General features: G+C 60.0%; 98 protein-coding genes and 8 pseudogenes (1 of these 106 running past the window's edge). 66 read left to right on the top strand and 40 right to left on the bottom strand.

Translation table 11 applies throughout. The features are described from left to right. Positions 1–88 precede the first annotated feature (88 nt). Positions 89–1,105, bottom strand: a complete 1,017-nt coding sequence (locus RBH10_RS19735) for a polyprenyl synthetase family protein (protein WP_281039638.1) — start codon at positions 1,103–1,105, stop codon at positions 89–91. Positions 1,106–1,216: 111 nt separating this feature from the next. Between RBH10_RS19735 and RBH10_RS19730 the strand changes: the two genes are divergently transcribed. The 11 genes and pseudogenes from RBH10_RS19730 (at position 1,217) to RBH10_RS19680 (ending at position 11,971) form a co-directional block, all read left to right on the top strand. Continuing rightward, the gene (locus RBH10_RS19730) at positions 1,217–1,447 is read left to right on the top strand and encodes a DUF2007 domain-containing protein (protein ID WP_281039639.1); all 231 of its coding nucleotides are present in this window, start codon (positions 1,217–1,219) and stop codon (positions 1,445–1,447) included. Positions 1,448–1,453: 6 nt separating this feature from the next. Continuing rightward, entirely contained in the window at positions 1,454–2,254 is an 801-nt protein-coding gene (locus RBH10_RS19725; RefSeq protein ID WP_281039640.1) for a tRNA1(Val) (adenine(37)-N6)-methyltransferase, read from the top strand. Positions 2,255–2,343: 89 nt separating this feature from the next. Next, on the top strand, positions 2,344–3,210 hold the full coding sequence (locus tag RBH10_RS19720) for a S49 family peptidase (RefSeq protein ID WP_281039641.1): 867 nt from the start codon (positions 2,344–2,346) through the stop codon (positions 3,208–3,210). A 20-nt stretch (positions 3,211–3,230) separates the two neighbouring features. Next, positions 3,231–3,425 carry an NfeD family protein gene (locus RBH10_RS19715; RefSeq protein ID WP_020010487.1) on the top strand — a complete coding sequence of 65 codons (195 nt, stop codon included), beginning with the start codon at positions 3,231–3,233 and terminating at the stop codon, positions 3,423–3,425. 100 nt (positions 3,426–3,525) lie between these two features. Beyond that, positions 3,526–4,488 carry a glycine--tRNA ligase subunit alpha gene (locus RBH10_RS19710; RefSeq protein ID WP_045021809.1) on the top strand — a complete coding sequence of 321 codons (963 nt, stop codon included), beginning with the start codon at positions 3,526–3,528 and terminating at the stop codon, positions 4,486–4,488. 83 nt (positions 4,489–4,571) lie between these two features. Beyond that, the gene (locus tag RBH10_RS19705) at positions 4,572–4,982 is read left to right on the top strand and encodes a hypothetical protein (RefSeq protein ID WP_306180775.1); all 411 of its coding nucleotides are present in this window, start codon (positions 4,572–4,574) and stop codon (positions 4,980–4,982) included. A gap of 117 nt (positions 4,983–5,099) precedes the next feature. Further along, positions 5,100–5,651 (top strand): LemA family protein, encoded by a 552-nt coding sequence (locus RBH10_RS19700; RefSeq protein WP_045021808.1) that lies wholly within the window; start codon positions 5,100–5,102, stop codon positions 5,649–5,651. An 85-nt stretch (positions 5,652–5,736) separates the two neighbouring features. Next, positions 5,737–7,014, top strand: a complete 1,278-nt coding sequence (locus tag RBH10_RS19695) for a 3-phosphoshikimate 1-carboxyvinyltransferase (protein ID WP_281039643.1) — start codon at positions 5,737–5,739, stop codon at positions 7,012–7,014. A 22-nt stretch (positions 7,015–7,036) separates the two neighbouring features. Continuing rightward, positions 7,037–8,974 carry a DUF2207 domain-containing protein gene (locus tag RBH10_RS19690; protein WP_281039644.1) on the top strand — a complete coding sequence of 646 codons (1,938 nt, stop codon included), beginning with the start codon at positions 7,037–7,039 and terminating at the stop codon, positions 8,972–8,974. 125 nt (positions 8,975–9,099) lie between these two features. Next, a pseudogene (gene glyS, locus RBH10_RS19685) lies at positions 9,100–11,252 on the top strand (glycine--tRNA ligase subunit beta). 224 nt (positions 11,253–11,476) lie between these two features. Then, positions 11,477–11,971, top strand: a complete 495-nt coding sequence (locus RBH10_RS19680) for a DUF523 domain-containing protein (RefSeq protein WP_281039646.1) — start codon at positions 11,477–11,479, stop codon at positions 11,969–11,971. A 209-nt stretch (positions 11,972–12,180) separates the two neighbouring features. On the opposite strand, the gene RBH10_RS19675 is transcribed toward RBH10_RS19680, so the two are convergent. From RBH10_RS19675 to purD, 3 genes are all read right to left on the bottom strand, one after another. Further along, a complete protein-coding gene (locus RBH10_RS19675) occupies positions 12,181–14,004 on the bottom strand; it encodes a methyl-accepting chemotaxis protein (protein WP_281039647.1) in 1,824 nt (607 codons plus the stop codon). A 328-nt stretch (positions 14,005–14,332) separates the two neighbouring features. Beyond that, a complete protein-coding gene (locus tag RBH10_RS19670) occupies positions 14,333–14,845 on the bottom strand; it encodes a plant virulence effector HPE1-like domain-containing protein (RefSeq protein ID WP_281039648.1) in 513 nt (170 codons plus the stop codon). A gap of 158 nt (positions 14,846–15,003) precedes the next feature. Beyond that, the gene (purD, locus tag RBH10_RS19665; protein WP_281039649.1) at positions 15,004–16,275 is read right to left on the bottom strand and encodes a phosphoribosylamine--glycine ligase; all 1,272 of its coding nucleotides are present in this window, start codon (positions 16,273–16,275) and stop codon (positions 15,004–15,006) included. Positions 16,276–16,476: 201 nt separating this feature from the next. Here purD and RBH10_RS19660 point away from each other — a divergent pair, with 201 nt between their 5' ends. The 4 genes and pseudogenes from RBH10_RS19660 to ubiA all read left to right on the top strand — a co-directional run bounded on the left by RBH10_RS19660 (position 16,477) and on the right by ubiA (position 22,522). After that, positions 16,477–18,801, top strand: coding sequence for a Tex family protein (locus RBH10_RS19660; protein WP_281039650.1), 2,325 nt, complete (start codon positions 16,477–16,479; stop codon positions 18,799–18,801). 166 nt (positions 18,802–18,967) lie between these two features. Beyond that, positions 18,968–20,224 carry a cyclopropane-fatty-acyl-phospholipid synthase family protein gene (locus tag RBH10_RS19655; protein ID WP_281039651.1) on the top strand — a complete coding sequence of 419 codons (1,257 nt, stop codon included), beginning with the start codon at positions 18,968–18,970 and terminating at the stop codon, positions 20,222–20,224. A gap of 277 nt (positions 20,225–20,501) precedes the next feature. Continuing rightward, on the top strand, positions 20,502–21,302 hold the full coding sequence (locus RBH10_RS19650; protein ID WP_281039652.1) for a MipA/OmpV family protein: 801 nt from the start codon (positions 20,502–20,504) through the stop codon (positions 21,300–21,302). Between the two features lie 265 nt (positions 21,303–21,567). After that, positions 21,568–22,522 (top strand): annotated as a pseudogene (ubiA, locus tag RBH10_RS19645) (4-hydroxybenzoate octaprenyltransferase). A gap of 78 nt (positions 22,523–22,600) precedes the next feature. Here the strand turns inward: ubiA and RBH10_RS19640 are convergent. After that, a complete protein-coding gene (locus RBH10_RS19640) occupies positions 22,601–23,167 on the bottom strand; it encodes a DUF6101 family protein (protein WP_281039654.1) in 567 nt (188 codons plus the stop codon). Between the two features lie 366 nt (positions 23,168–23,533). Here RBH10_RS19640 and RBH10_RS19635 point away from each other — a divergent pair, with 366 nt between their 5' ends. After that, positions 23,534–25,972, top strand: a complete 2,439-nt coding sequence (locus tag RBH10_RS19635) for a DUF1217 domain-containing protein (protein WP_306180772.1) — start codon at positions 23,534–23,536, stop codon at positions 25,970–25,972. A 66-nt stretch (positions 25,973–26,038) separates the two neighbouring features. Here the strand turns inward: RBH10_RS19635 and RBH10_RS19630 are convergent, their stop codons facing one another. Further along, positions 26,039–26,989, bottom strand: a complete 951-nt coding sequence (locus RBH10_RS19630) for a LysR substrate-binding domain-containing protein (protein ID WP_045024100.1) — start codon at positions 26,987–26,989, stop codon at positions 26,039–26,041. 203 nt (positions 26,990–27,192) lie between these two features. Here RBH10_RS19630 and RBH10_RS19625 point away from each other — a divergent pair, with 203 nt between their 5' ends. Next, positions 27,193–27,486, top strand: a complete 294-nt coding sequence (locus tag RBH10_RS19625) for a DUF1127 domain-containing protein (RefSeq protein ID WP_281039656.1) — start codon at positions 27,193–27,195, stop codon at positions 27,484–27,486. A gap of 208 nt (positions 27,487–27,694) precedes the next feature. Here RBH10_RS19625 and RBH10_RS19620 read toward each other — a convergent pair whose 3' ends face one another. The 7 genes and pseudogenes from RBH10_RS19620 to RBH10_RS19590 form a co-directional block, all read right to left on the bottom strand. Then, positions 27,695–29,068 carry a glutamate--cysteine ligase gene (locus tag RBH10_RS19620; protein WP_281039657.1) on the bottom strand — a complete coding sequence of 458 codons (1,374 nt, stop codon included), beginning with the start codon at positions 29,066–29,068 and terminating at the stop codon, positions 27,695–27,697. A gap of 118 nt (positions 29,069–29,186) precedes the next feature. Beyond that, the gene (locus tag RBH10_RS19615) at positions 29,187–29,924 is read right to left on the bottom strand and encodes a 16S rRNA (uracil(1498)-N(3))-methyltransferase (protein WP_281039658.1); all 738 of its coding nucleotides are present in this window, start codon (positions 29,922–29,924) and stop codon (positions 29,187–29,189) included. A gap of 20 nt (positions 29,925–29,944) precedes the next feature. Then, positions 29,945–31,450, bottom strand: a complete 1,506-nt coding sequence (locus tag RBH10_RS19610) for an inorganic phosphate transporter (RefSeq protein ID WP_281039659.1) — start codon at positions 31,448–31,450, stop codon at positions 29,945–29,947. 161 nt (positions 31,451–31,611) lie between these two features. Beyond that, on the bottom strand, positions 31,612–32,052 hold the full coding sequence (locus tag RBH10_RS19605; RefSeq protein WP_281039660.1) for an NUDIX hydrolase: 441 nt from the start codon (positions 32,050–32,052) through the stop codon (positions 31,612–31,614). Between the two features lie 273 nt (positions 32,053–32,325). Beyond that, the gene (locus RBH10_RS19600; RefSeq protein WP_281039661.1) at positions 32,326–33,096 is read right to left on the bottom strand and encodes an HAD family hydrolase; all 771 of its coding nucleotides are present in this window, start codon (positions 33,094–33,096) and stop codon (positions 32,326–32,328) included. Continuing rightward, positions 33,093–34,439, bottom strand: coding sequence for a glycosyltransferase family 1 protein (locus tag RBH10_RS19595; RefSeq protein ID WP_281039662.1), 1,347 nt, complete (start codon positions 34,437–34,439; stop codon positions 33,093–33,095). The genes RBH10_RS19600 and RBH10_RS19595 overlap by 4 nt, the downstream gene beginning before the upstream one ends. Before the next feature lie 103 nt (positions 34,440–34,542). Next, a pseudogene (locus RBH10_RS19590) lies at positions 34,543–35,315 on the bottom strand (FadR/GntR family transcriptional regulator). A gap of 312 nt (positions 35,316–35,627) precedes the next feature. Here RBH10_RS19590 and RBH10_RS19585 point away from each other — a divergent pair. After that, complete coding sequence (locus RBH10_RS19585; RefSeq protein ID WP_281039664.1) at positions 35,628–36,902, top strand: DUF3422 family protein; 1,275 nt, start codon at positions 35,628–35,630, stop codon at positions 36,900–36,902. A 10-nt stretch (positions 36,903–36,912) separates the two neighbouring features. Here RBH10_RS19585 and RBH10_RS19580 read toward each other — a convergent pair. Continuing rightward, positions 36,913–37,811, bottom strand: a pseudogene (locus RBH10_RS19580) (LysR family transcriptional regulator). A 98-nt stretch (positions 37,812–37,909) separates the two neighbouring features. Between RBH10_RS19580 and RBH10_RS19575 the strand changes: the two are divergent. From RBH10_RS19575 to RBH10_RS19560, 4 genes are all read left to right on the top strand, one after another. Further along, complete coding sequence (locus tag RBH10_RS19575) at positions 37,910–39,358, top strand: FAD-linked oxidase C-terminal domain-containing protein (RefSeq protein ID WP_372339793.1); 1,449 nt, start codon at positions 37,910–37,912, stop codon at positions 39,356–39,358. A gap of 239 nt (positions 39,359–39,597) precedes the next feature. Then, on the top strand, positions 39,598–40,812 hold the full coding sequence (gene glcE / locus RBH10_RS19570; RefSeq protein ID WP_281039667.1) for a glycolate oxidase subunit GlcE: 1,215 nt from the start codon (positions 39,598–39,600) through the stop codon (positions 40,810–40,812). 3 nt (positions 40,813–40,815) lie between these two features. Then, positions 40,816–42,132 (top strand): glycolate oxidase subunit GlcF, encoded by a 1,317-nt coding sequence (glcF, locus tag RBH10_RS19565; protein WP_281039668.1) that lies wholly within the window; start codon positions 40,816–40,818, stop codon positions 42,130–42,132. Positions 42,133–42,183: 51 nt separating this feature from the next. Next, complete coding sequence (locus RBH10_RS19560; RefSeq protein ID WP_281039669.1) at positions 42,184–42,720, top strand: RES domain-containing protein; 537 nt, start codon at positions 42,184–42,186, stop codon at positions 42,718–42,720. A 46-nt stretch (positions 42,721–42,766) separates the two neighbouring features. Here RBH10_RS19560 and RBH10_RS19555 read toward each other — a convergent pair whose 3' ends face one another. Together RBH10_RS19555 and RBH10_RS19550 are read right to left on the bottom strand one after the other, a co-directional pair. Beyond that, positions 42,767–43,426, bottom strand: a complete 660-nt coding sequence (locus RBH10_RS19555) for an outer membrane beta-barrel protein (RefSeq protein ID WP_045024073.1) — start codon at positions 43,424–43,426, stop codon at positions 42,767–42,769. 264 nt (positions 43,427–43,690) lie between these two features. After that, positions 43,691–44,467, bottom strand: coding sequence for a L,D-transpeptidase (locus RBH10_RS19550; protein ID WP_045024072.1), 777 nt, complete (start codon positions 44,465–44,467; stop codon positions 43,691–43,693). A gap of 237 nt (positions 44,468–44,704) precedes the next feature. On the opposite strand from RBH10_RS19550, the gene RBH10_RS19545 reads away from it, so the two are divergent. Continuing rightward, positions 44,705–45,334 (top strand): DNA-3-methyladenine glycosylase I, encoded by a 630-nt coding sequence (locus tag RBH10_RS19545; RefSeq protein WP_045024070.1) that lies wholly within the window; start codon positions 44,705–44,707, stop codon positions 45,332–45,334. Then, the gene (locus tag RBH10_RS19540) at positions 45,331–45,774 is read left to right on the top strand and encodes a hypothetical protein (protein WP_045024068.1); all 444 of its coding nucleotides are present in this window, start codon (positions 45,331–45,333) and stop codon (positions 45,772–45,774) included. Before RBH10_RS19545 ends, RBH10_RS19540 begins: the two co-directional genes overlap by 4 nt. A gap of 18 nt (positions 45,775–45,792) precedes the next feature. On the opposite strand, the gene RBH10_RS19535 is transcribed toward RBH10_RS19540, so the two are convergent. Then, entirely contained in the window at positions 45,793–46,836 is a 1,044-nt protein-coding gene (locus RBH10_RS19535; protein ID WP_281039670.1) for a YeiH family protein, read from the bottom strand. An 82-nt stretch (positions 46,837–46,918) separates the two neighbouring features. Between RBH10_RS19535 and RBH10_RS19530 the strand changes: the two genes are divergently transcribed. Further along, positions 46,919–47,836 carry a LysR substrate-binding domain-containing protein gene (locus RBH10_RS19530; protein WP_045024064.1) on the top strand — a complete coding sequence of 306 codons (918 nt, stop codon included), beginning with the start codon at positions 46,919–46,921 and terminating at the stop codon, positions 47,834–47,836. A gap of 31 nt (positions 47,837–47,867) precedes the next feature. On the opposite strand, the gene RBH10_RS19525 is transcribed toward RBH10_RS19530, so the two are convergent. From RBH10_RS19525 to RBH10_RS19515, 3 genes are read right to left on the bottom strand one after another with little or no spacing between them, the layout of a single operon-like run. Continuing rightward, positions 47,868–48,632: a hypothetical protein gene (locus tag RBH10_RS19525; RefSeq protein WP_281039671.1), complete on the bottom strand. Its 765-nt coding sequence runs from the start codon at positions 48,630–48,632 to the stop codon at positions 47,868–47,870. A gap of 6 nt (positions 48,633–48,638) precedes the next feature. After that, the gene (locus RBH10_RS19520; protein WP_281039672.1) at positions 48,639–48,908 is read right to left on the bottom strand and encodes a type II toxin-antitoxin system RelE/ParE family toxin; all 270 of its coding nucleotides are present in this window, start codon (positions 48,906–48,908) and stop codon (positions 48,639–48,641) included. Beyond that, complete coding sequence (locus RBH10_RS19515; protein WP_306180767.1) at positions 48,892–49,119, bottom strand: DUF6290 family protein; 228 nt, start codon at positions 49,117–49,119, stop codon at positions 48,892–48,894. The genes RBH10_RS19520 and RBH10_RS19515 overlap by 17 nt, the downstream gene beginning before the upstream one ends. A 156-nt stretch (positions 49,120–49,275) precedes the next feature. On the opposite strand from RBH10_RS19515, the gene hisS reads away from it, so the two are divergent. Genes hisS through hisG form a run of 4 tightly spaced genes read left to right on the top strand, consistent with a single transcriptional unit; the run spans position 49,276 to position 53,001 of the window. Then, positions 49,276–50,799 (top strand): histidine--tRNA ligase, encoded by a 1,524-nt coding sequence (gene hisS / locus RBH10_RS19510; RefSeq protein ID WP_281039674.1) that lies wholly within the window; start codon positions 49,276–49,278, stop codon positions 50,797–50,799. A gap of 3 nt (positions 50,800–50,802) precedes the next feature. Further along, on the top strand, positions 50,803–51,171 hold the full coding sequence (locus RBH10_RS19505; protein ID WP_281039675.1) for a VOC family protein: 369 nt from the start codon (positions 50,803–50,805) through the stop codon (positions 51,169–51,171). A 16-nt stretch (positions 51,172–51,187) separates the two neighbouring features. Next, positions 51,188–52,312, top strand: a complete 1,125-nt coding sequence (locus tag RBH10_RS19500) for an ATP phosphoribosyltransferase regulatory subunit (protein WP_281039676.1) — start codon at positions 51,188–51,190, stop codon at positions 52,310–52,312. After that, positions 52,309–53,001, top strand: coding sequence for an ATP phosphoribosyltransferase (gene hisG, locus RBH10_RS19495; RefSeq protein WP_045024050.1), 693 nt, complete (start codon positions 52,309–52,311; stop codon positions 52,999–53,001). The genes RBH10_RS19500 and hisG overlap by 4 nt, the downstream gene beginning before the upstream one ends. Before the next feature lie 63 nt (positions 53,002–53,064). On the opposite strand, the gene RBH10_RS19490 is transcribed toward hisG, so the two are convergent. The 4 genes from RBH10_RS19490 to groES all read right to left on the bottom strand — a co-directional run bounded on the left by RBH10_RS19490 (position 53,065) and on the right by groES (position 56,846). Further along, positions 53,065–53,511 carry a DoxX family protein gene (locus tag RBH10_RS19490; protein WP_281039677.1) on the bottom strand — a complete coding sequence of 149 codons (447 nt, stop codon included), beginning with the start codon at positions 53,509–53,511 and terminating at the stop codon, positions 53,065–53,067. Between the two features lie 156 nt (positions 53,512–53,667). Then, entirely contained in the window at positions 53,668–54,102 is a 435-nt protein-coding gene (locus RBH10_RS19485; RefSeq protein WP_045024121.1) for a hypothetical protein, read from the bottom strand. A 738-nt stretch (positions 54,103–54,840) separates the two neighbouring features. After that, complete coding sequence (groL, locus tag RBH10_RS19480) at positions 54,841–56,475, bottom strand: chaperonin GroEL (RefSeq protein WP_045024046.1); 1,635 nt, start codon at positions 56,473–56,475, stop codon at positions 54,841–54,843. A 74-nt stretch (positions 56,476–56,549) separates the two neighbouring features. Then, a complete protein-coding gene (gene groES / locus RBH10_RS19475) occupies positions 56,550–56,846 on the bottom strand; it encodes a co-chaperone GroES (RefSeq protein WP_003503180.1) in 297 nt (98 codons plus the stop codon). 368 nt (positions 56,847–57,214) lie between these two features. Between groES and RBH10_RS19470 the strand changes: the two are divergent. From RBH10_RS19470 to RBH10_RS19455, 4 genes and pseudogenes are all read left to right on the top strand, one after another. After that, positions 57,215–58,062, top strand: a pseudogene (locus RBH10_RS19470) (TIGR01459 family HAD-type hydrolase). A gap of 48 nt (positions 58,063–58,110) precedes the next feature. Next, a pseudogene (locus RBH10_RS19465) lies at positions 58,111–59,090 on the top strand (bifunctional riboflavin kinase/FAD synthetase). A 268-nt stretch (positions 59,091–59,358) separates the two neighbouring features. Beyond that, entirely contained in the window at positions 59,359–62,280 is a 2,922-nt protein-coding gene (gene ileS / locus RBH10_RS19460) for an isoleucine--tRNA ligase (protein WP_281036072.1), read from the top strand. Positions 62,281–62,477: 197 nt separating this feature from the next. Further along, the gene (locus RBH10_RS19455) at positions 62,478–63,128 is read left to right on the top strand and encodes a hypothetical protein (RefSeq protein WP_281036073.1); all 651 of its coding nucleotides are present in this window, start codon (positions 62,478–62,480) and stop codon (positions 63,126–63,128) included. A gap of 52 nt (positions 63,129–63,180) precedes the next feature. Here RBH10_RS19455 and RBH10_RS19450 read toward each other — a convergent pair whose 3' ends face one another. Next, positions 63,181–63,639, bottom strand: coding sequence for a nucleoside deaminase (locus RBH10_RS19450; protein WP_045024036.1), 459 nt, complete (start codon positions 63,637–63,639; stop codon positions 63,181–63,183). Between the two features lie 71 nt (positions 63,640–63,710). Here RBH10_RS19450 and RBH10_RS19445 point away from each other — a divergent pair, with 71 nt between their 5' ends. The 3 genes from RBH10_RS19445 to RBH10_RS19435 all read left to right on the top strand — a co-directional run bounded on the left by RBH10_RS19445 (position 63,711) and on the right by RBH10_RS19435 (position 67,206). Further along, positions 63,711–65,654 (top strand): pseudouridine synthase, encoded by a 1,944-nt coding sequence (locus RBH10_RS19445; RefSeq protein WP_281036074.1) that lies wholly within the window; start codon positions 63,711–63,713, stop codon positions 65,652–65,654. Continuing rightward, complete coding sequence (gene rsmD / locus RBH10_RS19440) at positions 65,635–66,192, top strand: 16S rRNA (guanine(966)-N(2))-methyltransferase RsmD (protein ID WP_281036075.1); 558 nt, start codon at positions 65,635–65,637, stop codon at positions 66,190–66,192. Before RBH10_RS19445 ends, rsmD begins: the two co-directional genes overlap by 20 nt. A gap of 87 nt (positions 66,193–66,279) precedes the next feature. Beyond that, positions 66,280–67,206, top strand: coding sequence for a patatin-like phospholipase family protein (locus RBH10_RS19435; RefSeq protein WP_045018372.1), 927 nt, complete (start codon positions 66,280–66,282; stop codon positions 67,204–67,206). A gap of 90 nt (positions 67,207–67,296) precedes the next feature. On the opposite strand, the pseudogene RBH10_RS19430 reads toward RBH10_RS19435, so the two are convergent. Further along, a pseudogene (locus tag RBH10_RS19430) lies at positions 67,297–69,124 on the bottom strand (monovalent cation:proton antiporter-2 (CPA2) family protein). A 116-nt stretch (positions 69,125–69,240) separates the two neighbouring features. On the opposite strand from RBH10_RS19430, the gene RBH10_RS19425 reads away from it, so the two are divergent. From RBH10_RS19425 to lpxK, 6 genes are all read left to right on the top strand, one after another. Further along, a complete protein-coding gene (locus tag RBH10_RS19425; RefSeq protein ID WP_281036077.1) occupies positions 69,241–70,587 on the top strand; it encodes a TldD/PmbA family protein in 1,347 nt (448 codons plus the stop codon). Positions 70,588–70,680: 93 nt separating this feature from the next. After that, a complete protein-coding gene (locus RBH10_RS19420) occupies positions 70,681–71,487 on the top strand; it encodes a 3'(2'),5'-bisphosphate nucleotidase CysQ (protein WP_281036078.1) in 807 nt (268 codons plus the stop codon). Positions 71,488–71,546: 59 nt separating this feature from the next. Then, a complete protein-coding gene (locus tag RBH10_RS19415) occupies positions 71,547–71,786 on the top strand; it encodes a DUF4170 domain-containing protein (protein WP_045018367.1) in 240 nt (79 codons plus the stop codon). 216 nt (positions 71,787–72,002) lie between these two features. Then, positions 72,003–73,325 (top strand): lipid IV(A) 3-deoxy-D-manno-octulosonic acid transferase, encoded by a 1,323-nt coding sequence (gene waaA, locus RBH10_RS19410; RefSeq protein WP_045018366.1) that lies wholly within the window; start codon positions 72,003–72,005, stop codon positions 73,323–73,325. Beyond that, entirely contained in the window at positions 73,319–74,056 is a 738-nt protein-coding gene (locus tag RBH10_RS19405) for an HAD family hydrolase (protein ID WP_281036079.1), read from the top strand. The genes waaA and RBH10_RS19405 overlap by 7 nt, the downstream gene beginning before the upstream one ends. A 164-nt stretch (positions 74,057–74,220) precedes the next feature. Next, positions 74,221–75,267: a tetraacyldisaccharide 4'-kinase gene (lpxK, locus tag RBH10_RS19400; RefSeq protein WP_281036080.1), complete on the top strand. Its 1,047-nt coding sequence runs from the start codon at positions 74,221–74,223 to the stop codon at positions 75,265–75,267. Positions 75,268–75,476: 209 nt separating this feature from the next. Here the strand turns inward: lpxK and RBH10_RS19395 are convergent, their stop codons facing one another. Together RBH10_RS19395 and mutL are read right to left on the bottom strand one after the other, a co-directional pair. After that, on the bottom strand, positions 75,477–75,698 hold the full coding sequence (locus RBH10_RS19395; RefSeq protein ID WP_281036081.1) for a DUF2093 domain-containing protein: 222 nt from the start codon (positions 75,696–75,698) through the stop codon (positions 75,477–75,479). Positions 75,699–75,837: 139 nt separating this feature from the next. Continuing rightward, positions 75,838–77,658 (bottom strand): DNA mismatch repair endonuclease MutL, encoded by a 1,821-nt coding sequence (mutL, locus tag RBH10_RS19390; RefSeq protein ID WP_281037342.1) that lies wholly within the window; start codon positions 77,656–77,658, stop codon positions 75,838–75,840. Between the two features lie 408 nt (positions 77,659–78,066). Between mutL and RBH10_RS19385 the strand changes: the two are divergent. Both RBH10_RS19385 and RBH10_RS19380 read left to right on the top strand, forming a co-directional pair. Then, positions 78,067–79,685 (top strand): annotated as a pseudogene (locus RBH10_RS19385) (response regulator). Positions 79,686–79,826: 141 nt separating this feature from the next. After that, positions 79,827–81,179: a bifunctional diguanylate cyclase/phosphodiesterase gene (locus RBH10_RS19380; RefSeq protein ID WP_045018362.1), complete on the top strand. Its 1,353-nt coding sequence runs from the start codon at positions 79,827–79,829 to the stop codon at positions 81,177–81,179. Between the two features lie 200 nt (positions 81,180–81,379). On the opposite strand, the gene RBH10_RS19375 is transcribed toward RBH10_RS19380, so the two are convergent. From RBH10_RS19375 to RBH10_RS19360, 4 genes are read right to left on the bottom strand one after another with little or no spacing between them, the layout of a single operon-like run. Continuing rightward, positions 81,380–82,267 (bottom strand): SMP-30/gluconolactonase/LRE family protein, encoded by an 888-nt coding sequence (locus RBH10_RS19375; protein ID WP_281036084.1) that lies wholly within the window; start codon positions 82,265–82,267, stop codon positions 81,380–81,382. Positions 82,268–82,271: 4 nt separating this feature from the next. Beyond that, a complete protein-coding gene (locus RBH10_RS19370; RefSeq protein WP_281036085.1) occupies positions 82,272–82,901 on the bottom strand; it encodes a 2-dehydro-3-deoxy-6-phosphogalactonate aldolase in 630 nt (209 codons plus the stop codon). A 14-nt stretch (positions 82,902–82,915) separates the two neighbouring features. Then, entirely contained in the window at positions 82,916–83,830 is a 915-nt protein-coding gene (locus tag RBH10_RS19365; RefSeq protein ID WP_281036086.1) for a 2-dehydro-3-deoxygalactonokinase, read from the bottom strand. Further along, the gene (locus RBH10_RS19360; RefSeq protein WP_281036087.1) at positions 83,830–84,600 is read right to left on the bottom strand and encodes an SDR family NAD(P)-dependent oxidoreductase; all 771 of its coding nucleotides are present in this window, start codon (positions 84,598–84,600) and stop codon (positions 83,830–83,832) included. Before RBH10_RS19360 ends, RBH10_RS19365 begins: the two co-directional genes overlap by 1 nt. Positions 84,601–84,684: 84 nt before the next feature. Between RBH10_RS19360 and RBH10_RS19355 the strand changes: the two genes are divergently transcribed. The 13 genes from RBH10_RS19355 to RBH10_RS19295 all read left to right on the top strand — a co-directional run bounded on the left by RBH10_RS19355 (position 84,685) and on the right by RBH10_RS19295 (position 98,233). Further along, positions 84,685–85,569: an IclR family transcriptional regulator gene (locus tag RBH10_RS19355; RefSeq protein ID WP_281036088.1), complete on the top strand. Its 885-nt coding sequence runs from the start codon at positions 84,685–84,687 to the stop codon at positions 85,567–85,569. Between the two features lie 206 nt (positions 85,570–85,775). Then, positions 85,776–86,516 carry an autoinducer binding domain-containing protein gene (locus RBH10_RS19350; protein ID WP_281036089.1) on the top strand — a complete coding sequence of 247 codons (741 nt, stop codon included), beginning with the start codon at positions 85,776–85,778 and terminating at the stop codon, positions 86,514–86,516. 79 nt (positions 86,517–86,595) lie between these two features. Continuing rightward, positions 86,596–87,819, top strand: a complete 1,224-nt coding sequence (locus RBH10_RS19345; protein ID WP_306180764.1) for a CmpA/NrtA family ABC transporter substrate-binding protein — start codon at positions 86,596–86,598, stop codon at positions 87,817–87,819. A 127-nt stretch (positions 87,820–87,946) separates the two neighbouring features. Next, positions 87,947–89,086, top strand: a complete 1,140-nt coding sequence (locus tag RBH10_RS19340) for an Mrp/NBP35 family ATP-binding protein (protein WP_281036090.1) — start codon at positions 87,947–87,949, stop codon at positions 89,084–89,086. Positions 89,087–89,402: 316 nt separating this feature from the next. Next, positions 89,403–90,380: a magnesium/cobalt transporter CorA gene (gene corA / locus RBH10_RS19335; protein WP_281037344.1), complete on the top strand. Its 978-nt coding sequence runs from the start codon at positions 89,403–89,405 to the stop codon at positions 90,378–90,380. A 15-nt stretch (positions 90,381–90,395) separates the two neighbouring features. Beyond that, a complete protein-coding gene (locus RBH10_RS19330; protein WP_045018349.1) occupies positions 90,396–92,315 on the top strand; it encodes a potassium transporter Kup in 1,920 nt (639 codons plus the stop codon). A gap of 146 nt (positions 92,316–92,461) precedes the next feature. Beyond that, positions 92,462–93,613 (top strand): cell wall hydrolase, encoded by a 1,152-nt coding sequence (locus RBH10_RS19325; RefSeq protein ID WP_281036091.1) that lies wholly within the window; start codon positions 92,462–92,464, stop codon positions 93,611–93,613. 270 nt (positions 93,614–93,883) lie between these two features. Beyond that, complete coding sequence (locus RBH10_RS19320) at positions 93,884–94,249, top strand: AtpZ/AtpI family protein (RefSeq protein ID WP_045018345.1); 366 nt, start codon at positions 93,884–93,886, stop codon at positions 94,247–94,249. A gap of 61 nt (positions 94,250–94,310) precedes the next feature. Beyond that, a complete protein-coding gene (locus RBH10_RS19315) occupies positions 94,311–95,060 on the top strand; it encodes a F0F1 ATP synthase subunit A (RefSeq protein WP_045018343.1) in 750 nt (249 codons plus the stop codon). 73 nt (positions 95,061–95,133) lie between these two features. Next, positions 95,134–95,361 (top strand): F0F1 ATP synthase subunit C, encoded by a 228-nt coding sequence (locus RBH10_RS19310; protein ID WP_003494147.1) that lies wholly within the window; start codon positions 95,134–95,136, stop codon positions 95,359–95,361. An 81-nt stretch (positions 95,362–95,442) separates the two neighbouring features. Further along, on the top strand, positions 95,443–96,084 hold the full coding sequence (locus RBH10_RS19305) for a F0F1 ATP synthase subunit B (RefSeq protein ID WP_281036092.1): 642 nt from the start codon (positions 95,443–95,445) through the stop codon (positions 96,082–96,084). Position 96,085: 1 nt separating this feature from the next. Further along, positions 96,086–96,571, top strand: a complete 486-nt coding sequence (locus tag RBH10_RS19300) for a F0F1 ATP synthase subunit B (RefSeq protein ID WP_045018338.1) — start codon at positions 96,086–96,088, stop codon at positions 96,569–96,571. 366 nt (positions 96,572–96,937) lie between these two features. Continuing rightward, positions 96,938–98,233, top strand: coding sequence for a hypothetical protein (locus tag RBH10_RS19295; RefSeq protein ID WP_281036093.1), 1,296 nt, complete (start codon positions 96,938–96,940; stop codon positions 98,231–98,233). Positions 98,234–98,283: 50 nt separating this feature from the next. Here the strand turns inward: RBH10_RS19295 and RBH10_RS19290 are convergent, their stop codons facing one another. Together RBH10_RS19290 and RBH10_RS19285 are read right to left on the bottom strand one after the other, a co-directional pair. Next, on the bottom strand, positions 98,284–98,937 hold the full coding sequence (locus tag RBH10_RS19290; protein ID WP_281036094.1) for a ribonuclease HII: 654 nt from the start codon (positions 98,935–98,937) through the stop codon (positions 98,284–98,286). 332 nt (positions 98,938–99,269) lie between these two features. After that, complete coding sequence (locus tag RBH10_RS19285; RefSeq protein ID WP_281036095.1) at positions 99,270–100,427, bottom strand: PA0069 family radical SAM protein; 1,158 nt, start codon at positions 100,425–100,427, stop codon at positions 99,270–99,272. Positions 100,428–100,714: 287 nt separating this feature from the next. Between RBH10_RS19285 and RBH10_RS19280 the strand changes: the two genes are divergently transcribed. Continuing rightward, a complete protein-coding gene (locus RBH10_RS19280; protein ID WP_045018426.1) occupies positions 100,715–101,233 on the top strand; it encodes a glycosyl transferase in 519 nt (172 codons plus the stop codon). Positions 101,234–101,260: 27 nt separating this feature from the next. On the opposite strand, the gene RBH10_RS19275 is transcribed toward RBH10_RS19280, so the two are convergent. The 3 genes from RBH10_RS19275 to RBH10_RS19265 form a co-directional block, all read right to left on the bottom strand. Continuing rightward, complete coding sequence (locus tag RBH10_RS19275) at positions 101,261–102,697, bottom strand: FAD-binding oxidoreductase (RefSeq protein WP_306180954.1); 1,437 nt, start codon at positions 102,695–102,697, stop codon at positions 101,261–101,263. A 56-nt stretch (positions 102,698–102,753) separates the two neighbouring features. Then, positions 102,754–103,731 carry an L-threonylcarbamoyladenylate synthase gene (locus RBH10_RS19270; RefSeq protein ID WP_281037346.1) on the bottom strand — a complete coding sequence of 326 codons (978 nt, stop codon included), beginning with the start codon at positions 103,729–103,731 and terminating at the stop codon, positions 102,754–102,756. A 167-nt stretch (positions 103,732–103,898) separates the two neighbouring features. After that, complete coding sequence (locus RBH10_RS19265; protein WP_281036096.1) at positions 103,899–104,507, bottom strand: DUF6656 family protein; 609 nt, start codon at positions 104,505–104,507, stop codon at positions 103,899–103,901. A 334-nt stretch (positions 104,508–104,841) separates the two neighbouring features. On the opposite strand from RBH10_RS19265, the gene RBH10_RS19260 reads away from it, so the two are divergent. The 4 genes from RBH10_RS19260 (at position 104,842) to RBH10_RS19245 (ending at position 108,594) form a co-directional block, all read left to right on the top strand. Continuing rightward, the gene (locus RBH10_RS19260; protein WP_281036097.1) at positions 104,842–106,086 is read left to right on the top strand and encodes an aromatic ring-hydroxylating dioxygenase subunit alpha; all 1,245 of its coding nucleotides are present in this window, start codon (positions 104,842–104,844) and stop codon (positions 106,084–106,086) included. Positions 106,087–106,093: 7 nt separating this feature from the next. Continuing rightward, positions 106,094–107,176, top strand: coding sequence for a hybrid-cluster NAD(P)-dependent oxidoreductase (locus RBH10_RS19255; protein WP_306180763.1), 1,083 nt, complete (start codon positions 106,094–106,096; stop codon positions 107,174–107,176). A 187-nt stretch (positions 107,177–107,363) separates the two neighbouring features. Further along, positions 107,364–107,828 carry a BA14K family protein gene (locus tag RBH10_RS19250; protein WP_281036098.1) on the top strand — a complete coding sequence of 155 codons (465 nt, stop codon included), beginning with the start codon at positions 107,364–107,366 and terminating at the stop codon, positions 107,826–107,828. A 223-nt stretch (positions 107,829–108,051) separates the two neighbouring features. Continuing rightward, complete coding sequence (locus RBH10_RS19245; RefSeq protein ID WP_281036099.1) at positions 108,052–108,594, top strand: BA14K family protein; 543 nt, start codon at positions 108,052–108,054, stop codon at positions 108,592–108,594. A gap of 60 nt (positions 108,595–108,654) precedes the next feature. Here RBH10_RS19245 and RBH10_RS19240 read toward each other — a convergent pair whose 3' ends face one another. Beyond that, on the bottom strand, positions 108,655–109,650 hold the full coding sequence (locus RBH10_RS19240) for a transporter (protein WP_045018323.1): 996 nt from the start codon (positions 109,648–109,650) through the stop codon (positions 108,655–108,657). 222 nt (positions 109,651–109,872) lie between these two features. On the opposite strand from RBH10_RS19240, the gene RBH10_RS19235 reads away from it, so the two are divergent. The 3 genes from RBH10_RS19235 to RBH10_RS19225 all read left to right on the top strand — a co-directional run bounded on the left by RBH10_RS19235 (position 109,873) and on the right by RBH10_RS19225 (position 112,848). After that, positions 109,873–111,660 carry an acyl-CoA dehydrogenase gene (locus tag RBH10_RS19235; protein ID WP_281036100.1) on the top strand — a complete coding sequence of 596 codons (1,788 nt, stop codon included), beginning with the start codon at positions 109,873–109,875 and terminating at the stop codon, positions 111,658–111,660. Between the two features lie 19 nt (positions 111,661–111,679). Then, positions 111,680–112,438, top strand: coding sequence for a crotonase/enoyl-CoA hydratase family protein (locus tag RBH10_RS19230; protein ID WP_281036101.1), 759 nt, complete (start codon positions 111,680–111,682; stop codon positions 112,436–112,438). Positions 112,439–112,527: 89 nt separating this feature from the next. Next, a complete protein-coding gene (locus RBH10_RS19225) occupies positions 112,528–112,848 on the top strand; it encodes a hypothetical protein (protein WP_045018316.1) in 321 nt (106 codons plus the stop codon). On the opposite strand, the gene RBH10_RS19220 is transcribed toward RBH10_RS19225, so the two are convergent. Both RBH10_RS19220 and RBH10_RS19215 read right to left on the bottom strand, forming a co-directional pair. Continuing rightward, entirely contained in the window at positions 112,849–114,099 is a 1,251-nt protein-coding gene (locus RBH10_RS19220; protein WP_281036102.1) for a class I SAM-dependent RNA methyltransferase, read from the bottom strand. Next, a complete protein-coding gene (locus RBH10_RS19215; RefSeq protein WP_281036103.1) occupies positions 114,096–114,848 on the bottom strand; it encodes a TlyA family RNA methyltransferase in 753 nt (250 codons plus the stop codon). The genes RBH10_RS19220 and RBH10_RS19215 overlap by 4 nt, the downstream gene beginning before the upstream one ends. A 277-nt stretch (positions 114,849–115,125) precedes the next feature. Between RBH10_RS19215 and RBH10_RS19210 the strand changes: the two genes are divergently transcribed. Further along, positions 115,126–115,343: the 5' end (the start) of a methyl-accepting chemotaxis protein gene (locus RBH10_RS19210; RefSeq protein ID WP_281036104.1), read on the top strand. It continues 1,804 nt past the right edge of the window; the window shows 218 of its 2,022 coding nt (coding positions 1–218); the start codon lies at positions 115,126–115,128; the stop codon falls past the right edge of the window.

Below are 115,343 nucleotides of genomic sequence, written 5' to 3'. Positions count from 1 at the left end.
CCGTGCCACAATCTCTCCTTGCGGGGCGGCTGGCCCGAAACGTCGGGCGGATAGGCTTGCCATCCGCCGTTTGCTTAGGGCTTGGGCGTCAGTTGAGACGCTCGATGCAGAAGTCGATGACTTCCAGCAGCGCATTTTTCCACGGGCTTTGCGGCAGCGGTGCGAGCGCGTCACGGGCAATGGTGCCGTAATGCGTGGCGCGGCCGATCGTATCGCCGAGACCGTTGTATTTGGTGATGAGGCCGAGCGCCTTTTCGAGGTTCTCGTCGCTGCTTTCGCCGTTTTCGATGGCGTTGCGCCAGAAGGCGCGTTCGTCCTGCGTGCCACGACGATAGGAAAGGATGACCGGCAGCGTGATCTTGCCCTCGCGGAAGTCATCACCGGTATTCTTGCCGAGATCGGCGGATTTGCCGCCGTAATCCAGCACGTCGTCGACGAGCTGGAACGCAAGGCCGAGATTCATGCCATAGGATTTCAGCGCGCTGCGGCTTGCCTTGTCGGTTTTGGCGACGATCGGGCCAACCTCCGCCGCAGCCGCAAAAAGCGCGGCCGTCTTGGCGCGGATCACCTGAAGATAATCGTCTTCGGTCGTTTCCATGTTCTTGGCGACCGAAAGCTGCAGCACCTCACCCTCGGCGATCACGGAAGCGGCAGTGGACAGCACGTCGAGCGCATCCAGCGAGCCGACGTCCACCATCATGCGGAAGGCCTGGCCGAGCAGGAAGTCACCGACGAGAACGCTCGCCTGATTGCCCCAGATGGTGCGGGCGGTGGATTTGCCACGGCGCAGATCGCTTTCGTCCACCACGTCGTCATGCAGCAGCGTCGCCGTGTGCATGAATTCCACGCTGGTGGCGAGCTTGATGTGGTGATCGCCCTCGTAACCGAACAGGGAAGCCGAGGCGAGCGTCAGCATCGGCCGCAGGCGCTTGCCACCGGACGAGATCAGATGATTGGCCACTTCGGGTATCATCTGGACATCGGAACCGGCTCTGGAAAGGATAAGCTGGTTCACCCGTTCCATGTCGGCACGGGTCAGGTCGACAAGCGGCTTGACGGATGCGAGTTTGTTTTTGCTTTCTTCAAGCGGTATGACGACGCCCAAGGGACAGGACTCCTGTTCGAATTTGTATTCGACAATAAAAACTGGCGCCTGTCGCGGCAAGGGGCGAATTGCCGCTAGCCGTTCAAAAAAATGGGAATTTGGGGCTTATCCATGCGTGAACTGATCCGAACCAACGATGCCGTGCTCTTATCCTTCGCCGAAAGCCTGATGAAGGACGCAGGCATCCACTGCCTTGTTGCCGATCAGGCGATGAGCATCCTGGAAGGTTCGCTCGGTCTTTTGCCCCGTCGGTTCCTGGTGGAGGAAGACCGCGCCGGTGAGGCCCGCCGCATTCTCACGGATGCCGGACTGGGCGACGAATTGCGCAACGAAGAGGCGTAAGCGAACGTGAGCGGCGATATTTCGGAAACTCTGGATGCGTTTCACCGGGGCCGGTTTCACATCCTCCAGCCCAAGGGCAGGGGACACCGCGCCGGCATGGACGCCATGCTTCTGGCCTCGCTGGTGGCAGACGACCGCCCCTGCCGCATCGCCGATCTTGGTGCGGGCGCAGGTGCGGCGGGCTTTGCGGTCGCCACGCGGCTTGAAAAGGCCGAAGTGACCCTGTTCGAACGCTCGCCGGAAATGGCGGAATTTGCCCGCCGCAGTCTGGCATTGCCGGAAAATGCTGTTTTTTCCGCGCGTGTCAGCGTGCGTGAGGCCGATGTGACCCTGCGTGCCAAGGCCCGCGTCGCGGCTGGTCTGCCGGACGGATATTTTCACCACGTCATCATGAACCCGCCCTATAACGATGCGGGAGACCGCCGCACGCCCGATGCGCTGAAGGCCGAGGCCCACGCCATGACGGATGGCCTGTTCGAAGACTGGATCAGGACCGCAGGCGCGATCACGGTTCCGGGCGGGCAGCTCTCCCTGATTTCAAGGCCGCAATCGGTGGCGGAAATCCTGGCCGCCTGCGGCAGCCGTTTCGGCGGCATAGAGATTACGCTCATCCATCCGCGCCCCGGTGAGGATGCGGTGCGCATGCTCGTGACAGCGATCAAGTGCTCGCGGGCGCGCCTGTCATTCCGGGCGCCGCTGGTGATGCACGAGACCGGCAGCCATGCTTTCACGCCCCTCGTGGATGACCTGAGCAATGGCCGCACCGCCTATCGCCGTAATGTAAAGGCAATCGGGTCCGGCCTATAAATATCCCGTTCCCCGCTCGCAAACCATTGTGTTTTGCGGGGCGATACATACATCCGTGACGAACATGCAAATGCTGTGAGGATTGAGTTGTGGGTTTTCTGAAGTATCTGGTGCCGAAACGCTTTCGCAAAAAAGAACTCGTTATCCCGGTTGTGCGCATGCACGGCGCCATCATGGCTGGCGGCAACCAGTTCCGCCCCGCTCTCAATCTCGCCTCCTATGCGCCGCTGCTGGAAAAGGCCTTCGCCATCAAGGATGCGCCGGCCGTTGCCATTTCCGTCAACTCGCCCGGCGGTTCGCCGGTACAGGCGCGGATGATCTATAATCGCATCCGCCAGCTTGCCGAGGAAAAGGACAAGAAGGTTCTGATTTTCGTGGAAGACGTGGCTGCCTCCGGCGGCTACATGATCGCGCTTGCCGGTGATGAGATCATCGCCGACCCCACATCCATCGTTGGTTCGATCGGTGTTGTCTCGGGCGGCTTCGGTTTTCCTGAAATGCTGAAGAAGCTCGGCGTCGAGCGCCGCGTCTATACGGCCGGCGAGAACAAGGTGATCCTCGATCCGTTCCAGCCGGAAAAGGAAGGCGATATCGATTACCTGAAGTCGCTTCAGGTCGAAATCCACAATGTTTTCATCGATATGGTCAAGATGCGCCGTGGCGCGAAACTAAAGGGCGATGAGACCATCTTCTCCGGCCTGTTCTGGACCGGCATGCGCGGCCTGGATCTCGGCCTGATCGACGGGCTGGGCGACATGCGGGACGTTCTGCGCCGCCGTTACGGAACAAAGGTCAAGCTTCAGCTCGTCACCGGCGGGCGCTCGCTGTTCGGCAAAAAAGTGCCTGGTGTGAATACGGCGCTTGGCCTCAATGCCGAAAGCCTCGCGGCAGGCGCTGTCTCGGGGCTTGCGGAGGTCGCCGAAGAAAAGGCATTGTGGTCACGTTTTGGTCTGTGATGTCGCAGGAATAGGGCCTTATGGCGCAGCTTATTACAATTATTCTTTTGGTGGTGGGATCCGTCATCCTCTACCGCCGCTTCGTTCGGGATGCGGAAAAGCTTTCGGCGAAATCGAAACAGCGCGAGAAGGAACGCGAAACCGGCGCGATCGGCACGCTGATCAAGGACCCCGAAACCGGTGAGTACCGTGTGAAGCGTGACGACGAGGCGTAAGCCGGCGTCGAAGCGCATAAATCCTTGACCCCTTCGCCATGCCGTGGCACCAGTCCGCATCCGAAGTAAGTCTAGGCTTACTTGTCCTCCTAACGCCGCGATGACTGCAATGACCGATATTCCAGACCATATGAACCCCAAGCGTTCCTTTCAGGCGCTTATCCTGACGCTGCACAACTACTGGGCCGACAAGGGCTGCGCGGTGTTGCAGCCATACGATATGGAAGTGGGTGCGGGTACGTTTCATCCGGCCACGACGCTGCGCGCACTTGGGCCGAAGCCGTGGAAGGCCGCCTATGTGCAGCCGTCGCGCCGCCCGTCCGACGGTCGTTACGGGGAAAACCCCAACCGTCTGCAGCATTATTACCAATATCAGGTCATTCTGAAGCCCAACCCTTCCAACCTTCAAGAACTTTATCTCGGTTCGCTGAAGGCCATCGGCCTCGATCCGCTGCTGCATGACGTGCGCTTCGTCGAAGACGACTGGGAAAGCCCGACGCTCGGCGCCTGGGGGCTCGGCTGGGAATGCTGGTGTGACGGCATGGAAGTGTCGCAGTTCACCTACTTCCAGCAGGTCTGCGGCATCGAATGCTCGCCGGTTGCCGGCGAACTGACCTATGGTCTGGAGCGTCTCGCCATGTATGTTCAGGGCGTCGACAATGTCTACGACCTGAACTTCAACGGCCGCGAGGGCGAAGAGAAGATTTCCTATGGCGACGTCTTCCTGCAGGCCGAGCAGGAATATTCCCGCCACAACTTCGAATTTGCCGACACCTCCATGCTGCATCGCCATTTCATCGATGCGGAAAAGGAATGCCTGGCGCTTCTCGCCGCCGGTGCGCCGGGTGATAACGACAATCAGCGCCTGCATAAATGCGTGTTCCCGGCCTATGACCAGTGCATCAAGGCAAGCCACGTCTTCAACCTTCTGGATGCGCGTGGCGTAATTTCGGTAACGGAGCGCCAGAGCTATATCCTGCGCGTGCGCACGCTGGCGAAAGCCTGCGGCGAAGCCTTCCTGCTCACGGATGCGGGCGGGCTGAACTGGAACAGGGCCGCCTGATTTTTTAGCGGTAAGCTCTTGCCCAAAGTGTTGATGAATTTGAAAGGCCGTTCTTGACGGCCTTTTATTTTGTGTGGATTGGTATGCTGAATATAGCGATGGGTTTAACCGTGAATAATATTAGAAATTTCTGTTTTTTATTTGTGCTTACACTCGGATGCATTCTCGGCAATAGCGCGGCTGCGGAAACCACAGAGTGGATGAGCGGCAAGGAAGCCTTTCCCCGTGCCGACAAGCTGCGCTCTTTTGGAATGATCGTCACCCGCATGGATTGCAAGGATAGTGGCCAGCGAACCCTTGATGTGGGTAGCGCGCTCGTTCGCATGCACTACACGCGCAACACTGAGATGCGCGACTGGGTTATAGACGGCTGGAACCACCTGCAAGAAAACAAGAACTATTGGGCCGAGCGCGGCTACAGGCTTGCCTCCCATACTCTTTTTGTACGCAAGACATCCGGCCTGAGATTGTATTGCACAGTCTTTTATAAATAACGGATGCTTGCTTCCCGCGGCGTGTCTCTGGCAAAAACGCAGAGAATGACCGAAGCCTCATGACTTTGCGGTAATGAGCGGCTATCGTGCGCGCAACGAAGCTGGGAATCGCAATTCATGTTCATCACGCTGGCAATCATCGCGGCAATCGCGCTTTATGTCGTCTTCATCTATAACGGCCTAGTCAAGGCGCGGCAGATGAAGGAAGAGGCGTGGTCGGGCATCGACGTGCAGCTGAAACGCCGCGCCGATCTCATCCCCAACCTCATCGAGACCGTGAAGGGTTACGCCGCGCATGAAAAGAGCACCTTCGAAGAGGTGATCGCCATGCGCAACCGGGCGCAGGCAGTGCCGGCTGGCGATGTCGAAGGCCGCGCCCAGGCGGAAGGTATGCTGTCGCAGGCGCTCGGCAAGCTCTTTGCGCTCGCCGAAGCCTATCCCGATCTGAAAGCCAACACGAACTTTCTGGAATTGCAGCGCTCGCTGGAAACCATCGAAGGCGAACTTCAGATGTCGCGTCGTTATTACAATGGCGCCGCGCGCGATCTGAACGTCAGGGTGGAAAGCTTCCCGTCCAATCTGGTTGCAGGCCAGTTCGGTTTTGCCAAGGCGCCCTATTTCGAGATCGACAATCCGGCCGATCGTGCCGTGCCGACCGTGAAATTCTGATACGGCTGTTGCCGGAGTTCAGAACCCTCCCGCTCAAATTCCGATAGTCCGGCTCACCGCCGCATTCTTTGACAAGACGACAACCATGATCGAACTGACCATTACACCGCCCGGCCACCCGCTTTCCGGCAAGGTTGAGCCGCCCGGCTCCAAATCCATCACCAACCGCGCGCTTCTGCTGGCTGGCCTCGCCAAGGGCAAGAGCCGCCTGACCGGTGCGCTGAAAAGCGATGACACGCTTTATATGGCCGAAGCCCTGCGCGAGATGGGCGTCAAGGTAACCGAACCGGATGCCACCACCTTCGTGGTGGAAGGCACCGGCGTGCTGCAGCAGCCGGAAAAGCCGCTTTTCCTCGGCAATGCCGGCACCGCCACGCGGTTCCTGACGGCTGCCGCAGCACTTGTGGATGGCGCGGTCATCATCGATGGCGACGAGCATATGCGCAAACGCCCGATCATGCCTCTGGTGGAAGCCCTGCGTTCGCTCGGCGTCGAGGCGGATGCACCGACCGGCTGCCCGCCCGTTACCGTTTGCGGCAAGGGCACGGGTTTCCCGAAGGGCAGCGTCACCATCGATGCCAACCTTTCCAGCCAGTATGTGTCGGCACTTCTGATGGCTGCTGCCTGCGGTGACAAGCCTGTCGATATCATCCTCAAGGGCGAGGAAATCGGCGCGAAGGGCTATATCGATCTCACCACATCAGCCATGGAAGCTTTCGGTGCCAAGGTGGAGCGGGTCAGCAACGCCATCTGGCGCGTGCATCCGACCGGCTACACCGCGACCGATTTCCACATCGAACCGGATGCCTCCGCCGCCACCTATCTCTGGGGCGCCGAACTTCTGACCGGCGGTGCGATCGATATCGGCACGCCCGCCGATAAATTCACCCAGCCGGATGCCAAGGCCTATGATGTCATGGCCAAGTTTCCGCATTTGCCCGCCGAAATCGACGGTTCCCAGATGCAGGATGCCATTCCGACCATCGCGGTTCTGGCCGCTTTCAACGAGACGCCGGTGCGTTTCGTCGGCATTGCCAACCTGCGCGTCAAGGAATGTGACCGCATCCGCGCCGTCTCGCTGGGCCTCAACGAAATCCGCGATGGCCTCGCACATGAGGAAGGCGACGACCTGATCGTGCATGCCGATCCGGCGCTCGCCGGGCAGACGGTCGATGCCTCCATCGATACCTTTGCCGACCACCGCATTGCCATGAGCTTTGCATTGGCAGCGCTGAAGATCGGCGGCGTTGCCATCCAGAACCCGGCCTGCGTGGGCAAGACCTATCCGGGCTACTGGAAGGCGCTCGCCTCGCTCGGCGTCGATTATATCGAGAAGGAAAGTGCTGCCGAGCCGCAGCACTGAAACCGGCTGGAGGGAACCGCCCGTGAAGACCATCGCCGCAAGACTTCTCGCGCTGCTCGTCTTCTTGGGCGCGGCCTTCCCGGCCTTTGCGGAAGAGTTCATCCGTTCTTACCACTCCGTCGTCGAGATCGCGAAGAACGGCGAACTGACGGTGACGGAAACCATCACCGCCCGCGCCGAGGGCCAGAACATCAAGCGCGGCATCTTCCGTGATTTCCCGCTTTATGCGCTGGATGCCAGTAACCGCCGCACCAAGGTGGATTTCAACGTCGTATCGGTAGAGCGGGACGGCACGGCGGAAGACTGGCGTACCGAAAGCATCGATGGTGGCATCCGCATCTATACCGGCAGCGCCGACCGGTTTCTGACGACCGGCGAGCATATCTTCCAGATCACCTACACCACCGCCCGGCAGATCCGTTACTTCAGCGATTATGACGAACTCACCTGGAACGTCACCGGCAATGGCTGGCAGTTCCCGATGGGCGAGATTTCCGCGACCATCACTCTGCCGGAGGGCGTGAAGGCAACGGATACCGCCATCTTCACCGGGCCGCTGGGTGCGAAGGGCAAGGATGCGCGGGTTCTGAACGAAGGCAACGAGGTGTTCTTCGCTTCCACCCGCCCGTTTTCGGTGGGTGAAGGCATGACGGTTGCCGTGAAGTTGCCGAAGGGCGCCATCGCCGCGCCTGACTCGTCGCAGGAGGCGGGCTGGTGGCTGCGCGACAATCTGGCCATCCTGCTTTCGGGCGGCGGGCTTTTCGCCATTTTGCTGTATTACCTGCGAGCGTGGTTTGCCGTGGGCCGCGATCCGGCCAAGGGCGTGGTCGTGCCGCGCTGGGATGCGCCGGACGGGCTTTCTCCGGCTCTGGTCAATTACGTCGATAACAGGGGTTTTTCCGGCGCGGGCTGGACGGCGCTGTCCGCCTCGGCACTTGATCTCGCGGTCAAGGGTTATGTCGTTCTGGAGGATCTGAAGAACGCCATCGTCATTCGCCGCACGCAAAAGGAAACCGCCACCGATCTACCGACCGGCCAGAAGACGTTGCTCTCCGCCATCGGCGGTCCGGGCAAGACGCTGACCATCGACAAGGCCAATGGAGCCGAAGTCGAAAAGGTCGGTTCGCAGTTCCGCGCGGCGATAGAAAAAGAACATCGCGGCAAATATTACCGCAGCAATGCCGGTTACATCGTTTTCGGCATCTTCCTCAGCATCGCTATCATCGTTGCGACACTGGTCTTTGGTGATCTCGATGAAAGCGCCATTGCCGCCATTCTGGTCTTCGGCTTTTTCGCCTTCTTCTTCAGCATCCTGTCGATCGGCATCGGCCGGCAGTTCTCGCATGGCGCACCGCTGCGCAAGCGCATCGGCGGCATTGTCATGCTGGCCTTTGCCGGTTTCGTGGCGTTTTCGGCCATCGGCGGCATTGCCACGCAAATCCTGCTGGATGTGACACATGATACCAAGTCGCTGGCGCTGGCCGCTATCGGCGGCATCGTGCTCACCAACGCGCTTTTCCTGTTTCTGATGGGGGCGCCGACGCCGCTCGGCCGCAAGCTGATGGACGGCATCGAAGGTCTCAGAACCTATCTGACGCTGGCGGAAAAAGACCGGATGAACACGGCAGGGGCGCCCGCCATGTCGCCGCAGCATTTCGAGACATTGCTGCCCTATGCGGTGGCGCTCGGCGTCGAAAAACCGTGGAGCCGCACCTTCGAGACCTGGCTTGCGACAGCCGCTGCCGGTGCCGCCGCGGCAAGTTATGCGCCGGGTTGGTATTTGGGCAGCAACTACGGCAGCTTCGGCGACAGGATCGGCGGGTTCTCGACCTCCATGGCGAGCACCATTGCTTCCACCATTCCCCAGCCTGTCAGCTCCTCCAACTCCAGCTTTTCGGGCGGTGGCGGCGGCGGTTCTTCCGGCTCGGGTGGCGGCGGCGGTGGTGGCGGCGGCTGGTAACGCCCGCCGGCGGTAATTTAACCGAATGCCTTGGTGACTTTTGCTGCGTTGCTTGCTAAGCCGACCTGTCGTTTTTCACGGCATACATCGTCCGACAAAAGATACAAAGATAAAGTCCTGATCCCATGCCCGATCTTCTGCTTGAACTCCGCTCCGAGGAAATCCCCGCCCGCATGCAGCGCAAGGCGGCGGGCGATCTGAAGAAACTCGTCACCGACGCGCTTGTGGAGAGAGGGCTGACCTATGAGGGTGCGCGTGAATACTGGACGCCGCGCCGCCTGACGCTGGATATTCGTGGCCTCAACGCCCGCTCCGCCGATGTGCGTGAAGAAAAAAAGGTCCGCGCACCGATGCCAATGAAAAGGCCATCGAGGGCTTTCTGCGCGGCGCTGGCCTCAATGATATCTCGGAAGCCCAGGTCGTTTCCGATCCGAAGAAGGGCGATTTTTACATCGCCATCATCAACAAACCCGGCCGTCCGGCGGAAGAGATCATCGCGGAAGTGATGCCCGGCATCATCCGTTCCTTCCCCTGGCCGAAATCCATGCGCTCCGGCCCGGCTTCCATGCCGAAGGGCTCGAGCTATGCCGGCATCGAAGGCAAGGGTTCGGAAAGCCTGCGCTGGGTGCGCCCGCTGCAATCCATCGTCTGCCTGTTCGGCCCCGAACACGACGAAACACAGGTCATTCCCTTCGTGATCGACGGCATTGTCGCTGGCAACGTCACCTATGGCCACCGTTTCCATGCGCCGGGCCCGATCACCGTGCGCCGTTTCGAGGATTATGTATCGAGCCTTGAAAAGGCGAAGGTCATGCTCGATGCCGACCGCCGCAAGGACGTCATCCTGCACGACGCCAAGGATCTGGCTTTCGCAAACGGTCTCGAACTGGTGGAAGACGAAGGTCTTCTCGAAGAAGTCTCGGGCCTTGTCGAATGGCCGCAGGTGCTGATGGGCACCTTCGAGGAAGACTATCTGCAGATCCCGGCGGAAATCATCCGGCTTACCATAAAGACCAACCAGAAGTGTTTCGTCACCCGCAATCAGGGTGCGGAAGAGGGACTTTCCAACCGCTTCATCCTGATCTCGAACATCGAGGCAAGCGACGGCGGCAAGGAAATCATCCATGGCAATGGCAAGGTCGTGCGCGCCCGCCTGTCGGATGCCCGCCATTTCTGGAACCGTGATCAGGGCGACCTGCCTGATCTGGAAACGCTGAAGGATTCGGCTGCGAAATTCGGCCTTGATCTTAAAAAGCCGCTCGACCAGCGTATGGCGAAGCTCGATGCGCTCAACGTCACCTTCCATGCCAAGCTCGGATCGCAGGGCGAGCGTGTAACGCGTATTCGCGAACTGGCGAAGGCGCTGGCCCCAGTCGTCGGTGCCGATGCTGATCTGGTGGACCGTGCCGTTGTTCTGGCGAAAGCCGACTTACGCACCGAAGCCGTCGGCGAATTCCCCGAGCTTCAGGGCCTGATGGGCCGGAAATACGCGACCTTGCAGGGCGAAAATGAAAGCGTCGCCGCGGCGATCGAGGATCACTACAAGCCGCAGGGCCCATCAGACCGCCTGCCGGCGGACAAGGTGGCCATCACGGTCGCTCTGGCCGACAAGCTCGATACACTCGTTGGTTTCTGGGCTATCGATGAGAAGCCGACGGGTTCGAAGGACCCCTTCGCCCTGCGCCGTGCGGCGCTGGGTGTGGTGCGCATCCTGCTGGAGCGGAATGTGCGTCTGCCGCTTTTGAGCGTTGTGAAAGACCCGGACCTCCTCTCCTTCTTCCACGACCGCCTTAAAGTCTATCTGCGCGATCTCGGTGCCCGTTACGACCTGATCGACGCCGTTCTCACACCGGAATCCGATGATCTGCTGATGATCGCCCGCCGTGTCGAGGCGCTCACCGCCTTCATCACCGGCGAGGATGGTAAGAACCTTCTGGCTGGCACCAAACGCGCCACCCAGCTTCTGGCCGCCGAGGAAAAGAAGGGCACTGTGGTCGCTGATGGTGTTTCGGAAGAGCTGCTGAAGCTCGATGCCGAAAAGGCGCTTTATGCGGCGATCAAGACAGCTTCTGCCGATGCGGCAAAGGCGGTCGAAGCGGAAGATTTCCGCTCGGCCATGCAGGCGCTTTCGACGCTTCGCGCACCGGTCGACAAGTTCTTCGAGGATGTGCTCGTCAACGATGAGGACGCTGCCATCCGCGCCAATCGTCTGGCGTTGCTGAAGGCCATCCGTGAAGTTACGGGAACGGTTGCGGATTTTTCGAAGATCACGGGGTGAGAAAGTAACTGGGACGGTGGTGTGCTTGGCTCACCCCCCTCTGCCCTGCCGGGCATCTCCCCCACAAGGGGGGAGATCGGCAAGAGGGAAGCTCTCAGCCAAATCCCGCAACGTTGCTGGTGACCGAAAGGTCGCAGCGATTCGATCTCCCCCCCTTGTGGGGGAGATGCCCGGCAGGGCAGAGGGGGGTGCCCCCAGCCTCCATCCTTGGAGATGAAACTCGATTGACCAACACGCCCCCCAAAATCCTCATCAGCGCCTGCCTTCTCGGTCAACCCGTCAGATATGACGGCAAGGGCAAACCCCTCTTCCACCCGGCAATTGACCGCTGGCGACAGGAGGGCAGGCTGGTGACGATCTGTCCGGAAATGGCGGGCGGCATGCCCGTTCCGCGTCCGCCTGCGGAAATCGAGAAGGGAGCCTCCGGTATCGATGTGCTGGAAGGCCGCGCCCGTGTGCTGGAAGTGACTGGCGGCGATGTCACGGCTGACTTCATCGCCGGTGCGGAAAAAGCGCTCGCCTTTGCCAAAGCCAATGGCTGCAAGCACGCGCTTCTGATCGACGGCAGCCCCTCCTGCGGGTCGCTTGCAATCTATGACGGTTCGTTTTCGGGCGTCAAACACGCAGGCAATGGCGTGACGGCGGCGCTGCTAGGGAGAGCGGGCATCACGGTTTTTTCACCCGCCGATATCGACCGGCTGGATGTTTTGACGCGGTGAGGCGAGGCGGTGCCACTTGGCTCTGGGCGTAACAAACACTCTCCGCCGTCATCCTCGCCCTTGAGGCGAGGATCCATTGACCGCTCTAGGGGTGGATCCTCGGGTCCAGCCCGAGGATGACATCCAATGTGTGGAGAACGTATTGCAAAGCAAAATGCCGGGTCTGTGCCCGGCATTTTTTATGTCATCTGTACGATGGTCACCCGTCGTCACCCCGCCATGCGCATCTCGTGCGCCATGCCGTGAAGCTGGTGGCCGGAGGAGACGCGGAAGCCGCGGATGAGGTTCAGGAGTTCCTCGGTGTCGACTGCCAGCGCTTCCGCCGAAGCCGTGGTTTCTTCCGCCATCGCCGCATTGTGCTGGGTGGCGACGTCGAGCTGGTTCAGCGACGTGGAGATCGAGCGCAGCGTCGTGTCCTGTTCGGCCGCCGAATGGGCGATCTTGCTGACGATCTCGTTGGCGGATTTGATCTGGTCCGAGATGCGTTTCAGCGCGTCGCCAGCCTCGCCAACAAGGCGCACGCCGTTTTCCACCTGGTTGGAGGAGCGGGCGATCTGGGCCTTGATTTCCTTGGCGGCGGCGGCGGATTTCTGCGCCAGTTCGCGCACTTCCTGCGCCACCACGGCAAAGCCTTTGCCAGCCTCACCGGCTCGTGCCGCTTCCACACCCGCATTCAGCGCCAGAAGATTGGTTTGGAAGGCGATGTCGTCGATCACGCCAATGATGTTCGAAATCTGGTCGGAGGACTGTTCGATACCGCTCATCGCCGCAATCGCCTCTTCCACCACCCGGTCGCTACGCATCGCTTCCGAACTGACGGTGGTGACGCGCTTGGCGGCATCCGCTGCACCTTCCGCCGTCTGGCGCACCGCAACCGTCAATTCATCGAGTGCCGCGGAGGTTTCTTCCAGATTTGCGGCCTGCCGTTCGGTGCGCTGCGAAAGCTCGTTGGAGGCCTTGCGGATTTCTTCCTTGGAACCGCCAATATCGATGCTCTTGGAGTTCACCTTGGCCATGGCGGCGTCGAGATGCAGCAGCGCCTCGTTGAAGTTATCGCGCAGCGCGGCATAACGATTGCCGAGATCGCCGCAACGTACCGTCAGATCGCCACCGGCGAGCTTTTCCAGCGCCTCGCCGATGGTGGCAACGACACGCGCCTGCAATGCGGCCTCGTCGCGCTGCATGTCGAGATTGTTCTGGCGCTCACTATTGAGCTGCTGCTGCTGTTCTTCCTCACGGCGCTGCATGGCGTGGCGCTCGCGCACCTTGTCCTGAAGCGAGGCCGTGGCCTTCGCCATCATGCCCACTTCGTTGGTCAGGCCGGTATGGGGAATGGTGAGCGAGACATTTTCATTGGCCACTTCGCCGAGCGCCCGGTGAATGTCGCCGAGCGGTTTCGAGATGCCGCGGATGACGTAGAAGGCGGCGGCAAGCGCGAGCACGAAGATGGCGGCACCGATCGACAGCGCCTTCATTACCTCGCCGCGCACCTGCGCATTCAGATCGTCGATGTAAACGCCGGTCACGACCACGACCTGCCAGGGCTCAAAAGCAAGGGCATAGGAGCTTTTGGCGTAGTCGTTGCCTTCCATGCCCGGCTTCGGGCCGTAGAAATCCGTCTGGCCGCCGCCGTTGCGGCCAAGCCGCACCAGCTCGTCGCGATACTGGAAACCATTGCTGTCCGGCTTGCCCTTGAAATTCTCGCCGACGCGTTTTGCATCGGGATGGAACTTCATTGTCACGTCGTAGTCGTAGCCGAACAGGTAGCCATCAGGGGTGAATTTCATGGCGCTGACGGTGGCGAAGGCCTGCTTCATGGCTTCGTCCCGGGTCAGCGTTCCGGCCTTTTCCTTGTCGTTGAAGGATTGCAGGATGGAGATGGCCGATTGCACCTGCGTGCGCAACATGCCGTAACGTTCCTCATAGATCGCGTCGGTGGCGGATTTCAGCTGGTAAAACGTTGCCACGGAAAAGGCGGCCATGAGGGCCACCACGAGCACGATCAGCTGACGGGAAATGGAAAGATTCTTCATGGGCGCTCACAAGCTTTTGCGTCGCGAGCCGGAAAAAGCCGCGCGCTGCCGAAGTTTCGGAAATGGGAAGGGCGCCTGATGCGCGGTGAACAGCCTGAAAAGCGAACGTCCGCTCCAAGGCCTCATATTGTGCTGCATCGCACTATGAGGTCACTTAGCGGCGAAAAATTTGAATAAATATTTAATTAGCAAAGGCTTTATCAGCTTGCCTGGCAGAATAACGGACGAAGAATTTATTATTCACCGGATGGTTGCTGAGCATTTCGAAAAATGCAGCGATGACGCGATTAATTGACTTTTGTCATCGATACGTCGCGGATGCTACGGCTCAATTGCCGCGCAATTTGAAGTCCGGGAATTCAGGCGCAGCAATCACCGAGGCACTTGCCGGTGCTGCCGCGTTCTCTGCAGAGATTTCCTTGACGGCTGCCGTCGTCGTCGTCACGTCGATGCCGGCGGGCGTGGAGGCCGTTTCTTCCGGATGCGCCACGGCTTCACCCTCGCCATAGGTCGCAATTGCGGTGCTGGGGGTCTCTGCCTGCATCCATGCGGGATTGGTGCTGACGAAGGTAACGGGCGCGCCGCCCAGCCAGGCCTCGGTGCGCACCAGCGTGCGTTTGCCCTCGACTTCGCGCATCTCCGTGTGTTGTGTGCCCGGCTCGATGGAGGGAATGGCATAACCCTCCGGGGCAGCCTTGTCCTTCACGGGCTGGCAGCCGGCGCAATCGAGACGAACGAAGCTGCCGTTACTGGTGTGAGCGCCGTTTACATATTCGATGGAAGACGCCATCGCCGACCCACCGGCCAGCACGACAACAGCTGTCAAAAGAAGACGACGCATCGAAAAACCCCCGAAATGAAGGTGCGGCCTCTTGATCGAGGCACAAAGCACCATTCAATGTTGGGCAAACATTACCGGTCTTTCGTTTCCATCAGGTCAGCAAACTTGGTAAAAATTGAACGAAATATTCGCTCGGGATCCCTGTTTGCTTTAAAAGGTCAGGCCTTTTCACGCGCCACGGCCTGCCAGCCGATATCGCGGCGGCAGAAGCCGTTTTGCCATTCCACTTTGTCAGTCAGTGCATAGGCGCGCGCCTGCGCTTCCGTCACATTCTTTCCAAAGGCGGTAACATTCAGCACGCGGCCGCCCGTTGCCACCAGCTTGCCATCCTTCAGCGCGGTGCCGGCGTGGAACACCTTCGCTTCTGCGCTGGCGTCGGGAATATGGTCGATAGGGGTATTCTTGTCATAAGCGCCGGGATAACCCTTGGAGGCGAGAACGACGGTCAGCGCCGCATCGTCGCGCCATTCCGCTTCCACCTTGTCCAGAGTGCCGGTGGCGGTGGCGTAGAGGATCGGCAGCAGGTCGCTTTTCAGGCGCATCATCAACACCTGGCATTCCGGGTCGCCGAACCGCACATTGTATTCGATCAGCTCTGGGCCTTTTGCGGTGATCATCAGACCGGCAAAAAACACGCCGGAGAAGGGATTGCCGTCTTTCGCCATGCCCGAAATCGTCGGCTCGATGATTTCCTTCATGGTGCGTTCCACCATGGCCGGCGTCATGACCGGGGCGGGCGAGTAGGCGCCCATGCCGCCCGTGTTCGGGCCGGTGTCGCCATCGCCCACGCGCTTGTGATCCTGCGCAGTGGCGAGCGCCAGCGCAGTTTTACCATCTGAAAGGCAGAAGAAGCTCGCTTCCTCACCGTCGAGGAAAGCTTCCACTACCACTTCGGCGCCGGCAGCGCCGAAAGCACCGTCGAAACATTCATCGATGGCGGCAAGCGCCTCGGCTTCCGTCATGGCGACTGTCACGCCCTTGCCGGCGGCAAGACCGTCGGCCTTGATGACGATGGGTGCGCCCCGTTCACGGACATATTGTTTTGCCGGTTCGGCGGTCTTGAACCGCTGATAGGCACCCGTCGGAATATCGTAGCGGGCGCAGAGATCCTTGGTGAAGCCCTTGGAGCCTTCAAGCTGGGCGGCCGCTTTCGAGGGGCCGAAGGTAGCAATGCCGGCCGCGCGCAGATCATCCGCCAGACCCGCAACCAGCGGTGCTTCCGGACCGATGACGATGAAGTCGATCGCCTTTTCCCTGGCGAATGCGATGACAGCGGCATGGTCTTCCACGTCAAGCGAAACGAGTGTCGCGTGGTCGGCGATGCCGGGATTGCCGGGGGCGGCGTAAAATTCTTCAAGCAGGGGAGACTGGGCGATTTTCCATGCCAGCGCATGTTCGCGTCCACCGGAACCGATCAACAGAACTTTCATGGTCAATATCCCTGCAATCTCGCCTGTAACCTTGTTTGTCGGGCGTTAAGGGCAGGGGGGCGAAAGGTCAAGGAGAAAGCGCCGCAAATGCCCGTCTTTCCGTTGAACTCCGCCTTTCCTGTGGAATCGTTGCCGCCTCTTGTTGTCACGCCACAATCAGACATTATGTTCGCCGCTCCAGATGTGACATCAGAGAACCCCATGACCGCAGATAATGCCCGCCTCACCACGCTCATCGCCACTGAAATCAACGCCCGCGCCGATCAGGTGAAGGCGGCGGTGGCATTGCTGGACGAGGGAGCGACCGTGCCCTTCATCGCCCGCTACCGCAAGGAGGCGACGGGAGGACTGGATGACACCCAGCTTCGAACGCTGGCGGAACGCCTCGTTTATCTGCGCGAACTCAATTCGCGCCGTGCCTCCATCGTCGAAACCATCACCGGTCAGGGCAAGATGACGGACACCTTGATGGTCAAGATCATGCAGGCGGGCACCAAGGCGGAGCTGGAAGACCTCTATCTGCCCTACAAGCCGAAGCGCCGCACCCGCGCCGAAATTGCCCGCGAGCGCGGTCTTGGCCCGCTTGCTGAAGCCATCTGGGAAAACCGCGCCGCTGATCCGGCAAAGCTTGCAGAAGCCTATATCAAGGGCGAGGTGACTGACGTGAAGGCAGCGCTTGAAGGCGCGCGCGACATCGTGGCGGAAACCATGACGGAAAACGCCGATCTTCTCGGGCGCCTGCGCGATTACATGCGCCAGAACGCCACCTTCCGCGCCAAGGTGGTGGACGGCAAGCAGGCGGCGGGTGAAAAATTCTCCGACTATTTCGATCATTTCGAGCGCTGGGCGACCGTGCCGGGCCACCGCGCACTGGCCATGTTGCGCGGCTGGAACGAGGAAGTGCTGACATTGACCATCGATGTCGATGCCGACGATCCCTCGCCGGTCAAGCCAGCCCAACGCACCGTCGCGTCCGCTTTCGATATCCGCAATGCCGGTCCCGCCGATCAATGGCTGATGGAAGTGGCGGGCTGGACCTGGCGGGTGAAGCTCTCCATGTCGCTGTCACTCGATCTGATGCGCGAATTGCGTGAGCGTGCGGAAGAAGAGGCGATCAATGTCTTCGCCCGCAATCTCAAGGATCTGTTGCTGGCAGCACCTGCCGGATCGCGCGCCACCATGGGTCTCGATCCGGGCATCCGCACCGGCGTCAAGGTGGCCGTGGTGGATGGCACTGGCAAGCTGCTCGATACCTCCACGGTCTATCCTTTCCAGCCGAGGAACGATGTGCGCGGTGCGCAGGCGGAACTCGCCCTGCTCATCCGCAAGCACAATGTCGAGCTGATCGCCATCGGTAATGGCACTGGCAGCCGCGAGACGGAAAAGCTGGTTGCTGACCTTCTGGCGCAGATGCCCGCTTCGGTGTCCGGCGCAAAGCCGACCAAGGTCATCGTTTCAGAGGCGGGCGCCTCGGTCTATTCCGCTTCGGAACGGGCAGCCGCTGAATTCCCCAATCTCGACGTTTCCCTGCGCGGGGCGGTGTCCATCGCGCGGCGCCTTCAGGATCCGTTGGCGGAACTGGTGAAGATCGAGCCGAAATCCATTGGCGTCGGCCAGTACCAGCACGATGTCGATCAGGGCCGTCTCAGCCGTTCGCTCGATGCCGTGGTGGAAGATGCGGTGAATGCCGTCGGCGTCGATCTCAACACGGCGTCCTCGCCACTTCTGGCGCGTGTTTCCGGCCTCGGCACCTCGATTGCCGATGCCATCGTCGCTCATCGCGACCAGACCGGCCCCTTTGCCAGCCGCAAGGAATTGCTGAAAGTGCCGCGCCTTGGCCAGCGTACTTTTGAGCAATGCGCAGGCTTCCTGCGTATTCCGAATGGCAAGGAGCCGTTGGATTCGTCTTCCGTGCACCCGGAAGCCTATGGCGTGGCGAAAAAGATCGTTGCCGCCTGCGGCCGCGACCTGCGCACGCTGATGGGCGACAGCGCCACGCTTAAGGGGCTCGATCCGAAGCGGTTCATTGATGAGCAGTTCGGTCTGCCGACCGTCAAGGACATCATCGCCGAGCTGGAAAAGCCGGGCCGTGACCCGCGCCCGAGCTTCAAGACGGCGACCTTTGCCGACGGCGTGGACGAGATCACCGATCTGAAACCGGGCATGCTTCTGGAAGGCACCGTCACCAATGTCGCCGCGTTTGGCGCTTTCGTTGACATCGGCGTGCATCAGGACGGGCTTGTGCATGTGTCACAGCTTGCCGACCGTTTCGTGAAGGATCCGCATGAGGTGGTAAAGGCCGGTGACGTCGTGAAGGTGCGGGTCGTGGAGGTGGATGTGAAGCGCAAGCGCATCGCCTTGACCATGCGCAAGGACGGCGGCGAGGTTGCACCCCAGCCGATGCGCGAGAAGGGCAATGCGGGCGCCATGCGCCATGCGAATTCCAAACCGCAGGGACACAACGAGGGGTCGCAATCCGGTGGTGCTCTTGCCGCGGCTCTGGCCGAGGCGATGAAGCGACGCTGACCCCGGTTGAAATGATTTTTATGGAAAAGCCCTGCCGAAAACCCCGGTGGGGCTTTTTGCTTGATGAAATCGTTCAATTTTTTTGAAATAAGACTATCTTGAAACTTGTGCCGAAAGGAATACGGTCAGCAAAATTGATAAGTGAGACTTAGCAATTGGGGGTGCCATGGCGTCGTCTCTGCATGTTCTTCTCGAAAAGATAATCAAGACAGGTAATCTTGTCGTCAACAGCCCGGGTGGCAGCCGTACATTTGGAGATGGTACGGGAAAAAGGGTGGTTCTGAACTTCACCGACGAAGCCGCCATGCAGGAGATCGCAGCCGATCCTGCATTGAAACTCGCCGAGATTTATATGGAAGGCCGTATGCAGATCGCCGAAGGCGATATCTACGACTTTCTGGCGCTGGTCAAAGGCAATACGCTGAGCGAGGCGCTATCCTTCGGCATGATCTGGCGCGGCATGGCCCGCATCATCGCCGCCCGCATCAAGATGCATCTGCCGGTCAACCACAACAAGAGCAACGTCGCCCATCACTATGATCTGAGCGCCAAGCTTTTCGACCTCTTCCTCGACGAGGATTGGCAATATTCCTGCGCCTATTTCAATCCGCCTGGTATCAGCCTCTATGAGGCGCAGGTCGCCAAAAAACGCCATATCGCCGCAAAGCTGATGACCGAGCCGGGCCAGAGCGTACTGGAGATCGGCTCCGGCTGGGGTGGCATGGCGATGTATATTGCCGAAAGTGCCGGTGCCGACGTGACCGGCATCACACTCAGCGAAGAACAGCTGCGCGTTTCCCGCGACCGGGCGGCGAAACGCGGGCTTGCCGGCAATGTCCGTTTCGAATTGCAGGACTACCGTTACCTGCCTGCCTCGAAAAAATTCGACCGCATCGTCTCCGTCGGCATGTTCGAACATGTCGGGCCGACCCACTATCGCGACTATTTCGACAAGGCGTCGGAGGTGCTGGACGACAACGGTGTGATGGTGCTTCACTCCATTGGCCAGCCCCACCCGGCACTGGCGACCAATCCCTTCATAGAAAAATATATTTTCCCTGGAGGTTATATTCCGTCGCTCGGCGAGGTGCTGCCGGCAATCCAGAAGTCCGGGCTGCTGGTGAAGGATATCGAAATCCTGCCCATGCATTATGCGCACACGCTCAGGCACTGGCGCGAACGTTTCGTGGCGCGCAAGGCGGAGGCGGTAGCACTTTACGACGAGCGTTTCTTCCGCATGTGGGAGTTTTATCTGGCGGGGTCGGAAATGGCCTTTACCCACGAAAATTTCCACATTTTCCAGATCCAGCTCGCCAAGGACCGCGATGCCGTGCCGCATAATCGCGACTACATTGCCCGCAACGAGGAAAGGCTCGCCGAATTCGAAAAGACGCGCTCGCCGCTGGAGAAGGTGGCATTCTGACGCTGGCGCGAGCGGAGCTACTGCAGATTTTGGACAAACTTCTCCGCAAGACTCCACGTCATCCTCGGGCTTGTCCCGAGGATCTATCCACGTTGCGTGAAATCGGTTGGTTGCAGATGCCCGGGACAAGCCCGAGCATGACGTAGGGCAGTTTTTCGGACGTCGTCATCACCCTCGGCAGTCGCGCGTCTTCATCGCGTGCTGGTTAATGGAATGGAAACGGAATCCCTCTAATTCTACGCGCACCTGTTTGTATTGCGTTTCTGGGGTCCTTTTCATGTTCAAGCCGTCAGCGGCCGTCGCCGCTTGTGTTCTCTCGCTTTTTGCTGTCGGCAGCGCCCACGCCGATGGCTGGTTTTCCGGCGACTGGTATCTGAAGCTCGGCGGTTCGGGTTTCTCCGCGCCGAAATATCAGGGCGACAACAAGAATGAATTCGGCTTTTCGCCCATCATTTCGCTCGGTCGTCAGGGGCAGGGTGCGCGTTTCACCTCGCGCAACGACAGCGCCTCGATCTCGCTACTGGACAATGGCCCGATCAGCATGGGTCTTGCCGGAAAGCTGGTATCCCCGCGTAACCAGAAAGATTCCGACGATCTGAAAGGCATGACCCGCATCAAGCGTGGCGGCGAGCTTGGCGGTTTCGCCGAGGCCTATCCGACCGACTGGCTGCGTATTCGCGGTGAAGCCCGTCAGGGCATCCGCAGCCATAGCGGCGTGGTCGGCGATCTCTCCGCCGACGTCTTCACCGATATCGCGCCCGGCATCCAGATTTCCGCCGGTCCGCGCGCCACATGGGTGAGCAGCAAATATAATGAACGTTATTACGGCGTAAGCGCCGCGCAGACAGCAGCCGGCGCGCCGTCGCCCTATAATCCCGGCGGCGGCCTGCATTCCGCCGGTGTTGGCGCTGCCATCACCTGGAAGGTCACGGAAGCCGCCGAAGTCGGCTCCTTCGCCGAATATCGTCGCCTGATGGGTGACGCCGCCGACAGCTCGCTGGTGCGTGAGCGCGGCTCGAAAAACCAGTTCGTCGTCGGCGTTCAGGCAAGCTACAAATTCGGTTTCACGCTGCCCTGAGGCGGGAAATTAATGTCTGAAGTTAAAGGCCCGTAACACACTGTTGCGGGTCTTGGCGTTTGCGCCCCTCCGCATTCGACGTCATCCTCGGGCTTGCCCCGAGGATCCATTGATTTCAACGGGTTGTGGATCCTCGGGGCAAGCCCGAGGATGACGGCGGAGAGGTTTTCGCTTTGCTGGCGGCGTGTTGTAACTCGCCAAAGGCCGCGCACTTTGCGCTTTGAAAACCGTTCCGATTTTCCCGCCGATGCTGTAGAACGTCTCCATGGTTCACCACAGCGATTTGTCAGACCGCGTTTCGGACGCGCCATCCAACAACTGGGTCTATCGGATTTTGCCGAGGCCCCTCTGGCCCTATGCGCAGCTTGCGAGATGGGATCGCCCCATCGGTTGGCAATTGCTGATGTGGCCGTGTTTCTGGTCCGCCGCACTTGCGGCCAATGCCGCCGTGGCGAGTGGTGGTTTTTCCTGGGGTACGCTGATCTGGCACCTGGCGCTGTTTTTTATCGGATCGGTAGCGATGCGCGGTGCGGGCTGCACCTATAATGATCTGGCCGACCACAAGATCGACATGGCGGTGGCGCGCACCCGCTCCCGGCCCCTGCCGTCCGGCCGGGTCAGCCGGTTGCAGGCCAAGGTCTTCATCGTGCTGCAGGCGCTTGCCGGTCTTGTGGTGCTTCTGCAATTCAACGGTTTTGCGATTGCGACAGGCATATTCTCGCTGGTTTTCGTGGCGATCTATCCTTTCGCCAAGCGCTTCACCAACTGGCCGCAGTTTTTTCTCGGCCTTGCCTTTTCCTGGGGTGCGCTGATGGGCTGGGCTGGACAGTTCGAGATCGATCGCCTGGCCAGCTGTCCTGCTTTATGTCGGCTCCATCGCCTGGACGATCGGTTATGACACAATCTACGCCCATCAGGACAAGGAAGACGATACGGCCGTGGGCATCGGTTCAACCGCCCTGCTGTTTGGAGAGAACACACATCGCTGGCTGGTTTTTCTTTATGGCACAGCCCTTGTCATGATCGCCCTGTCATTCTGGGGGGCGGGTGTTAACGTGATCGCCTATAGCGGCCTTGCCGCCGCCGCCATCATGCTTTTCCGGCAGGTCTGGGTGCTGGATATCGATGATGTGGCGCAATGCCTTGTGCTGTTCAAATCCAACAACCGTGTCGGCGTGATGATTTTCGCGGGCCTCATTCTGCCACTTCTGCTGGCCTAAGGTTGCCGGAAGGCAAGATGCAAAAAAGCCCGGCCGCGTTATCCGCGCCGGGCTTTTGATTGTTTTGGCTGAGGATTATCAGCGGCGGGCGATGATTTCCTTGCCCTCGATCTTCATGCTCATGCCGAGCGAACCGGTGGTGCGGCGAACGAGGAAGCGCGGGCGGCGCTCTGCAAAATAGGAATGGCGGCGGCGCGGACGGGTATTCTGGGTGCGCACCTTGCCGAGATGTTCTTCGAGCGGACGGGCAACGCCATCGGCCTCAACCATTAGCATCGGAATGCGGTAGGCTTCGGACCAGCTGCGCCAGTCGGCGGCGATGTCGCAAAGATCGTGAGCGACCAGAAGCGGAACGCACAGTTCCGGATCGTCATGGTGAAGCTCCAGCGTCACCGTGACCTGTCCATCACCATGGTCGATGGCGCGGGCGGCAACACCCTTGAAGGCGCGGGCGGGCAGGGCGAAGGACAAAGGCAGGCCGGAAGAGGTGAGGACCTTTCTCAGAACGGCACCCCGTTCATCGAGCGTGACGGCAACATCGGTTGCGCCATTGCCTCTGCCATAGGTGACCTGTTGCGGAAAACGTGCCGGGTCGAGTCTGAGTGTGGCGACGGCCCAGTCGGGCTTCAGAACGGTCTTGGTCATGTTTATTCTACCCTTGTTTTACCTGAGAGCCGGTTTCCGGTCTTCTCATCGGGACTTTTCGTCCTCTGATGTCAGGAGAATATCCGCCGCATGTTCGAGACTGCTTAAAAATCGCGGTTAAGAAAACTTTGCATTCCCAAATGGTTAGCAAAACCCACTGTGGCATGGTTTCGCTGAGGTAAAGCCGATTGAGACAATACGATTTTTCTTGGTGCCGGAATTGTGCTCTTTCAAGCTCCGGGCAAGGCGCACCATGCACAGTCGCGCCAAGGCTTGCCGTGCGTCCGGATGGAGGTGCGGGGGCGGATTCAAAAACCGGAGCGCGCAGTGTCCAGAGGGATGCGCGCTGTTCCAGGGGGCATTCGGATGGTATCGACTTTTCTCAGCTACGACCTCATCAATCGCGATATGAAGGCAAGCATTTCACGCGTGTCGCAGCAGGCAATCACCGAGCGTCAGACGAAATATTACAAGGAAAACATCGGCAATGTGAAAAGCGTCGATGAGTTCCTCAATAACTACCAGCTCTATTCCTACGCCATGGATGCCTTCGGTCTCGGCGAGATGACCTATGCCAAGGCCTTCATGAAAAAGGTGCTGGAAAGCGATCTGAACGACCAGAACAGCTTCGCCAACAAGCTGACGGATGAACGTTACCGCGATTTTGCCGCATCTTTCAATTTCACGAAGTCCACTGCCTCCGTGCAAACGGAGGCGCAGCTCGACAAGATGATCGGGCTTTACGATACATCGATCACCAACCTCGATAACAGCCTGTCCGAGGAAACCCGTTATTACAAGGCGATTATTGGAACAGTCACGAATGTGGACCAGCTTCTGCATAATGACAGAGCCCGCGCCTACATTTTCGAAGTCTTCGACATTGACGAGAAGACCTACAGCTATGCCCACATCAAGGGACTGATGACGAGCGACGTCAATGACCCGAACAGCTATCTGAACCAGAAGTTCGGCGCCGCCTATTCCGCGGCCGTGGAAAAGCTCACGATCAAGGGCAATATCGAATTGCATGGGCAGGTGACGGACCGGATCGCGGAGATCGACACCGCGCTGGCAGGGACTACGCTGACTGCCGAGCAACGGACCGCCCTTGAGACCGAAAAAACGACGCGGCAGGGTCAGCTCACCCAGCTTGAAGGCGTATTGCCGCCAAAGGATCAATGGGAGGCGACCCTTGCCTCCATCAAGGCCGAGCAGACCAAACTCACGACCACGGTTACGCAATATAATGCGATGGCCCAGATGGCCCAGGCTTTTGAATTCGCCAATGATGGTACCGTAACGGCGGGCCAGGCGCAGACCGCCGACAACATCAAGATCCTTACCCAGGCCTATGTCGGTAGCGCCCCGCGCGTGACGCCGACCGTTGCCACGTTGAACAGGGATTATTTCAGATCGAAGATCGGTTCGATCAAGACTATCGATGAGTTGATGGCGGATCCGCGATTGGTGAATTACATCAAGGTCGCATTCGACCTGAATGGTGTGACGGTTGTCGATGCCACGATCGAGAACATCTTGACCAGTGATCTCAGCGATCCGAACAACTATATCGTCAAGTTCGGCAACGGCAACAAAAGCTACATCGCATTGCGTGAAGCGTTCAATTTCAAATCGGACGGAACGTTGCCGGATGGCGTGTTACCCCAGACGACAACCCAGACCGCCACCACGACAAATGGCTATATGATCCATTACAACGACAAGGACGATGCCGCTGACGAAAAGGCTTTAAAGCTGTTCAAGAGCGATATCGCCAACGTGAAATCCGTCGGGGACTTCCTGGAAAGCAGTGCGGTCTACACCTACGCGCTGAAGGCTGTAGGTCTCGATCCGGCGAAGGTGAATATTGCGGACGTTCGAAAAGCCCTGACAAGCGACCTGCAGGACAAGAAGAGCTATGTCTATGCGCTGAATGATGACCGCTACGTCAAACTTGCGGAACTTTTCAACTTCAAGGCTGACGGATCGCCGGGTTCCCCCGTTCTCCCTCAGTCCGAACTTGAAATTCAGACCATGTCGGTCGACTACATCAAGAAAAAATCAGCTTTCGGCACCGACAAGGATAAAGAAGCTGCCAAGAAGGAAGCGGAATATTATCGCTTAGAGATACAGAAGGTCAAAACGCTAAAGGACTTTCTGAGCAATGATCGCCTGACGAAATTCGCGATGGAATCGCTTGGCATCGATCCGACGAAGGTCACCAAGGATCAGCTGCAAAAAATGTTCACGTCCAAGCTGGACGACAAGGACAGCTATCTCAATAAGGAGATGGACCCGGTCTTCCGTCGTCTTGTTACCGCGTTCAATTTCGACACGGATGGCAATATTTTGCGTGAGGATCGCAGTTCCATCCAGACGCGGCGCGGCCTTTACGAGACGCTGGACAATTATCTGACGCAGACGCTGGAGACGCAGGCGGGCGAAGAAAATGCGGGCGTGCGTCTGGCACTTTATTTCAAGCGGATGGCGGCGGGAACGACGTCCTATTATTCTATCCTCGCCGACACCGCGATCCAGAACTTCATCAAGACCACCTTCGGCATTCCCGACGAACTCGGCAATGCCGCAGTCGATACGCAGGTCGGGATGATGAAGAAATATTTCGACATCAAGGATTTTCAGGATCCCGATAAGGTCAAGAAACTGATCGCCCGTTTCACCATCATGTATGACGACAAGCAGAACACCACCAACCCGATCATGATGCTGTTCAACGGCAGCGGCTCGGTGGGCATCAGCGGCGACACGCTTCTGGCGGTTGCGTCGCTGCGTGCGCGGTAGGCGGGAACTCGCAAACGTGCAATAGAAAGGCCGGGGCAAGTCCCGGCCTTCGTTTTTTGCTATCCACTACCAGCCCGGCAGCATATGCCCGGCGCGCAGGCGCGGCATCTTCGGGTAGGTCTTCACATCATTGTCCAGCTCGTCTGTGACGCTCATCGGCGAGATGTTGTCGAGGCAGGCGGTGATGTGGTCGGTGATGGCGTTCACCAGCGAGGGCGACAGGCCCGGCCGTTTCATCAGCCCGATCTGGACCGGCGGCAGGGGTGGAAAACCGTCTGAGGCGGTCAGAACCTTCATGCCGGTGCGCAGTGCCGATTCCGGCAATACCGAAACAGCCATGCCCGCCAGCACGGCGGCGGCGACCACGGTGGAAGACCAGCTGGTGAACAGCACTTGATATTCCCGCCCGTCGGCATCGAGCGCCGAGCAGGCAAGTTGGCGCCAGTGGCAGTCACGCCGCCCGACGGCGAGCGGCACGGGCGCATCGTCCTTCAGCGGATGATTGGCGGAGGCAACCCAGCAGAGCGGTTCGGTGCGCACGACATCCGAGGAGCGGGCGCGAGGATTGTGAGTAACGAGCGCTATATCCAGCTCGCCGCGTGCCATTTTTTCGGCAAGGCTCACCGAAGGTTCGCAGACGATGTAAAGCTCGACATTCGGATGCGTCTTGGCGAAACGCCCGATGATTTCAGGCATGTAGCGGTCGGCATAATCATCAGGGGTGCCGATGCGCAACGTGCCTTCCAGCCTGTTGTCGTCGAAGGCCGCGATCGCCTCGTTGTTGAGACGAATGATGCGGCGGGCATAATTCATCAGCTTTTCGCCCTCCGCCGTCAGGCGGTTGCCACGTCCGTCTTTTGCAAAGAGCTGTTTGCCGATCCGTTCCTCAAGCCGCCGCATCTGCATGGATACGGCGGATTGCGTCTTGAAAACGCGATCTGCGGCCTTGGTGAAGCTGCCGGTATCGACAATGGCGATGAAGGTGTGCAGCTGGTCTATGTCGAGAGGTGCGGACATGGATACTCATCCATCAGAATGATTGATGTCTCACATTAGAAACATTCGTTGGACTGATCAATAGTCTTGCGACATTTTGACACCCAGCAAATCAATCTCAACCCCGGGGCGGACAGATCGTTTGGCCCCCAACCCAAGGCAGCTTCTCGCGCGTGGTGCGTCGGGGGCGGTGCCGCATCGTGCCGTTACGGAAGGATATTGTCATGCGCACGGCAGAACGGAAAATGGAACTGGAACTCGCAACCGGCCGGCAGGACGACACCCTGCGTCGCATCGCCGTCGTCGTTGCTTCCACCGTGAAAACGTTTGTGCAGCGCATCTACAATCGTATCGTCGCCAATGGTCTCACGGAACTTGACGATCGCCTGCTCGCCGATATCGGGCTGGTGCGCTCGGATGTGACGAACGCGCTCAATACCGGATTGCTCGAAGATCCGACCGCTCATCTGACCCGTGCCGCACGTTCGCGCTCGGTCTTGCGGTTCAAAACGCTCTAGGCTTTATTCGCGCAATTCCGGCGGAACCTCCAGACGCCGGAATTGCTCGCGAACCGAAAAGTTTTCCCCGCAGGGTGATTTGCCAATAACCCTGCCTTTGCCCGGTGTCAGGCCCCTTGGCCGCACCGGGTTTTTTTATTGCATCGCCTTGCTTGTTTTGCGCATTTTCCGGACGTAAAGCCGCTGCGCAGTTTTACAGGCAATGCTTTTAGTATTGATATTCCTCGAATACCGGCAGGACCGACCCGCCCCAGCGTCCGTTATAAAGCGCGAGCAGGTCTTCGGCGAGCGTGGTCTTCTTGGCCAGAACCTCATCCAGCGATGACAGGAACACGGTCTCGTCCTGGCCGTCGCCGTTCAGCCGCTTGCGGTTCTTGAGGCCGGTGCGGGAAATATCGAGTACCTCGCGGGCAATGCCGAGAAGCGGCTTGCCGGCAATCTCCGCCGCCAAACCCTTGGCCGGCACGGCGTTGCGAAGCGCGATCACCTCGTCGAAACTCCAGCCGGCAGTCAGTGCGTCGGCCGCGTCAAGCGCTTCCTGATTGTAGAGAAGGCCGACCCAGAAAGCGGGCAGGGCGCAGATGCGTCTCCACGGGCCGCCATCGGCGCCGCGCATTTCCAGAAAACGCTTCAGACGCACATCAGGGAAGAGCGTGGAAAGATGGTTCGTCCAGTCGCCCATGGTCGGTTCCCATGCGGCGATTTCGCCCTTCAGCGCGCCGTTCATGAACTGGCGGAAGGTGACATGGGTGCAATCATGATATTTGCCGTCGCGCACGATGAAATACATCGGCACATCAAGCGCCCATTCGACATAGTCCTTGAAGCCGAAATCATCATTGAAAGTGAAGGGAAGCACGCCGGAGCGGTTATTGTCGGTGTCGCGCCAGATATCGCCGCGCCAGGACAGAAGGCCGTTCGGCTTGCCCTCGGTAAAGGGCGAGGAGGCGAACAGCGCGGTTGCCAGCGATTGCAGCTTCATGGAAACGCGCATCTTCTGGCGCATATCCGCTTCCGAGGAGAAGTCGAGATTAACCTGGATCGTACAGGTGCGGTACATCATGTCGAGACCCTTGGTCCCGACCTTCGGCATATAACGCGTCATGATTGCATAGCGCGATTTCGGCATATGCGGCGTTTCGTCATAGCTCCACAGCGGGCTGCCGCCGATGCCGAGAAAACGAATGCCCATCGGCTCCGCCACTTCGCGCAGGGTCGCCAGATGCTGGTTGGACTCCTTGCAGGTCTGATGCAGATTTTCGAGCGGCGCGCCTGACAGTTCGAACTGGCCGCCGGGCTCGATGGAGATGGCCCCCATGCCGTGCTGTTCGCCGAGCCCGATGATGTTTTCACCATCCATGATCGGCTCCCAGCCGAGCTTTTCCTGCATGCCTTTCAGCAAAGCGGAAATGCTGGCCTCGCCGAAATAGGGAACGGGGCTATTATCCTCGCGGAAGAAGGCGAATTTTTCGTGCTCGGTGCCGATGCGAAAATCGGCTTCAGCTCTGCAACCGCCCGCCAGATAATCTGTAAGCTCCGTGACGGAGGAGAGGGGGGTCTGGTCGGTCGTGTCGCGTGCCATGGCTTACCTTGTTGTGACGTCTCTGTTGCGGCGAGGCATATGATTGGCAGATAGAGCCGGATCGCATCCGGAGGCAAATGAATTTCTTTTAAAGATGCATGAAGCGCAACGGGCCTGCTCAATTCCAGTCGCCGATAGCCGCCTGGATGACAGCAAGCGCTGCAACGGCGGCCGTATCGGCTCTTAGGATACGAGGTCCGAGTGGAATGGGAGTGACGAAGGCGAGGCTGCGCAGCAGCTCCCTTTCCTCTTCGGAAAACCCGCCTTCCGGACCAACCAGCAGAGCGAGCTTGCGTTCCTTAACGGATTGCAGGACGGGCAGCGGATTTTGCCCCGCCTCGCTCTCGTCGCAATAGATGATGCGCCGGTCGTGGGGCCAGGTCTCGAGCATGTCTTTCAGTTTCACCGGCTCGGCCACGTCGGGCAGGGACAGGATGCCGCATTGCTCGGCGGCCTCGATGGCATTGGCGCGCAGCTTCTCGGTATTGTGGATCTTGCCCTGAACATGCTGCATCATCACCGGCTGCAGCAAGCCCGCGCCCATCTCGACCGCCTTCTGCACCAGATAATCCATCCGCCCGACTTTCAGCGGCGCAAACAGATAGTGCAGATCCGATGCGTCCGGCTGGGGACGCGTCTGTTCCAGGGGGACGAGGACGATCTTCTTGCGGCTTGGAAAGGAGAGCTTTGCCTTCCATTCGCCGTCGCGACCGTTGAACAGCAGGATTTCCGCACCGTCGGTCATGCGCAGCACGTTGGCGAGATAGTTGAACTGCTCGGTGGTCGCTTCCTGTGCCACCCCCGCATCAAGCGGGGTTTCGAGGAACAGGCGTTGCATCCGGAAATTTGCGCGCATGGGACTTTTCGGTTTCAGCGTCAGAGAAAGAGGAAGGACATAAGCCAATAGAGCAGCGCCGCAAGTGTCGCACTTGCGGGAACTGTCACCAGCCAGGCGGCGATGATCGTCATGAAGTGGGAGCGCCGGACGAGATAACGGCGACGCACCTCGGACGGATTGTCCACATGTCTGTTGGCGCGGCGGGGTGCGCCGGGGCCTGCCTGGACAAGTTCCTGTCGCCGCCGCGATGTCTGCGTGTACCATTCGCGGAAGAAGCCCACGCCGAACACCGCGCCGATCGCCGTATGGGTGGTGCTGACCGGCAGGCCGAAGCGCGAGGCGACGAGAACGGTCAGCGCTGTCGCCACGGAAACGCAGAAGGCACGCATCGGGTTGAGCTTGGTGATCTGCTCGCCGACAAGCCGAATGAGGCGCGGGCCGTAAAGAAGAATACCGCAGGAAAGTCCGAAAGCGCCGACCAGCATCACCCACAGCGGCGCGCGGGCGGAAGTCTCCACCGCCTCGTCGTGCAACGCCCGCACGATGGCCACGACAGGGCCGATGGCGTTTGAAACGTCATTTGCCCCATGCGCGAAGGACATGAGACCTGCGGCGAGTACGAGCGGCCACTGGAACAGGGTTCGCAGCGACTGGTTGCGGTTCTCCAGCCCCACAGATTGTTTGCGGATGATCGGCACGCAGAGCCGCCAGGATAGGAGGCCCGTTGCAAGTCCGATGGCGCTCGCCTGGCCAAGCGAGACATGCACAAGCTGCCTCAGCCCCACCCAGATGAGATAGGCGGTAAAAACTCCCGCCATGATGCCGATGAGAACCGGCACCCACCGTTTCGCGGAACTGATCTTGTCCTCGCGGTAGATGATGAATTCCTTGATGAAAGCAAGCAGGAGAATGGCGATGGCCGCACTGATGAAGGGTGCAAGCACCCATGCAAACGCGATGCTGCCGAGCGACAGCCAGTCGACCGCCCCGATGCCATAGGCGGCCATTCCGGCACCCGCAACGCCGCCAACGACGGTGTGGGTGGTGGAAATCGGCGCTTTCGTCCAGGTCGAGATATTGACGAGAAGGCCGGCTGCCAGAAGTGCTGATAACATCGCCCAGGAAAATGCGGTCCTGTCGGGGATGGTCTGGATGTTGATGATACCGCTGGAAATGGTCTCGACGACATTGCCACCGGTGATCAGCGCGCCCGCGATCTCGCAGATGGCGGCGATGATGAGTGCGGCAGCAAGCGGCATCGCCTTGGCGCCGACCGCGGGGCCGACATTGTTCGTCACATCGTTCGCGCCGATATTGATCGCCATATAGGCGCCGATGGCGACGGCCGCGATGATGATGACGGCGCCCGCCGTGCCGGTCACGAAAGCACCCGCAAATACGGCTGCCAGAACAACGAACATGAACCCCGCGCCAAGGCCGGCAAGCTGCTGGGTGACGTGCAGCGTCGCCTCTTCGACACGAGTGATCTTTTCGAGATCCTTGTCGAGCGTCGACTTCATGTTCGATGGTGGCTTTATTGCCATTCAGACCTCGTTCGCCAGCATTCCTTTTCGTCCGGCAATGTCGCGGGCTGAAGGCAATTTACAGAAAGACTGTTACATCTCGCACATCTTTCCAAAATGAAAGACGGTAAAAGCCAAGTTGGAAAAACAAACCGCAAATTGCCACCATCAGGGCATTTGCGCTATTTCGAAAGCGCCATCCGCTTGTCGAAAGCGTGCATGAGCTCTTTTAGTTCCGGCTCGTTGACCCGTGTGGCCGCCTCTTCGGGACTGACCCATTCCAGCCGTCTGGATTCTTTCTCGGGAAAGCTGTCCTGCAATTCCGACACTTCGAGCAGATGCACCTGAACCCTGCACAGCACGTTGATGCCGCTGTTCAGCTTTTTCTCGTATTCATAAAAGCCGAAGGGGGCCTTATCCACCCTGCCTTTGACACCGGCTTCCTCATAGGCTTCCTGTTCGGCAACGGCATGGGCCTTCTTGTTGGCCATGGGCCAGCCTTTGGGAATGACCCAGCGTCCCGTGTCGCGGCTTGTCAGCAACAGAACTTCCGGCTCATGATTTTTTTTGGACGATCGATAGCACAGCGCCGCATATTGCTGTCGCGGCGGTCTGCGCAACATCAAGCCAACATCTGTCGCCAATCGATTCAAAATCTTCAATCCGGATGAGTCCTTTTTTTCTACAGGTGATAATTGCTAATATAGATATTCCATATGTTTCGCCAATCCCTCTTCAACCATAACCCACTATTGTCTTCATGCTGATGAAGCCCATAGGTTGCAGTGGATGAGCAGGGATGCGAATGGAGGCTGTGCCCGGCGCATTGCCGGTCAGCAGCCGATCGCGGAATACTGCATTTTCTCTGTTTTTACGTCATTCAGAACGCAAGGCCGCTATGAATTATTGGCGGAACTGCATTGGCCAACGTGCAGTCCCCAATGTTGGAGACCTTCGATCACGCCGTCCGCTTCTGTCGCGCTCGAGAGGAAAAAACGGCTGTCATGGTTCGCCAGCGAAAGAAGCTCCGGCAAGGCATTGCCCACAATCACGCCGCGAACGCCATTCAACTCGAACATCGCCCGATCATTGCCAGTATCACCCGCGACGACTGATTCGTCGAGACCGATATGCAGTTGTCCACATAACCATGCCAATGCCGCGCCCTTGTCGGCGGCCTTCGGCAATATGTCGAGGTCACGATTGCTGGAATAAACGATCCGGGCATCGATATCCGCCGCAACAAGCATAGCTTCGATATCGCCGATTGTCTTTTCATCCGCGCCATGCAGGAACCAGCTGGATTTGAGGCCATGCTGGTACTGTTCCGCCTGCATCGTCACACCCGGCAGTCCGGACATGATATCGGCGATCTTCTGCCGGTCGAAACCGGTGCCGAGCGAACGGGTATAGGCGCTTTCCAGTGCGCGCCGCTCTTTTGCGTGCAGCATGGTGCCGACGCCGCCGATAATGTAATCGGGCTTGGGCAGGGGCACCTCTTCCAGAAGCGCGAGTTGATCGTCGATCAGCCTGCCGCTGTTGAAGACGAGAACCGGGCGAAGATCGTCCGGCAGAGATTGCCAGAAATCGCGGAACCGGCGCGTGGCGTCATTATCGCCAACGACGGTTCCGTCGAGATCGGTTGAGAACAGACGAAGTGGTCTCAATCGCCGTCGTTCCATGGCTCTGCCCAGTCGGATTCTTCCAGAACCGGCATCAGCGGCCTGCCTTCCACCAGCGCCAGCAATTGCTGGGCAATGCCCGTCCAGGTGAACAGGCTGCGCGCCTTGTGCGCACCCATGCGGGAAAGCCGTCCGTAAAGCCGCTCGTGCTTGAACGGCTTCATCATGGTAATGCCGAGGTCTTCCTTGTCGAAGGGATCCGCAAACAGCGCGTGTCTGCCGTAGCTGACGGCACGGAACAGCCCGCCATGGATCGTAACCACGGTCGGCGTGCCGCTCGCCATCGCCTCGATCGCGGTCATGCCGAAGGGTTCGTAACGGCTCGACAGGACGAAAAGATCGGCTGCCCGGTAGATATCAGGCAAATCCTCATCCTCGACGTAACCGGAGAACGCCACCTTGTCTTCCAGCCCCAGCGATTTGACCCGCTCTTTCAACTGGTTGAGGATGGTCGTTTCCTGCTCGTCCATGTTTTCGCCGCCGACCGCCAGATGCAGCCGGGCTTCCGGTTCCCGCTGCGCCAGTACGGAGAAACCGTCGATCAGCAGATCGTAGCCCTTGTTGGTGGCGAGGCGTCCGAGCGCCAGCACCGTTTTGCCTTCAAAGCCAAAGCGCTGCCGGATCATCTGCCGCGTCGCATCCGAGACGGGGAAGAAACGGTTGTCGTCGTAACCCGGCGGGATCATGTGGATGTGTTTACGCTTGAGGCCGTAATCCTCGATCAGAACGTCAAGCTGTACGGGCGTCGTCGCAATCACCATATCGCAGCTGCGATAGATGATGAGTTCGTGCTGGATGCGTTCCCTGAAGTTGAACTCAAGATCGAACGTATCGGCCTTTTCCGGATAATCGGTTTCCATCTGGCGTTTTTTCCAGAGGCCGAGCGAATGCGGCGTATGCAGATGCGGAATTTTCAGCGCCTCGGAAAGCCGCTGCCCGGCCACGCCTGCATCCCAGTAATGGCTGTTGATGAACGAGTAATTGAGGTCGTTTTTCTTGATGAAGCGCAGCGCGTTTTCGCACCATTCCATCAGGTGGCGGTGCAGATATTCCTTGGGAATGAAATCGCGCCCGCCGCAGGGAATGCGCACCACGCGCACGCGCTCGTCCACCTCGTCGAATTCCGGCTGGTCTTCGAAGCGGCGGGTATAAAGATCGACAGTGTAACCGAGCTGGCCGAGTTTGCGTGCAAGCTCAAGCACATAAACCACCTGTCCCCCGGTGTCTGCAGCGCCCAGCGGCGGGTGTGCGGCGACATAGCCATGCGTCGATATGAGAGCTATCCGCGGATAGCGTTCAGTTTCGCTCGTGGTTGTCATGGGTCCCATCTTGGTAAATTTTTCCAATTAACCAGATAAAAAGACCAAAACGAACAAAAGGTTCCATGAAAATGTGAATAAAAGCGTTGCCGTATTTCGCCTGGTGGCGGTTTCAGGCGTTTCGCTGTTGTTGCCGGAGGCGCGAAATCCGGTCCCATTCCCGCGCCTGATGCGCCTTGGAGGTGGTGTCCACGATGAAGTCGATATGGGCTTCCGCCGCCGCCCGTGCCGCCGCCGGATCACCGGCCGCAATCGCGTCATGGATGGCGATATGCTGCCTCAGCACCTCGTCATGCGCGCCCGCGACGGTGAAGATGAGGTGACGGTTGTAGAAGATGTCGTCGCTCAGAGTCGGTAGCAGGACCGCAAAGTATGCATCAGCACGATATTATGCGCCGCCTCGCCGATGGCGTTGTGAAACTCCACATCGCCCGTCAGTTCCTCTTCAAATTGACCCGCCTCATGGGCTTGGCGCATTTTTTCGACGACGGCCGCAAGGTTGCGCCTGTCGTGTTCGGTCGCGCGCTGCGCCGCCAGTTCGGCTGTCATGCCTTCGATGTAACGGCGATATTCGAGATAATCCCGCGTTGCCCGGCTGTGGCGGGTAATCAGCGCACTCAAGGGGTCGGAAAACACCGGGCCGACAATATCGGCGACATAGGTGCCGCCGCCGTGCCGGCTGGTGAGAAGGCCACGCGTTTCGAGTTCCTTCAACGCTTCCCGCAGGATCGGCCGCGAGACGTCGAGCTTCTGTGCCAGTTCTCGCTCGCCGGGCAGCCGGTCGCCATCCCGCAATATGCCATCGAGGATCAGTTCCTCGAAGCGCAGGACGACCTCCTGCGATGTGCGGCTGTGCTCAATTCGGGCGAATAAGGTTTCGTCCATCGCAGCATTCTCCGGCGAAATCCCGCCCGCTAGGTGTGCCTATCCGTGTAATCGAGCGCAAATTATCAGCGAAGCGTCGCACTGGTCAAATATTCTGTCCAGTTTGTGCCGACGCTTCATGTGGGATTGCCTGCGGCAACACGGCATCTGCCTTTTTAAACTGGCTTTTGTTAAAGCTGCAGCCGGACAGGGTGATGGTGGCGGTTTTTTGCCGCCAGGTGCATCAAAACAATTACATCGGCCTCGATTGCGGTGTCGTCGCCGCCTTTGATGCTTTAGAAACCGGCGGAACAGGCGGGGGACGATATCGCAATGGCCAAGGGTAGATTTGCTTTCGCAAGCGCGCCGGAAAGGTCGCTCGCTCTGGGCGAGGTTCATGCGCGGCCAACGGTGCTTCTGGCGCCGTCGCGCATCATCGTCCAGCTCGCCTTCATGATGGATGGCGGCTCGGCCGTGCATCACTCGGTCATCGCGGAAATGTCGCGCAGCCGCGGTGTCGCGCCGCCGGAACGCGATGCCCGCCACCACGCCATGCCCTGGGGGCAGGGGACGCTGCGCTGGGAGCGGCACACCGAATTTTCGACATGGTTCTGGGATGGCCCTGCGCCGGAAAAATTCGGCGGCGATATTGCCGGCGACCCCTTCGGTGACGGTTTTTCGCCACCCGGCTTGCTGATATCGGGTGTGCGGCTGGAAATTCGCCCCGAAAGTGGAACGCCCGCCAATGCGGAGACGATGTTCGAGCCGACGAGCCTCTGTTACAGCGACGTGCGTGACGGTCAGGCGGCAATCCTCACCGATTTCCGGCAGGATCGTGACGGGCTGACGCAGATTTTGGTGATCGACCGGGGCTTGAGTGATTACAGCCGCGGCGCGCTGGTGCAGCGGCTGCTGGATATCGAGACCTATCGCACGCTCGCTATGCTCGGCCTGCCGATGGCGCAGACGCTGTCGCCGGAAATCCGCCGCATCGAGGATGGTTTGACGGGCATTACGCAACGCATGAAGAACGGCGCACGCGACGAGGCCGATGCGCTGCTGGCGGAGATGACCCGGCTTGCGGCGGAACTGGAAGCCAACGCGGCGCTCAGCCTCTACCGCTTCGGCGCCAGCCGCGCCTATGACGGCATCGTGCGCGAACGCATTCGTGCCTTGGCCGAAACGTCGGTTCAGGGGCACGAGACCATGGGCAGCTTTCTGGAAAGGCGCCTTGCGCCCGCCATGCGCACCTGCCAGTCGGTCGAGGAGCGGCAGGCCAACCTGTCGCGCAAGCTCTATCGTGCTACTGCATTGGTCAGAAGCTGGATCGACGTGGAGCTCGAGCGGCAGAACACCGTGCTCCTGGATACCATGAACAAACGCGCCGCCATGCAGCTTCGCCTGCAGCAGACGGTGGAAGGCCTCTCGGTCGCCGCCATTTCCTATTATGTCGTTGGCCTTATCGGTTATCTCACCAAGGCGATCAGCCACGACGTGCTGCCGGTCGACCCCGCCGTGGTTACAGGTCTGTCCGTTCCAGTCGCCGTGCTCGGCGTCTGGTGGGTAGTGCGCCGTGTCCGCCGCTCCCATGCCGAGGGTGGGCATTAAAAAGTCTGCTTCAGCCCTGTTCCCAATAGGGGAAGGCCCATAAAGCCCGGCCAGATAGTCGATGAACAGCCGCACTTTCGCGGGCAGGAACTGCCGGCTCGGATAAACCGCCGAGAGCGTGACATTTCGCGACCCCTCATAGGCGGGCAGAACCTGCACCAGTTTGCCGGCGCGCAACTCATGGCCGATATCCCAGGTGGAGCGCAGCGCAATGCCGAGGCCGGAAATAACCGCCTCACGGATCACCTCGCTGGAATTGGTGACCAGCATGCCTTCCGGGCGAATGCTCAGCGCGCCGCCCGGTCCTTCCAGCCGCCAGATATCGTTATTGTGGGCCGGCAGGCAGCGGTGTTTCTTTAAGTCCTCGATCGTTGCCGGCATGCTGTGGGTAGCCACATACTCCGCGGAAGCGCACAGCACGCGCCGCACCGGCGCCAGACGACGGGCGACGAGGCTGGAGGAGTTGAGATCGGCGATACGGATCGCCAGATCGTAACCGCCTTCGATGATATCGATGAATTCGTCGCTGAGCACCAGATTGACCGACAGGTCAGGGTGCCGCTCCATGAATGTCTTCAGATGCGGCGCAATATGCATGCGCCCAAAGGAGGTGGGGGCGGAGATTTTCAGCGTGCCATTGACGGTGTTGGCCCGCCCGGACACGAAATCCTCGGCGTCCTCCAGCCCCTCCAGCACGGCAAGCACCCGCTCGTAAAAGCCCTGGCCCGCTTCGGTCAGTGAAATTCGCCTTGTGGTGCGCTGGAACAGCCGTGCACCAAGCTTTTCTTCCAGCCGCTTGATGCGCTTGGAAATGACGGCGGGCGAATAACCAAGCTCCTTGGCGGCAAGTGACATGCTGCCGGAAGCGGCAACGCTTGCGAAGACTTCCAGATCGCCTAGATTTGTCACAGTTGCCTCCTGATTGTTTCCGGAATGGAAAAAATCCTTAGCATTTGATTGCGCTCCTTCAAAGTGGTAAAGAAACAATACCACTTGGCAAGACGTGCATGGAGGAGAGGGCGGTGACGCAGCCGATCAAGTTTCTGGAGCCGCGTGCGGCGGTTTTATCAAACCGTGACCGCATCATATCCGATCTGAAGGATATTCTGCCGGAAGACTGTCTTGTGCACGAGCCGCGCGAACTCGTGCCCTTCGAGACCGATGCCTTCGTCTCCTACCGGCGGCTGCCGCTGGCTGTTGCCCTGCCGAAGACGACCGAGCAGGTCGCAGCGGTGCTGAAATATTGCCACCGCTATGGCATTCCGGTCGTGCCGCGCGGCGCAGGCACTTCGCTCTCCGGCGGCGCAATCCCGCAGGAGGATGCGGTGGTGATCGGCCTTTCGAAGATGTCCTCGATCCTCGAACTCGATTTTTATAATCGCACGGCAAGGGTACAGGCGGGCGTTACCAATCTTTCCATTTCCGATGCCGCCGGTGCCGAAGGCTTCTTTTATGCGCCAGACCCCAGCTCGCAGCTTGCCTGCACTATCGGCGGTAATGTCGGCATGAATTCCGGTGGTGCGCATTGCCTGAAATACGGTGTGACCACCAATAATCTGCTCGGCGTGAAAATGGTGCTGGTGGATGGCACGGTGCTGGAACTGGGTGGCAAACATCTCGATGCCGCCGGTTACGATCTGCTTGCGCTGGTCTGCGGTTCGGAGGGCCAGCTAGGCATTGTCACGGAAGCGACGGTGCGGCTGATCGCCAAGCCGGAGGGAGCGCGCCCGGTGCTGTTCGGGTTCGAAACCTCTGAAAGTGCCGGCTCCTGCGTCGCCGATATCATCGGCGCGGGCATCATTCCGGTCGCCATCGAATTCATGGACAAGCCGGCGATCGAGATTTGCGAAGCATTCGCCAAGGCGGGATATCCGCTGGATGCCGGCGCGCTTCTGATCGTCGAGGTCGAAGGCTCCGAAGCGGAAATGGACGCCATGCTGGCCGATATCGTCACCATTGCCCGAAAACACGGGGTGAAGACGGTGAAGGAATGCCAGTCGGCCATGGAGGCGGCGGCGATCTGGAAAGGCCGCAAATCTGCCTTCGGCGCGACAGGCCGCATCGCGGATTATATCTGCATGGATGGCACGGTGCCGCTTTCCCAGCTTTCCTATGTGCTGAAAAAGACGAGCGAGATCACCGACCGGCTCGGTCTACGTGTCGCCAATGTCTTCCATGCGGGCGATGGCAACATGCATCCGCTCATCCTGTTCAACGCCAATGATCCGGATGATGCCGCGCGCGCCGAAGAGGCGGGCAACGAGATATTGAAACTCTGCGTCGATGCCGGCGGCTGCCTCACCGGCGAACACGGTGTCGGCATCGAAAAACGCGACCTGATGCGCCACCAATATGGCGAGGCTGATCTTGCCCAGCAGATGGCGGTTCGGGCTGCTTTTGATGAGGGCTGGTTGATGAACCCTTCGAAGGTGTTCCCGCTGGAGGGACGGAATTGACGCACTTTAGCTTTGTAGCCGTGGTGGGTGCGGCTCACCCCCTCTGCCCTGCCGGGCATCTCCCCCTCAAGGGGGGAGATCAGATGCCGCTCCCACTCGCCCAACAATTCCGCAAATGTTCCTTAGGTGGGGTGTCTTCCGCTTGCCGATCTCCCCCTTGAGGGGGAGATGCCCGGCAGGGCAGAGGGGGGTATTTCTTGCTCGGAGCGTACCACCACTTGCTCAAAGGCTGCCACCCCATGCTGACGCCATACGCAGAAACCCAGGTCGCCGACATCATCCGCGACCACGCGGCCCGAAAGACCCCGCTGAAAATCTTCGGCGGCAATAGCCGCGCCGGTTTCGGCAACGCGGTGGCGGCAGAAACCATTCTGACCTCCCGCGCTATCAACGGCATCGTCTCCTATGTCCCCGCCGAAATGGTCATGACGGTCAAGGCAGGCACGCCGCTCGCCACCGTTGAGGCCGCCCTTGCCGAAAACCGTCAGATGATGGCCTTCGAGCCGATGGATCACCGCCCGATCATGGGAACCACAGGCGAGCCGACCATCGGCGGCGTCTTTGCTGCCAATTCTTCCGGCCCGCGCCGTTATGTGGCGGGTGCCGCGCGCGACAGCCTGCTCGGTATCCGTTTCGTCAACGGCCGGGGAGAGAGCATCAAGGCTGGCGGCCGGGTGATGAAGAATGTCACCGGGCTAGACCTCTCGAAGCTTCTGGCCGGTTCACACGGCACGCTCGGTTTTCTCACCGAAGTCACCTTCCGTGTGCTGCCCAAACCGCCCGTGGAAAAAACCGTGGTCGTGTCCGGTCTGGATGACGAGGCGGCGACGCGGATCATGGCGGCAGCGATGGCGATGAGCGTCGAGGTATCAGGTGCCGCCCATCTGCCGGAAAATGTCAGTTCCCGTTTCATCGGCGGCTCTCTGCCGGAAGGCCCTGCGACCATTCTCCGGCTGGAGGGTCTCGCGGCTTCTGTCGAAGCGCGTGCGGCGAAACTCCTGTCCGTCATGGACCGGGTCGGGCCTTGGGCGCTGCTGGAAGGCGAGGAAAGCGCGGTTTTATGGCGACAGGTGCGGGATGTCGCACCCTATGCCGGGCAAGATGCCAAGCCGCTCTGGAAAGTTTCTGTTGCTCCAAGCGAAGGCCACAAGCTGGTTTCCGCGCTGCGCATGGAAGCGGGCATCGATGCCTTTTACGACTGGCAAGGCGGCCTCGTCTGGATGCAGATGGAGGCGGACCCGGAAGCGGAACTGCTGCGCGGCGCCATCCGGGCACTCGGCGGTGGCCATGCCACGTTGATGCGGGCGAGCGACGCGGTGCGCGCCACCGTGCCGGCATTCGAACCACGCCCGGCGGCGGAAGCCATGCTGTCTGCGCGCATCAGGGAAAAGCTCGACCCGGTGGGCATTTTTAATCCCGGCAAGATGGCCGTAACGATAGAAAGGGCCGTCTGAACCATGCAAACATCCTTCACGCCCGAACAGCTGGCCGATCCGCATGTGGCAGAATCCGAAAAGATCCTGCGCAAATGTGTGCATTGCGGCTTCTGCACCGCCACCTGTCCCACCTATGTCACGCTTGGCAACGAGCTGGATAGTCCGCGCGGCCGCATCTACCTCATCAAGGACATGCTGGAAAACAGCCGCCCGGCAGACCGCGAAGTCGTCACCCATATCGACCGCTGCCTGTCGTGCCTTGCCTGCACCACAACCTGTCCGTCCGGCGTGGATTACATGCATCTGGTCGATCACGCCCGCGCCCATATCGAACAGACCTATAAACGTCCTTTCATGGATCGCCTGATCCGCAATCTTCTGGCGGCGGTTCTGCCCTATCCCGGCCGTTTCCGGCTGGCCTTGCATCTGGCAAGGATAACGCGGCCGTTTGCCGGGCTGCTTGCGAAGTTTCCAGCGCTTAAACCCCTGCAATCCATGCTCGATCTTGCTCCCGCTGCCGTCCCTGCGGCCTCCGCTTCAGCCCGGCCGGGTGAACGGGCGGCGGAAGGTGAAAAGCGTGGGCGTGTCGCTCTTTTGAGCGGCTGCGCCCAGCCGGTGCTCGATCCCGGTATCAACGAAGCGACGCTGCGCCTTCTGGCGCGGCTTGGCGTCGAGGTTGTCATACCGAAGGGCGAAGGTTGCTGCGGGTCGCTTGTGCACCATATGGGACGGGAGGCTGAGGCGCTGGCCTCGGCTCGCCGCAATGTCGATGTCTGGACGCGGGAAATCGAGAAGGGCGGGCTCGACGCCATCATCATCACCGCATCCGGTTGCGGCACCACCATCAAGGATTATGGTCATATGCTGCGGCTCGACCCGGCCTATGCGGAGAAGGCCGCGCGGGTCTCAACGCTTGCCAAGGACATTACCGAATATCTCTCGACCCTCGACCTGCCGCAAAAGGAAAGCCAGGGTCTGACGGTTGCCTATCATTCGGCCTGCTCCATGCAGCATGGCCAGAAGATCACCATGGCGCCGAAACAATTGCTGAAAGCGGCGGGTTTCACCGTTCGTGATCCGGCGGAAGGGCACCTCTGCTGCGGCTCGGCCGGAACCTACAACATCATGCAGCCGGAGATTTCCGGAAAGCTGAAGGCACGCAAGGTCAAGAATATCGAAGCCACCCGCGCGGATGTCATCGCCACCGGCAATATCGGCTGCATCACGCAGATCGCCACCGGCACGGAAATGCCGATCCTGCACACGGTGGAACTGCTGGACTGGGCCTATGGTGGACCGCCACCGAAAAAAATCGCAGGTGTTACGTCACGTCATTGATATCCGAGCCTCCTAAAATAAACATTCGGGATTGGCTTGAAGGCGTTTGCAATGACGGAAAATTCGCGTTGGTTAAGCGAGGTGCGGGGCCGCTTTTTTCGCTCGGTGGCGGCTGACAGATTGGACAGCGTGCTCACTCCCAACCCGGAAAGCGCCGGGCGTTACCATCGTCCCGGTCAGCCTACCCTCTATATGAGCCCTTTCGCGGAGTGGTCGATCATGGCGATTTCCGGTTACATGCGGGAGGATCAGCATCCACGGTTTCTGGTCCCGGTTATGGTCGGACCGGCCATGGTGGTTGACCAGCGCGACGAGCAGGCATGTGAAGCATTGGGAATCGATCGCTCCCTGTCCAGCAAATCGTGGCGTGATGCGCTTCTTGCCGGAGAGGAGCCGCCATCGTGGAAAAACTCCGACCTGGCAAGGGTAACAGGAGCCGACGGCTTGATCGATTGCTCGCGCATGATCGCCGGCGGATGGCATCTCAACCTTTTCCGCTGGAACCATCGCGATGGTCCGCAGGTGGAGGTTTGCGGCGAACCGGTCGAAATCCGGCTTTCGCAGAACGGGGCCAAATGGGGCCTTTGAACGCGTGCCGGATTTCAGGGATGTAATAAGCCGGGGTTCCGATGCCTCAGAACTTGTAGGCGACGCCGAAGTTCACCGCATTGGTCATGACATCGGTCTTGAGCTTGCCGCCATTGTCGATATCCACGTCGATAAAGGAATAGGTGCCTTTATATTCCACGAAGGTCGACCAGTTGTCGGTGATGCGGTAGCTGAGGCCAGCCTGCGCCTGCAGCGTTGCGCCGCCGAGCTGGTACTCGAAGGTCTTGCCCGAGGGGCGGGTCACTTCCACATGCGGCACGTTGATGCCGACGCCCGCGCCGACATAGGGGGTCAGGCGCCAGGTCTCCAGCGGAAAGCGGTAGAGTGCGTTCAGCGTCAGAAGGTTCAGGCCATCGGTGAATTCGAAATGCGACCAGCCGGAGCGGGCAAGCGTCTGGTCGTCGGCATAGACCTTGTCATGGGTGTAATCGAGCGAGAGGCCGAAATTGTTGAGCTGGCCTTCCTCGAACCAGTAGGTGCCGCGCACCCCCCAATAGGCCGGGCTGGTAAACGACTTGCCTTCCCATCCGGCCCGGAAGTCCGATCCGTCCGAAACAGTCACGTCGCTGTGCGGGGCGCTTTGCCAGCCGCCGTAACCGGAAATTTCAAATTCTCCCGCCATGGCGGCCGAGAAGGAAATGCTGCTGAACAACAGGGTGCAGAGAAAGGAGGCGTGGCGCGACATGAAACAGAATCCAGTTTAGCTTTGAAGAAACACAAAACCGCTTTTCAGTAACATTTAGATGACAGAAACGAAAAACGGGCGGTCATTTGACCACCCGTTTCAAGGCCGTTCCATCATCCCCCTGAGAGAGGTCCGGCTCCTGGCGTCCCCCGCCAAGTCTCGTTTAATCAATCTAGTAACGATTGTACCGCTCTGGGACATCAATTCAAGCGCGACGCGCCGCCACGCCGGCTGTGGGCCTGCGTATTAGCGGCACCGTTGCCGTCATATCACAATGACTGTGGTTCCGACGTTCACGCGCTCGTAAAGATCGGTGACATCCTCATTGCGCATGCGGATGCAACCGGAGGAATTGTTGCTGCCGATCGTCCAGGGTTGGTTGGTGCCGTGGATGCGGTAAAGCGTGGAGCCGAGATACATGGCGCGCGCGCCCATCGGATTGGCGGGACCGCCTTCCATGAAGGCCGGCAGGTAATGTCCCTTCGTCGCCTCGCGGCTGATCATCTCTTTCGGCGGCGTCCAGCTCGGCCATTCCGCCTTGCGGGTTACCTTGTGCGTTCCGGCCCATTCGAAACCGGGCTTGCCAACGCCGACGCCGTAACGCCGGGCCTTGCCATCCGCCATGACGAGATAGAGGAAGCGGTTCGGCGTATCGATGACGATGGTGCCGGGCTTCTGGGTGGTCTGGTAGCTCACGATCTGGGGCAGGAATTGCGGGGCGATCTGCGTGCGGACCGGCGCGTTCGGGCGAACGGCGGCGTTCTGCACCCGAGCCGGACGCTGCGAGGTGACGCCCGCGCTGGGGCGCTGTGGCATCGCTGCCTGGCGCTGCTGGAAGAAAGGCTGGCGCGCCGCGGGCGCGCGCGGATAAACCACCGGCCGCACATTGCCGCCGCCAAGCTGCGTTACCCAGGGGGCGGAAAGGTCCGGACTGACGACGACGGGCGGGCGTTCGCGATAACGCTCACCGGCGGCCATGGCAGCCGGGGCGGCGAAGGTGGAAACGAGGCTCAGCGCCAGAAAAACGGACTTCATCGTCATCGGGTGGACTCTCTCTGCGGTATGTCGCAACAATAGCAATTGCGGGTTCATTCACCCGCCTTGCCGGACACGTTCGCACCTTGACGCCAGCGAGATCGTAAATGGCCGTTCATTAAAAAGCGCTTGATTAGGAAAAGCTGGATTTAAGGTTAGCGACCCGTTTTGAAACGTGGTGAATGAGTGGTAAGTGCGCGCATCACGCGGATGATGGGTAGCGGCGAAAAAGGGTGTTGCGGGATGAACGAGGCGGGACTTGAAACGGGCGCGGATGGCCGCGTGCGGTGTTTCTGGCAGCAGGGACTTGAGGATTACAGCCGTTACCACGATGAGGAATGGGGTTATCCCGTCACCGACGACCGCCGCCTGTTCGAGAAGATCTGTCTGGAAGGCTTCCAGTCCGGCCTCTCCTGGCTGACGGTCCTGCGCAAGCGCGAGGCTTTCCGTCTCGCCTTTGCCAATTTCGAATTCGAAAAAGTGGCGGAGTTCGGCGAGGCCGACATTGAGCGCTGCGTTGCGGACAAGGGCATCATCCGCCATCGCGGCAAGATCGTTTCGACCATCAACAATGCCCACCGCGCTATAGCGCTCCGGGACGAATTCGGTTCGCTCGCCCGTTATTTCTGGGGGTTCGAGCCTTCCGCCGCAGAAAGGCCGCAAAGGCTGGACTATGCGACACTAAGGGCCAACCCCACCAGCGACGCGTCCATTCGTCTTTCCAAGGATCTGAAAAAGCGCGGCTGGACCTTCGTCGGCCCGACGACCGTCTATGCATTCATGCAGGCCATGGGTATGGTCAACGACCATATCGAAGGCTGTCATTGCCGCGAGCCTATCGAGGCCATGCGGCGGGAGTTTGTACGTCCATGAAGGCAACGTCCCTTCTTCTGGCTCTTACCATGGCCGTGGCGGCCGTGCCGCATGCATCCTTCGCGGAAAGCCGCAATGTCGACGGCATCTGGCTGGACGATGGCGAAAGGCTCAAGGAAGTCGCCCTGCCGCCGGCCGGGCCGCTGAAGCTTGATGGCTGGACCCGGCGTGGGCGCGGCGATGTCTACCGCCTGAAAGTGAAGGCCGGGCAGACGGTAAAGATCGAGCTTGCCGCCTCCAGCGAATTCGTCCTGATGGCAGTCTTCGATTTTTCGACGCCGGACCAGGACGCGATCTTTTTCAGTGACAGCGAAGGAAAAATCGCAACGTTGACGCCGAAGACGGATACGGAATGGCTGATCCGCCCGACGCTTATCCTGGGATCACCGCGCCGCGGGCTGGGCGCACATTACGTCCTGACGGTCAGCAGCCAGAAATAACGGCTCGCCATATCTTCTTCAGACGGTTTGCGTCAGTACGATCAGGCCGAAGCTCAAAATCCCAAGCAGCACGAGCGAAAGGCTGGCGGCGACGATGACCTTGCCGCCGGCATGGCGAAGGCTGCGAATATCGACGGACAAGCCCAATGCCGCCATCGACATGATGGTGAGGATGTTGGAGAGCGAGGCGACGGGGCCGAGCAGAACTTCGGGAATGAGGCCGAAGGACCGGGCCATGATCATCAGCACGAAGCAGATGATGAACCACGGAACCATCTGCTGCAGTTTCAGACGTCCCTTGCCGGATTGGCCATGGATGACGGAAAGGGCGGCAATCACCGGTCCGAGCATCAGGACGCGGATGAGCTTGACGATGGTGCCGGTCTGCACGGCCACGGCTCCAAGCGGGGCGGTGGCGGCAAGCACCTGCGGCACGGCATAGACCGTCAGGCCTGCGAAGATGCCGTATTGGGTGGCGTCGAGACCGAGGAGCTGCGGCAGGAACGGCATCAGCAGAACAGCGACGACACCGAGAACCGCGGTGAATGCAATCGAGGCGGCGACATCTTCGGGTTTGGCACCGATGGCGGGTGCAGCCGCTGCAATGGCCGAATTGCCGCAGACGGAGTTGCCACAGGCAATAAGCGTTGCGAGTTTGGGCGGCAGCCCCAGCATCCGCCCGGCGGCGTAGCTGATGATCAGCGACAGGGCGACGATGACAGCGATACCGCCGATCAGCAAGCCGCCGGCCCCTTTGAGAATGGAAAGGCTCAACGACGCGCCGAGAAGCGCGACCGCGATTTCAAGCAGGGTCTTGGCACTGAACTTGATGCCCGCTGAGGCAACAGCCGGCAGCGACACCAGCGAACGCAAAAGCGTGCCGATCAGAATGGCAAGCACGAGATCGCCGAGCCATGCGTGCCCGGCAAGCCGCACCTGAAAGCGTTCCGCCAGAATGGCGGCGCAACTGACTGCCGCCGAGATCAGAAAGCCCGGCAGAAGCGGGGTGAGCCAGCGCAGGGAGAACTGCAGGGGATGGGGGAGGGTGCGATGCTGTGCCATGGCCAGACAATGCCGGAATGGCCTGTTTTATTCTATCAAATAATATGGCATATATTATTCGGTAAAATCGAATGAAAAAGCCATGACCTTCGAACAACTCCGCATTTTCATTGCCGTCGCCGAGCGTGAACATCTGACCAGGGCGGCGCAGGCGATCGGTCTGACCGCTTCCGCCGTCAGTTCCGCGATCAAGAATCTCGAGGCCTTTTATAATGTCGAGCTGTTTCATCGCGTCGGCCGCAATATCGAGCTGACCGAAAGTGGCCGGGTTTTTCTGGGCGAAGCGAAAGCGACGCTGGCGCGTGTCCGCAATGCGGAACTGATTCTCTCCGAAATGGGTGGCCTGACGCGCGGCGAAATCACCGTTTGCGCCAGCCAGACGATCGCCAGCTACTGGCTGCCGCCGATCCTGATGCAGTTCAAGAAGCTTTATCCCGGTGTGACCGTGCGGCTCGATATCGGCAATACGAAAACCGTCACACAGGCCGTGCTCGACGGTCTGGCGGAGGTCGGTTTCATCGAAGGCAGGATCGACGAGCCGGCACTGATGGTGCAGCCCGTCGTGTCTGACAAACTTCTGGTCGTCACCGGTTCGGCCCATCCCTTCGCCGACGGCCGATATCTCACTGCCCTCGATATACTTTACGGAACCTCCTGGGTCCTGCGCGAGCAGGGCTCCGGCACCCGTTCCGCCTTCGAGGCGGCGGTGCGGCAGATGGGCGTCGAGCCGGGAGAGCTTTCCGTCATGCTGGAATTGCCGTCCAACGAGGCGGTGGTGATGGCGGCGCGTTCCGGTGGTGCTGCGACGGCGGTGTCCGCCTCCGTCGCTTCCCTGTTCCTGCGACAGGGATTGCTGGTCCGTTCAGGCATCGATCTGCCCGCCCGCAACTTCGCCCTCTTGCGTCACAAGGAACGCCATACCAGCCGGGCGGCCATGGAACTGGAGCGTCTCAGCCGGGCGGCCTCGGAGGACTACAAGGCCGGTCTTGCCGGTCTGTAAGCTGGAAGACGGCGCCGCGCGGGCGGCGCGATCACGTCAATTCACGCGCAACGACGTGATGAACGATGCGATAATCCCGGCTTTCTTCCCCAAACGGCGCGAGCGGCCATTCCCATGCGGCGGCGCGCGCGGGAATCTCAACACCATGCAGCAGGTCTTCGTGCTGATGAACGCTGCCATTCTTGCCGATGACGTCGAAGGATGTGTCCGTCACGAGGCAGACCTTGCAGGGGAGGCCGGCCAGCGCGTCCAGATGGGTCTGAATGAGCTTCGGCAACAGGTCATCAGGCGCGCCGGCAATCTTCTCCCGCTCCAGCCGATGCCGCGCGCCGGTACCGATCTGTGACAGGAGGTTGGCCGAGACGACGAAATCGAGATAGGGCACCCGCCGCAGGAATTCGAGCGGTTCCGGTTCTTTACCGGCAACGATATCGTCAAAACCGGAAAGATCGCGGTTAACGATGCGCACGTTCTTTTTGGAATTGAAGCGCAGCTTCGCCTGAACACTGGCGAGATGCACCAGATCGACCAGGACGACTGTATCGAACATCGCCACCAGCGCACCATAGGGCACGTCGCGCAGCAGGCCCGATCCCAGCACTACCGCCGTTCGCTTCTGTTTCAGCTTTCGGGCCGATTGCAGCACGAATTGACGGCTGTGGTTTTCATGTTCCGCCCATGCCTTGGCGCAGCGGTTGGCGCGCGCCCAAAGGTTCACGGAATAGCGGATATGCGGCCGAAAAGGTTTCGGCGTGGCCGCACGCGTGGCGGCATATTGCAGGGCTTCGAGGATCATGAATGCCTAACGGTAAATTTCGCGGCGATGGCCGATTTCGACCACCAGCACGATAAGCTTGTGGTCCTGTATATCGCAGATGATGCGGTAATCGCCTACCCGATAACGCCAGAAGCTGCCGAGTTCGGAGCCTTGCAAGGCGGCACCCGTCTGGCGGGGATTGTCGAGTGTGGCCACTCTCTCTTGAAGGAAAGTGCGGATACGCTGGCGGTTCTGCGGATCGATTTTCCGCATCTCTTTCTGAACGAGAATGTCGTATTCAATTGTCCAGATCACGCCAGAACTCCTCGGCGCTCACCACCTTCAGATCCCCGCGCTGGATGCGCCGCGTCGCCTCTTCGGCAAGATAGAGATCTTCCATATCCTCGATATGTTTCTCGATCGCCTCGCGGATGTAATAGGCGGATGTGCGGCCGGTGCGCGCAGACAGCGCTTTCAGCCGCTCATAGGTCTCGTCCGGCAGGCGGATGGCCGTCTGTTTACTCATGGTCACGTCCTTTCCAGGCCGAAATGGGATACATGCATCCCATATAGCATCACTCACCTCGTGGGGCCAGCAGAACTGGAGCCTTTGCGGCTTGCCGCACAGGGCTTCATCCTCTAATACACCGGCATAATTTCAGGAAAATATCGGATCGGCATCATGAGCGAAAAAGCAAAAAAGCCTCAGAAACTGAAAGCCCGCCTGCCGCGCGGCTTCGTGGATCGCTCGGTCGCCGATATTCATGCCGTGAATGAGATGATCGAGAAGATCCGCAAGGTCTACGAGCTTTACGGCTTCGATCCTGTCGAAACCCCGCTGTTCGAATATACCGATGCCCTGGGCAAGTTCCTGCCCGATAGCGACCGCCCGAACGAGGGTGTGTTCTCGCTGCAGGATGACGACGACCAGTGGATGAGCCTGCGTTACGATCTGACCGCGCCGCTTGCCCGCCATGTCGCTGAGAACTTCAACGAGATCCAGCTGCCGTACCGCACCTATCGTGCGGGTTACGTTTTCCGTAATGAAAAGCCCGGCCCCGGCCGCTTCCGCCAGTTCATGCAGTTCGATGCCGATACGGTTGGTGCTGCTGGTGTGCAGGCGGATGCCGAAATGTGCATGATGATGGCCGATACGCTGGAAGCGCTCGGCATTCAGCGCGGCGACTACATCATTCGTGTCAACAACCGCAAGGTACTCGATGGCGTCATGGAAGCCATCGGCCTCGGTGGTGAGGAAAATGCCGGTCGTCGCCTGAACGTGCTGCGCGCCATCGACAAGCTCGACAAGTTCGGCCCTGATGGCGTGAAGCTGCTGCTCGGCCCCGGCCGCAAGGATGAGTCCGGCGATTTCACCAAGGGTGCTGGTCTCGGTGATGAGCAGATCGAAAAGGTCCTGTTTTTCGTCGGCATCAAGGATTATGCGGAAAGCGCCGATGATCTCGCACAACTGGTTGCGGGCACCTCGAAAGGAGCGGAAGGCGTTGATGAGCTGAATATCATCGGCGCTCTGGTCTCCAGTGCCGGTTACGATGCGACGCGCATCAAGATCGATCCCTCCGTCGTGCGCGGCCTCGAATATTACACCGGCCCGGTCTACGAGGCCGAGCTGTCCTTCGACGTCACCAACGAAAAGGGCGAAAAGGTTGTGTTCGGCTCGGTTGGCGGTGGCGGTCGTTATGACGGTCTCGTCTCGCGCTTCATGGGCCAGCCGGTGCCGGCCACGGGTTTTTCCATCGGCGTCTCGCGTCTGATGACCGCCTTGAAGAACCTCGGCAAGCTAGGACAGGTCAAGCCGCTGGCACCCGTTCTCATCACCGTCATGGACGGTGATGTGGAAAGCATGGGCCGTTACCAGCGCTTCACGCAGGCGCTGCGGGCCGAGGGCATCCGCGCCGAAATGTACCAGGGCAACTGGAAGAAATTCGGCAATCAGCTGAAATATGCCGATCGTCTCGGCTCCCCCATCGCCATCATCCAGGGCGGTGACGAGCGCGCCGAAGGCGTGGTGCAGATCAAGGATCTGATCGAAGGCAAGCGCCTGTCGGGTGAGATCGAGGACAATGCCAGCTGGCGTGAGGCGCGCGTGGCACAGATCACCGCGCCGGAAGCCGAACTGGTGGCGAAGGTCCGCGAGATTCTCGCACATCAGGCAGAGGACGTTCGCCGCGCCAACGAAGGGCGCTAGGCCATGGCGGTCCTCGGGCTCGATCACGTTCAACTGGCGATGCCCGCGGGCCGGGAAGATGAAGCGCGCGCCTTTTATGGCGGCCTGCTCGGCTTTGCGGAGCAGGCGAAACCCGCCAATCTGGCCGCGCGTGGTGGATGCTGGTTCACATGCGGGCTGATAAAACTCCATCTCGGCGTCGAGCAGGATTTCAGGCCGGCAAGGAAAGCCCATCCGGCCTTTCTGGTCGATGATCTCGCGAACTTGCGAAAAACACTTGAAACTGCGGGCTGCCATGTGGTTGAGGATGAGCCGCTTGAAGGATATCACCGGTTTTATGTCCATGATCCCTTCGGAAACCGCATCGAAATGATGCAGCCGCTCGAACCGTGACGAAAAGTACCGTTTCATGCCCCTGATCGACATGCCGGAATTTTCCGGAGAGCTACTGGAAGAATTCGCCGCGCGCCGCACGACGCGCGTGAACACGCCTGTCATCCAGCCCGCCGAACCGTTTCTGGATATGGCCGGCGAGGATTTGCGCCGGCGTATTTTCATGACGGAAAGCGAGACGGGCGAGAGCCTGTGTCTGCGCCCCGAATTCACCATCCCCGTTTGCCTCCGCCATATCGAGACGGCGACGGGTACGCCGAAGCGTTATTCCTATCTGGGTGAGGTCTTCCGCCAGCGCCGCGAAGGATCGAACGAGTTTTATCAGGCCGGCATCGAGGATCTCGGCGATACCGATATCGCCGCTGCCGATGCCCGCGCCGTGATCGACGCCACCGCTATTCTGAAACGCCTGCTGCCCGGCCGTTCGCTCTCCGTCACACTGGGAGACCAGCAGGTATTCGAGGCGGTGGTCGCGGCCCTCGGCCTGCCGCTCGGCTGGCAGAAGCGGCTGGTGCAGGCCTTCGGCGATATGGCGCAGCTGGAGGCGCTGCTGGAAAGCCTTGTGCATCCCAAACCCATGACTGGCCTTGATGCGCGGGTCGCCGGTCTGCTGGCGACGGGCGAGGAGGCGGTGCTGGTCGAGTATCTCGACACGGTAATGCAGGAAACCGGCTATTCCACCAATGCCAGCCGCTCGCCGCAGGAAATCGCCCGCCGTCTGCGGGAAAAGCTGGCCTTGGCGGCCACGCGCCTGCCGGATGACAGTTTCGAGCTGCTCAAGCAGTTTCTGGCCCTGCAGGCACCCTTGCAGCAGGCCTCGCAAATCCTTGGCGATTTTGCCGCAAAGGCCAAACTGAAACTGGATGGCGCGCTTTCCGCTTTCGACAACCGTGTCGCAGCACTTGCCAATGCCGGCGTCGATCTCGAAACGGTCACCTATGGTGCTGCTTTCGGCCGTCCGCTCGATTATTATACTGGCCTCGTTTTCGAGGTGGTGGAAACGGGTGGCGATAGCGTGCTGGCCGGTGGTGGCCGTTTCGACCGATTGCTGACGCTACTCGGCGCACAGGAAAAAATACCGGCCGTGGGCTTTTCGCTCTGGCTGGATCGCATCGAAGCGGTGCGTGGGAGCAAGCCATGATCACCATCGCATTGCCCTCCAAGGGTCGGATGAAGGAAGACGCCTCCGCCGTTCTGGAACGCGCCGGACTGAAGGTTGCGGCCGTCGGCAACGACCGTTCCTATCGCGGTCGCATCGAAGGACGCGACGATATCGAGATCGCCTATCTGTCGGCCTCCGAAATTGCCCGTGAGATCGGTGCCGGAAGCGTGGATTTCGGCGTGACTGGGGAGGACCTGGTGCGCGAAGGGCTGACCAACGCCGATGCGCAGGTGGAATTCTGCGCCCGCCTCGGTTTCGGCCACGCCGATGTCGTCGTTGCCGTGCCGGAAATCTGGCTGGATGTGGACAGCATGGCTGATCTCGGCGACGTGGCCTCGGAATTCCGCGCCCGTCATGGCCGCCGGCTGGCTATCGCCACCAAATACTGGCGGCTGACGCAGCAGTTCTTTTCGCGCCAGCACGGCATTCAGCTTTACCGCATCGTCGAAAGCCTTGGTGCTACCGAAGGTGCACCTGCGGCGGGGCAGGCTGATATCATCGTCGATATCACCTCCACCGGCTCGACGCTGAAGGCCAACCACCTGAAAATCCTCTCCGATGGTATTATCGTCCGTTCGGAAGCCTGCTTTGTCCGTGCCCGCAAGCCGGAACATGAAGGCGATGTTGCGGTTCACGAGATCGCGGCGCGCATAAAAGCAGCCGTCTGAAAGCACAAAAAGATAAAGCCGCCGGATCGCTCCGGCGGCTTTTTTCTTGGTCAGTCTATCGGTTCAGGCGCGGGCGGCAACCAGGCCGCGCTTTGCGTCGAGCGAGTAGGCGCCGGCGCCGAAGGTTGCGAGCAGGATGTATGCGCCGGCAAGGGTGATGTTCTTCATCAGCATGATGCCGTTCAGCGCGTTGATCCAGCCGAGAGCCGGGTCAGGCCAGCCAGGAACGGCAACCGTGCCGCTGTGGAAGACGAGGCCGGTGAATACGCAGAAGATGGCAAGCGCCCATGCGGCGATCTTGGTCTGGAAACCGGTGAGAATGGCAAGGCCGGCCACGAGTTCGAACAGACCTGCAAGATAGGCAAGCGCGGTTGCGGCGGGCATGCCGGCGCCCGTAATCATGCCGGCGGTGCCAGCCGGATCGGTAAGCTTGCCGAAGCCGGAATAGATGAAGATGAAGGAAAGCAGAATGCGGGCGATGAGAACGAGGACGTTCTGGCTGCTGGACATGGATATCTCCGGTAAATGATCGGCGTGTCGCCGGTTGAACTGCAAGGCAATGTCTGGAGATATCAATGCCCGAAAATCATCTATCCATAAAGATGAACAACAGGAGACAAATTGTCTTCATTTTGTGAACGATGCCGGCCGTCTGTTCAATGATGTTTAGGCGGCGAAGCGAATATCCTCGAAACGCGGAAACAGGAACAGGCCAGAGATACGCCCTTGCTGGCCGGCCTCAAAACCGGAGGATTCGCCCATGCAGATAAGCGGCTGCCGCATTGCCGGCAGGGTGAGCAGGCCGGTGGAAAAGCAGAAGCGCGAAGGTGCGGCGGATGCCTGTTCGAAAAGTTCGAGCACGCGGGCGTGGTGGCCACGGTCATAACAACGGATCAGGCTGAGCAGGCCGCATTCACCCTGCGGCAGGCCATGCATGAAAGATGCGTGTTCACCAAGCTTGATGACGCCGCTCGAAAGATCGCCGATCCATTCTTCCGAAATAAAGAAATGAGACAGGGTCTGAGCATCCGGCATGGTCGTTGCGGCCGCAGGCAGAGCATCGTTGCGTCTTGATATTTCGAACAAATCGCGCCCCCGCATGAACATCGTACCAGCGCCCGCAATTTCAAGCGTCGCTGCCAAGTTGATCTTTCATCCCCATCCGCAGTCGAGCATGATTGCCAAGCATCGAACCCCTTCAATGCTTGCGTCCCGTCGCGGCACCCTTACGGGGGCTGACTTATAGTTTATTTTATCCTACCCACAACAACCAGTCAGAGAGAAAATCAAAAATAATATGTATTCCTGCATCGCAATCGCGAAATATACGAAAAAAGACAACTAGATGTCGCACTTATAAACTGGAGAAGGCGGAAATCCGTCCCATCGGCGATCGTGATTCGCCTTTCGTGGCATCCGATTATTGCACGCGCTGCCTAAAACAAGCCGGCTAAAGTTGCCGCTGTTTCAAAAAGAGACAATATTTTTTAAGCCTGCTCCCGGCAAGCGGAGATATTCCGCCAGACCTCGAAAAAGGGCAGGGCGGCAAAGTAAAAGGGCGATCCGAAGACCACCCTTTCGTATTCCTGAGGCAGGACTGATTGGAAGTCCATGCCGCCCGTGTGGTGCGCTTGCGACGCCAGACCGCTAAAACGGCATGGGCTGCAACGAAAAAGGGCGATCCGAAGACCGCCCTTTCGTATTCCAGAGACAGGACTGATTGGAAGTCCATGCCGCCCGTCTGGTGCGCTTGCGACGCCAGACCGCTAAAACGGCATGGGCTGCAACGAAAAAGGGCGATCCGAAGACCGCCCTTTCGTATTCCAGAGACAGGACTGATTAGAAGTCCATGCCGCCCATGCCGCCGCCAGGCATCTGGGGCATTGCCGATTCCTTCTTCGGAAGTTCGGCGATCATGGCTTCGGTGGTGATCAGCAGCGAAGCAACCGAAGCTGCGTTCTGCAGAGCCGTGCGAACAACCTTGACCGGGTCGACGATGCCGAGCTGGATCAGGTCGCCATATTCGCCGGTCTGGGCGTTGTAGCCGTAGTTGTCTTCGTTCTTGTCGAGGATCTTGCCGACAACGATGGAAGCTTCGTCACCTGCGTTTTCTGCGATCTGGCGAACCAGAGACTGCAGAGCCTTACGCACGATGTTGATGCCGGCTTCCTGGTCGTCGTTCACACCCTTGACGGTGATCTTCGTGGAAGAACGCAGCAGGGCAACGCCGCCGCCCGGTACGATGCCTTCCTGAACAGCAGCGCGCGTCGCGTTGAGAGCGTCGTCGATGCGGTCCTTCTTTTCCTTCACTTCAACTTCCGTCGAACCGCCAACGCGGATCACGGCAACGCCGCCAGCGAGCTTGGCAAGACGTTCCTGCAGCTTTTCGCGGTCGTAGTCGGAAGTGGTTTCTTCGATCTGCGCCTTGATCTGGGCAACGCGGCCTTCGATGTCGGACTTCTGGCCTGCGCCGTCAACGATCGTGGTGTTTTCCTTGGAGATCGAAACCTTCTTCGACTTGCCGAGCATGTCGAGAGTTACGGTTTCGAGCTTGATGCCGAGGTCTTCGGAAATGACGGTACCACCGGTCAGGATGGCGATGTCTTCCAGCATGGCCTTGCGGCGGTCGCCGAAGCCAGGAGCCTTGACGGCAGCGATCTTGAGGCCGCCACGCAGCTTGTTGACGACGAGCGTTGCAAGAGCTTCGCCTTCTACGTCTTCAGCGATGATGACGAGCGGCTTGCCGGTCTGAACGACAGCTTCGAGAACCGGCAGCATGGCCTGGAGGTTCGAAAGCTTCTTTTCGTGCAGAAGGATGTAAGCGTCTTCGAGGTCCGCAACCATCTTTTCCGGGTTGGTCACGAAGTAAGGCGACAGGTAGCCGCGGTCGAACTGCATGCCTTCGACGACTTCGAGTTCGGTTTCAGCGGTCTTGGCTTCTTCAACCGTGATGACGCCTTCGTTGCCGACGCGCTGCATTGCTTCAGCGATGTCGAGACCGATCTGACGCTCGCCGTTTGCAGAGATCGTGCCGACCTGAGCAACTTCTTCCGAAGTGTTGATCTTCTTGGCCTTGGCCTGAAGGTCCTTGACGACTTCTGCAACAGCAAGATCGATGCCGCGCTTCAGGTCCATCGGGTTCATGCCGGCAGCAACTGCCTTTGCACCTTCGCGAACGATGGCCTGGGCCAGAACGGTCGCGGTGGTGGTGCCGTCACCAGCGATGTCGTTGGTCTTGGAAGCTACTTCGCGAACGAGCTGTGCGCCCATGTTCTCGAACTTGTCTTCCAGTTCGATTTCCTTGGCGACGGAAACGCCGTCCTTGGTGATGCGCGGTGCGCCGAAGGACTTGTCGATAACGACGTTACGACCCTTCGGGCCGAGGGTTACCTTCACTGCATCAGCAAGAATGTCGACGCCCTTGAGCATCTTTTCGCGCGCTGAGCGGCCGAATTTGACTTCTTTGGCTGCCATTTTCAAAACTCCTGGTTTCGAACGGCCGGAATGGATCCGGCTTGAAATTTAAGGAAACGATGGGTTCGGCGAAATCAGCCGATGATACCCATGATGTCGGCTTCCTTCATGATCAGAAGGTCTTCGCCGTTGAGCTTGACTTCGGTGCCCGACCACTTGCCGAACAGGACGCGATCGCCAACCTTGACGTCGAGAGCGACGACCTTGCCGGCCTCATCGCGAGCGCCGGAGCCGACGGCGACGATTTCGCCTTCCTGCGGCTTTTCCTTGGCGGTATCGGGAATGATGATGCCGCCCTTGGTCTTTGCTTCGGATTCAACGCGACGAACGACGACGCGATCGTGAAGCGGGCGGAAATTGGTGCTTGTCATTGCCTAATCCCTCGATCAAATGACTTCACGAGCCTTTTGAGGCCCGCGTGATGGGTGTTAGCACTCCCCTTGTTGGAGTGCCAGCGAAGCGGAGATAAGGAGGCGCTCCCCGGAGTCAAGAACGCGCTGTCGGAAAAATTTCACGCCCTATGGTTATCAGCGTTCCATGACAGAAATTTCCCATGCGCCGGCGGGCGCGGGCAAACGACCTCTTTTGCAAGTCGCCATCGTTTCAGGCGTAGCGGGGTTTTATGTTCGGATGGTGACGGGTGGGCCGAAGGCAGGTCCGGCACCGCTTTTTTCCTTGCCATCGGCGTCCTGCTTTGCCATGTGACGTACACCCTTTTCTCGCATCCGGAAAGCATATCATGGCCCATCGCATTCTCACCCTCGGCGAAATCACTGATGGCTTCGACGTTGTTCTTTCCGATGTCTGGGGCGTGCTGCACAATGGTGTCAGCGCTTTCCCGGATGCGGCGGTTGCGCTGCACGAAGCGCGCAAGGCCAGCAAGACGGTGGTGCTCATCACCAATTCGCCGCGTCCCGCCCCCGGCGTCATCGCCCAGCTTCGCGTGCTCGGCGTGCCTGACGAGGCCTATGATCGTATCATCACCTCCGGCGACGTTACCCGTGGCCTGATCGCGGAAGGCCCGAAAAAGTCTTCCTGCTGGGCCCGGAGCGGGACATGCCGCTGCTGGAAGGTCTTGATGTCGAGCGGGTCGGCGAGGCGGATGCGCAATCCGTGGTCTGCACTGGTTTCTTCGATGATGAGACGGAGACGCCAGAGGATTATACGGAAATGCTGAAAGGCTTCATCGCCCGCAAGGTGCCGATGATCTGCGCCAACCCCGATCTGGTGGTGGAGCGCGGCGAGCGCATCATCCCCTGCGCCGGCGCCATGGCCGCCTATTACGAACAGCTCGGCGGCGAAGTCCGCATTGCCGGCAAGCCGCACGCGCCGATCTATGAAGCCTGCCTTGCGGCTGCGAAAGAAGTGCGCGGCGCCTTTGCCAAGGATCGCGTGCTCGCCATCGGCGACGGCATGCCGACGGATGTGAAGGGCGCGATTGCGAGCGGCCTCAACCTTCTTTATATCAGCGGCGGCATTCACGCCGCGGAATATACGCTCAACGGCCAGACGGATGAAGCGCTTCTGAACGCCTATCTGAAGGGGCAGGGTGCTGCTCCCGGCTGGTGGATGCCCCGTCTTGCCTGAGAACGGCTCGCTTGGGGAATAGCTGGCGTAAAAAATGGATCGACTGCCATGACCGTCTTTCATCGCAATGAAAAAAAGAGCCGCTGCCGGAAGCTCTTCGCGGTGGCGTCATCGCGATCGGCAATTTCGATGGCGTGCATCGCGGCCATCGCGCGGTTCTGGACCGTGCGCTGGAATTGGCAGAAGCGCGCGGCGTTCCGGCACTGGTGCTGACTTTCGAACCGCATCCGCGCTCCATATTTCGCCCCGACACGCCGGTCTTCCGCCTGACGCCTGCACCGTTGAAGGCGCGCATCCTCGAGGCCATCGGTTTCCGCTCCGTCATCGAATACCCCTTCGATCGGGAGTTTTCGCAGCGCTCGGCGGAAGAATTCGTCCAGTCCATTCTGGTTGACTGGCTTCACGCCAGCGCGGTCGTCACCGGTTTCGATTTCCATTTCGGCAAGGGCCGCGAAGGTGGTCCGGCATTTCTGATGGCGGCCGGCAAACGCCATGGCTTCGATGTGACGCTGGTGGATGCCTTTCGCGACGAGGGCGCGGATGTCGTTTCCTCAAGCCGTATCCGCTCGCTGTTGTGCGAGGGGGACGTGGCGGGTGCCGCAGGCCTGCTCGGGTATCGTTTCACGGTAGAAAGCGAAGTCATCGGCGGCCAGAAGCTTGGGCGCACACTGGGTTACCCGACAGCCAACATGGCGCTCGCTCCGGAAACGGAGCTGAAAGCGGGCATCTATGCCGTGCGGTTCCGCCGTCCCGATGGTGCGATCTACGACGGCGTCGCAAGCTTCGGTTATCGCCCGACGGTTACCGAAAACGGTGCAGCACTTCTGGAAACCTATGTCTTCGATTTCTCCGGCGATCTTTACGGAGAGATCTGTTCGGTGTCCTTCTTCGGGCACCTGCGTGACGAGCTGAAATTTGACGGTTTGGAACCGCTGGTCGCGCAGATCAGGCGTGACGAGGAAGAGGCGAGGGCGATGCTGTCAGGCGTGCGGCCGCTCAGCGAATTGGACGCGAAGATCGCATTTTGAGCGGGCAGGTAATCCTGTCCCCTATTGCTGTCGCTTTTCACTTCCTTTTTGCCGGAAAACCGCATAAACAACCGGCCATGTCCCAATACCGGTTGCTGTTTACAGTTCAGATTGGCCGAATTATTGGCCCGGCCTTCCGCCCGCTCTGAAGAGCCGGAAGGTCCGGGATTTTGGCGCTCGTCATGGCATTTGACCTGGCGCTTTCCGTATTTGCCCTCTTTGAAATTGAGACGGCGCGACCGAAACGGCGCGCAACAACGGTACAATTATGAGCGACACCGCAGAAAAACTTGACTATTCCGCCACCCTCTACCTGCCGCAGACGGATTTCCCGATGCGTGCCGGCCTGCCGCAGAAAGAGCCGGAAACGGTGAAACGCTGGCAGGAAATGGGCCTTTACAAGAAGCTCCGCGCTTCCGCCGCCGGCCGCGAGAAATTCGTGCTGCATGACGGCCCGCCCTATGCCAACGGCAACATCCACATCGGCCATGCGCTGAACAAGATCCTGAAGGACGTCATCACCCGCTCGTTCCAGATGCGCGGTTATGATGCCAATTACGTTCCGGGCTGGGATTGCCACGGCCTGCCGATCGAATGGAAGATCGAGGAAGCCTATCGCGCCAGGGGCAAGAACAAGGACGAGGTTCCCGTCAACGAATTCCGCAAGGAATGCCGTGACTTCGCGGCCGGTTGGATCAAGGTTCAGTCGGAAGAGTTCCAGCGCCTCGGCATCGAGGGCGACTTCGACAATCCCTACACGACGATGAACTTCCACGCCGAAGCCCGCATCGCCGGCGAACTGCTGAAGATCGCCCGGACCGGCCAGCTTTATCGCGGCTCGAAGCCGATCATGTGGTCGGTGGTCGAGCGCACGGCGCTGGCGGAAGCTGAAGTCGAATATGCCGATGTCGAGAGCGACATGATCTGGGTGAAATTCCCGGTGAAATTTGTGCTGCGCGACGGCCCTGTTATGACGGACCTACTTGGCACCTCCGTCGTCATCTGGACGACCACGCCGTGGACCATCCCCGGCAACCGCGCCATCGCGTTCTCTTCGCGGGTCGAATATGGCCTGTTCGAAGTCGAGAGTGCCCAGAACGATTTCGGCCCGCAGCCGGGCGAAAAGCTGATCTTCGCAAAGAAGCTCGCCGATGAGGCCGCTGCCAAGGCGAAGCTGACCTTCAAGCTCGTTCGTGACGTGAAAACCGAAGAACTGGCCGCCATCACCTGCGCGCATCCGCTGGCATCGCTCGGTTACGATTTCGTGGTTCCGCTTCTCGAAGGCGATCACGTCACCGATGATGCCGGTACGGGTTTCGTGCACACCGCGCCGAGCCATGGCCGCGAGGACTTTGACGTCTGGACCGCGCATCAGCGTGAGCTGGAAGCGCGCGGTATCTCGTCTGCCATCCCGTTCCCGGTCGGCGATGACGGTTTCTACACCGAGGACGCTCCGGGCTTCGGCCCGGCCGCCGAAGGCGGAGCGGCTCGCGTCATGGATGATAACGGCAAGAAGGGCGATGCCAACGACCGCGTCATCAAGGCGCTGATCGCTGCCCATAACCTCTTTGCCCGCGGACGTCTGAAGCACAGCTATCCGCATAGCTGGCGCTCCAAGAAGCCGGTCATCTTCCGCAACACGCCGCAATGGTTCGTCTATATGGACAAGGACCTCGGCGACGGCACGACGCTGCGTTCGCGCTCGCTGAATGCCATCGACGACACCCGTTTCGTCCCGGCCTCCGGCCAGAACCGCCTGCGCGCCATGATCGAAGGCCGGCCCGACTGGGTTCTGTCGCGCCAGCGCAGCTGGGGCGTGCCGATCGCCGTCTTCGCCGACGAGAAGGGCGAAGTTCTGGTCGACGAGACCGTCAACGCCCGCATCCTCGAAGCCTTCGAGGCCGAAGGGGCGGATGCCTGGTTTGCCGAAGGCGCCAAGGAGCGTTTCCTCGGTAACGACCACGATCACGCCAAATGGCTGCAGGTCATGGATATCCTCGACGTGTGGTTTGACAGCGGCTGCACCCACACCTTCACGCTGGAAGACCGCCCGGACATGAAATGGCCGGCGGACGTCTATCTCGAAGGTTCGGACCAGCATCGCGGCTGGTTCCATTCGTCGCTCTTGGAAAGCTGCGCGACGCGTGGCCGCGCGCCCTATAACGCCGTCGTCACCCATGGTTTCACCATGGACGAACAGGGCCGCAAGCAGTCCAAGTCCCTCGGCAACGTGGTTGCGCCACAGGACGTGATGAAGGAATCCGGCGCGGATATCCTGCGTCTGTGGGTCATGACCACCGATTACTGGGAAGACCAGCGTCTGGGCAAGGCCATCATCCAGACCAACATCGATGCCTATCGCAAGCTGCGTAACACCATCCGCTGGATGCTTGGCACGCTCGCCCACGACAACGGCGAAGAGATCGCCTATGCCGATCTGCCGGAACTGGAAAAGCTGGTGCTGCACCGCCTGTCCGAGCTGGATAAGGTCGTGCGCGACGGGTACGACGCCTTCGACTTCAAGAAGATCACCCGCGCGCTGATCGATTTCGCCAATGTCGAGCTTTCGGCTTTCTATTTCGACATCCGCAAGGACACGCTTTATTGTGACGCGCCGTCGTCGCTGAAGCGCCGCGCATCGCTGTCGGTCATCGCCAAGCTGTTCGATTGCCTCGTCACATGGCTTGCGCCCATGCTGCCCTTCACCACCGAAGAGGCGTGGCTTTCTCGCTACCAGCAGGCGGAATCGGTGCACCTTGCCCAGTTCCCGGCAATCCCGGCGGAATGGAAGAACGACGCGCTCGAAGCGAAGTGGGAAAAGATCCGCAAGGTCCGCACGGTCGTCACCGGCGCCCTGGAAGTTGAGCGCCGTGAAAAGCGCATCGGCTCCTCGCTCGAGGCTGCACCCGTCGTGCACATTGCCGACAACGATCTTCTGGCGGCTCTCTCAGGGCAGGACTTTGCCGAAATCTGCATCACCTCGGCCATTTCGGTGGTTGGCGATGAAGGCCCCACCGATGGCTTCCGTTTGCCGGAAGTCGCCAGGGTGGTGGTTGAGCAGAAGCTGGCGGAAGGCGCAAAATGCGCCCGCTCCTGGCGTATCACCACCGATGTCGGTTCCGACCCGGACTATCCGGAGGTTTCGGCCCGCGATGCGGCAGCACTACGCGAGCTTGCCGCGCTCGGTTGATTTGAATTTGCGCATCGGCCCGAAAGTCGGAAACGAGTTTCGGGCCGATGCGTGACGAAAATGGCCGGATGAATTGCGCTTTAGCTCTTCATCCGGTACACCTGCCTGAAAATGGCCGGATTTGCACGGCAATGCGGGCTACCGCCTGCCGAAAGACGATGTCTGGCGAAATGGGACGGACGGCTGGAAGGGTTTTTATGAAGACGATGAAGGCTTTTGGGCAGGCTAATGCGCAGGGTTTGAGCATGTTTCGCACGGTTGCAGGTATCACGGCGATTGGCGTGTTGCTCGGCGCCTGCACGAGCCCGACCTACGGCACGGGCAAGTCGGCGGCCGAACAGCTTGTCGACGATCTCGGCAGCGCGACCTCGATCACCGGCAACCAGGACAAGCGCAACCTGAAATACAGCCCGCGCCCCGGTCTTGTCGTTCCCGCCCAGTCCCGCGCCGAACAACTGGCAACGCCGCAGCAGAACATGGCGAACCGCGAAAACAACCCGCAATGGGTTGAATCGCCGGAAGAGACCCGTGAACGTCTGCGCGATGAGGCGGATGCCAACAAGAACAATCCGCACTACCGCTCGCCGCTGCTCGCCGGCAACGGCACGGCTGGCCAGATGACCGAAAGCCAGAAATGGGAAGCCTTCCGCAAGGCCAAGGCCGAGTCCCAGGGTGGCTCCGTCGTCAACGCCCAGCGCAAGTTCCTCACCGATCCGCCGGCTGAATATCGCAGCGTTCCGCAGGATCAGCTGACTGATCTGGGTGAACCTGAGCAGAAGAAGGAAAAGCGCCGCAAGAAAGAAGCGGCTGTGGCAAACACCGGCAAACCCTGGTGGAACCCCTTCTGATAAAATGAATGGCTGATGGCCTGCGGGAAAGCCTGTGCCTCCCGCCGGCCACTTATTCGTCGAGACGTTTCTCGCGAAAGAATTTCCGCAGAATTTCCGCACTTTCGCTTTCCGCCAGCCCCGAATAGACATCCGGCGCATGGTGGCATGTCGGCTGGCTGAAGAAGCGCACGCCACTATGCACTGCGCCGCCCTTGGGGTCTTCCGCGCCGTAATAGAGACGGCGGATGCGGGCAAACGAGATCGCCGCCGCGCACATGGTGCAGGGCTCCAGCGTTACATAAAGATCGGCGCCGGGCAGGCGTTCCTGTTCCAGCGCCTCGCAGGCCATACGGATCACGGCGATTTCGGCGTGCGCCGTCACGTCGTTCAATTCACGGGTGCGGTTGCCGGAACTGGCAATGACGCGGCCGTCCAGAACCAGTACGGCGCCGATCGGAACCTCCTGCCGCTCGCCGGCGGCACGGGCTTCCGCCAGCGCCAGTTCCATGAAATGCGTCCTTTCGGCCATTGCGTTTCAATTTCCTCTTAACCCTTGTGCTTGGACCTGATAGGACAGCCCAAACAACAGGCAAACAGCAAATGACTTTTAAAGACAAGCCGAAGCGTGACGGTGGCAAGACTTTTAGCCGCGACAAGAAGCCGAAAGGCCCCGGCAAGCCCGCCACCGAGCGTGAAAACAAACCGGTAGAAGCCAAGGCGGCTCCGGTGCAGGATGCCGTCGTCGGCACCAAGCCCGAGCGTATCTCCAAGATCATGGCGCGCGCAGGCGTCGCCTCGCGCCGTGATATCGAGCGCATGATCATGGAAGGCCGCGTGTCGTTGAACGGCGTCAAGCTGGACACTCCGGTGATGAACGCGACGCTTTCGGACAAGATCGAAGTGGATGGCATGCCCATTCGCGGTGCTGAACGCACGCGCCTGTGGCTTTACCACAAGCCCGCCGGTCTGGTGACGACCAACTCCGACCCGGAAGGTCGCCCGACCGTTTTCGACAATCTGCCCGGTGAATTGCCACGCGTCCTGTCCATCGGTCGCCTCGATATCAATACCGAAGGCCTGCTGCTGCTCACCAACGATGGCGGTCTCTCCCGCGTGCTGGAATTGCCAACGACCGGCTGGCTGCGCCGCTACCGTGTGCGCGCCCATGGCGAAGTCGATCAGGCCGCACTCGACAAGTTGAAGGACGGCATTGCCGTCGACGGCGTGCTTTATGGCGCGATCGACGCGACGCTCGACCGCACCCAAGGCCACAACGTCTGGATCACCATGGGTCTGCGCGAAGGCAAGAACCGCGAGATCAAGAACGTGCTCGGCGCTCTCGGTCTTGAGGTCAACCGCCTGATCCGTATCTCCTACGGTCCGTTCCAGCTCGGTGATCTGGGTGAAGGCAAGGTGCTTGAAGTGCGTGGCCGCATGCTGCGCGACCAGCTTGGTCCCCGCCTGATCGAACAGGCCGGCGCCAATTTCGATGCGCCGATCTATGATGCGCCCGTCGCCGACGACGAGGAAGAAAACACGCCCAAGCGCGCTGTCCGGTCCGAATGGGCAAAGGGCGACGCGCCGGAAGGCAAGCCGCGTTTCGACAGGGCTGCCGGCAAGCCGGAAGATCGCCGTGAAAAGGCGCTCGGCCGTCTCGACACCAAGCGTGGTGACAAGCCCGCTGGCAAGTTCGGTGGCAAACCCGCCGGGAAATTCGGCGCTAAGGGCCGCGGCGAGGATGAGGGCGAAGAGCGCCGCCCCGCCCGCCCGCCCATCGGCACCAGCCGCACGGCCAATGTCTGGATGGCGCCCGGCGCAAAGCCCACCCGTGACGGCAAGGAGCGCAAGTCTTCCGCCCGCGCGGAAGCCGAAAGCCTGTTCAAGAAGCCATCCGCCCAGGCGGAAGCCCGCCGCAACGTTGTCCGGCATGCCGATTCCGAGGGCGAGTGGATCCGTTCGGATTCTCCGCGCGAAGAGGAAGGTGGTCGCGGACGCGGCGACCGTCCGCGTGGTGAAAAGAGCTTTGGAGATCGCGCCGGTCGTGGCGAGAAATCCTTTGGTGACCGCCCGTTCCGTGACAAGCCGCGCGAAGCGGGTGATCGCCCGCGTGGCGACCGTCCCCGCGGTGAGAAGAGCTTCGGAGATCGCACCGCACGCGGCGGAAAACCTTTTGGCGACCGTCCGTTCAGCGACCGTCCACGCGGTGAGAAGAGCTTCGGAGATCGCACCGCGCGTGGCGAAAAGCCCTTCGGTGACCGCCCGTTCCGCGACAAGCCCCGTGAAGATGGCGATCGTCCTCGTGGCGACCGGCCTTTCGGAGACAAGCCGAGGGGCGCAAAGCCGGGTGGAAAACCGGGCGGCAGGCCCGCATCGGGCAAGCCTTCTTTTGGCAAATCGGGCGAACGTTCGGGTTTTTCGGGCAAGGGTAAAGGTCCCGGCGGCGGCAGTGGCGGTCCCGGTGGCGGCAAGCCGGGCGGCAAAGGCCCGGGTGGCAAACCTTCTGGTGGCAGGGGAATGACACGTAATGCGGATCGTAGGCGGTGAGTTCCGCGGCCGAAATCTGGCCGCGCCGAAAACAAATTCCATTCGTCCGACAATCGACAGGACGCGGGAAAGCCTCTTCAACATTCTGAGCCACGCCTATCCGGAAAGTCTTGACGGTACGCGCGTTCTCGATGTTTTCGCCGGAACGGGCGCGGTAGGGCTCGAAGCCCTGTCGCGCGGTTGCCGTGTGGCGCTCTTCGTCGAAAACGGCGTCGAGGGCAGGGGGCTGTTGTGGGAAAATATCGATGCGCTGGGGCTGCACGGGCGTGCCCGCATCCTGCGGCGTGACGCGACCAAGCTTGGCGGCGTCAACAATATCGAGCCTTTCGATCTTCTGTTTGCCGATCCGCCCTATGGCCAGGGCCACGGGGAGAAGGCTTTCGCTGCTGCCCATGGCGGCGGCTGGCTGGCACCCGGCGCGCTCGCCATTCTGGAAGAGCGCGGCGATGTCGTGGTCAGTGTCGAGCCGGTGTTCAAACCGCTCGAAAGCCGCATCTTCGGCGACTCGAAAATGCATTTCTACCGCTACGAACCCTGACGGGCACTTTCCCGTCAGGCCACGGTCTTGTCTTGTTTGCGCAATAGGCAGAGCCTTTGCCGTGGAAAGAGTTTTGGGTATTTGGGCATGGAGCAGGCTGTAAACGAGAGCGTCACGATGGTCCGCGCCGGGGAAGAGGTTCTTGAAGCCAACCGGGAAGGCGGTCATGAGCCGACTTTCGGACTGGCGCTTGGTGGCGGCGGCGCACGCGGCATCTGCCATATCAACATCATCGAGGCTTTCGACGAACTCGGCATTCGCCCGGTGGCGCTTTCCGGCTCCTCCATCGGTTCCATCATCGCAGCAGGCATGGCGGCCGGCATGTCCGGCCGGGAAATCCGCGAATATACGCTCGAACTCATGGGGCGGAAGGGTTCGGTCGCAAACCGGCTCTGGAGCCTCGGCCCGGCGTCAATGCGCCACGCGGTCGACGGTTTTCGTTTCGGCCAGTTCAATCTCGAACTTATTCTGCACGCCCTGATGCCACAGGTCCTGCCAAAGGATTTCTCGGATTTCACCATTCCGCTGAAGGTGGTGATGACGGATTATTACGCGCAGACCGAAGTGGTGGTGGAAACCGGCGAGGTCATTCAGGCGCTGGCGGCCTCGGCGGCGATTCCGGCGCTGTTCATGCCGGTGCGCGTCAACGGCCGCATCATGATCGATGGCGGCATCTTCAATCCCGTGCCCTATGAGCACCTGATGGATCGGGCCGATATCATCGTCGGCGTCGATGTGGTCGGCGGTCCCGAAGGCGACGGCACCACCATGCCCAACCGGCTGGACAGCCTGTTCGGCGCCAGCCAGCTGATGATGCAGGCGGCAATCGCCCTGAAACTCAGATTACGCCCGCCGCATATCTTCCTGCGCCCGCCGGTGCACCGCTTCGGCGTGCTGGATTTCCTCAAATCGGAAGAGGTGCTGAACGCATCCGCCAGCATCAAGGACGATCTGAAACGACAGATCGAAATGCAGGTGGAGCTTTTTCACCGCGGGCAGGGCGTCGAGGCCTGACGGGACGGGCTAAACCGACGTTGCGGCTCGTTTCTCCCCGTCGGGAAAAGAAACAAGGGGTGCGCTCCCAGCCAGTACCGTTAACTCATCTCATAGCGAAACTTCTGTCTCGCTGTCCTCAGTGTCCTCTTCCTCCTCGCGCTTTTCCGCCTTGTTCTTCGGCTTCATCAGCGGTTCCGGCTTCACTTCACGCACGGGTTTATTGTGCAGCATCTGCCTCCCGGCGGCGAGCCCTTCCACGGCCTGAAGCTCCAGCCTCTGTTCGTCGCGCTCGCGTATGTCGTCGGATATGGCGAGCGCCCTTTCGCTCTCCATATCCAGCCCCTCCAGAATGCGTCTGCCGAACAGCAGACCGGATTCCAGCGTCTCGCGGATTTCGTATTCCACGCCTTTTTTCTGAGGTCGAGGGAATGCACGCGATCATAGGAGCGGGCATAGATGCGCACGCTTGGAAATTCCGACTGGATCATGTCGATGATACGGTCGGTGACTTCCTTTTATGGGTGCAGACCGCCACCAGATCGGCGCGTTCTATGCCGGCCGCGATCAGCACATCCTTGCGGGTACCATCGCCGAAGAAGATGCGGAAACCGAAACGGGAGGCCTGACGCACGCGATCGGCCGAACTGTCGATGACAGTCACATCGCGTCCGCCCGCCAAAAGGATCTGCGAGGCGATCTGGCCGAAGCGTGAAAAGCCGATCATCAGCACGTCGGCTCCGGCGCCGTCGAAATCCTCTTCCAGAGTGTCCTCATCGGCATCCTCCGCCGTCAACCGGCGTGAAACCACTGCTAGCAGCGGCGTTAGCGCCATGGAAAGTGTTACGACTGCAACGAGGATGGAAGCGGTCGCCTGCGGAAACAGACGGGAGGCGGCGGCGGTGGTAAACAGCACGAAGCCGAATTCGCCGCCCTGCGCCAGAAGCAGCGCGATGCGGCTCGATGCATAACGGGACGAACCGGCAATGCGGCACAGCCCATAGATCACGGCCGCCTTCACCGCCATCATCGCGGGAACGGCGATCAGGATCAGAACAATGTGCTCGTAGACGATGTTGATGTGCAGTGACATGCCGACGGCCATGAAGAACAGCGCCAGAAACAGTCCGCGAAACGGCTCGATATCGGCCTCCAGCTCATGCCGATAGGAGGATTCCGACAGCATCAACCCGGCCAGAAGCGCGCCCATGCCCATCGAAAGCCCGACAGCTTCCATGATGGCGGCAGCACCGATGACAACGAAGAGGGCGGCGGCGATCATCACCTCCCGCGCACCCGTGCGGGCGATGATCTGGAACATCGGCGTCAGCAGGTAACGTCCGGCCAGCACCATGCCCGCCACCGCGATGACGGAGGCGACGAGATCGTAGGCCATCGAATCCGTCGGAACGTCCGGCCGGTTGGAAAGAATGGTCACGAGGGCGAGAAGCGGCACGATGGCGAGATCCTGAAACAGCAGGATCGAAAAGGAGCGGTTACCATGCCGCGTGTTCATGTCGCCATCGTCTTCAAGGATTTGCAGCGCAAAGGCGGTGGAGGAGAGCGCAAGGCCGAAACCTGCAACGAGGCTGCCGCGCGCATCGATCAACCCTGCCCACCAGGCAATCGCCGCCAGCACGCTGCCCGTCACGAGCACCTGCGCCAGTCCGAGGCCTAGAATATCGCGCCGCATCTGCCAGATGCGCGATGGCTTGAGTTCGAGGCCGATGATGAAGAGCAGGAAAACCACGCCCAGTTCCGAGACGTTGAAGATGTCCTTGGCATCCGTGACCAGATGCAGGAACGGCCCGATGATGATGCCCGCCACCAGATAACCGAGCACGGTGCCGAGCCCGAGCTTGCGGAAAATGGACGCCGCGATGACCGCGCCCGCCAGAAGCAGCAATGGTTCGGAAAAGAGAGCGTCGTGCTCGGTCATGCTGGCTGACTTTCGAATATGGTGGCGACAAAGCCTTGCCGATGGAGAAAGCGGCGTTTCGCCCTTGATGCGGGGTTGATGGCACAATAAATGGAACAGGAATGAAAGGCCAACTCATGTCCTCAGAAATAGATTCTTCCAAACTTCTCGATCGCGCCAGCGAACTTGTCGATCTTGCCCGTGCCGCAGGCGCGGATGAGGCGGATGCCGTTGTCGTGCGCTCCCGCTCGCAATCGGTCGGCGTGCGGCTTGGCAAGGTGGAAAGCACCGAATCCTCCGAAAGCGATGATTTTTCCCTGCGCGTTTTCGTCGGGCGGCGCGTGGCAAGCGTTTCGGCCAATCCCGGCTTCGACCTGAAGACGCTGGCGGAACGGGCAGTGGCCATGGCGAAGGTTTCGCCGGAAGACCCCTTTGCCTGCCTGGCCGACAGGGAACGTCTCGCAACCTCCTACGACGATCTTGAGCTTTTCGATGCGACCGAGGTCTCTGCCGATCAGCTGCGCGAAGCGGCACTTGCCTCGGAAGAGGCCGCACTTGGCGTCAAGGGCGTCAGCAATTCCTCCGGTGCCGGTGCATCGAGTGGCATGGGCGGCCTTGTCCTTGCGACCTCGCACGGTTTTTCCGGCAGCTACATGGGCAGTCGCTTCAGCCGCTCCGTCAGCGTCATCGCCGGCGAAGGCACAAAGATGGAGCGCGACTACGATTTCGACAGCCGCCTTTATTACGCCGATCTGGATGCGGCCGAAGAGATCGGCCGCCGCGCCGGTGAAAAAGTCGTGCGACGGGTCGGCCCGCGCCAGGTCGATACCGGCAGCAACATCACTGTGGTTTTCGATCCCCGTATCGCCCGCGGTTTCGTCGGCGCCATAGCCGGTGCTATCAACGGTGCATCTGTTGCCCGCAAGACCAGCTTCCTGCGTGACAGGATGGGCGAACAGGTGCTGAAAAAGGGACTTTACCTGACCGACGATCCGCAGATCGTGCGCGGCCCCTCGTCGCGTCCCTTCGATGGCGAGGGTGTCAGGGGCGAGAAGATGACGATGATCGAGGACGGGGTGCTGAAACACTGGTTCCTCTCCACCTCGGCGGCGCGTGAACTTGGCCTTGAAACCAACGGTCGCGGCGTGCGCGGTGGCACTGCGGTATCGCCGGCCTCCACCAATCTGGCGCTGGAGCCGGGCGATATCTCGCCGGAAGACCTGTTGCGGGACGTCGGAACCGGCTTTTACGTCACCGAGCTGATCGGCCACGGCGCCAATATGATCACCGGTGAATATAGCTGTGGTGCGAGCGGTTTCTGGATCGAGAAAGGCGAAAAGTCCTTCGCGGTTTCCGAGGTCACGATTGCGTCGAACCTGAAGGATATGTTCATGCGGGTGACGCCGGCTAACGATATCGACCGCAAATACGGGGTTGCCGCACCCACACTCGCCATCGAAGGCATGACGATCGCGGGCAAGTGAAGCGACCCGCGGGTTGTTTTCGCCGGCACTTTGTGTGCAAGTGCGAAGAGAAAAACGGGCGCGCCGCCTGAGGCGCGCGGAAAAGACGGCAAAATGAACGACATTGCAGAGGCCCGCTGGGCTTCCGATTTGAGGCTTGTCCTCGAGGCCGCGCGCAAGGCGGGCGAGACGGCTTTCGGTTTCTTTCGCAAGGACCCCGAGGTCTGGTGGAAGAATGGCGGCCTTTCGCCAGTGAGCGCTGCCGATTACGCCGCAAACGAAATTCTCGAAACCATCCTGCGCACCGCCCGGCCGGACTACGGCTGGCTGTCGGAAGAGACGGATGACGATACGGACAGGCTTACCCGCTCCACCGTCTTCGTCGTCGATCCCATCGACGGAACGCGCGCCTTCATCGGCGGGCGGGATACGTGGTGTGTCAGCGTTGCGGTGGTGCATGAGGGACGGCCGGTGGCCGCGGCTCTTGTCGCGCCGGCGCTTGCCGAGGAATTCACCGCACTTGAAGGCGGCGAGGCGCTGAAGAACGGCAAGCCGATCTCAGCCGCGCGCGAAAACACCGGCGTCTTTCATCTGGCAGCACCGGAAGACGTGATTACGCATCTGCCGGAAGAGGTGCGCAGCACCGTCAAGCGCATTCCGCATGTGCCTTCGCTCGCCTATCGGCTGGCAATGGTGGCGGATGGCCGCATCGATGGAACGCTGGTCAAGGCGAACTCGCACGAGTGGGATCTGGCCGCCGCCGACCTCATCCTTGAAAGGGCGGGCGGCAGCCTGGTCGGGCTTGATGGAAAACCCCTGATGTATAATCGCCGCGAGGTAAACCACCCGGCATTGTGCGCTGCAGCAGAATATGCGCTTCCCGCACTTTTGAAAGCGTTTTCACACCTGTCTGACAGTTGACGTTTGCCGGGAAATCCCGCAGATGAGGGGCTCTCAGAGCTTTAGAAAGAGACAAAAACATGACGGAATCTGGCAAACAGAAACAGCTGCTGCATCTGGTATTCGGCGGCGAACTGGAAAACCTTCAGGATGTTCAGTTCCGGGATTTGAATGCGCTCGATATCGTCGGCATCTATCCTGACTACGCTTCCGCGTTGACGGCATGGAGATCCAAGGCGCAGATGACTGTTGATAACGCCCATATGCGTTATTTTATCGTGCATATGCACCGTCTTCTCAATCCGGACGATAAAATTTGAGTCCTTTTGCCCTTGCGTTGTAATACTATTGGGTGAAGGCGAGTTTTCCCGTGATTCCTGCCGAAGAACCGCAGGCTGGGAATTCGGTTGCGAGAAAACGTGATCGCGCTTTTGTCTCCGATGATAAAAAATGACGCAATTTGAGAAGAAGTAGGCGGCGATAACAACAAACAACAGGGGAAGGGCATTGCGCGGAATGATCAAGGGCAGAATGTCATGAGCAGCCGTCTCGCACGCTTCGCTCTTTCCGGCTACAGGATTGCCGGTATCGCCGCCTATCCGTTTGCCCGGCCCTATCTTTCCTATCGGGCCGCAAAGGGCAAGGAAGACAAGCGCCGCCGCCTTGAGCGTTTCGGTTACGCCAGCGCTGAGCGCCCCCGTGGCCCGCTCGTCTGGTTCCATGCCGCAAGCGTCGGCGAAACGCTCGCCCTCATTCCGCTGATCCGCGAAATTCGTAAACGCGACATCTACGTGCTCTTGACCACCGGCACCGTCACCTCGGCCGAGCTGACCCGCACCCGGCTTGGCGATGATGTGATCCACCAATATGTGCCGCTGGACATCAAGATCGCGGTCAACCGCTTCCTCGCCTATTGGGCGCCGGATGCCGCCATTACCGCTGAATCGGAAATCTGGCCGGTGACGATGATGGAGCTGGAGCGCCGGCACATTCCCCAGATCAGGGTCAATGCGCGCCTGTCCGACCGTTCCTTCGACCGCTGGAACAACCGGCACGATATTGCTGAATCGCTGTTTTCCAAGCTCGCCCTCGTGGTCGCGCAATCCGACGTCGATGCTGAACGGTTCCGCGATCTCGGCTCTTGGCCGGTGGTGATATCAGGGAACCTCAAGGGCGATACCGATCCGCCGCCCTGCGATGAGGCGCTTCTGGAGCACTATCGCAAGCAGGTTGGCACCCGCAAGACATGGGCGGCGATCTCTACCTTCGACGGTGAGGAGAAGGCAGCCGCCACCGTGCATGCGGCGATCAAGTCGCGCAACGGCCAATTGACCATCATCGTGCCACGCCACCCCGAACGGGGCGACGATGTGGAGGCCATGCTGAAGGGCATGGGGCTGACCGTGGCACGCCGAAGCCGCAACGATGCGATTACGCCGGAAACCGATATTTTCCTTGGCGATTCCATCGGCGAAATGGGGCTTTACCTGCGGCTGACCGAGCTTGCCTTTGTCGGCCGGTCGCTGACGGCGGAGGGCGGACAGAACCCGCTGGAGCCGGCGATGCTCGGCTGCGCCGTACTGTCAGGCGCGCATGTGCAGAATTTCCGCGAGGCCTATCAGAAGCTGATCCGTGCCGGCGGCGGGCGTATCGTCCGCGATGTCGAGATGCTGGCCAAGGCGGTGCATTATCTCCTGGTCAACGACAATGAACGTTACAAGATGATCGATGCCGGCAACCGGGTCATTCAGGATATGCGCGGTGCGCTTTCCGCCACCGTCAAGGCGCTGGAGCCCTATATCAACCCGCTGACAGTGACCGCCAAGCTGCAACCGCGGAGCGCCATCGGTTCATGGTAGCGGATATCGAAGTTGATGCGACGCAATCGATCGCAGCTGTCCTTTTCGACAAGGACGGCACGCTTTTAGGTTATGACGCAAGCTGGGGACCGGTTAACCGCGAGCTTGCGGCGATTGCCGCCAAGGGCGATCCCGTTCTTGCTGACCAGTTGCTCGCTGCCTGCGGCATGGACCCGGTCTCCGGGCATGTGGTGCCTGATAGCCTGCTGGCTGCCGGCAATACGGCGGAGATTGCTGCCGGTCTGGTTGCCGCCGGTTCGCCCTGCGATGTCGTGGAACTGACTGCGCGGCTCGACCGGTTGTTCACCGAGGCGGCGGATAAATCCGTGCCGGTGACCGACCTCAAGGCATTTTTCGCACGGCTGAAGGCACGCGGCTACAAGCTCGGCATTGCCTCCAGCGACAACGAAAACTCCATCCGCCAGACGGCCATCCGTTTCGGTTTTGAGAAGGATGTCGATTTCGTCGCGGGTTACGACAGCGGTTATGGCACCAAGCCGCAACCCGGCATGGTTCTCGGTTTCTGCGAGGCGATAGGCCTTGCACCCGCACGCGTGGCGGTGGTCGGCGACAATAATCACGATCTGCACATGGCGAGGAACGCCGGGGCGGGCTTGCGCGTCGCCGTTCTGACCGGAACCGGTTCACGCGAAAGCCTGGGCGCCGATGCCCATTATTGTTTCGATGACATCACCGGGCTGGAAACCCTGCTGCCGGAACGCGTTCTTTAGGCCGCATCCTGAGGGCGCGAGCCATATGTCGCGCAGAATGGGAAGAGACAAGCTGCGCATGTATGTCCTGATTTTGCAATTTAGGGTTTTTTCTGGCAAATACCCATGTGACTTGTCGAATTTAAGCGCAATGCCGTGGGCGATGCGGCCGGGAGCGGGCATATATGGTTTCTGAAGCGCCGCCTTTCTGGTGGCAGAAGGCTGGCTGGCAAGCCTGGCTGTTATCACCTTTTTCCCTTCTCTACGGCAAGATCGCGGGACGGCGGATGCGCACGGCAAAACGGGCGAGCGTTCCTGTTCCGGTCATCTGCATCGGCAACTTCACCGTGGGCGGTGCCGGAAAGACGCCGACAGCGATGGCAATCGCCAGAGCCGCCGTCGCAAAAGGCCTGAAACCCGGTTTCCTCAGCCGTGGTTATGGCGGCACGCTTGACGTCACCACCCTTGTCGATCCCGGGCAGCACCGTTCCGCCGATGTCGGCGACGAGCCTCTGCTGCTGACGCGTGAGGCGATAACGGTCATCTCCCGCAAAAGGGTGGAAGGCGCACACCGGCTGGTGAAAGAGGGCGTCGATCTCATCATCATGGATGACGGTTTCCAGAGCGCGCGTCTGACGCTGGATTATGCGCTTGTTGTCATCGATACGGTGCGCGGCATCGGCAACGGCCATCTCGTTCCGGGCGGCCCGGTGAGAGCGCCGCTTGCCGAACAGATGCGGCATATGACCGGACTTTTGAAGGTCGGTAGCGGCCATGCGGCCGATCCGCTGGTCAGAACGGCGGCAAAGGCCGCCAAACCGGTTTTCGTTGCGGCGATAAAACCGCAGGAACCGCAGGATTTCAAAGGAAGGCGCGTGCTGGCCTATGCGGGTATCGCCGATCCGGCCAAATTTTTCAGAACCGTCGAGGGGCTTGGCGGCGAAATCGTGGAGCGGCGTTCCTTTCCCGATCATCACCATTTCAGTGAAGACGAGATTGCCGATCTTCTGCAGGATGCGGCTAAAGAAAATTTGCAGCTGGTGACGACGGCCAAGGACGCCGTGCGGCTCAACGGCCACCATGGCCGTGCGGAAGAATTGCTGTGGAACAGCCTGGTGATCGAGATCGACATGGTGTTCGACGATCCCAATGCCGCGGCAACGATCATCGACATGGCGGTGGGTAACTGCCGCGCCCGTCTGCTGCGGGAAAATGCGCGGCCGTCACTTTAGAGGGGGACGACAAAGTCCGAAAACCTCTCCTCCGTCATGCTCGGGCCTGTCCCGAGCATCTGCGACCTATTGATTTTACGATAGGTGATTGGATCCTCGGGACAGGCCCGAGGATGACGCCGCGTGTAGGGGGCAGCAGTCTATTGGAGCTCTTCCCAGACGAAAACCGCTACGCATTTACTGAACATGCATCAACACACCGTTCCCGCTCAAGCGGGCAGATTGCCCGCCTTGCGTTCGGCTTCCAGCGAGGCGGCGGCATCCACATAGGCTTCCTGCCGTGCCACGTTCCAGTAACGCAGTTCATCGACCGGGATTGTCTTGCCGGTGATGGCGCAAACGACATGTGAGCCGGTCTGCACGATCCGGAAGTCCCCGTCGAGATATTCGATGACGGCGATGCGGTTTCCGCCTCCCTCAAATCTGTTCATCCGTTTTCGTCTCCTGCTATGTCCTGTCAGTGCATCCAGCCCGAAACGGCGCAACGTTCTCCTGAACAATCCGGATGCTCCAGTCCCTTGAATTTATATCGCCCGGCGCGGCCCAAGGCCAGCCCGCCGGGTAACCGGCTCAGCTTCGGCCGAAGAGACGTTCTATATCGGAAAGTTTCAGCTCGATATAGGTCGGGCGGCCATGATTGCACTGCCCGGAGCCTGGGGTGTTCTCCATCTTCCGCAAAAGCGCGTTCATCTCCTCCGGCCGCATGCGTCGCCCGGAGCGCACGGAGCCGTGGCAGGCCATGGTGGCAGCGACATATTCCAGCTTGTTGGCAAGCGTGGAGGCCGCGTCCCATTCGGCGATCTCGTCGGCAAGCTGCCGCACAAGCCCCTGCACATTGACCTCGCCCAGCATGGCGGGCGTTTCCCGGACGGCGACGGCCCCCGGCCCGAAACGCTCGATGACCAGACCCAAGGCATCGAAACCTGCCGCATGGTCCATCAGCCGGTCGCAATCCTCTTCCGGCAGATCGATGATCTCGGGGATGAGCAGCACCTGCGAAGGCGGGCGTCTGGAATGCAGCGCATTGCGCATTTCCTCGAACACCAGCCGCTCATGCGCGGCATGCTGGTCAACGATGACGAGGCCGTTTTCCGTCTGCGCGATGATGTAGTTCTGGTGGAGTTGCGCCCGCGCAGCCCCGAGCGGATAAAGCGCCGGCTCCGGCGTCGGGCTTGCGGAGGCTTCGTAAGCCTCGCGGGGTTCCGCCCGCGCCGTCGGCATGGTGATGTCGGAGAAGCGCGATTGCACGGCTTCGGCAAATTGCATGTCCCCGGAAACGGCAAGCGGCCGCGAAGGCGAGGTTGCGGCGGACCATGTCGCAGCGGCGGAAGGCCGAAGATTGGAGGGGCTGTAGCCGGGGCGGAAGGCGTTCACCATCTGGCTGGCGCCGGTCGTCGCTGCCCTGTCGCCGTCGCGTGTCAGCGCCTGGCGGATCGCGCCGACGATCAGCCCGCGAACGAGGCCGGGATCGCGGAAACGCACGTCGGATTTGGCCGGATGCACGTTCACATCCACAAAGGCGGGGTCGAGCGTCAACGACAGCACCGCGACCGGGTATCGCCCATGCGGCACGGTTTCGGCATAGGCGCCGCGAATGGCCGACAACAGCAATTTGTCCTGCACCGGGCGGCCGTTGACGAAGACGTATTGATGCGCCGAGTTGCCGCGGTTGAAGGTCGGAACACCTGCAAAACCGGAGAGCGTCACATCCTCGCGCCCGGCATCTATCTCGATGGCGTTGTCCTTGAACTCTGCGCCGAGAATCTGCGCCATGCGGGCAAGGTGGTCGTCGCCCGTCGAGGGGATTTCGAGCGTCGAGCGGTCGGTGCCTGACAGCACGAAGCGGATATGCGGGAAGGCGATCGCCATCCGCTTGACCACCTCGGTAATGGCGGCCGCCTCCGCCCGTTCGGTCTTCAGGAACTTCAGCCGCGCGGGCGTGGCGAAGAACAGGTCGCGCACCTCGACGATGGTGCCGGCATTGGAGGCGGCGGGCCGGACCTCGGAGACCTTGCCGCCCGTGACCGAAATTACCGACCCCTGTTCCGCACCGTGTTGCCGGCTGGTGATCGAAAGCTTGGCGACCGAGCCGATGGAGGGCAGGGCCTCGCCGCGAAATCCAAGCGTGCGGATATCGTCAAGCGTCGTGGATATTTTCGAGGTGCAATGGCGCCGGACCGCAAGCTCCAGATCGGCGGGTGACATGCCGGAGCCGTTATCGGTAATGCGCACCAGTCCCTTGCCGCCGCCCGCCGTGGCGATCTCGATCCGCGTTGCGCCGGCGTCGATGGCGTTTTCCACCAGCTCCTTCGTGGCGCTGGAGGGTCTTTCGATGACCTCGCCGGCGGCGATCTGGTTGATGAGGGTTTCTGAAAGCTGCTTGATGGCCATGATCGTCATTTTCGCGGATTCGTCACGGCTTCGAAAGCAAAAAACTCAAGTCGTGAAAGTTTGCACATGTTTTGCGGCCTGCCCGGCATTTGATCATTTCCGTCAACGTCAGGTTAAGCGTTAATCCGCCTTTAATCGGCCTTGCATATGGTGAGGCGGCTTGAAATGACCGCAGGAACGAGGCCCCCCTTTACCGGGTGGTGTGTGACGTCGAATATGGGTGAACGTCATCTTCTCCTCAAGACTGCTTCAAGTAGCGAACCCTGATGTCTCTTTTTCGGAATTTACCGTTTCATCCCGGCATTTGCCCCGGACGATTCCAATAGAAACATAAGCCTGACCCTGAAAACAGGTGGGAGTTTGCAGTTGAGTGATTTGGCGTCCTCCGGCGCGGGCGTTCATACGGTGATGCTTGATGCCCTTTGCGACGCGCTTGGCGCGGCGATCGTCGTTTATGACCGAAACGATCACATTGTTTTCGCAAGCCGGAAACTCCTGAGTTTTTTCCGCTTGAAGCGGCCGTTATCGGGCCGGGCGCGCGGCTGCGCGATTATCTGAGTGCGCTCTACGATTGTTATCTTCTGGAAACGGAAAGCCTGTCCGCCAATGCCCGCCAGCTCGGACGCGAGGAATGGATCGGCGAGCGCCTGGCGCTGCACTGGAAGGAACGATCGGAAAAGACCGAGCGGCTGAAGGGCGAGCGCTTCCTGCGCTTCGTCATGAACCGCCTGCCTTCCGGTCTCGGCATCAGTGTCGTTGCCGATATTTCCGAACAGAAGAAGAGAGAAGAGCAGTGGCGCATCGACCTTGAGCGTGTGCAGCTGATCGAGGACATTCTCGACAATTTGCCGTTTTCGGTCCTCGTCAAGGACCGGAACCTGGCCTATGCGGCCGTGAACAAAGCCGCCTGCACCATGGTCGAGACGAGCGCCGAGAGCATTCTTGGCCGCACCGTTTTCGATCTGCATTCGCGCAAGGTCGCAGGCCGGATCGACGCCGCCGATCGCATGGTGCTGGACAGCGGCACGCCAAGCATCATTCCCGAAAGGGTGAGGCGGGTGAATGGCGAAGAGGTGCTGACGATTACCCGCAAGCAGCGTGTGGGCCGTCCGGGCCGGTATTTCCTGGTGACGACGATGGAAGACGTGACAGCACTCGCCACCATCGACGCGAACGGCATGCCCGTCATCCCCTCGCTCGAACATGTCAATTTCGTCGCCTCCGCCTATGGCAAGGATGAAGATCGCGATGCCGCAGGCGGCCTGCTGAAGAGCAAGGCGGTGCTGGTGGTGTCCGAAAACGGGCGCTTTGCCGAAGCGGCCGGGCGCCGGCTGGCTGCGGGTGGCATGGACCACGCTGTGGTGACGAGCGAGGACGAACAGCGCAGTTTCATAGATATAGCCGTCTCCGCAGGCGTGGGCATCGATGTCGTCGTCGTCGACGCCCAGATGAGCGTCACATGCCTCGATATTGCGGCCGCGCATGACCTGCCGGTCGTCACCATCGAGGAAGACGAGATCGACGCTTCCCTGCTGCATTATCTCGCCGTCGGCCTAAAATCATCTCCGAAGGAAAAGTCTGCCGACGAGGACTGGGAGATCATGACCGAAGACCTGCCGAAAATCCTCAAGACCGGCGGCGTCTGCGAAATTCTTCTCGTTGAGGATAACAGGGTCAACCAGATCGTCTTTTCGCAAATCCTCGAAGGGTTGGGGCTTTCCTATCGGCTCGCCACATCGGGTGAGGAGGCGTTGCGTCTTTTTGCGGAACAGGCGCCGTCCGTCGTCCTGCTCGACACCACGCTTGGCGATATTGACGGTTTCGAGGTTGCCCGTCGCATGCGCGCATTGGTGGGTGACGAGCGCATTCCCATCGTTGGCGTCATCACCCACGCCTTCGAGGGCGATCTCGACAAATGCCTGGCGGCGGGCATGGAAGATATGCTGCTGAAACCCGTCAGCCCCGATATGGTCGAGGCGGTTTTCCTGCGCCTTTTCGGCAAGGACGCCCTGCGGCTGCAAGCCTGAAACCTGTTCCCCCGAGCTTTTTTCTACAAGCCGCTGAACTTCCAAAAACGCCGCCGCATTTTCGGTTCGCGGTTCTATGGCTTTTTTAATACTTGCCCTGCATTGTGATCGCGGTCGACACGGGATTCATGAGATGCAGGAATGAAACGGGCAGAGCCGCAAGCGTTGCACGTCAGCCAGAACGAGCTGCAAGCGATGGCTTACAGCGATCCGCTGACGGGGCTTGGCAATCGTTACCGTTTGCGGGACAAGATCCGCATGCTCGCCAGCGAGCGGTCCAGCGATCCCGCGCCCTTCACGGTCGGCATTGCGAATATAGACGGTTTCAAACCCATCAACGATCTTTTCGGCGTGCAGGCCGGTGACGAGATCCTGTGCCAGGTGGCGCACCGTCTTAAGGCCTGCATTCCCGATGGCGCCGTCGTGACGCGCCATGACGGCGACGAATTCGCTTTCGTGCTGCCGCTGGTGTTCGAGCGCATGGGCGCAGAGCGCATCGGCAACATGATCAAGGACGTGCTTTCGGCCCCTTACGATCTCGGCGACCGCAACGTCCGGCTTTCCTCCTCCTTCGGTTTTGCCATCTACCCCTTTGCCGGCGATGATTTCGAGGATCTGCTGAAAAGCGCCGAGACCGCGCTTTACCGGTCCAAGCGTCGCGGCCGCGGCCAGATAACGGTCTATTCGCGCGAGATTGCGCAGGAGATGAAGCGCGCCACCCAGCTGGAACAGGCTTTGCGAAACGCCATTATCACCGATTCGATCGATGTGCATTTCCAGCCCATCGTCAGGCTGGAAGAGGCGAAGGTCATTGGTTTTGAAGCGCTGGCCCGCTGGAACGACCCCGATCTCGGCTTCGTATCGCCCGCCGTTTTCGTGCCGCTGGCCGAAGAGCGCGGTTTTATTGACGCTCTCTCGGAAGCCCTGCTGCGCAAGGCGGCGGAAGCGGCGCTGTTCTGGCCGCGCGAGCTTTTCCTGTCCTTCAACCTGTCTTCCGCGCAATTGATGGACCCCGGCACGGCGGACAATATTCTCTCTATCCTGTCGCGTGTCGGTCTCGACCCGCACCGGCTGGAGCTTGAAATCACCGAAACGGCTGTCATGACATCCGCCGACACCGCGCAGCGCATCATCAGCGAATTGCAGGGTGCGGGCGTTCGCATCTCCCTCGATGATTTCGGCACTGGCCAGTCGAGCCTTGGCCGCCTGCGCGACTTCACCTTCGACAAGGTCAAGATCGACCGCGCCTTCGTTTCCCGCATCAGCAGCGACCGTCCCTCGGAACATATCATCAAGGCCATCGTCGCCATGTGCGAAGGGCTCGATCTCGAGGTTGTGGCCGAGGGTATCGAGGAACGGGCGGAAGAGGAAAAGCTGCGCGCGCTCGGCTGCGCCATGGGGCAGGGCTATTTCTACGGCCGCCCCGCCGATGCCGCCGCGACCCAGCGTTACCTGCACGAGAATTATCGCGAGATCCTGTCGGATATTCCCTGAGAAGCGAAATGGATGTGAATACGAGGCGGTGGGTGCATCCCCTCCACCCTCATTCCTGTGCTGGTCACAGGAATCCAGCCGACACGCGTCTGCGTGGCGAGAAGAGTCTTTCCAGCCCAAAGACTTGGGCTGGCTAGATTCCTGTTACAAGCACAGGAATGAGGAGGGGGCCTGATACTCCGAGCGGCGCGCCCTGGGTCTTACAGCTTATAGAGCGGCTCGAACCTGCCCTTGACCTCGATCCCCAGCTCGAATGTCAGGCCATGCTGCGGATTGGCGGCAATGGCGTCGTCGCCGAGATGTTCGCGGGCGGAGGTGACGAGAAGGCGTGATGCATCGGGGCCGATGAAGGCCGGGCAGGTCGTCTGTCCCCCCGGCACCAGATATCGTGCAAGGTGGTTGCCGTCCGCATCGTAATGATCGACCGCACCCATGCCCCAGCGGGCGTTCCAGATATGGCCTTCGTTATCGCAGACCGATCCGTCTATGCCGCCGTCGATACCGGCGGAATCGATGAAGACCTCGGCCTTGCCGGATGGGAGGCCCGTCTCTGCGTCGAGCGGTACTCTCATCATCCGGTTGACCTTGGTGTCGACGTAATATCCGGTCTCGCCGTCGGGGGAGAAGCAGATGGAGTTCGGAATGCTGATTTCGGCAAACAGCTTCGTCACGGTTCCCCTGGCGACGTGATAGATGCTGCCAGCGCCGGTTTCCGCATTGCGGCCCATGGTGCCGATCCATAGTGCACCGGAGGGATGCATGCGGCCGTCATTGGAACGGTTGCCGGGGGTGTCCTTTTCCAGTTCCGCATGCAGCGTCAGCACGCCTGTCGCCGTATCACGAATGAAAAGACCGTCATCGGAGGCAATCAATTGTTTGCTGTCGCTGATCTTGGCGAGAGCGCTGCCCATGAAGGGCAGGGCATGCACGGCCTTGCGGCCGGAGGCGAGATGCAGTTCGTGCAGTTCGCGCTCGAGAATATTGAACCACCAGGCGGTGCCGGTTGCCGGATCGAAGGTCGGGCCTTCCCCGAGCATCATCGGCGTTTCGTCAAGCACACGTCCGGCAAAGGGGAAAACGGTTGCCAAGCTCTTATCCTCCGATTGCTGCGTCATAGGCCGAAAGCGTGACGGTGGCGCGCTCGCGCACGTCCGCCGCCGTCATGCCGGGCTTGTAGAGACTGGTGCCAAGCCCGAAAGCAAGGATACCGGCCTTGGTATATTCGGCAAAGTTCTTGTCCGAAACGCCGCCGACGGCGGCAATAATGAGATCCTTCGGCAGGATCGTCCGGATGGCATTGATGCCGGCGGGGCCGATGATACTGGCGGGAAAGAACTTCAGTCCCGTCGCCCCGGCCTTTGCGGCGACCAAAGCTTCGGTCGGGGTCAAAACGCCCGGCATTGTCACCATGCCCTTGACGCGGGCGGCAACGATCACGTCAGCATCGGCATTGGGGCTGACCATCAGCTTGCCGCCGGCTGCGTCGAGGGATTCCACATCTTCCACGCTGAGCACGGTGCCGGCGCCGATCAGGCAATCGGCCGGTGCCATCTTCGCGGCGATTTCGATCGAGCGGAACGGATCGGGCGAATTGAGCGGGATTTCGATGGCGCGGAAGCCGGTCTCGATCAGCGCGCCGACAACGCCCTCGGTTTCCTCGGGCTTGACGCCGCGCAGGATGGCGATCAGCGGATATTTTATGGAAGGGAAGGGAATACGCATAATGTCTCTCTATCCTATTGCCAGATGGCGTTTGCAGCGGCGAGTAATCCGCGCCGCACGGCCTCGTCGGCGTCGATGACTGTATATTGAATCTCGAGGGCTGCGAATGCACCCTCGTAAAGCGCTCCGAGCGCGCCGGAGCCGATCAGCACCACCGGCGTGTCCCGCCGCGCGGTGGAATGCGCGCCGGCGATTTCCAGCCCGATCATGATGCCGGAAAGCTTGGCCTTGGCGTCGGTCGCGGTGAGGCCATGCAGCAATTGCCCGGAGCGCAGCGTGAACAGGCGGTTGGTCGCCAGCTGCGGGTTGGCGTAGATATCGCGCACGGCCGCCCTGAAGGCTTCATGTTCGCCGGTAAAGGCCTCGGCCTCGGCCACCGCATGGGAAAGGATGGTCTGTTTCGAGATGACCTCGAACAGTTCACCCGTCATGAAGGTGGCAAAGCCGGTGACCTCGCTGCCATCGACCGTGACCCATTTGGAATGCGTGCCGGGCATGCAGACCAGCTTCTTGCCGGCACCCGAAGATGCGAGTGCGCCGAGCAATTGGGTTTCCTCGCCGCGCATCACGTCAGGCGCGTTTTGGTCCCGCTGTGCCAGCCCCGGCAGAATGCGCACATCCCGCTCCTGACCCGGCACACGCACCGCGCCGTCAAGAACCGCCGAAAGCGATGCCGGTACGTCGATATAACCGGCCTCGACCCAGCCCTGCCGCGCGCCGGCCATGCCACAGACGAGAACCGGCAGGTTTTCCGGTGCGTCGATGGCATCGAGATGCGATTGCAGAACATCGGCAAAACCGGTCCGCATTGCGGTCGTCATGCCTTCCGCGCTTCTGCGCTCGGCCAGCACTGTGCCGGACCGGCTGAGCAGCCAGAGCCGGAAACTGGTCGTGCCCCAGTCGACGGCGATAAAAGCGGGTTCAGACATTATAATAGGCCTCCGTCTACGATTATGGATTGCGCGGTAATGGCGCTTGATGCCGATGATGCGAGAAACAGGCACGGACCCACCAGGTCCGCAGCGACCAGCGTGCGCTTGAGGCATTGCCGTGCCGTGGTCGAACTGACGGCGTCATCCGTCAGCCACAATTCCTTCTGTCGTTCCGTCACGATCATGCCCGGCAGCAACGTGTTGACGCGGATATTTTCCGGCCCCAGCCTGCCGGCGAGGCTTTTCGTCAGGCCGATGATACCGGCCTTGGCCGTCGCATAGGAGGGAAGTTCGCCCATGTTCAGCAGAAACGAGATCGAGGAAAAATTGATGATGGAGGTGTCCTGCGCCTGCCGCAGATGCGGAAGTGCGGCCTGAACGGTGAAGAACATCTGCTTGAGATTGATGGCCTGATTGGCATCCCAATAGGCTTCCGTCACGGTATCGATGTCGTGGCGGTCGTCCCATGCGGCATTGTTGACGAGCACCTTGATGCCGCCAGTTACAGACGCTGCCGCCTCCACCGTCTGCCGGATCGCGGCGATGTCGCGCAGATCGGCCTTGAAGAAATGGACCGGATGGCGGGCCGTGTCCGCAAGCCGTTGGACGAGCGCCACGCTTGGCTCTTCGGCGATATCGATGAACGCGACCTTCGCGCCCTGCGCCGCAAAAGCTTCCACCAGCGATGCCCCGATGCCGGAGCCGCCGCCGGTGACGAGCACGCCCGCGTCCTTGAGGTCAGGGAAATGGGCTTGCGTCATCGGCATCGTCTCGTCCAGTCAGGGGCTTGATTGTTCCATTATATGGAACTAGATTTTACTAAATGGAATTATTCTCTTGGCCGCAGGCTTATGTCAAGACAGATGACGGTGGATGTTGCCATGCCCGATCTTAAAAAGCCCGATCTTAAAAATCCCAATGGTAAAGAACACGAGGCCGTTCCCGCGCCGGAACGAAAAACGGAAAGCGCGACCGGCACGCTCGGAAAGGCCATCTCGCTTCTGGAGCTTATCGCCTTTGCCGAAAAACCGATGCGCTTTACCGATGTGGTCGAGGCTTGCGGCCAACCGCGCGGTACGGTCCATCGCCAGCTCGCCCATCTCGTCGCCGAAGGTCTCGTGGACCATGCCGCCGACCAGACCTATGCGGTTGGTTTGAGGCTGCTGCAATTGGCTGCCAAGGCCTGGAGCGGTAACGATCTGCGCAGCGTCGCCGCTCCCCATCTGGCGGCGTTGCAGGAGGCGACGCAGGAATCCGTGCATCTTGCCGTTCTGAACGGTGGGCAAGTCACCTATCTCGACAAGATGGAGGGCAGGCATACCTTGCGCATGCATTCGCAGGTGGGCAAGACCTCGCCAGCCTATTGCACGGGGGTGGGCAAGGCCGCGTTGTCCCTGCTCCCTGCCGATGACCTAGCGCAGCTTGCCGCCGGGCTGGACTTCCACCGCTTCACGGAAAACACGATTGTAACCCCGGAAGCGCTGGCGGCGGATGTGGCCGCCATTCGCAGCAACGGTTACGGTTTCGACCTTCAGGAACACGAGATCGGCATTCATTGCGTGGCCGCACCGGTCAAAGCGCCGGGGCGCAATTTTAAAGCGGCAATTTCCGTGACCGGCCCAGCCTATCGCGTGGGTGTGGAACAGCTGCGGAAATGGGCCCCTCTGGTGCGTGAAACCGCCGACAGGATTTCGGCGGAACTTGCCTGCAGATTATCTCCGGTTGCGGATGATTGAGGAAACAAAAGCGTAAAGCTGTGGATTTTCGCCACGGAAACGGCGGATCGAGCGTCGTATTGTGTAAGTTTAATCTTATTTTCGATTATTCGGAATTAAGTTTCAACTTTTGTTTGCATGAATCGTTTTGGTGAGTAACATCCTCACAATTTCCGGGCAAAGGCAGACCTTTGCGGCGGTATTTCTCATTCTCGAAGAACAGCTTCATGCAGAAAACAGAGACGGCCGCCGTTCAGTCGATTGGTGTTGATTGCGTTCGCGAGATCGCCGGTCTGAACACGCAATTCGATATATTCCGGTTTCTGAAACGGCTGACGGAGGCCTGGGAATTCAGGGCCTTCATGGTGCTTGATCTGTCGTCCGAAATGGCAAGCGAGCTGTCGCAATGTACCATCATCACCAGCTGGCCGGCCGAGCTTCTGCAGCGTTATGACGAAGAGGGCATGCTGCAGCGAAGCAGGGTGATGGCGCAGTTGAAGAAATCGACCGCGCCCTTTTCCGTCTCCCTGGAGTTTCTGGTCAAAGGTGACGAGCACGTCACGAAAAAACCGGTCATCGGCTTGTTTGAGCGGTTCGAGATGATCAACTCGGTGTGGTTTCCGGTTCATGACATCACCACGGCGCGGGGAGCTGTCTCCTTTTCCGGCAACAAAACGATCTTGCCCACCAGCCAGCTTGCGGAGCTTTTCTATATTTCCAGCCACATCTTTGCCCGGCTATCTGAAATCCGCCGCCTCGACCTGCGGGTTCCCGAGACGTTGAACGAGCGGGAGATCGATTGTCTGAACTGGACGGCCGCCGGCAAGACCAGTGCCGAAATCGCTGAAATCATGAAGCTGTCGGAACATACCATCAATCATTACCTGAACCGGGCGACGAAAAAACTCGACACGGTCAACCGTACCCAGGCTGTCGCCAAGGCTCTCCGCGTTGGTCTGATTAAATAGCGAAACCGCAACTTTATCATTGTGATAAACGGGTTCCTGGGCGATCCTTCTTTCGAATCACCGGAAAAGGAGAAATCGTTTGCCGGAACGGCATAAGGTAAAAGCGGGGTTTTCTCCGACTGTCGATTGCGCCGTGCTGATAGCCGCTGCCGAAAAAGGCTTTGCTGCCGATGAAGGCGTAGAACTGGAACTTGTCCGAAAACAATCCGCGCGCGCCGTCCTTGCGGCGCTTGGGGAGGATGAAGTTCAGATCGCACATTTGCCCGCCCCGGTTCCGGTCGGTTCCGCGGTTGGCCTCGATGACCTGCCGGCCGATATTGTCGGCGTCTTCACTCTTTCCCTTGGCGGATCGGCAACGACCGTTTCGCACGGATTTTACGACGAGCTTTACCGTGAAGGGCTGAAGCTGCCGGACCCGGCGGCCTTCGGGCGGGCGATGGCCCGTGTCTGCGCCGCACGTCGGGCAGCGGGTGAAAAACCACCGGTATTTGCGGTCGAAGATATCGTGTCCACGCCGTTTTATGCGTTGCGTTATCTGTTCGCAAGCTGCGGTGTGCTGCTCGGCCGCGACATGGAAATCGTCGAAGCCCTGCCGAAGTCGATGCCGGCGCTGCTGAAAAGCGGCAAGGTCGATGCCCTCTGTACCGCCGAACCGGCGGGCAGCGCCGCAGTGCTTGGTGGCACCGGGCGGATCGTCACCACCGGAGCGTTGATCTGGCACAATGCGCCGGAAAAAATACTGGCCGTGAGACGGCCCTGGGCGGAAGAGAACGCCACTTTGCTGGAGGGGCTGCTGCGCGCGCTCTACCGTGCCGGCGAATGGTGCGCCAACTCCGCCAATATCGAGGAACTGACCGGCATCCTCGCCGCGCCCCATTATATTGACGAAAACGGTGAATTCCTGCTTCCGGCGCTGACGGGCTATATTTCCACCTCGCAACGGGACATGCAGCGTTTTCAGGAGTTTTTCGTAACGAGCGCGAAGGCCGCCAATTTCCCGTGGCAGAGCCAGGCCCTGTGGTTTTTCAGCCAGATGTTGCGCTGGGGCGAGGTTTCCGCCGACTGTCGGTTTGATCCTGTAGTGGTGGAGGCGGCGCGCAACGCCTATCGGCCGGATATTTTCCGCAAGGCGATGAAGCCGCTTTTCGTGCCGGTGCCGGGCGCGAACCTGAAGCTGGAAGGCACGTTGCGGGAGCCGATCCACGTCGGCGCGTCGCGCACGGGTCTCGTCCTCGGCCCCGACTGTTTTTTCGACGGTCGCGTTTTCGATCCGGAAACACTTGATATGGACGATGAAATCTGAAACCGGGCGTTAAATCGTCGCTATTGTCGGTCGTATGCGCTTTGGCATTGGCGAAGCGCTCCGGCTTGGCTATGGATGGCGCATAATGCAGCCCGTATCCGGCCGGATGATGTAGCGGAGTAAACATATGGCAGAGGTCAGCAAGCACCAGGTCGAAAAGGCTTTGGAGGCAGTCATCTATCCGGACAGCGGCAAAAGCATCGTGGCGCTTGGCATGGTCTCGGAAATCTTCATCTCCGACGCCAAGGCCTATTTCTCGATTACCGTCCCGGCCGACAAGGCAGCCGACATGGAACCGCTGAGGCTTTCCGCCGAGCGGGCGGCCAAGGGCGTTCCGGGTATCGCCGGCGCCGTCGTTGCGCTGACAGCGGATCGCAAACCCGGCACGCAGCAACCGGCACCGCCGCGTCCTGCCGCGCCTGCCGCTGCAACCGGTCGCCCGGCCGCGCAGCCCGGCTCGTCGAAGGTCGGCGTTCCCGGCGTTGGCGCCATCATCGCTGTCGCCTCGGGCAAGGGTGGGGTCGGCAAGTCCACCACCGCCGTCAATCTGGCGCTCGGGTTACAGGCGCTCGGCCTCAAGGTCGGTATGCTCGACGCTGACATCTACGGCCCCTCGCTGCCGCGGCTTCTGAAAATTTCGGGCCGTCCTAAGCAGCAGGAAGACCGCATCATCATTCCCATGGAAAATTATGGGTTGAAGGTCATGTCCATGGGTTTCCTGGTGGATGAAGAAGCGGCGATGATCTGGCGCGGGCCGATGGTTCAGTCCGCATTGATGCAGATGCTGCGCGAAGTCGCCTGGGGCCAACTCGATGTACTGGTGCTGGACATGCCGCCCGGCACTGGCGATGCGCAGCTCACCATCGCCCAGCAGGTGCCGCTCGCCGGCGCCGTCATCGTCTCCACGCCGCAGGATCTGGCGCTGATCGACGCGCGCAAGGGCATCACCATGTTCCGCAAGGTGGAAGTGCCGCTCCTCGGCGTCATCGAAAACATGAGCTATTTCATCGCGCCGGATACCGGCGCGCGTTACGATATTTTCGGCCACGGCGGGGCAAAGGCGGAGGCCGAGCGGATCGGCGTGCCGTTCCTCGGCGAAGTCCCGCTCACCATTTCCATCCGCGAAATGTCGGATGCCGGAACGCCTGTCGTCGCCGCCGAGCCGGATGGCCCGCAGGCCGCCATCTACCGCGATATTGCCGAAAAAGTCTGGGCGCGCATCGGTGCGGGCGAAAGAAAAGCCGCGCCGAAGATCGTTTTCGAATAGTCCTCCAACCGTGAAGGAAAATCGGCCGGACAGTTGTCCGGCTGAAATATTCTTTTTAAAACAGTATATTAACTGGCGGACACGCCAGAGATGCATTACCTGCAATGCTGTCGCGAGAAAATACTGCTTGATTGCGTCTCGCTTTGGGAGCATAGGCCTGCGCCGTTTGGTTCTTGGTCCGTCAGTTTGGTGGGATGTAAAAAATCCTGCACGTTCCGGTGTTCCCTGAAGTGTCGTCCAAAGGTTTGCCGACCTTGAACAGGATATGTTAAGCAGCATTGCGGCTGAAGCCAGCGATGCGGACCGGAGAAACGGATTGATAAAAGCCTATCGCGCCAATTGCGAGGCGATCAGCCTGTCGCTAGACGACGGCTCCGAACAGATTCCCGACGACATCGTCTGGATCGATCTCGTCAATCCGAGCAGGACGGAAGAGCAGCATGTCGAAAAGCTGCTGGGGCTCGATCTGCCCACCCGTGAGGATTTGAAGGACATCGAACCGTCCAGCCGCCTTTACATGGAGAACGGCAACGTCTTCATGACCGCCTCTCTGGTGTGGAAGGCGGATTCGGATGATGCGCGTCTGACCGATGTCGCCTTCATTCTTGCCGGCAAACGTCTCGTGACAATCCGTTATGCCGAGCCGAAATCATTTCACCTCTTCATCGCCGCCATCACCCGCGTGCCGCACGAGATGCGCAGCGGTACCGCGCTGCTGCTGAAACTGCTCGAAACCATCGTCGACCGCACGGCGGAAATCCTCGAAAATTCGGTGGCCGCCATCGACAATCTTTCCGCCGATCTTCTTGGCAGCCAGGCGCGCAGCAAGCGCAAGGCGCCGCGTTATCTCGAAGACCGGCTGACGAACATTGCCGCCTATCACCGGCTGATTTCGAAGGTTCGCGACAGCCTCGCATCGCTTGCGCGCGTGCAGACCTTTCTGAATACAAGCGCGCAGGTTCAGCAGGACAAGGATGCGCGGGAACAGGGCAAGTCGATCGCGCGGGATATCCAGTCGCTGACCGAACATGCTTCCTTCGTTTCCGGCAATCTGACATTTCTGCTGGACGCCTCTCTCGGCATCATCAATATCGAGCAGAACGGCATCATCAAGATCTTCTCCATTGCCTCGGTCGTGTTCTTGCCGCCTACGCTGGTAGCTTCGATTTACGGAATGAACTTTCAGCTCATGCCGGAGTTGAACTGGACGTTTGGTTATCCACTCGCGCTTGTCGTCATGCTGATGTCCGCAATCATCCCGTTTCTCTTTTTCCGTTGGAAGGGCTGGCTCTAAGGAGCCAGGATCATCATGTCTCAAATCGCAGACAAGGACGTTACCGAGAAACCGGATGCGGACGACAAGCATCAGAACAAGGGGCTTTATGCCGCGATCCTTGGTTCCATCGGCGTCGTTTACGGCGATATCGGTACCAGCCCGCTTTATGCCTTCCGCGAAGCCTTAAAGCCGATCGCTTATGACGGCGTGACGAGGAGCGAGGTCGTCGGCCTCACCTCATTGATGATCTGGTCTTTGACGATCATCGTGACGTTCAAATACATCACGCTTCTGCTGCGTGCCGACAATGACGGCGAGGGCGGCACGCTTTCGCTTCTGGCGCTGTTGATGAAAACGGCGGGCACCCATCGCGGTGTTCTCATCATGCTCGGCCTCATCGGCGCGGCACTGTTCCTTGGCGATGCGATGATCACGCCGGCGCTATCAGTGCTTTCGGCGGTGGAGGGCCTGAAGCTCGTCACGCCGGCCATGGATGAGTTTGTTATTCCGATATCCGTCTGCATTCTCATCGGCCTCTTCGCCATCCAGTCGCACGGCACGGGAACGGTGGCGAAATTCTTCGGGCCGATCACGGCTGTCTGGTTCATCGTCATGGGTCTGGCGGGTCTCATTCACATCGCCGATGACTTCGGCATCCTCTATGCCTTCAACCCCTGGCACGCGGTGGAATTTCTGGCCGATGAAGGCTTTCACGGCTTTATCGTGCTTGGCGCAGTTTTTCTGACGATCACGGGTGCCGAAGCGCTTTATGCCGATCTCGGGCATTTCGGCCGCCGCCCCATCCAGTGGGCATGGTTCTGTCTGGTCTTCCCGGCATTGACGCTGAACTATCTGGGGCAGGGCGCGCTGGTACTGAAAGATCCGGCGGCAATGGCCAATCCGTTCTATCTGATGTTCCCGCAATGGGCGATCCTGCCGGCCGTCATTCTGGCCACGGCGGCCACCATCATCGCCAGCCAGGCGGTCATAACAGGTGCGTTTTCGCTCGTGCGTCAGGCGATCCATCTCGGCTATCTGCCGCGTATGGAAATCCTCTTCACCTCGGAAACCAATACGGGGCAGATCTATCTTCCTGCCGTCAACACCATCCTGCTGTTCGGCGTCGTCGCACTGGTATTCACCTTCAAGAGTTCGGATGCACTGGCCACGGCTTATGGTATTTCCGTCACCGGCGCGATGGTCGTCACCAGCCTGATGTTCTTCGAATTCGTGCGCAAACGCTGGCAGTGGTCGGTCTGGCTGGCAATTGCCGTGCTGGCACCGCTGCTGCTGCTGGAACTGATCTTCCTTGGTGCAAACCTGCTCAAGATCCACGATGGCGGCTACGTGCCGGTGCTGCTGGCAATTGCCTTCACCGTCATCATGACCACCTGGCAGCGCGGTTCGAGAATCCTTTTCGCCAAGACCCGCCGCGGCGATGTGCCGCTGAAGGCTTTCGTCGCTTCGGTGGAAAAGGAAAGCGCCCATGCGCCGGTGCGTGTGCCCGGCACCGCGATTTTCCTGACCGGCGATCCGGAGGCCGCGCCGGCGGCATTGTTGCACAATCTCAAGCACAACCACGTCCTTCACGACAAGAACGTCATCCTGACGATCCGCACCGAGGACCAGCCGCGTGTGCACCATGAAGATCGCTACACGCTGACGAAACTGAGTGATCGTTTTGTCGTGGTCGAACTGCATTTCGGCTTCATGGAAACACAGAACGTCACCCAGGCGCTCGGTTACCTGAGGCGCACCGGCTACAAGTTCGACATCATGTCCACTTCGTTTTATCTCGGCCGTCGCAAGCTGGTGCCGGATCCGAAATCGGGCATGCCGGGCTGGCAGAACCGTCTGTTCATAGCGCTCGCCGAAACGGCCGCCGATCCCTCGGATTACTTCCGCCTTCCGGCCAACCGCGTGGTGGAACTCGGCTCGCACGTCGTCGTCTGACTATTAGAAGGTGGTTACACATTAACGTGAAGCCGCACCCGCGCGCGGCGTTAACCAAGCATCAAGGTTAATAAGAGATTCTCGAACACCTGTAACAAAGTTGGTTGTTGGTGTTCGGAGTGCTGGTTTTGCGTTCGAAAAGAGTAATGCGTCGTCGGTCCTTCGCGTCCCTTCAGGCATGGACCTCGCCCGTCGTCTTCGGCCTTGCCGCCTGGCTCGTTTTTCCTTCCATCGCCGCGCGTGCGGATTTGGCCTCTCTGCTGGCTGGGCTGGACAATGGCGGCGAGCAATGGCGCATGGTGCTGACCGCTTCTCCGGCAGGCTCCGTACATAATGCCTCGCTCACCTTTAATGATGCGGAAGGGGAGGCGGCGCTGCATGGCAGCGGCATGACCCTGCCAAATGGCAGCAAGGTGGCCTTCGTCACCAACAAGAAGGGTGACGAGACGACGCCCGACAGCGAGCGCGTCAACCGCGCCGCCAAGAAGGGCCGCATCGTCGCCACCGAAATCATGCAGCCGCCAAAGGCTTTCACCGCCGGTTCCGTTCTGCAGCGCACCAGCATGCTGGATATAGAGCCGCTGAAGCGCAAGGACCGCACCGCTTTCGTGAAGCCTAAACGCGGCAAGGACGTCGAACTCGCCTCCTTCTATTTCCGCCGTGATGAAAAGAAGGTGGACAAGAGCGTCTCGCCGATGCTGGCGGAACTCATCACCAACAGGACCCCGGACATCCTCGCCACGGCTTACGCGCCGGCCGCACCCGATTTCGCCCGGGAATCGCCTTTCGACGCCATTCTCAAGAAACCGGAGGCTGGACGTTTCGTGCCGCAGATCAGCGGGGAAGACCACGCCTGGGCCGCGACCCCGCTTCCAGCCGAGGTGTTTTCCGCAGCCGAACAGCAATGCCTCGCATCCGGCATCTATTTCGAGGCGCGCGGTGAATCGGTCAAGGGACAGGCAGCGGTGGCGCAGGTCATCCTCAACCGCGTGCGCAACCCCGCTTACCCGAAAACCATCTGCGGCGTGGTCTACCAGAACAAGGACTGGCGCAACCGCTGCCAGTTTTCCTTCGCCTGCGACAATATAAAGGACCGGGTGAATTCCGAACGCCATTGGAAAATGGCGCGCGAAGTGGCCATGGCCACCACCGCCGGCAAGATCTGGCTGACGGAAGTGGGTTCGGCGACTCATTATCATGCGGTCTATGTTCGTCCCGCCTGGGGAAAATCGATGAAGAAGGTCGGCAGGATTGGTCTGCACGTCTTTTATCGTACCTATGGTGGCGGTTGGAGCTGATACCACCGCCAATTTGTCGCAATTTGCGTGTCAAAAATGCCGATTCCCGCGGGAAACATCGCCATCAAACGACGATTTGGCGTTAAGTATCTGTTTTTGCATATTTAATTTGTGTCGAAACAAGCTTCGCCGGTGCCTTGACTAGCGGAGCCCCTAAAACTATGTTGCGCGCGACTTCAGAGCGGGCTGGAACAGGCTTAATCCCCCACCGTTTACAACTCCAAAGGGTTCTGGCATGGCTGGAACGGAGAAATTGGGTGGGATTTTAAGATGACTGGCAACCGTGACGATAGTCTGGACGAGCGTCGCAAGCGCCTTGCCGAAGAGTTGGCAAAGGTGAAGGCGGAGGATGAGGCGGAAGTGAGGGCGGAGACCAACGCTGCGGAAAACCGGAAAGGTTTTGCGATGGCGGTGAAGCTCTCATCGGAGTTCATTTCGGCCATCGTGGTCGGCGCTATGCTGGGTTATCTTCTGGACTATTTTGTCGGCACGACACCGTGGGGGATGATCGTTCTTCTTCTTCTCGGTTTCTGCGCAGGCGTATTGAATGTGTTGCGCTCGGCGGGCGTGGTGGCAAAGCCGCCGCTGCTTGAGAAGGCCAACAAGCAAGACGAGGGTGGAAAAGACGGCGTTTAAGCTGTTTTTTCTTGCAGTTGAGATGCCGCGCGGGCGCGGCGACAGGTAAAGAGGGCAGCCGGTGGCAAACGATCCGACCCATCAGTTCTTGGTGCAGCCGATCATTCCGATCGAAATTGGCGGCGTCGATTTTTCCTTCACCAATGCGTCGCTTTTCATGGTCGCGACCGTGGCTGCCGCTTCTGGTTTCCTTTATTTCGCGACGTCGAACCGCGGTCTTATCCCGACCCGCATGCAGTCCGTCGCCGAAATGTCCTATGAATTCATCGCCTCCATGCTGCGCGAAGGCGCTGGCAAAAAGGGCATGGTATTCTTCCCCTTCGTCTTTTCGCTGTTCATGTTCGTGCTGACGGCCAACCTGCTTGGCATGTTCCCGTATTTCTTCACGATCACCAGCCAGATCATCGTCACCTTCGCGCTTGCCTGCCTCGTCATCGGCACGGTCGTCGTTTATGGTTTCTACAAGCACGGTCTGCATTTCTTCGGCATTTTCGCCCCGACGGGTGTGCCCAAGGCGCTTTTGCCTCTGGTGTCGGCCATTGAAATGATTTCGTTCCTGTCGCGTCCGATCAGCCTCTCCGTTCGTCTTTTCGCGAACATGCTGGCCGGCCACATCACACTCAAGGTTTTCGCAGGCTTTGTCGCCTCGATGAGCGCTCTCGGCGCTCTCGGTGTCGGCGGCGCTGTCCTGCCTTTGCTCATGACGGTCGCCATGACCGCTCTCGAATTTCTCGTTGCCTTCCTGCAGGCTTATGTGTTCGCGGTACTGACTTGCATGTACCTGAACGATGCCGTGCATGGTGGTCACTGAGAAGTAAAGTCGCTGGCCCCGGCAACGGGCGCCAAAAAATAGCCGCAACAACCTATATCTCAAGGAGTCTCACATGGAAGCGGAAGCAGCAAAGTACATCGGCGCAGGTCTCGCATGCCTCGGCATGGCTGGTACGTCCCTCGCACTCGGCCGTATCTTCGGTGATTACCTCTCCGGCGCACTGCGCAACCCCTCTGCTGCCGACAGCCAGTTCGGCCGTCTGGTATTCGGCTTCGCCGTTACGGAAGCTCTGGGCATCTTCTCGCTGCTCGTAGCTCTTCTTCTCCTGTTCGCTGTCTAATAACAGTTCAGGTTCTGGATCACGGCTCGCGCTAATGGCGTGCCGTGATCCTTCGCATTTGCAGTCCCCCTGGAGGTGAGCATGTTCGTGACCGAGGCTTATGCCCAGTCAGCACCGACCGTAGGTGAAACGCATACGGAAACTCCGGTCGTCGGCCAGCCGCAACCGGAAGCCACGCACACGGAAACCGGTGTAGCGCACGGCGCCGAACACGGTGCTTCCGGCGTATTTCCGCCGTTTGACCACACTACTTATGCATCGCAGCTTCTGTGGCTGGCGATCACGTTCGGCCTTTTCTACTTGCTCATGCAGAAGGTCATCGTTCCTCGCGTCGGCGGCATTCTCGAAAACCGTCATGGGCGCATTGCACAGGATCTCGATGAAGCGGCGCGGCTTAAGAACGAAGCCGACGTAGCCGTCGAAACCTATGAAAAAGAACTCGCGGCAGCCCGCGCCAAGGCAAGCTCGATCGGCTCCGCGGCACGTGACGCCGCCAAGGCGAAGGCCGATGCCGACCGCGTCGCAATCGAGGCTGGACTTGCTGAAAAGCTCGCCGCCGCCGAAAAGCGCATTGCGGGCGTCAGGGATCAGGCATTCGCTGATGTCGGCGCTATTGCCGAGGAAACCGCGACCGCGATCGTCGACCAGCTGGTTGGCGCCAAGGTCAAGGACACCGACGTCAAGGCCGCCATTGCTGCCGCTTCTGACTTGAAGGGAGCCTGATATGGCGTTTGATGCATCATTTTTCGCTCTCGTCGGTCTTGTCCTTTTCTTCGTCCTGATCGCCTATCTCAAGGTTCCGGGCATGCTCTCCAAGTCTCTGGACGAGCGCGCGCAGAACATTCAGGACGAGCTGGCCGAAGCCAAGCGCCTGCGTGAAGAGGCCCAGCATCTGCTGGCCGAATACCAGCGCAAGCGCAAGGAAGCCGAAGCGGAAGCCGCAGGCATCCTCGCGGCCGCCGAGCGTGAAGCCGCCGCCTTTACGGCCGAAGCCAAGCAGAAGACGGAAGAATTCGTCGCCCGCCGCACGGCCCTGTCGGAACAGAAGATCAAGCAGGCCGAAGAAGACGCCATCGGCGCCGTTCGTGCCGCCGCTGTGGATATCGCCATTGCCGCTTCCGAGAAGCTCATTGCCGAAAAGACCACCGCTGCCGCAAAAGCCAAACTTTTCGCCAACACCATCGGCGAAGTGAAGTCGAAGCTGAACTGAGATTTATCTCGGACCATTCAAAACCCCTCCGGCTCCCGCCGCGAGGGGTTTTTTGTTTGCGTTGATGAGGCTGGATGGAGATACGGAACAGTTAGCCATCAGAACGGCGAAGCTCGCTGCAGGAGTTCCGGCCGAGCCTGTTGGGTCGGGTCGCAAGGTCACAGAGCTTGGCATCGCTTTGGCCTCAGCTTCCTCTTGCCTGATATCCAATTGCGTTGTTGCTTTGCGCCAGAAGCGGACATGGCTACGCATATATTGGTGACGAAATCCCCGAGAGCGAAACAAGGCTGGCTCCGTTACTGCTAGTTGCACTGCCACCATTCTGCTATACGAAGAGCTATTTTTGATGGTGCACGACGGGTTGGGATGAAAAAGAAGGACAAAGGAATTGCCGATCTCCCGTCCATACGGGAACTTTCAACTGCACTGTCTGCCGCGCGAATGGTTCGGAGCCTAGCAAACCTAGCTCTCAAAGCGGGTCTTGGCGGAGAAAAGACGAGGAAAATCGTGGACAGCGCGGATCAGTTTCTTGCCCAATCGGACATCCTTCTCCTTCCCGACCGATTCAACGCCGCATTCTCAGAACGGGGCTGGCTTGCGACGTCGTCAATGTCGGTGGATGCTATGCGCGCTGCTTTGACCAAGCATGACGAGGGCGATGCGGATACGGGGGAAGAGATCATACTCGACTGGGTACTTGATCGCGAGACCATCAATCTCTTCGCCATCACCCGCAGCAAAAGTTTTGGAGACGTCCACGGTCGGTGGCATCAGCTACGCGAAGCACTGGCGTTGACTACAGAAGGCCGGTACTGGTCAGCGGTTCCTCTAGTACTGATCGCCTGCGATGGTTTTGCGTCGGACGTGCTCGGAACCTCACCATTCGAGAAGAACGTGGACCTGAGCGCGTTCGATTCCGTAGTGGCTCACCCGTCGTCGCTTCCTGCGGCGATCGCACGGATTACAAAAGGGGTGCGCAAGTCGAGCGACGATATTCTTTCGTTACCGCTCCGGCATGGCATCCTTCACGGCCGCTCGCTGGGCTATGCGAATCGTGCTGTCTGCGGAAAGGCGTGGATGCTGATGATTGCGCTGGTGGACTGGGCTGTGGACAAACAAGACGAGGAGGCTCGACGGGCCAAAGATGACGAGCGACGATCCATGAACTGGGCCGGTATCTCCGCAACGCTGGAGAAGAACCAGGCTGACAAGGCAGCTATCGAAGCGTTTGTTCCCCGCCGCTGGGAAGGACCGCTCCTAGCAGGAATTGCAGAAGACGAGCCTCCCTTCGCGTTTCGGGAGTTCTTCGCTGGCTGGCAGAACCGGAATTTCGGTATCATGGCAAAACGGGCTGTCAATATGACGCGGCAAAAGCACGCACATCTCGCAGGTCGCATGCGAGCGGATGAGGAGCATATAAAGCTCATTGATTTCGAGATTCTCTCGGTGTCTCAGACAACAGTTGCTCGAGCGGAAGCGCGCATTCGAATGAATGGCCGGAAGCAGAAAGGTGATGTTGGCGGCGAATTTCTAGTCTTGGCTTTCAATCACACAGCCGATGGTCACATTGCAATGCCTACCGATGAAGGCACCTGGCAGGTCCAGCAGGGGTGCATGTTTGACTTAATGCACGAGCGTACGATCGATAAGCGCAATACTTGAGTGATTGCGCGAGATTTGTCGTACTCGACCTAAACCCAAGCTCGCCGCGATCACTCCTGCTTCAGCGGCCTGAAACTCATTCTGTGCAGCGGGCAGGGGCCGTGGCTTTCGATGGCGCGAAGGTGGGCGGGTGTGCCGTAACCGGCATGGCCTTCGAAACCATAGGACGAATGCACGACGCCGGCTCGTTCCATCATCCGGTCGCGAGTCACTTTGGCGATGATCGAGGCGGCGGCGATGGAGAGGGAGCGGGAATCGCCCTTGATGACGGCCTTGGCTTCGCAGGTGATACCCGGTGGCTTGTCGCGGCCGTCGGCCAGCACGAGGGCGGGGGAGGTTTCGAGACCAAGCACGGCGCGGCGCATGGCGTCGAGGCTGGCGCGCAGAATATTCATGGTGTCGATCAGGCCGGGGCCGGAGGAGGCGACGGAAACGATCGACGTTTCCATGATCTGCAGGAACAGGCGTTCCCGTTTCAGCTTGGTCAGCTTCTTGGAATCGTCGAGGCCTTTTGGGATATTGTCGGGATCGAGAATGACCGCCGCCGCGACCACCGGCCCGGCCAAGGGGCCGCGGCCAGCCTCATCCGTGCCGGCTACGGGCCAGAGGCCCTTCTTTCTCGCTTCCAGTTCGAAGGAGAAATCCGGTCCGGTATCGGCAAGATCAAAGAGAGCAGGAGAATCGGGTGCGGTGCTGCGTTTCATGCGGCTGAAACTCGCACACACACCCGATCTCCTGCAAGCCCCCGGAAGCGGGCGATGACGGGCGCGGCCAGCCGGTCAAGGGGCGTGGCCGACCGTGCCCCTTAGGTCGTCATGACCTTTGATCCTCCAACGGGGCGGCGGAGGAAAAACGATCGCACGCGAGGCGGCGGATCCGGGGGGAATGTCCGACGGGCCAGGGAAAACCCGCCGGGCATTTCGTCAAGAGCAGGGCCCTGTCAAAGGGCAGGGCCGTCACTCTTTATTGGCAAGCACCGCCGGTTATCGGCCGCGCGCACAATGCTGCGCCTTCGATCCAGCAAGCGGGGTAATTTTCAAAGCAGCGACAATTGCACGCCTGTACCACCCGGCGGCACGAAGAGATCGTCGCGCAGATGAATGCCGCGGCGGATGAGGCCAAGCCGTTTCGTCGCCATCTCGAAACGCCGGCCGATCTGCCAGGCATAGGGACCGGCGCCCTTCATGCGTTTTCCGAATTCCGCATCGTAATCCTTGCCGTCGCGCATGGAGCGCACCAGCGACATGACATGCCGGTAGCGATCCGGGTAATTGCGCAGCAGCCAGTCGCGGAAGAGGGGACTGACCTCCAGCGGCAGGCGCAACAGCACATAGGAGGCTTCGCTGGCGCCAGCGGCCTTGCCGGCTTCCAGAACGCGTTCGATCTCATGATCGTTGAGTGCCGGAATGACGGGCGCCATCATCACTGCCACGGGAATACCGGCATCCGTCAGGGTCTTGATGGCTTCCAGCCGTTTGTCGGGGGTGGCGGCGCGCGGTTCCATGCTGCGTGCCAGCTTGCGATCCAGCGTCGTCACGGAAATACCCACCTTGGCGAGCCCCTTCCTGGCCATCGGTGCCAGAATGTCGATATCGCGTCTGATCAGGGCCGATTTGGTGACGATGGCGACGGGGTGGTCGGCCTTCGCCAGCACTTCCAGTATCTGCCGCATGATGCGCCATTCACGCTCTATTGGCTGATAGGGATCGGTATTGGTGCCGATGGCGATCACACGCGGCTTGTAGCCGGGTTTCGCCAGCTCCCTTTCCAGCAGCTTGGCCGCATCCGGCTTGGCAAACAGTTTGGCCTCGAAATCCAGCCCCGCCGAGAGCCCCATATAGCTGTGCGTGGGGCGGGCGAAGCAGTAGATGCAGCCATGCTCGCAGCCGCGATAGGGATTGATGGAACGGTCGAAGGGAATGTCGGGCGATTCGTTGCGGGTGATGATGCTGCGCGGCTTTTCCACCTGCACTTCGGTGCGGAATTCCGGCAGCTCCTCGAGAGTCTGCCAGCCATCATCGAACACCTCCCGCTGCAGCGCCTCGAAGCGGCCGCCCGGATTAATCCCGGCACCACGTCCGCGGCGACGGTCGATCTCGATACGCAGGCCCGATGCATCGGCCAGCGCATTGGCAATATCCGGCGTATGGCTCGGCTGGAAGGCAGCCTGCCCCGAAAGCGTATGGTCTCTCATCTGGATGCTCCCAGGGTGCCGCGCGCCTCTCAAGGCACGTCCAACGCCCTAAACCGTTTCCGCTCGAACCGGCGTTTCATCGCCCTCTCGAATGATTAAATTCCTACTGCACAAATGAGAACAATACAAGAACAAAAATAGCAAATCGATATTTGTCCCATCAGCGACTGATGTGTGGTTTTCTCAATCCAGCCTGAAAGCCAGGCGTCGTCGGGTACTGATTATCGCGGATTTTCTCACGATGAGCGGAGTGGCAATTTATTGTGCGATGCGTTAGAGCTATGCATATGTTGACAGTCATAATGGAATGCCGGGATCAGGAACCGGAACTGGCGCATACGCTGTCTGCGCTTGTAACCGGGGCCGTGGAAGGGCTGGTAAGCGATGTGGTGATCCTCGATCACGGTTCGCGCGATGGATCGTCGCGCGTCGCCGATGCTGCCGGTTGCCGTTTTTATGAGCAATGGGATATTGAAGATGTCATGCGTTCAGTGCGCGGGCATTGGATACTGCTGGTCGAGCCGGGCGCTCGTCCGCAGAGCGGTTGGATCGAGGAGATTCTCGAATATGTGACGGTGTGTGCGGAGCCTGCGCGTTTCTCGCCGTCCCGTTACCACAAACGGCCGTTTTTCAGCCGGATAGTGCGTCGTCAGCCGCCGCTGGAATGCGGTTATCTGATGCCGAAGAAACATGCTGTGGCGATTGCGAAATCCGGCATGGGCCTGACGCAGCTCGTCCATGCGCAAAAGCCGCGCCGCCTGAATGCGGAACTGGTTCCGGCCTGGACGGCCCGCCCCTCGAACTGACCTGCCATAAAGACGATGCCGCCGTGCCTAGCCGGCGGCGAGCACCTTGCCGGGGTTCATGATGCCTGCGGGGTCGAAGGCGTGTTTGATGCGCCGCATCAGTTCCATTTCGATGCCGGGCCGGATGGCGGCCAATTCGTCGCGCTTCAACTGGCCAATGCCGTGTTCGGCGGAAATAGAGCCGCCGAGCGACAGCACGATGCCGTGCACGATCTCGTTCATATCCCGCCAGCGGCCGATGAATTCGGCTTTATCCGCACCAACAGGCTGGGAAATATTATAATGGATGTTGCCATCGCCGAGATGACCGAAGGCGCAGACGCGGGCGCCCGGAATGGCGGCGAGAACCGCCTTTTCCGCCGTCGCCATGAATTCCGGTATTTTTGATACGGGTACGGAAACATCGTGCTTGATCGATCCGCCTTCCGGCTTTTGCGCATCCGACATGCTTTCGCGCATGTGCCAGAGTGCCTGACGCTGCGCTTCCGATGTCGCGATCACGGCGTCTTCAACCAGCCCGGCCGAAAAACCGCGCTCCAGCAGCGATTGCATCATCGTTTCGGCCGTTTCAGCCAGATCGGAGGTGGAGATATCGATCAGCGCGTACCAGTCATGCGGGTTTTCCAAGGGGTCGCGCACGCCGGGAATATGTTTCGCGGTAAATTCGACGCCGATGCGCGGCATCAGTTCGAAGCCGGTCAGCGCCGTGCCGCAGAGGTTGGAGGCCATTTCGAACAGCTTCAGCGCGTCGTTAGTGGAGCCAAGCCCGGCGAAACCCACCTGATGGCCGAGCGGCACGGGGAAAAGCTTCAACACCGCGCCGGTAATGATGCCGAGCGTACCTTCCGAGCCGATGAAGAGATCGCGCAGGTCGTAACCGGTATTGTCCTTTTTCAGCCGCCGCAGCCCGTCCCAGATTTCGCCTGTTGGCAGCACCACTTCCAGCCCGAGGCAAAGCTGGCGCATGTTGCCATAGGCCAGAACCGCAGTGCCGCCGGCATTGGTGGCCAGATTGCCGCCGATGCGGCAGGACCCCTGCGAACCGAGCGACAGCGGGAACATCCGTTCAACGGTTGCTGCGGCCTTGTGAATGTCATCGAGAATGCAGCCGGCATCCGCGACGATGGTATTGGCGACGGGATCGATGTCGCGGACGCGGTTCATGCGCTCAAGCGAGAGGATGATGTCGGTTCCGTCAGCACGCGGCGTCTGGCCGCCGACAAGGCCGGTATTGCCGGTCTGCGGCACGATGGGCGTGCCGGTCTCGCTGGCGAGTTTCAGGATGGCCGCAACCTCATCGACCGAACCGGGCTTGAGCAGCAGCGGCGAGGCACCACGGTAAAGCCCGCGATTTTCCACAAGGCGCGGTGCCATTTCTGCGGCGTCGCGCACCGCGTTCTTCTCACCGACAATAGCGGTGAAGCGGTCGAGGATGTCGGAGGAGGGGGCTGCGGTCGTGGTCATCGTCATGGGCTGCGTCTCGCTGTCTTTTGAAACATGGGCGAAAGGGTTGAGTGCCGTCAGCCTCGCGGCGCGGCGGCGCGGGAAAGGCGGTCGTTGATCGCCTCTCCGAGACCATGGGCAGGAATGGTAGTGACTGCGATTGTCGCAGCACCGCTTGCATCGGCGGCTTTCAGATAATCGAACAGATTGGCCGCGGCTTCGGCAAGATCGCCGGAAGGGCTGAGATCGAGAACGGCACGGGCCGTCTCTTCGCCCGCAATGGCGATGCCACCGAAGCGGATCAGCGCCTCGCCGGGAGAAACGGAGATGGCGTCGAGGCGAACGGCAGCGCCGGGCGCATAATGCGAGGCGAGCATTCCCGGCGCTTCGATGGCGGCGGATGCCTTTTCCGGCCGCTCCAGCTTTGTGCCGACAATCCGTTCGATATCCTCGGTGACGATACCGCCGGGGCGAAGCAGCCGCACCCGCCCGTCTTCCTCCACCTTGACGATGGTGGATTCGACGCCGACGGATGCCGCGCCGCCATCGAGAATGAGGTTGATCTTCCGGCCGAGATCGGCCTCGACATGGGCCGCACTCGTCGGGCTGATCTTGCCGGAACTATTGGCGCTGGGTGCCGCGAGCGGCTTGTCGAACCGGCGGATCAGATCACCGGCGAAACCCTGCGGCACGCGAATGCCGACAGTATCGAGACCGGCCGTCGCGAGGGAATGGATGTCGCTTGCGGGTTTCAGCGGCAGAACCAGCGTCAGCGGGCCGGGCCAGAAGGCTTCTGCGAGCCTGCGGGATACGGGATCGAAAACCGCGTAACGTTCGGCCATGGCGATATCGGCCATATGGCAGATCAGCGGATTGAACTGCGGCCGGCCTTTCGTTTCGTAAATACGGGTAATGGCCGCCGGATCGGTGGCGTCGGCAGCAAGGCCGTAAACGGTTTCCGTAGGCAGGGCGATGGGCAGGCCGTGGGAAAGCTCCTCGACGGCCGCTTGCAGGGCGGTTTCCCGCTCGTTTTCGATATCGATATGACGCGCCATGATGCTGCCTTTCAGGGCGCTCAATAGCGTATTCGAGGCCGTTATGGAAAGCGCTAATGCATGTCGCCCGAAAGTGCGCAGCGGTTTCGGGATAACGACACGCATAAAACAAGGAGATAACGCGCGTCACTGAATCTGATGGAATGCGACACGCTTTATCGCGGCTTTTATATCGCCTTGATGATCTTGCGCATCTCTTCCGAGCGCGCACCGAGCATCAGCACGTTTTTGAGCGCCACGCGCGGATCGTGTGTCTGGAACAGCAGGCCGCCGCGATGGAAGGAGGTATCGATGGCGACGTTCTTGTTGGGAAGCGCGTTGATGGCGACGGCGAAATACATCCGGGAATAACGCGCATCGATGTTTTCGAAGAAGTTTTCGGCTCCGCTCAGCTCGGCGAAGAAATTCGCGAAATAGAACGACCAGAGTACGTGGCGCTCGGCATCGAAACTGGTTTTCGCCGCCGTGACATGGCAATAGCCGAGATGCGGCCGGTCGTTGAGCAGGTGGGGGAAAACCATCCTGGGAAAACGGATGGACTGGTGAAAGCCGTTGAGACGGCTGTGGGTGGCATCGGCGGCGGCCTCGAGCTTGCGCCCGGTCATCGCTGCCACTTCGTCATGGCTGTAATAGACGCGTTCTTTCGGCAGCCAGCGTTCTTCGTAGCGGCTGATCCGCCCGGTCCGCAGGAAATCCGAATGCGCGGTCTTGGAACGTATCGGCGTGACCGAATGTTTGCCCGCATCGAAATAACGTATGCGTGTCGCCTTCTCCACCCGGAACGCCCTCGTTGCTGTCGATCAGGCAATATAGTTTAGGGCATGTTAAAACTCCGTTGCGCCGTTACCCCCGTTTTTTAACGGGTAGAGAGACGGAACAGCGCGACATCATGCGTCATATTGCGACGTGGTTTCGCGCGTGGAATAGCTGCCGGATTTCGCAGCAGAATGGCGCGCGGCGGCCTTTGGCGCATGTCGCAATTTGTCGCCAATGCGGAAGCCGATGTCGCTGTCTGCGCTACCGCAAATGAACGCTGGTGTTTAGATGGGATCATACTTCCGCAGCCCCATAAATGGTGTGGGGCAGGGCGGTTTGATCGAGGATTTGGCCATGGAATTGCGTGATACCGTATTGCGCCAGCTGAAGAACCGCCGTGAAGGTTTCAGCCTGGAACAGCCCTTCTACACGGACCCTGATTATTTCCAGCTCGATATGGAAACGATCTGGTATCGCGACTGGCTGTTTGTCGGCCACGATTGCGAGGTGCCGAAATCCGGTAACTACATGACCGTTCAGGTCGGAGCCTACTCGGTGGTCATTGTTCGCGGCCGCGACGGGCAGATCCGCGCTATGCATAATTCCTGTCGCCATCGCGGTTCCCGCGTTTGCAGCGCCCAGAAGGGCCAGTCCGCCCGCCTCGTCTGTCCCTATCACCAGTGGACCTACGATCTGGACGGCAAGCTGCTGTTCGCCCGCCATATGGGCGATGATTTCGACAAGGCGGAATTCGGCCTGAAGCAGGTCGCCTGCGAAACCGTTGCCGGTTATGTCTTCATCTGCCTTGCCGATCAGCCCGCCGATTTCGCGCCGATGCGCGCCGAAGTCGAAAGCTACATGGCCCCGCACCGCATCTGGGAAGCCAAGGTCGCGCATGAAAGCACGATCATCGAAAAGGGTAACTGGAAGCTCGTCTGGGAAAACAACCGCGAGTGCTACCATTGCGCCGCCAACCATCCGGAACTCTGCCGCACCTACCCTGAAAACCCGAGTGTTACGGGAACGGACGGTGGTGCGAGCGATCCCGAGATCGGTGGCCACTGGGCACGCTGCGAGGCTGCCGGCCTGCCAAGCCGTTTCAAGATCGATCCGCAGGGCCAATTCCGTGTTGCCCGCATGCCGCTGATCGGGGAAGCCGAAAGCTACACCATGTCGGGAAAACGCGCCGTGCGCCGGCCGCTTTCGGAAGATGTGAGCATCAGCCATATCGGCGCGCTGCTCCTGTTCCATTATCCGACGACCTGGAACCACTTCCTCGGCGACCACACCATTTCTTTCCGGGTGCTGCCGCTCAACGCCAACGAGACCATGGTCACCACCAAATGGCTGGTGCACAAGGACGCGGTGGAAGGCGTGGATTACGACCTCGAGGACCTCACCCACGTCTGGAACGAAACCAACGATCAGGACCGTCGCATCGTCGAAGAAAACGCCTTCGGCATCCGTTCGCCCGCTTACCAGCCCGGCCCCTATTCCATGGAAGACGAGGGCGGTGTGATGCAGTTCGTCAACTGGTATGCCGATTTCATGGTTGACCGGCTGTCGGGCGACAAGGCCCGCCTGTCGGCCGTAGCGTAACGCGAAGATGAATATGGCTGTGACCTACAAACACGTAGACGAGATGAAGCCGTGGAGCGACAAGCTCCACATGCTGGAATGCATTTCGGTGACTCCCGAGACGCCTGATGTGATGACATTCCTGTTCCGCTCCGAGGATCAGAACTGGTTCCGTTACATTCCGGGCCAGTTCGTGACGCTGGAATTGCCAGTGGGGCCGGAGCCGCTCTATCGAACCTATACATTGTCGTCCAGCCCATCACGGCCCTATGCCCTGTCGGTCACGGTCAAGGCGCAGGCCACCAGCATCGGCACGCGCTGGATGTTCGACAATCTGAAGCCCGGCATGAAAATCCGGGCGCTCGGTCCGCTCGGTGACTTCTCCTATGTGCGGCATCCGGGTGAGAAATACCTGTTCATCTCGGCCGGCTCCGGTGTCACGCCGATGATGTCGATGGTGCGCGACATGAGCGACCGTGCGCCGCAAAGCGACATCGCCTTCATCAACTGCTCGCGCTCGCCGTCCGATATCGTGTTCCGGCACGAGCTGGAATATCTCGCCCGTTTCATGCCGAAACTGTCGCTTGGTTTCATCGTGGAAAATTGTGGTCGCACCGATCTCTGGTCGGGCCTGAAGGGCATGGTCGACAAGGCCAAGATCGCGCTTCTGGCTCCGGATTTCATGGACCGCACCGTTTTCTGTTGCGGGCCGGGGCCTTTCATGGCTGCCATCAGTTCCATGCTGGATGCTTCCGGCTTCGACATGAGCCGTTACCATCAGGAAAGCTTCTCGCCGGCCGCCCCCGTTGCCGTGGGTGAAAGCGTTCACACCGCTGCGGATGGCGAGGCGCTGTCGATGGTGGGGTTCACGCTTTCCGGCAAGGAAGTGCCGTGCCAGCCCGGCCAGACCGTTCTGATGACGGCGCGCGCTGCCGGGGTTCGTATCGGCGCTGCCTGCAGATCGGGGATCTGCGGCACCTGCCGGGTGCTGAAGCTTTCCGGCGAGGTGGAGATGCACCACAATGGCGGCATTCTCGATGACGAAATCGAGGAAGGCTATATTCTCGCCTGCTGCTCGCGGCCCCTGACCGACGTGAAAGTGGAAGCCTGATCGGCGGATACCCTCTTCATCTGCTTGTTCTGAAAACGTTTTTTTGCTTGGGAACCAATCTTCCTTGAACGCGTTTTCATCGCGTCGAATTCTTTTCGGGTGTTTTAAATGGGGGCTGACCCATATCTCCGACAAGAGTGAGTGGGTGAAGCGCGGCTCAACGCGCGCGAGCAAACGGAGGAAGACCATGATGAATTTCCGGACAACGAGTGTCGCCACGGCGATCGTCCTGTTCCTGACAAGCTTTACGCCGTCGCAGGCGTTCCAGGTGCCTGTTCCGATGCCGAAGCCGGCGATCACGACCGACAATGTTGTGCCGGTGCAGTACCGCGAATGGGACCGCAGAGGTGACCGCAGATACGGGGACCGTGTGTACCGCCATCGCCCGCCGCGTGACGGATATTATAACGGCCATCGCGGTTATCGCGACCGCCGTCCGGGCTACCGTTATCACAATGGATTCTGGTTCCCGATGGCAGCCTTTGCGGCAGGTGCGATCATTGGCGGCGCCATGTCGCAGCCGGCCCCGGCCTATGGCGGCAGCCACGTCTCCTGGTGCCAGAACCGTTGGCGCTCGTATCGCGCTTACGACAACAGCTACCAGCCGAGCAGCGGTCCGCGCCGCGTGTGCGTGTCCCCCTACAGCCGTTAAGGACGGTTTTCGAAAGCCCGGATCCTATCCGGGCTTTTGCTTTCAGGCGGCCGATTTCGATAAACGAAGCGTGATAACGCCGTTAATGCTGGGTTCAGGCGAAAACGCCTAGCCTGCAACCTGTGATGTTTCAGCCAGCACCGACAAACTGGCCGGATGAAAGAAAAAGGTGTTATTATTCACGTGCAACGGCCTGTCGACCGTCGTGAATGGAGGAAGTCAGATGAGAAGCTATGTGAAAAATATCCTGGCTGTCGGTCTTTCTGCAATCGTGGTTGCAGGAGCAATTGTTCCCGCTGAGGCAATGCCATTGCCGGTGGCGCCGAAGAGCGTCGAGGCGCAGGGCAACGATGCCAGCCAGAATATCGTGAATGTGCAATACTGGCGCGATCGTGATCGTGATCGTGGCGGCTGGGGCGATCGCGGTGACTGGGGTGATCGTCGTGGGTGGTATGGTGGCCATCGCGGTTATCGCGATTACCGTCCCGGCTATCGTCACCATGACGGATACTGGTTCCCGCTCGCAGCCTTTGCGACGGGTGCGATCATCGGCGGCGCCCTGTCGCAGCCGCGCGAGGTCTACCGCCCCGTGCCGGAATATCGTCCGCGTCCGGTCTATCGCGAATACCGCCCGATCCGTCGCGGCGGTTTGAGCCAGTCGCATGTGAACTGGTGCTATGGCCGCTATCGGTCCTACGATGCCTATAGCAACACGTTCCAGCCCTACCACGGCCCACGCCAGCCCTGCTATTCGCCTTACAGCTGATAGAAGGACGAATTGAACCGACAAGAGCCGCCAGGCACCGAGCCGGGCGGCTTTTTGTTGTCAGAGAATGCGCGCCCGCTTCAGCACGAACCAGGCAAGCATGACCGAAATCACGATAAAGATGCTGGCCGCCATCGTGCCGCCGGTACCGACCGTAAACGGCAGCTCGTCCGTATTCATGCCGAAGAAACCGGTCACCAGCGATGGCGGCAGCAGGAACGCCGTCATCAGCGACAGGATATAAAGGTGCCGGTTGGTTTCGGACGAGAGCTTGGAATCGATTTCCTCGTGCAGCAGCCTCGCGCGCTCCTGCAGTGCGTAGACGTCGTGATCGACGGCCTCGAGGCGGCCCATCAGCCGTGAGGCTACATCCTCGAAACCATCAGGCATCTCGTCCTCGTCGGCGGCAGAGGCCCGCCGCATCAGAGTCAGCACGGTGCGCAGATGCCGGTGCAGGCGAACGACCGTGCGGCGCAGAGGCGCAAGACGCCGGCGCTCGTCGCGGTTCTCGCTGTCATAGACCATGTCCTCGATGGCATTCAGCTCTTCGGTCGTCTCCATCACCAGGTTGATGAGCGAGCGCTGGAATTCCGCAACGAGGCCCTCGAAGACATGGGCCGGCGTGAGGTAACGGTTGGAATTCTTGTCGACTGCCGCCTTCAGCCGATCCACTGAACGCAGCGGCTGTAAACGGGTGGTGATGATGAAACGGTCGCTCACCGCAAAATGCAGCCAGCCGAAATCGCGCGTCTCCTTGTCGAATTCGCGCTGGAAATCGACCAGCGTGCCATAGAGCGATTTTTCATCCACCGTGATGGAGGGATGGGTCTCATGGGTGGTGAGGCTTGCCAGCGCCGCCGGATCGAGCCCCTCGATCGTTTCGAGAAAACCCGCCACCCGCTGATCCGCGAGATTGAGATGCAGCCAGAAGAAGCCCTCGCATTCGGCCATCTCGCCGAAGCCCGCATCGGGCGCAAGCCGCCTGCACGGCGCTGTTCCGGGGTGGAATTGATAGGCCCAGACAAGGCCGGGGATAGCGGGCGTTATGAGATCCATCGTGGCAGTCCTGACCGGCGGGGAGGGAGTGGGAGGCGTCCGTCGCCCCATGACGGGAACGGCAGCGGTGGCACAGCACCTTTCAGCGCATGCTGAGCAAATTCATATGACAGTTTTATAACAATCCTGCTGAAATGGCGGGAATTTTCAAATTGACGTTTACGTAAAAATCATTTAGCCCGAAGAACAGCACGATAGGCAAAAGCTTCGGGAGGAGGCAGCATGTATACCGCGCCGGTGGATGATATCGCCTTTACACTCAAATATGTGGCGGGTCTTCAAGACGCGTTGTCCGGGGGTGCGCTGGGGGATCTCGGTGAAGATGTCGTCGATGCCATCCTGCAGGAAGCCGGCCGTTTCGCCACCGAGCAGGTCGCACCGCTTGCCGATATCGGCGATCGCCAGGGCGCAAGGATTGCCGATGGCAAGGTCACGACCCCGGATGGTTGGGCCGATCTTTACCGGCGCTGGGCGGAAGCAGGCTGGAACAGCCTGACTGCGCCTGAGGAATTCGGCGGCCAGAACCTGCCACATATGCTGAATGTAGCCGCACTCGAAATGTGGAACTCCGGTTCCATGGCCTTTGCGCTCGCGCCGACGCTCACCATGGGCGCGGTGGAAGCCCTCGTCGCCCACGGCAGCAACGATCTGAAACGCACCTATCTTCCAAAGCTCGTATCCGGGGAATGGACCGGCACGATGAACCTTACCGAACCGCATGCGGGATCGGACCTTGGCGTCCTGAAGGCCCGTGCGGAGCGCAATGGTGACGGCACCTATCGTATCTTCGGGCAGAAGATTTTCATCACCTGGGGCGAACATGATGCGGCGGACAATATCATCCACCTTGTTCTCGCCCGCCTGCCGGATGCGCCGGCCGGTACGCGCGGCATATCGCTGTTCCTCGTGCCGAAGTTTCTCCCCAACGACGACGGTACGCCGGGTAGCCGGAACGATGTCTTCTGCCATTCGCTGGAACACAAGCTCGGCATTCACGGTTCGCCCACCTGCACGATGATCTTCGGTGACGGCAAGTTCGGCGAAGAGAAGGGCGCGCTGGGCTGGCTGATCGGCGAGGAGAACAAGGGTCTCGCCTGCATGTTCACCATGATGAACAATGCCCGCCTCGCCGTTGGCATGCAGGGTGTGGCGATCTGCGAGGCGGCGACCCAGAAGGCAATCGAATACGCCAGAGAGCGCACGCAGGGCAAGGCGCCCGGCTGGCAGGGTTCCGGCATGAGCCCGATCATCGAGCATCCCGATATCGCCCGCACGCTTCTGACGATGAAGGCGCTGACGCAGGGATCGCGGGCGATCTCCTTTAGCTGCGCCCACGCCATCGACATGGCGCATGCCACTGGCGACGCGACCGAGCGTGCCCATTGGCAGGAGCGCGCCGCCCTTTTGACGCCTATCGCCAAATCCTTCTCCACCGATGCCGGTGTTGATGTCGCCTCCATGGGCATTCAGGTGCATGGCGGCATGGGCTTCATCGAGGAAACCGGTGCCGCGCGTTATCTGCGTGATGCCCGCATCGCGCCGATCTACGAAGGCACCAACGGCATTCAGGCCATCGATCTGGTGGTGCGCAAGCTGCCGCTTTCCGATGGCGCGCAGGTGCGCGGTTTCATCGCCGAATTGCGTGAAATCGCCGCCCGGACCGCCGCTTCGAACCGCGACGATCTCGGTGAAACGGCCCGTTATCTGGAGACGAGCCTGAACGATCTGGAAACGGCGACCGACTGGCTGCTGGAACGCCTGAAATCCGGCGAAACCGAAACAGCGCTCGCCGGTGCCACGCCCTATCAGCGTCTCTTCGGGCTGGCGCTCACCGGCGCCTATCTTGCCAAGGGCGCGTTGGCGCAGGTCGATGACGGCAAGGGTGCGCATCGCGCCTCGCTTTGCCGGTTTGCGGCGGAAAACCTGCTGGCGGAAACGGCAGCACTCAAGGACCGCGTCATTGCAGGTGCGGCAAGCCTTGCCGCTGCCCGCGCCGTGTTGGCTTCCTGACTGGATTGAGGAAATAGCTATGTCGGACGATCATATTCTCGTCGAGCGGGTCGGCCATGCGCCGGAGGTTCTGACCATCCGCTTCAACCGGCCGGAAAAGAAAAATGCCATCACCGATGCGATGTATCTGCGCATGGCTGAGGCGTTGCAGGCCGCGAATGCGGACCCGGATATTCGTGTTGTCGCTTTTCTCGGCACGGAAGGCTGCTTTTCCGCCGGCAACGATATGGCCGATTTCCTTGCCTTCGCCATGTCGGGCGCAAAGGGCAAGCTTGCGGTGCTCGATCTTCTGAAGGCGCTCGCGACCTTCGAAAAACCTCTGGTTTCGGGCGTTGACGGGCTGGCCATCGGCATCGGCACGACGCTGAACCTGCATTGCGATCTGACCGTCGCCTCTAATCGCAGCCTGTTCAAGACGCCGTTCGTGGATCTGGCGCTGGTGCCGGAAGCCGCGTCCAGCCTGCTTGCACCGAGGCTTATCGGCCATCAACGTGCCTTTGCGCTGCTTGCCATGGGCGAAGGTTTCACCGCCGAACAGGCCTTGCAGGCCGGGATGATCTGGAAAGTTGTTGCCCCCGAACATGTCGAAACCGAAACGCTGGCGCTCGCCACGCGGCTTGCCGCCAAGCCGCAGCAGGCGCTGAAGATCGCCCGCGATCTCGTGCGCGGCAGCCCGGAGGATGTGCTGGCCCGCATCGACGAGGAAGCCCGCCATTTCATAGCGCAATTGCAAAGTGCTGAAGCGCGCGCCGCCTTCGAGGCATTTATGCGCCGTTAAGCGTTCCGGCAGGAATTCCTTGCGGTTAAGGAACCGGGTAATATGGCTTGGGTTAAATAACGCAACGTCATTGTCCGAAGGCCACCCGCATGCGTCACTTCGTTTTCGCCCTGACCCTCTTGCTCTCCGCTGCGACCGTTGCAGAGGCGGCGGCGCTCACGCCCTTGCCGCCAGCCGGTTCCGGCAACAACGTCATTCTGGCGCAGTCCACGCAAGACGATAGCCCGAACTACTATTCCGGCAATTCCCGCGAGCGCCAGCGCCGCGCGCGTTTCGTTTGCGTCATCACTCCACCGGACAGTTCCAATCGGCGCCGGCCCTATATCTGCCCCATCGAGCAGGGCCGCGTCGGCGGCGCCTGCCGTTGCTCGGGCGTGGTCGGCAACGGCACGGTCGATACCGCCTGGTGATTATTTCTCCAGCGTTGCCACGGCTTCCACATGCGGCGACCAGAGGAACTGGTCGACCGGGGTGACGCGCGTGACGCGATAACCGCCCTCCACCAGAATGGCGAGGTCACGCGCAAGCGTCAGCGGATTGCAGCTGACGGCGACGATTTTCTTCACCGTGCTGCGGGCAAGCTCCTTGCACTGGACTTCCGCACCGGCGCGCGGCGGATCGAACACAACGGCATCGAAATTCTTCATCTCGCTCGTCATCAGCGGGCGGCGGAAGAGATCGCGTTTCTCGATGCTGACGGGCTTTAGTCCCTGTGTGTTGCGGGCGGCGAAATCCAGCGCCTTCAGCGGCTTGTCCTCCGCCTCCACCGCATGCACCCTGCCGATGCGTGCCAGTCTCAGCGCAAACGTGCCGGAACCGCAGAACAGATCGGCGATGCGTTTGGATTTGCCGACATGGGCAAGCACCAGTTCCGCCATGGCGTCTTCCGCCTGTTTCGTCGCCTGCGTGAAACCGCCGGCCGGTGGCGAAACCGGAATGCCGCCGAATTCGATGATCGGCTTGTCCGGTTCGATCAGGATTTCACCGGAAAGCGAGACACGGGCGATGCCGCGCATGGCAAGCACCGTTTCCGTCAATGTGCGCCGTTGTTTGTCGCCAACGGATTTGATGCCATCGACTGAAATGTCGAGACCCGAGAGCGTTTCAAGAACGGTCATGCGGAACGGCTCGGCGTTCGACGCAAGGGAAAAGCCGATGGCGCGGATGGCGTCCAGCCGCGCGACGATACCGGGCGAGGTGACGGGACATTCCTCGATGGCAACGATGTGGTGGCTGTTCGCCTGATTGAAGCCGAGCAACAGACCCTTTTCCGTCTTGCGGGCGGCAAACACCGCGCGGCGGCGCTCGCCGGGGCGACAGATGACGAGATCGTCTACCGGCGGCGTCAGGCCTTTCGATCTCAGCGCGGAAACCACCAGCTCCCGCTTGAAGGCGTGGTAGGGCTGGTCGGCAAAATGTTGCAGCGAACAGCCGCCACAGGAGCCGTTAACGCCCTCGGGGCCAAAGTGGCGGCAGACGGGTTCGCGGCGGTCAGCGGAGGCTTCCGCAATCGAGATGATGGTGCCGGTATCCTTGACCTTGGCAATGGCCACCGTTTCGCCGGGCAGGGCGAAGGGCACATAGACCGGGCCGTTGGGACAGTGCGCAATGCCGTCGCCCTGGGCGCCAAGGCTCTTGATGCTGACGGTCTGCGTGGTCATGGCTTTTCGCCTCCGAGAAGAAATTCGATATTGCCGTCGCCGCCGGAAATCGGCGAGGGAATGAGGCCGAGGCTTTTCCAGCCCATGTCTTCAACGAGCCAGCGCTCCAGTTCGGCGGCAACGGCGGGGGCCGTTTCCGGTTCTTTCAACAGGCCGGCCTTGCTGATGGCGTCGCGGCCCGCCTCGAATTGCGGCTTGACCAGCAGAACCGCCAGCGCGCCGGAGGCGGCAAGGTCGAGCGCCGGGGCAAGGGCGAGCTTTATGGAAATGAAGGACACGTCGGAGACGATGAAGCCGATCTCCCGGTCATCGATATCGTCCGCAGTGAGAAACCGTGCATTCAGTCCTTCCAGACTGGTGACACGCGGATTGTTCTCGATCCGTGGGTGGATTTGCCCGTGGCCGACATCGATGGCGACAACGTGTTTTGCGCCGCGGTGAAGCAGCACCTCGGTGAAGCCGCCGGTGGAGGCACCGACGTCGAGACATTCGTGGCCCTTCGGATCGAGCCCGAAATGATCGAGTGCGGCGGTGAGCTTCAGGGCAGCGCGGGAAACATAGGCCTGCGCCGGATCGGTGATGGCGATCTTGACGTTTCCGGCGACGGTTTGGCTGGGCTTGGTGGCGGTTTTCCCGTTGACGCTCACGGTGCCGCGCGCAATCGCATCGCGCGCACGCGAGCGGCTGGCGAAGTGGCCGAGCGAAACAAGAAGCTGGTCAAGCCGTTCATTTTCAGGTGTTTTGGACATGGTCCCGTGTCAATGACCGTCAAACCCCGCAGATGCAAGCGATTTATCGTTCTCATCGCTTCGCAACGGTGCCATTTTGCCGCAGCGGATGGTCATTCAGGGCCGTCAAACAGCATATGCGATTAATCCAATATAAAGGCTTGTATTGCACTTTGTGTCCAAGGCCCGTGCGGCCAGTCGGAACCTGCCATGACGGCATCTCCTCCCATTCCCAAAATTGCGACCGTTGCAGCGCAGACGCTTGCTCCGAGGCATCAGGTCGCCGAGAGAGTTTGCGATGTCGCTGAAAAATTTCCCCATCAACATTAAGCTCATTGTCACCTTCTGCGTCTTGATGGGCGTGTGCCTGCTCGCCTCCGCGGTGGTCTTCTGGCAGACGCTGGGGAGTGAGCACGTCACGGTCCAGAACAACAGGGCCAACAACATCATGCATGCGGTGGATGGTGCCACGGCCGCGATGCTGGAACAGGCCGTCAACCAGCGCGGCTTCCTGCT

This window comes from Rhizobium sp. AN73 (assembly GCF_030757975.1).
Classification (GTDB): Bacteria; Pseudomonadota; Alphaproteobacteria; order Rhizobiales; family Rhizobiaceae; genus Agrobacterium; species Agrobacterium arsenijevicii.
Note: the sequence above shows the minus strand (reverse complement) of the source record. Positions and strands in the feature narration are given on the sequence as shown.

Excerpts from the sequence above, each read along its gene's own strand:
- glcE (WP_281039667.1), top strand. The coding sequence starts at position 39,598 with ATGCTGACGCCATACGCAGAAACCCAGGTCGCCGACATCATCCGCGAC.
- RBH10_RS19420 (WP_281036078.1), top strand. The coding sequence starts at position 70,681 with ATGAACGACATTGCAGAGGCCCGCTGGGCTTCCGATTTGAGGCTTGTC.
- RBH10_RS19330 (WP_045018349.1), top strand. The coding sequence starts at position 90,396 with ATGTCTCAAATCGCAGACAAGGACGTTACCGAGAAACCGGATGCGGAC.
- RBH10_RS19640 (WP_281039654.1), bottom strand. The coding sequence starts at position 23,167 with ATGACCAAGACCGTTCTGAAGCCCGACTGGGCCGTCGCCACACTCAGA.
- RBH10_RS19715 (WP_020010487.1), top strand. The coding sequence starts at position 3,231 with ATGGCGCAGCTTATTACAATTATTCTTTTGGTGGTGGGATCCGTCATC.
- RBH10_RS19220 (WP_281036102.1), bottom strand. The coding sequence starts at position 114,099 with ATGACCACGCAGACCGTCAGCATCAAGAGCCTTGGCGCCCAGGGCGAC.
- RBH10_RS19240 (WP_045018323.1), bottom strand. The coding sequence starts at position 109,650 with ATGGATCTCATAACGCCCGCTATCCCCGGCCTTGTCTGGGCCTATCAA.
- RBH10_RS19605 (WP_281039660.1), bottom strand. The coding sequence starts at position 32,052 with ATGTTGCGCAGACCGCCGCGACAGCAATATGCGGCGCTGTGCTATCGA.
- RBH10_RS19610 (WP_281039659.1), bottom strand. The coding sequence starts at position 31,450 with ATGGCAATAAAGCCACCATCGAACATGAAGTCGACGCTCGACAAGGAT.
- RBH10_RS19575 (WP_372339793.1), top strand. The coding sequence starts at position 37,910 with ATGGAGGAGAGGGCGGTGACGCAGCCGATCAAGTTTCTGGAGCCGCGT.
- RBH10_RS19320 (WP_045018345.1), top strand. The coding sequence starts at position 93,884 with ATGACTGGCAACCGTGACGATAGTCTGGACGAGCGTCGCAAGCGCCTT.
- RBH10_RS19515 (WP_306180767.1), bottom strand. The coding sequence starts at position 49,119 with ATGAGTAAACAGACGGCCATCCGCCTGCCGGACGAGACCTATGAGCGG.
- hisG (WP_045024050.1), top strand. The coding sequence starts at position 52,309 with ATGATCACCATCGCATTGCCCTCCAAGGGTCGGATGAAGGAAGACGCC.
- RBH10_RS19710 (WP_045021809.1), top strand. The coding sequence starts at position 3,526 with ATGACTGCAATGACCGATATTCCAGACCATATGAACCCCAAGCGTTCC.
- RBH10_RS19615 (WP_281039658.1), bottom strand. The coding sequence starts at position 29,924 with ATGCGCGCAAATTTCCGGATGCAACGCCTGTTCCTCGAAACCCCGCTT.
- RBH10_RS19380 (WP_045018362.1), top strand. The coding sequence starts at position 79,827 with ATGAAACGGGCAGAGCCGCAAGCGTTGCACGTCAGCCAGAACGAGCTG.
- RBH10_RS19490 (WP_281039677.1), bottom strand. The coding sequence starts at position 53,511 with ATGTCCAGCAGCCAGAACGTCCTCGTTCTCATCGCCCGCATTCTGCTT.
- RBH10_RS19650 (WP_281039652.1), top strand. The coding sequence starts at position 20,502 with ATGTTCAAGCCGTCAGCGGCCGTCGCCGCTTGTGTTCTCTCGCTTTTT.
- RBH10_RS19505 (WP_281039675.1), top strand. The coding sequence starts at position 50,803 with ATGGCGGTCCTCGGGCTCGATCACGTTCAACTGGCGATGCCCGCGGGC.
- RBH10_RS19230 (WP_281036101.1), top strand. The coding sequence starts at position 111,680 with ATGTCGGACGATCATATTCTCGTCGAGCGGGTCGGCCATGCGCCGGAG.
- lpxK (WP_281036080.1), top strand. The coding sequence starts at position 74,221 with ATGGTTTCTGAAGCGCCGCCTTTCTGGTGGCAGAAGGCTGGCTGGCAA.
- RBH10_RS19350 (WP_281036089.1), top strand. The coding sequence starts at position 85,776 with ATGCAGAAAACAGAGACGGCCGCCGTTCAGTCGATTGGTGTTGATTGC.
- mutL (WP_281037342.1), bottom strand. The coding sequence starts at position 77,658 with ATGGCCATCAAGCAGCTTTCAGAAACCCTCATCAACCAGATCGCCGCC.
- rsmD (WP_281036075.1), top strand. The coding sequence starts at position 65,635 with ATGCGGATCGTAGGCGGTGAGTTCCGCGGCCGAAATCTGGCCGCGCCG.
- RBH10_RS19280 (WP_045018426.1), top strand. The coding sequence starts at position 100,715 with ATGTTGACAGTCATAATGGAATGCCGGGATCAGGAACCGGAACTGGCG.
- RBH10_RS19285 (WP_281036095.1), bottom strand. The coding sequence starts at position 100,427 with ATGAGAGACCATACGCTTTCGGGGCAGGCTGCCTTCCAGCCGAGCCAT.
- waaA (WP_045018366.1), top strand. The coding sequence starts at position 72,003 with ATGAGCAGCCGTCTCGCACGCTTCGCTCTTTCCGGCTACAGGATTGCC.
- RBH10_RS19370 (WP_281036085.1), bottom strand. The coding sequence starts at position 82,901 with ATGCGTATTCCCTTCCCTTCCATAAAATATCCGCTGATCGCCATCCTG.
- RBH10_RS19365 (WP_281036086.1), bottom strand. The coding sequence starts at position 83,830 with ATGTCTGAACCCGCTTTTATCGCCGTCGACTGGGGCACGACCAGTTTC.
- RBH10_RS19555 (WP_045024073.1), bottom strand. The coding sequence starts at position 43,426 with ATGTCGCGCCACGCCTCCTTTCTCTGCACCCTGTTGTTCAGCAGCATT.
- RBH10_RS19325 (WP_281036091.1), top strand. The coding sequence starts at position 92,462 with ATGCGTCGTCGGTCCTTCGCGTCCCTTCAGGCATGGACCTCGCCCGTC.
- RBH10_RS19290 (WP_281036094.1), bottom strand. The coding sequence starts at position 98,937 with ATGAAACGCAGCACCGCACCCGATTCTCCTGCTCTCTTTGATCTTGCC.
- RBH10_RS19485 (WP_045024121.1), bottom strand. The coding sequence starts at position 54,102 with ATGCGGGGGCGCGATTTGTTCGAAATATCAAGACGCAACGATGCTCTG.
- RBH10_RS19250 (WP_281036098.1), top strand. The coding sequence starts at position 107,364 with ATGATGAATTTCCGGACAACGAGTGTCGCCACGGCGATCGTCCTGTTC.
- RBH10_RS19670 (WP_281039648.1), bottom strand. The coding sequence starts at position 14,845 with ATGCGTCGTCTTCTTTTGACAGCTGTTGTCGTGCTGGCCGGTGGGTCG.
- RBH10_RS19245 (WP_281036099.1), top strand. The coding sequence starts at position 108,052 with ATGAGAAGCTATGTGAAAAATATCCTGGCTGTCGGTCTTTCTGCAATC.
- RBH10_RS19235 (WP_281036100.1), top strand. The coding sequence starts at position 109,873 with ATGTATACCGCGCCGGTGGATGATATCGCCTTTACACTCAAATATGTG.
- RBH10_RS19540 (WP_045024068.1), top strand. The coding sequence starts at position 45,331 with ATGAAGGCAACGTCCCTTCTTCTGGCTCTTACCATGGCCGTGGCGGCC.
- RBH10_RS19630 (WP_045024100.1), bottom strand. The coding sequence starts at position 26,989 with ATGTCCGCACCTCTCGACATAGACCAGCTGCACACCTTCATCGCCATT.
- RBH10_RS19530 (WP_045024064.1), top strand. The coding sequence starts at position 46,919 with ATGACCTTCGAACAACTCCGCATTTTCATTGCCGTCGCCGAGCGTGAA.
- RBH10_RS19700 (WP_045021808.1), top strand. The coding sequence starts at position 5,100 with ATGTTCATCACGCTGGCAATCATCGCGGCAATCGCGCTTTATGTCGTC.
- RBH10_RS19450 (WP_045024036.1), bottom strand. The coding sequence starts at position 63,639 with ATGGCCGAAAGGACGCATTTCATGGAACTGGCGCTGGCGGAAGCCCGT.
- RBH10_RS19260 (WP_281036097.1), top strand. The coding sequence starts at position 104,842 with ATGGAATTGCGTGATACCGTATTGCGCCAGCTGAAGAACCGCCGTGAA.
- RBH10_RS19455 (WP_281036073.1), top strand. The coding sequence starts at position 62,478 with ATGAAGACGATGAAGGCTTTTGGGCAGGCTAATGCGCAGGGTTTGAGC.
- RBH10_RS19305 (WP_281036092.1), top strand. The coding sequence starts at position 95,443 with ATGTTCGTGACCGAGGCTTATGCCCAGTCAGCACCGACCGTAGGTGAA.
- RBH10_RS19545 (WP_045024070.1), top strand. The coding sequence starts at position 44,705 with ATGAACGAGGCGGGACTTGAAACGGGCGCGGATGGCCGCGTGCGGTGT.
- RBH10_RS19595 (WP_281039662.1), bottom strand. The coding sequence starts at position 34,439 with ATGGGACCCATGACAACCACGAGCGAAACTGAACGCTATCCGCGGATA.
- RBH10_RS19550 (WP_045024072.1), bottom strand. The coding sequence starts at position 44,467 with ATGACGATGAAGTCCGTTTTTCTGGCGCTGAGCCTCGTTTCCACCTTC.
- RBH10_RS19435 (WP_045018372.1), top strand. The coding sequence starts at position 66,280 with ATGGAGCAGGCTGTAAACGAGAGCGTCACGATGGTCCGCGCCGGGGAA.
- glcF (WP_281039668.1), top strand. The coding sequence starts at position 40,816 with ATGCAAACATCCTTCACGCCCGAACAGCTGGCCGATCCGCATGTGGCA.
- RBH10_RS19695 (WP_281039643.1), top strand. The coding sequence starts at position 5,737 with ATGATCGAACTGACCATTACACCGCCCGGCCACCCGCTTTCCGGCAAG.
- RBH10_RS19310 (WP_003494147.1), top strand. The coding sequence starts at position 95,134 with ATGGAAGCGGAAGCAGCAAAGTACATCGGCGCAGGTCTCGCATGCCTC.
- ileS (WP_281036072.1), top strand. The coding sequence starts at position 59,359 with ATGAGCGACACCGCAGAAAAACTTGACTATTCCGCCACCCTCTACCTG.
- RBH10_RS19705 (WP_306180775.1), top strand. The coding sequence starts at position 4,572 with ATGCTGAATATAGCGATGGGTTTAACCGTGAATAATATTAGAAATTTC.
- RBH10_RS19255 (WP_306180763.1), top strand. The coding sequence starts at position 106,094 with ATGAATATGGCTGTGACCTACAAACACGTAGACGAGATGAAGCCGTGG.
- RBH10_RS19295 (WP_281036093.1), top strand. The coding sequence starts at position 96,938 with ATGAAAAAGAAGGACAAAGGAATTGCCGATCTCCCGTCCATACGGGAA.
- RBH10_RS19620 (WP_281039657.1), bottom strand. The coding sequence starts at position 29,068 with ATGGCACGCGACACGACCGACCAGACCCCCCTCTCCTCCGTCACGGAG.
- RBH10_RS19360 (WP_281036087.1), bottom strand. The coding sequence starts at position 84,600 with ATGCCGATGACGCAAGCCCATTTCCCTGACCTCAAGGACGCGGGCGTG.
- RBH10_RS19660 (WP_281039650.1), top strand. The coding sequence starts at position 16,477 with ATGACCGCAGATAATGCCCGCCTCACCACGCTCATCGCCACTGAAATC.
- RBH10_RS19425 (WP_281036077.1), top strand. The coding sequence starts at position 69,241 with ATGTCCTCAGAAATAGATTCTTCCAAACTTCTCGATCGCGCCAGCGAA.
- RBH10_RS19535 (WP_281039670.1), bottom strand. The coding sequence starts at position 46,836 with ATGGCACAGCATCGCACCCTCCCCCATCCCCTGCAGTTCTCCCTGCGC.
- RBH10_RS19395 (WP_281036081.1), bottom strand. The coding sequence starts at position 75,698 with ATGAACAGATTTGAGGGAGGCGGAAACCGCATCGCCGTCATCGAATAT.
- purD (WP_281039649.1), bottom strand. The coding sequence starts at position 16,275 with ATGAAAGTTCTGTTGATCGGTTCCGGTGGACGCGAACATGCGCTGGCA.
- RBH10_RS19275 (WP_306180954.1), bottom strand. The coding sequence starts at position 102,697 with ATGACCACGACCGCAGCCCCCTCCTCCGACATCCTCGACCGCTTCACC.
- RBH10_RS19525 (WP_281039671.1), bottom strand. The coding sequence starts at position 48,632 with ATGATCCTCGAAGCCCTGCAATATGCCGCCACGCGTGCGGCCACGCCG.
- RBH10_RS19500 (WP_281039676.1), top strand. The coding sequence starts at position 51,188 with ATGCCCCTGATCGACATGCCGGAATTTTCCGGAGAGCTACTGGAAGAA.
- RBH10_RS19730 (WP_281039639.1), top strand. The coding sequence starts at position 1,217 with ATGCGTGAACTGATCCGAACCAACGATGCCGTGCTCTTATCCTTCGCC.
- groL (WP_045024046.1), bottom strand. The coding sequence starts at position 56,475 with ATGGCAGCCAAAGAAGTCAAATTCGGCCGCTCAGCGCGCGAAAAGATG.
- hisS (WP_281039674.1), top strand. The coding sequence starts at position 49,276 with ATGAGCGAAAAAGCAAAAAAGCCTCAGAAACTGAAAGCCCGCCTGCCG.
- RBH10_RS19655 (WP_281039651.1), top strand. The coding sequence starts at position 18,968 with ATGGCGTCGTCTCTGCATGTTCTTCTCGAAAAGATAATCAAGACAGGT.
- RBH10_RS19675 (WP_281039647.1), bottom strand. The coding sequence starts at position 14,004 with ATGAAGAATCTTTCCATTTCCCGTCAGCTGATCGTGCTCGTGGTGGCC.
- RBH10_RS19355 (WP_281036088.1), top strand. The coding sequence starts at position 84,685 with ATGTCAAGACAGATGACGGTGGATGTTGCCATGCCCGATCTTAAAAAG.
- RBH10_RS19405 (WP_281036079.1), top strand. The coding sequence starts at position 73,319 with ATGGTAGCGGATATCGAAGTTGATGCGACGCAATCGATCGCAGCTGTC.
- RBH10_RS19270 (WP_281037346.1), bottom strand. The coding sequence starts at position 103,731 with ATGGCGCGTCATATCGATATCGAAAACGAGCGGGAAACCGCCCTGCAA.
- RBH10_RS19340 (WP_281036090.1), top strand. The coding sequence starts at position 87,947 with ATGGCAGAGGTCAGCAAGCACCAGGTCGAAAAGGCTTTGGAGGCAGTC.
- RBH10_RS19215 (WP_281036103.1), bottom strand. The coding sequence starts at position 114,848 with ATGTCCAAAACACCTGAAAATGAACGGCTTGACCAGCTTCTTGTTTCG.
- RBH10_RS19625 (WP_281039656.1), top strand. The coding sequence starts at position 27,193 with ATGCGCACGGCAGAACGGAAAATGGAACTGGAACTCGCAACCGGCCGG.
- RBH10_RS19415 (WP_045018367.1), top strand. The coding sequence starts at position 71,547 with ATGACGGAATCTGGCAAACAGAAACAGCTGCTGCATCTGGTATTCGGC.
- RBH10_RS19225 (WP_045018316.1), top strand. The coding sequence starts at position 112,528 with ATGCGTCACTTCGTTTTCGCCCTGACCCTCTTGCTCTCCGCTGCGACC.
- RBH10_RS19560 (WP_281039669.1), top strand. The coding sequence starts at position 42,184 with ATGACGGAAAATTCGCGTTGGTTAAGCGAGGTGCGGGGCCGCTTTTTT.
- groES (WP_003503180.1), bottom strand. The coding sequence starts at position 56,846 with ATGACAAGCACCAATTTCCGCCCGCTTCACGATCGCGTCGTCGTTCGT.
- RBH10_RS19585 (WP_281039664.1), top strand. The coding sequence starts at position 35,628 with ATGGCCAAGGGTAGATTTGCTTTCGCAAGCGCGCCGGAAAGGTCGCTC.
- RBH10_RS19445 (WP_281036074.1), top strand. The coding sequence starts at position 63,711 with ATGACTTTTAAAGACAAGCCGAAGCGTGACGGTGGCAAGACTTTTAGC.
- RBH10_RS19300 (WP_045018338.1), top strand. The coding sequence starts at position 96,086 with ATGGCGTTTGATGCATCATTTTTCGCTCTCGTCGGTCTTGTCCTTTTC.
- RBH10_RS19635 (WP_306180772.1), top strand. The coding sequence starts at position 23,534 with ATGGTATCGACTTTTCTCAGCTACGACCTCATCAATCGCGATATGAAG.